This window comes from Paenibacillus wulumuqiensis (assembly GCF_000971965.1).
Classification (GTDB): domain Bacteria; phylum Bacillota; class Bacilli; order Paenibacillales; family Paenibacillaceae; genus Saccharibacillus; species Saccharibacillus wulumuqiensis.
Genome location: NZ_LAQP01000016.1, coordinates 115,344 through 212,572, shown reverse-complemented (window position 1 = coordinate 212,572; position 97,229 = coordinate 115,344). Strand labels below are relative to the sequence as shown.

The following is a 97,229-nucleotide window of genomic DNA, read 5'->3' as shown; positions in this document are numbered from 1 at the left end:
ACGCCGGTAGAGTACCGACGCCAGTTTGCTTGATGGGGCTTTTTTAACTGTCTACAAAATAGGGGCTTGACCACAATGGTTAGGAGTCTTTATTTTAGTGGTCATTATTCGCAAGTTATTCCCAATAAACTTTTTGATCCAGGTCTACTCTTGCTGACCATACCAGCTCGGCATGATTGTTAATAATAATAAAGTGATTTTATTTCAATAAAAACCATAATTTAAACAATATTGTATTAAAACCATTTACTGCACAACTTTTGCGGTGAAATAGCGTCTTACATTTAGCAACCCCAATAGGGCGATGAATTTTGATTACATATTCAAAAATTACAAAGCATATACGAATTTACAGGATAAATACAACATGCAAAATGGTGTTGTAATCGAAGAGCTAACAAGTTTATTGGAGGAACTGAATTGCAGATTACAGGAGGTGAATTATGCTTCACCGTTAGCTCAGTCGCTACAATGTCTACAGCATCCGCCTAATTTCATGGAATGATGAATTCGAGTGATTGGGTTATTTTCCTGTGACTTCTTTTCATAAATAATAGTCGTTTTATAAGGTTGCTATTCAGTCCAGAATGTAATGATATGCAAATTAAAATCGAGGTGTGAAATGAAGAACTCCATACTTATACTGCTGTTTAGTATGCTTTTACTTTTTCTAATCCCCATGCATACGGATGCAGCCGCAAATCAAACCAGAATTATTTTAGATGGCCAAGAGCTGGTTTTACCCAAGGACGTTGGAGTCGTTAATGTACAAAATAATATTATGATTCCAATCCGGGTAGTGGCTGAGAATTTGAAGTTTGACGTGAAATGGGATCAGACAACACAAAATGTACATATCCAGCAGGGAGCCAATGCCGTTTCATTAACAGTTGGGAAAAATGAGGCTTCCGTAAGCAATAATACCGTGAAGCTTAATGTTGCTCCTCAAATGATCAAAAACACGGTTGTCGTTCCTCTGCGGTTTGTTAGTGAAGAGATGGGTTTAGGAGTAGAGTGGAACAATAGCGATAAAATTGTCACTCTAGCCAGTCTGGCCAGCAGTACGCCTATCGTATCTTTACCTGCTAGTGGAGACTCAACAGTAACCAATCTGATTCATGAGATCAATTATGCGAATAATCAGCTGGTTGTCTCTTTGGATCATGAAGTCAATCCAGTGATAACTACACTTCAGAATCCTGCACGCATCATTATGGATTTTCCAGCTACTAATTTTGGTAATATGCAAGATGTACCTTCTGCAGGATCTATAGCAAAATTGGATACTAGTGGTCTTCCAAATGTGAAAGATATACGCTATTCACTTTATAAAAACGATCCTGCTCAAGTTCGGATTGTAATTGAATTAAATAATGTAAGTTCTTTTAATTATAAGCAACAGACCAGCACGGGTAAGTTTATTCTTGATTTAAGCATGATCAATGATCCTGGACCTACCACTCCTGTAAGTAATGGTAAGAAAATAGTCGTTATTGATGCGGGACATGGAGGAAAAGATCCAGGGACAATAAGTATCACGCAAAAACATGAGAAAGACTTTACCCTTGCGCTAAGCCTTAAAGTGCAGGCTCTTTTAAAAAATGAGCCGGGTATAGAAGTAGTTATGACTCGTGAGACCGATGTCTACCCTACCAGACCAGAACGGGTGAAGCTGGCTAATGATCTGAAGGCAGATGTATTTGTATCCATACATGCCAACAGCGTCCTGGCGTCTCCCCAGGCAAAAGGAACAGAGACGTATTATTACCAACGAGAAAGTAGCAAAGAATTAGCCAATTGTATTCATGAAAAATTGATTCAGGCTCTGGGATTTACGGATCGCGGGGTTAAAAATCGTAGCTTACAGGTTATTCGTGAGACCACTATGGCAGCTGTCCTTTTGGAAATTGGATTCTTGAGCAACAAAGAGGAAGAAGAAGCCATGATGTTAGAAGACAATCAGAATAAAGCCGCGCAAGCGATTGTGGATGGCATCAAAGAATATCTGGAATTATAGAGCACGGAATAAATAAAGAGGATGTGCGTTATGAAAAAAGGAATTTATGTGGCGATTATCATATGTGCCCTGAGCGTACTCGCTCTCGGTTGCGAGAGCAAGCCTGCTGCCAATACCGTTCAAGGCTCTGATCCTGCAACGAATAAGCCGGCGGCACCGGCAGATACCAAGGACAAGCAAGAAGAGAATTCGCAGGAGATCAAAGTGTATTATTCGGACGTTCAAGTCATGCAATTGGAACCACATACACAGACTATTACATTTAAAGAAGACTCGGAGAAATACAGTGCTACCTATGCGGCTCTCCAGAAGGGCGATCAGAAAGAGCTCATTCCTTTGTGGGAAAATATTGATTTGCTCTCGGCCAAGCTGGAGCAAGGGACATTGACACTGGATGTGCATGTTCCGGATAAAGCACGGATGGGATCTTCCGGAGAGATTCTGGCGATCGATGCTTTGAAAAAGACATTTTTCCAATTTGACGAAGTAAAGAATATTCAGCTGCTGGTTGACGGAAAACAGACAGATAGCCTGATGGGGCAAGCGGAATTGGACAATCCACTCACTCGTGAATAAATGAATACAAAAGCAGCCGATACTTATAGAGGATCGGCTGCTTTTTTGTTCGGTGATAGTGCTGGTTGGAAATGAATTATGTCTATTTTGCTGAAAGAAACCATATGCGTTCAATGTTACAGATCAATCTTCCAATTATCCATCCTGCTGGCTGCTTCCGAATCATGATAAGACAGGAAAAGGTTCTCTTCTGTATTAAGAAGCCATCCATGCAGCGCTTACTGACAGAAAAAAGCCTGATAACTTGTTCAAAAAGGGAAATTAATCTTCTGTTTTGGTTGTGCAATCTAGTATAATGGTTGAGGTCCATACCGTTATCGTGTATATGCCAGTGTGTACTGGGATATATTTATTTGACGGATAAAGAATTACAGCTATATACCATGAAAGGATTTTTAAAATGACAGACAATTTTTGGCGTGATTTACCCAAGCCATTTTTTATACTGGCACCGATGGAAGATGTGACGGATGTTGTTTTTCGTCATGTCGTGAGTGCAGCGGCCAGACCGGATGTGTTTTTTACCGAATTTGCGAATACGGAGAGTTACTGTCATCCGGAAGGGCATCACAGTGTGCGTGGACGGCTTATGTTCACCGAGGATGAGCAGCCGATGGTGGCGCATATCTGGGGAGACAAGCCGGAGTATTTCCGGCAGATGAGTATCGGCATGGCAGAGCAGGGCTTCAAAGGAATTGATCTCAACATGGGCTGCCCGGTGCCGAATGTAGCCGAGAACGGTAAAGGCAGCGGTCTGATCTGCCGTCCCGAGCTGGCAGCGGAGATCATACAGGCAGCCAAAGCCGGCGGTCTGCCTGTCAGCGTAAAGACGCGGCTCGGCTTTAGCGAAGTCGACGAGTGGCGCGGCTGGCTGACCCATATTCTGCAGCAGGACATTGTGAATCTGTCGATTCATCTGCGGACGCGGGACGAGATGAGCAAGGTGCCTGCCCACTGGGAGCTGATTCCGGAGATCAAAAAGCTGCGGGACGAGATCGCACCGAATACGCTGCTGACGATTAATGGCGATATTGCCGACCGTGCAGCCGGGTTGGAGCTGGTAGAAAAGTACGGTGTCGACGGAGTGATGATCGGACGCGGGATTTTCAGTAATCCGTTTGCATTTGAGCAGGAAGCGAGAGAGCACACCAGTCAGGAACTGCTGGATCTGCTGCGACTCCATATGGATCTGCATGACAAGTATTCGGTGATTGAACCGCGTTCGTTCAAACCGCTGCCACGCTTTTTCAAAATCTATGTTCGAGGATTCCGCGGAGCGAGCGAGCTGCGCAATGAGCTGATGAGTGCCCGGTCGACCGATGAAGTACGGGCGATGCTGGATGGGTTTATGGCGAAGCAGATGGAGACGGTGGAAGAATATTAAAGGTATGGCAGGCGGGAATGTTACTGTGCACAAGTTGCATGGGGCGTTCCCGCATTTATTTATAAAGAAATGAAAGAAGGGAATTTGAAATGGAAATTGATATTCAGAAACTGAAACTTATTAGCAGAAGGATTGGGAGTACTGTAACAAGTTCCTATATTCTATGATTATGAGTTATTATTAAACCATATGATTTCATAAAGACAGCTGAACAGTGGTTCAGCCTGGAGAATATAGGAGGATACATGTCCTGGAGTAAATTAAAGCAAAACCTGGAGAGCTTTCTGGCTCCTGCGCTGGATGGAAGAGTGGAGTACCGGGCGACCAGTTACAGTTATATGACCGGCAAATCGGGAAACTGCTACATTACCGTAGACAAGAAAAACATATTCAACATGAACGACAAGACCAGCCCGATCCGCTGGTATCAGAGCGAGATGGAGATCAAGAACGACCCGGAGCTGCAGATTCCGGTCAGCCCGGAAGAGATTGAAGCGATCCGCAAAGAAACGGGCGGTAACGTTCCGGAAGAGCGGATGAAGATTATGGCGCGAAACCGCAAAATCACCACCTATGCCAAAGAGATCCTCGCCGCGCAGACGGCACTGAGCAAGTCCAACTTTACTGCGGTCGCTACCCGCTTTCTGGCTAGTTCCATCGAAGACAGCCTGGAAAGCAGCGATATCCTGCTGAATATTCTGGCACTGATGGATCGCCGCGTAGGCAAAAAGCGGATTCTGAGCATGAGCAGCACGATCAAGCTCAAGCATCCGATTGTGCAGTACTTTTATGAACTGCGATTGGGGAAATGCTGATGCATCGATAACTGACTCTGCAGATATCCCTGCCTACATCTGTACACATTCACAACTGCAGTGATCTACCCGTAATTGCCTCTTTATCCGACCATAAATGACCATAAATATCATGAGAAATGCCGCTGGAGGCTGTCGATTTTTCGGCAGCCTTTTGTGCTGCTTCCACATATTTGGCAGAACCACCAGGTTGTCTTCTATCCGAACGGCAACTGTATGGGCAGCAGCCCAGAACCCCGTTCAATTCACTGCCATACATGAGCAATACCGCTGTTATGCTCCATATCCTATTCAAGTTCGCTTATATTATATGTTGAAATCAACATGTTAGAAAAGGTTTTTGTTACTTAATATGGTATATTTAAAGTATGGCTATCGCTATAATAATGACTTTGCATAAGCGATTTTGTAAGCGGTACCATAACCTTATTCCTTAGAGGAGGCAGAATATGTCTACATTCAAAAAGAAATTCCTGACTACCATTCTTGCTATTTCCATGAGTTCCAGCGTGTTTGCAGCGACATCCAGTGCAGCTACCGATTATTGGCAAAACTGGACCGATGGCGGCGGTACGGTCAATGCAGTGAATGGCGCAGGCGGCAATTACAGTGTCAACTGGCAAAATACCGGCAACTTTGTAGTGGGCAAAGGCTGGACGACCGGCTCACCGAACCGGGTGGTCAATTACAACGCAGGTCAGTGGGCACCATCCGGCAACGGATATCTGACCCTGTACGGCTGGACACGCAATTCACTGATCGAATATTATGTGGTCGACAGCTGGGGAACGTACCGTCCGACTGGTACATACAAAGGTACGGTCACCAGTGACGGCGGCGTGTATGACATTTATACAACGACCCGTTATGACGCACCTTCGATTGAAGGCGATCACAAGACATTCACCCAGTACTGGAGTGTACGCCAGACGAAGCGTCCGACCGGCAGCAATGCGACCATTACCTTTAGCAATCATGTGAAGGCATGGGCGAGCCATGGCATGAACCTGGGCAGCACCTGGTCGTATCAGGTGATGGCGACCGAAGGGTACAAGAGCAGCGGCAGCTCCAATGTGACGGTATGGTAAGGCAGATCCTGCCCTTGTAATACAAGTTCTGACCTGCTCTGTATGCTGATTTCAATATCTATATGCTTGATTCCAAGCATGGAATATCCAAAAGGCATAACTGCATTCTTCACGGAAGATGCTGGTTATGCCTTTTATACTGTTATTCAGGACAGGATCGCAGAAAAGAACTATTTCCCGGTAAATAATTACCGATATGACTGCAAACCATCCTGCGGCTAAATAAGTACATATAGAAGCTATAATTAGACAAAGTACTTGTAAAATGAAGCCGGATTATTCAAACTGAAAGAAACCCATCGTGACCGGAATCGTATGCTGCAGCTCCAGACAAATGATGGGAACAGCAATCCCAAAATGGTTATTCAGGAGGGCAAACCCATGGAAGTTTTTGCGGAATACCTGAATTCGGTTGACGATCCATTGCAGCGGGAACGCACGGAGTATGTATTGTCCTGGGTAGGTGAGACTTTTCCCGATCTCGTTCCCAAAATCGCCTGGAACCAGCCCATGTTCACGGATCACGAGACCTTTATTATTGCGTTCAGTGTAGCTAAGCAGCACCTGTCTGTCGCTCCGGAAAAGGCGGGCATCCATCAGTTTGCAGATCGAATCGTACAGGCGGGTTATACGCATACCCACCAGCTGTTTCGCATCCCCTGGAAAAGTCCTGTGGACTTTGCACTGTTGCAGGAAGTGATAAAGTTCAATATTTCCGATAAAAAAGATTGTACGACGTTCTGGCGGCAGTAAACTATCTTCATCCTGCTGCATGATGTATAGCCGTGAAGTCATGAAGCAATGAACAGGTGCTGGGCAGGCAATTGTTACAGCACAAAGAGGCGGCCAGGGAAGGTCGCCTCTTTGTTTTGGTTATTTTAGACATTCATATTCTGTGTACCCATCCGGGCGTTGTACTCCTGGAGCTGCTGCTCGTATTCACGCTGCTGTTCATGCAGCCGCTGCAGTGCATGCTTATCCACTACATAAGTACTGGCGATCATATCATGCATTCCCTGCTTGTATGTCGTCCAGCCAGCCATCATATAACCAATATAAAGCGTGAATTCGTTTAGCCATTTTGCCCAGTACCGACCGCTGGCCCGGCCAAAGCTCAATGGACGATAATACTGATCTACCGCTACGAGGCCAAGCACCATTTTACCGGGTGTCGCATGATATTTGGACTTTTCAAACAGGCTAAAATACAACCAGGGACATACCAGTCTTAGCAGGATGAACACAAAAGGCAACAGTGCACCGAAGACCTGCTCTCCGGTTGTGGCAGATTCATAGGTTTGATTGCTGTCAAAGTAACCATTCAGATTACCGATCAGAATAGTGATGCCTACAATACTGCCAAGCGCCAAAATCAGGATAAAGAAATCAATGCATATCGCCAGGAATCTTTTCCAGAATCCGGCATGAAGATCTTTCCATTCGTCTCCTGGATGCTGCTGGTACTGCCTCTGGTCGTACATGTTGTTTGCTGCATGGGCAGCTGCGGGCTCATTCATCATAGTTAGTATTCCTCCAAAATCACATATTGTGTATATACCTTTTTATTGTTTTAGTTTTCCTGCATGGATGGCTGTGCTCCCTGCTGGGTGTTGAACTGCTGCACATGCTGCTCATATTCAAGCCGCTGCTGCTCCAGTTGAGGAAGGGCATCTTTGTTAATGACATACGTACTGGCCACCAGATCATGGATGCCCTGTTTGCGTGCTGTCCATCCTGCCAGCATATAACCAATGCCGAAGGGAAGCGTACTGAGAAACTTGGCCCAGTAGCGTCCGCTTGCCCGGCCAAAGCGTAGAGGACGGTAATACTGATCCACGACTATAAGACCAACTGCCATTTTGCCCGGTGTTGCCTGGTATTTGGACTTTTCAAACAGGCTAAAATACAACCACGGAAAAATCACCCTCAAAAAGAAAACCAATATTAAAGAGGTAAAGATATACACAGTCTGGCCAGTCGAAGCGTCACTGTACGAATGATCGGTGCTGATATAACCTTTGAGATTACCGAACAAGTCAATGCTGCGCATTACGATAAAAAAGATAACCATGTAAATAACAGCATCGATGCATATCGCTAGGAATCGTTTCCAGAAGCCGGCATGAATCCCTTTTTGTGCTTGTACATTGCCTTGACCATACATTCTCTGTTCATACATCCGATTTACCGCATCGGGAGCGGGTTGTTCATTCATCATTGCTAAGTATTCCTCCATCACTTTTGCTGTATGCTATTGCGTGCTTCAGCTGTTTTGCATATATATGCAAAAAGCCGGCTGTCTGAAATATCCCGTTGAAGCTTGTTCATATCTATCAATATCTGCCTAAAGCTTATATGTAAAAGACTTCTATATCCTGTAACAACCGGCTTGCCGAAAGCTTGTACAGATGCAGTATCCTGTTTATTGGCATCTGTGTTAAAAACGTATCGGATTTCCTCCTTTCTCCAAAAGAATATTATATCGCAATTGCAACAAGGAGGATAGTCAACTATAGACTTATATTATGAACGGGTAATATTTAGGTTATAGGACGGCAGGTGTGATAGGGGTTATTGCATTTCGTGTATATGCAAAAAAGGTATGAATGCGATATGATAGAGACTCATTTTGTAAAAAAATCAGATTCAGAGACTATTTAAATGGTACATCTACTTCAGCATTTTCAGATAGAAGCTGGTATACTGTCAGTAATCATTTAGCCTGAAATGCTTTATAACACTCGAAAATCAGCCCTACAAAGATTAAAACCAAATAACAAACATAAAGGAGAATGAATATGTATACTTCAATCGCGCCGCCGGTAGTACGCTAACAGTGGAATCTACTGTTAAGGTATCTACCTGAATAAGAACCCTTTTCCATAGATTCTACTGTATGCAGTGGCAGACGATATCTTGTCGGTCTAACCAACATATGAGTAGAAAGTGGGAAAAAAAGTGAAAGCCAAACTATATTTTATTTTGTCGATGGTGATTTTTGGTGCAGTTGGTGTTTTTGCTAAGTATATTGAATTAAGTTCGATTGAAATAGCTTTATCCATGAGTCTGATTGGCAGTCTGTTGTTGTTTCTTATTTCGATCCTGACGAAGAGTCCGGTTTCCTGGCGTAACATGAGAAGGAATGCTGCTGCATTATGTATTGCTAGCCTTGCGCTGGGTGGCAACTGGATTTTTCTGTTTCAATCGTATAAGGAAACGACGATCGCCAATGCAGCGCTGAGCTATTATTTCGCTCCTGTACTGGTAACCGTACTGTCCCCGCTGGTTCTAAAAGAAAAACTGTCGCTCAAAAAAATAGCATGTGTCTGCGGTGCTCTGTTGGGTCTGATACTGATCTTGCAGAGCGGCAGTCGTGAAGACGAGAATGGGCATCATCTCGTTGGGATTGCGTATGGTCTGATTGCAGCAGCATTTTATGCTGTTCTGACGCTGACCAACAAGTTTATCAAAGGGATGAATGGGATGGAGACGACAATTGCACAGCTCCTATTGTCCTCGATTCTGCTGGTACCGTTTCTGTTGATAATGGGAGAACATTCGGGATTATCCCGGCTGTCGGGAAGTTCTCTGATCCTGATTGTATTGCTGGGAATTCTGCATGCAGGTGTAGGATTCTACTTGTTCTTTTCCGGAATGAAAGGACTGGACGGCCAGAGTATCGCCATATTGAGTTATGTGGACCCGCTGACCTCATTACTGATCTCTGCACTGGTGATTGGTGAGGCTATGACGTTAGTGCAGGTGGCAGGTGCTATTCTGCTGCTGGGATCTACGTTTGTCAGCGAAGTAAACTTGAGATTGAAATCGTTGCAGTCCTGATTTACGTCAAAAGGCCCTGTCGCAGATGACAGGGCCTTATTTTTATTTATCGTCCGGATCATTCACATAAAACATAAGTCCAATCTCTTCCAAATAGGAAATGCTGTATCGCAGATCATTAATAATCACTTTTTTGTCCAGATTGGCAAGCTCCAGATTGTCATCCATCAGTCCAAGCTTTCTCATTTTGGCGGCATTGTCTTCTTTGGTAGCGCTAGGATCAACCGTCTTCATGATCAGTCCCATAATTAACAGATAATTTGTACTTTCTTCGTATGATCCTGCCGTCTGGCCGAGCAGCATGATTTCTCTGACCGATCCATCGGCTTTGTTGATCGTGCCGGTCATGGCGATATTGTCGGAGAGCATGTACTGGAACGTATTCTGTGCAGGCCCCGACTCGATCGTAGGCTGTGGAAGGTTCAGATCCATACCGACTTCTGCACTGCTTTTGTTAAAGGCAGTTCTGAACTGGTTCGGGGTCATACCGATTGTTCCGGGAATGGCTTTCGCTGCCGCTTCTTTGGCAGCTTTGGCTTTGGCCGCAGCTGCGGCTTTTTGGGCTGCCTCTGCCGCTTTCTTGTCTGCTGCTTCTTTGGCAGCTGCGTCCGCTTTTTTCTTTGCCTCAGCCTCTATTCGGGCCTGTTCTGCTGCCTGTGCTTTTTGCTTGTCAGCATCTATTTGGGCTTGCTGATCTGCAGCGGCCGGTTGTTCTGTAGGTGGTACGGCAGCTGCTGTTACTTCTTTCTCTTTGGTCTCGGGAACAGCAGCTACCGCCGGCTGGGCAGTTTCGGCAGCAGGAGCCTTTTGAGCGGCTGGTGTATCCGGAGAGACGATCACCATTATGATCATCAGAACAAAAGATGCCGCGCTGTACAGGAAGTTTCGCTTGGCTTTGCCAGTCTTTTTAATGATACTCAGGACAGCAAGAACAAGAAATACTAGAATGGCGATAAAAGCAGCCAGACCCAGAAAAGCTGTAAATGTACTCAATGTATAATCCCCTTTTATATAATATGTATTCCATGATTATTATACAGGGATAATTTGGTCTGTAGTTATACTTATTGGAAAATATTAAAAGCAGACGACAAAGTTATTATCAGTGTTGATAGATGGTGCATGTGTATTGCAACCTGTATCGCAGACCATTTCCAATCTACCGAAACGATACCAATTGACTATTCCACGATATCGGAATAATGCATTATGCTAGTTAAGCAGTTAAATAATTATCCAAGGGTGATCGTATGTATGATGTAAAGATTGTTTTCACAGGCAATACCGAGCTGTATATTCAGGGAGTGAGTGACAAGCAGGTCGCCCAGCTCAAAGAGGCGGTAGAACGGGGCGAGAATTTCTACTACCAGAATTATCACCTGAAATGTGCGAATATCGCATACTATCATCTGACCGAAGCGCCACGACAAAAGCCAAGCACCAATCCGAATGAGTACTTTTATTTCAATTAAGCAGGGATAACATACGTAATTGTACGCTGGATGTTCAGGGCTTATGATCCGGCAGCAGTGGGTAGATGACCGCCGCCGGATTAATGATGAGTCATCTTAGAACTCAGCAATAAAAACAACCACCCGGCTGTCTGTATCGGACGCTGCCAGGTGGTTGTTTGGTTTGTACACGTTTGCTTCATGCACCACTGTTTCGTTATGGTTCATCGCATGGATTTTATTGATACTCGCTGTTCGTCCGGTTATTGTACTGCCGTCTCCAGTTCAATTGAACATGAATCGCTGACTGCGGTTTATCCATTTGTACTTTATCGCTGCGTTTTTTGGCTTGTATAGAGCAGAGGCTGCAGGATGGAGATTTTGCGGGCCCCTGTCAGCAGCCACAGCTGTATGCCTGCATCGCGTAGATCCGATTAGACTTGCTTTGGTTTACCATCACAACAGGGTTCCTCCAGAACTCATGGGATAGGATAGATGCTGTCTAATGCCGTTCGATCAATTGGATATTATAGGTAAGACTCTCCAGTGTCATCGTGATCAATCCGGTGAGATATTCATGCCGTGTGTCCTGCTGAATCAGCAGCTGCGGCATATGTTCAGCCGGAACATGTTGGCGGCAGTCCTGATCGATTCGGTCCAACATCGAAGGAACAAGTGCATTGCCGGTCATTGCAATAGCAGCCGGATTAATGATGGCGATGATGGAGACGATCGTATGTACAATCAGCGCATGCACACCTTCGGGAGTATGGAGCTGTCGGAGCTGTTCCTCACGGGTGATGCCAAAGGGCAGATAGGAGACTTCACCACTGAAATAGCTGTTGCCGTTCAGCAGCCTGCCGCCGATAATAAAGCCGGCTCCGGGATAATGATTTTCCGGAAAGGTCAGCACCGCAAAATTGCTGTCCTCCTCATAATTCTGCTCATGATACAGCCCGTATACGGTCAGGTTCATATCATTCTGAATAGTGATTTCCAGGCCGTTATAGCGCTGCTGGAGCATCTGTGCCAGCGGCTGTCCAGCCAGTTCCTTCACATCGCAGATACCGATTTGTCCGTTATGTGCCACACCGGGAATCCCGATGCCAACAGCCTGTACATTGTGATACTGGCTCAGCAGCTGATCCAGCAGTTCCTCAATCGTCTGTATGTTGATGGCTTCATATTCGGTGGTATGCTGCTCCAGAATCTCGCCGTTCAGATTGGCACGGGCATGGGTAATGGAGTGGATACCGCTTTCCGTACGGATAATCAGGCCAACCATGCTGGCATAATCGGCGTTGAACTGATACCGGCTCGCTGGTCGGCCGCCGCTGGATTCATCCGGTCCGATATCCAGAATCTCCCCGGTTCGTACCAGCTCATTGAGAATCGTGCCGCAAGTGGCGACGCTGAGCCGGGTCAGACTCGCAATAGAAGCTTTGGTACCTGTCCCGGTGGTACGCAGTGTATTTTTGACCAGCTCGATATTGATTTTCTTGACCTGCTGGGTACTGTGGGATAACGGACGCATAATGGAATGTTCTCCTTTGTATCACTTTTGAAAAGATGTTTAGAAAGTGGATCGATTGTAGTCTAAAGCCAAGGATCCGGAAAAGCAACCCTTTGCACAGGATACAAATACCTATCCTACAGCGACAAAAATGGAAAAGTATGGATAATAAAAGAAGAGTATGCGATCATGGATAAACACAACATGTAAGCAGGGGAGGAATATACTATCAAAGTCTACATCATTACCATCGCGATACTGCTGCTTCTGGTCGTATGCGCATCGGATGCGAACGCGATAAGGCTGAAGCGGGAGTCTGCTGCAGATCCACTCTCTGGCTCTTCTGGTTACAGTGAACATTTGCCTGTGCAGGGAGAGGACTCGCCGGAAGAGCTAATTGCGATAGAACTCTGGAAATTATACAAAGTAAGGATTCCCCGGAAAGATGTCCATATTGTGGAACAGCAGAATAAAGGCCAAGTTGCAGCGGTGAGCTACACCTTGACCTACAAAAATGTTCCATATGCAGGCATCCTGATGGGCTATCGGCAAAACGATAAATGGTACAGACTCAGTACGGATATGATGAAAATCTACCGGGATATACGAGTACAGGTAGCGGACTTTGGCGGTACCGCCTCACTGCCTGATCCACATCAGCAAGAGGCCAAATTTCGCACGATCTATGGATATATTCATGATCCGAATATCCAGCAGATCCGGATTGAATACCAGGGCGGCAGGACATCCACATTGTCTGTTGCCAAAGGACAAACAATTTATATGGACAACGTGACCAAAATGCAGAACAAGAAGACCCCATTCGAGCGGATAGACCGGATTACGATGTACAGCACAACCGGTCAAATGCTCTACGAGAAAGACTATTCGACTGTCTAATGAGCAGACAAAGCTCTGCAGGTCCAGGCCTGTCCCCGACTAAGGTCCAAGTGGCAAAACAGCCGCAGGGCGGTTGGAACAGCCCCTGTATTCCTATATCATGAAGGTATCACATATCAACGAGACAGCGTACATGAAATAAGCCTTCAGAAGAAGAAATTCCGCTGTCGGCACAAGAATCATAATTGACAAAGGAGAGTATGGAAATGAGCAAATTATATCGTTCCAACCACGACAGGATGATGACAGGATTGTTGGGTGGATTCGCGGAGCTTCTGGGTATGAGTGCTACCTTTTTGAGATTGCTGTTCGTGGTCAGCGTATTCCTGACCGGAGGAACATCGATCATCGTTTACTTTATCGCAGCGCTGCTGATTCCACGGGAAAGCCAGATTTACTAAGAACGTACAGATACAGATACTCATAGCGTATAGATCGATTACCATGCGAGACGTTATTATAATTAGCTGGATGGAATACCGGGGTTTTAAACAGTAACCAAACAGAATATAGCCTACAGATAACTAGCAGATTTCAAATTAGCATAAAATAACAAATAGCAAATAAAAAACAACAAAGGAACATCCTTCTTCTACAGGTGGGATGTTCCTTTGTTATTTGGCATTTTTAGAATATCGGCATAGAGCCGCTGCCAATCGGCTGCCTAATTTGACAGCAGCTGATTATTCAAATTCAACTCCGCGTACTTTAGAAAAGACCAGTGTATCCCGCAATCGTCCATCATGATCCAGACTATCCTGACGAAGCGTACCTTCATGAGTAAAACCGGTCTTCATGGCAATATGAGTACTGGCTGCATTATTGGCATCACAGCGGATGTGAATGCGATTCGCCTGCAGCTGATGGATGGCAAAGTCAGTGATTGCATACACAGCTTCGGTTATGTATCCCTGACCGGTACAGGAAGTGCGTGCCCAGTAGCCGATCTCAAAGCTGCGACATTCCCAGTCAATCCTGTGCAGACCGCTGCTGCCTACGAGCATCCCGGTATCTTTGGCAAAGAGCAGCAGACGCAGATCTGTACGTTCCAGATACTCTACTCGCGAGCGGCGAATACTGGCCTCAGATTGTTCCAGCGTAGGAACCGTCTGTGCCCAGGGCATCCATGGGCGCAGTTCGGTTATGCTTTCCCGTACCGCTTCATTGACAGCAGCACCGTCTCCCGGACGTGCAGCACAGATAAGCAGGCGTGCACTTTCAAAGCTCTCTGGAATATCCAGCAAAATGGATTCGACCTTATGTTGAGTAATGGTAGCACCTCCCGGAAATATTTCCAGTTATCGTATCATATGGTCAGTATGCTGCTCAAGTCGGCTTGGCAGAGAAAGTGATCTGTAACAGATAGAGATGAAGGGGAATAGAAATGGAACCGTGGTACGCATATGAATATCCATACATTTGCCCATATGAAAAGATAGAAATATGCCCTTTGCTTGAAGATTAATCGGCTATTTTTCTTCTTGCTAAATAGTAATCGTTACGATAAGATAAGATTCAATGTTTAAATCGTAATGGTTACTAAATAGAGAAATGCAGTGGGGGGAAGAATCATGAATCAGGTAGACAAGGGCAGCAGGCAGGTTCGGCAGCCAGACCAACATCGTACAGAACACATGAATACATATCCGGGAAAGGATTCCGTACAGCGTCGCTCTGTATATGGAGGAATGACTGGAGGGAAGCGCAGAGGAAGACAGGCTCTTGGAATGACTATACTGCTGCTCTGTATCGCTATCCTGGGTGCATGTTCATCACCTTCTTCCAGCGCCAAGGAACAGGGCAAGCATGTGAGCTTCCTGTATAACTTCTCGACCAACTCGCTCGATCCGCATGTCGATTCCAGTTATGTGCCGATCCGTGCAGGCATTACCGAGACGCTGGTGCGTCTGGATGAAGATAACCTGACGGTCGCGCCATGGCTCGCCGAGAGCTGGGAGGGCAAGGACGGACAGAACTGGAAAATAAAGCTGCGTGATGATGTAACGTTCCAGAACGGCAAGCCGATGACCGGAGAAGCGGTCAAAGCTTCATTGGAGCGGGCGATGACCGAGAGCATAGCGGTGAAGAATGCACTCAAGATCAAAAGCATCGAGGCAGATGGAAATACACTGCAGATATTAACGAGCCAGCCTTTTCCGGAATTCATCTCGGAACTGGTGAATCCCAATACATCGATTATCGATGTGTCCGAACCGGATGTGGTGAACAAGCCGGTCGGCACAGGGCCTTTCCTGCTGAGTACATTTACTCCCGGCAGCAAGCTGGAAGTGAAAAGGTATGACAAATACTGGGATGGTGCTTCCCCGCTGGACGGAGTGACGTTCTCCTTTAACGAGGATGCCAATGCCCGCTCGCTGGCACTGCGCTCCGGGCAGGTGGATATTGTCTACCGTCCGGAAGTGGAGAGCCTCGATACACTGGATGCCGAGCAGGGCATCAAGGTGGAGTCCACCTCAACCTTCCGGGTACATCAGCTGACGATGAATATGGAGCGTCCAGCACTGCAGGACGTGAATGTACGCCGGGCGATGGATGCACTGATTGACCGACAGAAGATTGTAGATATGATTCTGCTGGGACATGGAGAAGCGGCGACCGGGCCTTTCCTGCCGTCATTGCCATTTGCACCCAAGTATGAGCCGTCGCCGCTGGGCGCGGATGCGGCGGTCCGGTATCTTCAGCAGGCAGGTTACTCACTGGTCAACGGCCAGATGCAAAAGGACGGCAAGCCGCTGCAGTTAACGCTGCTCACCTATTCGGCACGAGCCGATCTGCCGCTGATCGCGCAGGTCTTCCAGTCTGATGCCAAGAAAATCGGCATTCAGGTGGAAATTCGCCAGATTGATACTCCCGAGGATTATATGGCAGCCAACCGGGACTGGGATCTGGCGACCTACAGCAATCTGACCGCCCCACGTGGAGATGCCGGGTATTATCTGAATGCGACGTATCATCCGGATGGCGCGCTGAATTTTAGCGGATCTGAAGATCCGAAGCTGACAGCTATTATCGACCGGCTCAACCGGACCGTTGAACCGGACAAGCGTGCCGTGCTGGCAGAGCAGGCAGCCGATTATGTACATGAGAATGTGATCAATTCCTTTGTGCTGCATCCATCGACGATTGTAGCTTATAACGAAGAGAAAGTGAAAAACTGGGTTACCACGCGCAGTGAATACTATATGATTACGAACAAGCTGGATGTGATGTAATGGGCCGGATTCTAATCCGCAAATTTTTGGAGACACTGGGTTTTGTGTTGTTTATTACCTTTATCAGCTTTCTGTTTATTCGTATGGCGCCGGGCGATCCGGTGCTGACGATTCTGAATGTGGATGAATTGTCCGTCAGTCAGGAACAGGTGGAAGCGCTAAGAGAAGAGATGGGATTCCATCAGCCATTGCTCGTTCAATACGGGCAGTGGCTGCTGAATTTCGTACGGCTGGATTTTGGCCAATCCTATGCAACCGGTCAGCCGGTCATGAAAATGATTATGGGCGGTCTGCCGGCGACGCTGGAGCTGACGGCAGGGGCACTGGTCATCATGCTGCTGATTGCTATTCCGCTTGGCTCGTTGTCGGCATTGTACCGGAACAGCTGGATTGATCATGTGAGCCGGCTGCTGTCGATTATGGGCGCGGCGATTCCGAGCTTCTGGCTGGGACTTATTCTGATCGATCTGTTCGGTGTGCGTCTCGGCTGGCTGCCGACGATGGGGAGGGACGGATGGATATCGCTGCTGCTACCTTCGCTCACACTGGGGCTGGCAATTTCCAGTGTATACGTGCGTCTGCTGCGTTCAAGTCTGCTGGATTCGCTCGGACAGGAATTTGTACGGGCAGCGCGGGCGCGGGGATACAGTGAGGCACGCATTTTCTGGGTGCATGCCCTGCGGCACAGTCTGCCGCCGGTCATTACGGTATTCGGCGTGAGTCTGGGCAGTCTGATCGGTGGAGTCGTCGTTGTTGAGGTGCTGTTTGCCTATCCGGGAATCGGCAAGCTGGTCGTGGATTCGATCCGGCAGCGGGATTATCCGCTGATTCAGGGCTATATTCTGGTCATGGCAGCCCTCGTATTTGTAGTGAATACGCTGGTGGATCTGTCCTACCGGTATCTGAATCCGGAGATGAAGCTCAAGGAAAGGAAGGCCGGCTGGTGAGAGAATTATCCATACCCAGAGTGTCCCGGCGCAGCAAGCACAGCTGGCAGGGCATGATCGCTTTGTTATTTGTTCTGGTCACGGCTGCGGCTTCAATCTATGCTTTCTTCTGGCTGAAGCATGATCCGAATACGACCGATCTCGGTGACCGTCTGCAGGAGATGAGTATGCTGCATCCGCTCGGCACGGATCATCTGGGCCGGGATGTGCTGACACGACTATTGCTCGGCGGACAGCAGACGCTCGGATACAGCCTGCTGGCACTTGGCGCCGCGCTGCTGATCGGGATTCCGTTTGGACTGATCTCCGGGTACAGCCGCGGCTGGATCGACCGAATTTTTATGCGGATCGCGGATGCTTTTCTGTCTTTTCCCGATACGATTGTGGCGATTGTACTGAGCGGTCTGCTTGGTGCGGGGATCGGCAATCTGGTGCTGGCGATCGTTGTTGTCAAATGGGTAAACTACGCGAGACTCGTACGCAGTACCGTGCTGTCTGAGGCGCAAAAGGATTATGTGCAGATCGCCCGTACGAACGGACTGTCTCCGGCGAAAATTATGCGCAAGCATCTGCTGCCGCATGTGATCGGTCATGTGCTGGTGCTGGCGAGTCTGGATCTGGGCAAAATTATTTTGCTCATCTCGGCATTCTCGTATATCGGACTGGGTGCCCAGCCGCCAACACCGGAATGGGGAGCGATGCTCAATGACTCGCGTCCTTATTTCCAATCGCGACCGGAGCTGATGATCTATCCGGGTCTGGCGATTATGTCTGTCGTGCTGCTGGCGAATATGCTGGGCGATTATTTGCGTGACCGGTTTGATGTAAAAAGGGAGGTGCAATCATGATTCTGTCGATGGAACAGGTAACCATTCGCAGCTGGGCAAAAACGATCGTCGACAATGTCTCCCTGACCGTACACGAGGGAGAATGGTTCGCTCTCGTAGGCCAGAGCGGCAGCGGCAAAAGCCTGCTCTCTCAGGCTGCCGGACGAATGCTGCCGCCGAATCTGCAGCTGGAAGGACGCATCCGGCTGCACGGACAGGACCTGCTGGGTCTGTCTGCCCGGCAGATGCGCGATATCCGTGGACGCAGGCTGGCGTATGCATTTCAGGATTATCAGGGTTCATTTACCCCGTTCCGTACGATTGGACAGCATCTGGAAGAATACCAGAAGGTGCACGGCATTGCTCCAGGCGCTGTGCGCAAGCGGCAGGGAATCGCAGCGCTGGAATCGGTCGGACTGGACGAAAGTCTGTATCGGCGTTATCCCTTCCAGCTGAGCGGCGGACAGCTGCAGCGAGTATCGATCGCGATGGCTCTGCTGCTCTCGCCGGATGTGCTGATCGCCGATGAAGTGACGACTGCGCTGGACAGCGTGTCCGGTCACCGGATTCTGGAACTGCTGGCGCAAAAGCAGCGGGAAACCGGCTGCGCGATTCTGTTCATCACGCACGACTGGCGTCATGTGCGTAAGTATGCCAGCCGGCTCGCGGTGATGCAGGAAGGACGCATCGTCGAGACTGGTGGCAAGCACCGGATTCTGGATCATCCCCAGCATCCGTATACCAGGCAGCTGATTCAGGCTGCACCAATCTTAAAGAAACCGGGTAATCTACTGCCATCCGGTCTGCAGGAGGTGAGAGGAAGATGAGTCTGCTCCAGGTCAACCGGCTGAGTAAATCGTATGCGCCGGATAAGCGGGTACTGGATGAAGTCTCCTTTGCCATCGCATCGGGGGAATGTCTCGGTCTCGTTGGAGAGAGCGGATGCGGCAAAAGTACGCTCGCCCGCTGTCTACTGCGTATGGAAGCGACAGACAGCGGTTCAATTATACTGGGTGGTCACTCCATCGAACGGATGAATGACCGCCAGCTGTATCCGCATCGGAAGAAAATACAGATTGTGTTCCAGAACCCGTCGGCGGCATTGAATCCCAAGCTGAAGATCCGGGATTCCCTGCTCGATCCGTATCTGCAGTACCGTAATGAGCTGCGATTGCAGCATTTCCGGCCTGCTTCGGATCAGGAGCTCGTGCGGCAGCTGATGGAGGCCGTGGAGCTGCCCGAATCGCTCGCAGACCGGTATCCTCATGAACTGAGCGGCGGTCAGCGCCAGCGGGTGACTATCGCCCGCGCGATCAGTATTGAGCCGCAGCTGGTCGTGCTGGATGAACCGACAGCGAGCCTCGATGTCATCTCCCAGGGAGCGGTGCTCCAGCTGCTGACCCGGCTGCGTACCGAACTGAATCTGTCGTATCTGTTCATTTCCCATGATCTTGCAGCTGTGCACCAGATGAGCCAGCGAATCATGGTGATGAAGGACGGCAGGCTGGTCGATCAATTTCCGCAGGAACAATTGTTTGCAGAGTCCAGGCATCCTTATACGCAGGAACTGATTTCCATTTTCTGATCGAATCCGGGCTGGATAGGCATCTTGGTATGTATGTGATGCCGGGAAGTTGTGTCATGCTGAATGATGACGGGTAACGACTGCTAGAGCTGCATATACCGTAATTCATGATTCGACCGGCATATTAAAGTGTAGCCAAACCATTTATGGGGAGGACCGCTCATGTTTTTTGATACCTGGGGAGATTTGTTTCGCATTCTTGTTATTGGCATATTTTCATATGTATATCTAATGATCCTCTTACGGATATCCGGCAAAAGAACGTTATCCAAACTGAATGCTTTTGATCTGATAGTGACCGTAGCACTGGGTTCGACTCTATCTTCTGTGATTGTCAATAAAAGCATCTCGCTTACCGAAGGATTTCTCGCGATGACACTTCTTGTGCTGCTGCAGTATCTGGTCGCTTATACCACCATACGCAGCAAGAAGATCAAGTCGTTTATCAAAGCAGAACCGCGCCTTCTTTTTTATGAAGACGAGTTTCGTGATGAAGCTATGGAAGATGAACGAATCGCCAGGGATGAAGTTATGCAGGTGGTTCGTCAGCAGGGGATGCAGGAGATGGATAAAGTAGCGGCCGTCATACTGGAGACGAACGGGAAAATATCTGTCATTTCCAAGTCATCCTGAGCCAGATACGTCCAGGAGATACGTATCCAATACCAAACACGCAGTCCCTCCTTTTTTATGGAAGAGGAGGGACTGCGTGTTTTTTTGAGCCTATCAGGATCAGTGAATGGTTCCGTCTATCGCTCGTTCCAGTGACTGCACCATCTGCGCAACAAATTGCTGCGACAGGTTCACCGGTATATCCAGCAGCGACAGGTATGGTCACCTGCTTGCACAAAATAGAATATCTACTGCAGTTCGTCATCCGGATAATGCATCATCATGAAGAAGCTGGCTTTCTCTGCAGTCGGATTGGTATAGCCATGCAGATTCCGACCGGAGAACTGAATGGCATCCCCTTCGGTCAGCTCGTATTTCTGTCCTTTGAGATCGACGACCATCGATCCTTCCTTGACGATCAGATACTCTTCACCCGGATGCGTTTTCGGTTCATGCACGCATCCCGGCAGCAGCTCCACGATATACAGCTCGAATCTTCTGTCCGGATGATAAGGGAAAAAGGGGTACACCCTGTACTTGTCATCGCTGTCCATAATCATGTTCACTTCATGCATATTCACTCTGCGGACAAGAACTTCTTCTTCCTTGAGAAAGCTCGTAAATGACACCTGCAGACCATTGGCGATTTTCCATAGTGTGCTGATGGTAGGGTTGGATTTTTCATTTTCAATCTGCGCCAGCATCGCTTTGCTGACACCGGTCAATTCGGATGTCTGATCAAGAGTGAGATTTTTGCTTTTGCGGATGCGAGCCAGATTTTTGGCAATTACACTCTGTATGGCTTCCATGTATTTCTCCTTTTCCTCTTGTCTAATATAACGGAATAATGTATGTTATATTAAATAAAAGTACGCTATAGTAAACTTTAGTTCATTTTAGCATACAAAAGATACGACAAACCAGCAGGGGGAAATGACATAATGAAGGATGTTCAGGCAATAGAGGAACAGCCAAGGGGCAAAAGTGGGGAGGAACAAGTCCCCTCTTCATCCAATTCAGCGAAAGAGCTGTATACCAGCGCAGAACAACAGACCGAGCCTACTTTTGCCAATGGGGTTAGGGATGGCATTCCTACACTGCTTGGCTATATCAGTATCGGTCTGGCTGCCGGTATCGTGGGAGCCGCTTCGCATCTGAGTGTGGTGGAGGTCGGACTGATGTCCCTGCTCGTCTATGCGGGAGCGGCACAGTTTATCATATGTGCGATGCTGGTTGTGCATACGCCGATTTCCGCTATTATTTTGACCACATTTATAGTGAATCTGCGAAATTTCCTGCTGAGCGCGACGCTGGCTCCGCATTTTACCCGGTATTCGCTGCTGCGGAATATGGGTATCGGCCTGTTGGTCACAGACGAGTCATTTGGTGTAGCAGCCGGCCGGATCGCTCAGGGCAAATCGCTGAATGATCGCTGGATGAATGGACTGAATCTGACTGCCTATGCCAGCTGGATCGTATCCTGTGTCGTCGGTGCCATGTTCGGCAGTTGGATCGCCGATCCGGAGCAGCTGGGTATGGATTATGCGCTGACAGGTATGTTCGTCGCTCTGCTCGTCCTGCAGCTCGGCCATCTGGCATCCGAGAAATTAAAGCATTATTTGCGCTTGATGGTCTATATGGTCATTGCCATGCTGCTGCTGTCTCTGGTCGTATCTTCCCAACTGGCCGTTATTATTGCGACGGTCATCGTAGCAACAATCGGGGTGGTGACCGAAAAATGACGATACAATGGACGACTCTCATGGTCATCATCGGCTGCGCCCTCGTGACCATGATCCCGCGTGTACTGCCTTTCATAGTCGTACGCAATCTGAACCTGCCGGAATCCGTACTCAAATGGCTGTCCTATATCCCGGTGTGTATCCTGACAGCCCTGGTCGTTGAAAGTCTCCTGATTCAAAATGAAGATTCCCTGCAAATCGACTGGCAGGCCGTCATCGTATTTATCCCCACGCTGGTTATCGCAATCAAAACCCGAAGCCTATCCATCACCGTGATCGCTGGCGTAATCATGATGGCACTGGTACGCTATTTTTTCTAATGCCCCAACCTGATGGAGCCTCATCAGGTTTTTTTGCCGAACTGCTCTAATACACACCAAAGTAATCTCCCCTATTCCAAGGACGCTAACATATCATGAGCGTGTCCGATCCTGCACGTGTTGGGATAGTAACGCCATAGCTGTTCCCTACATTTTTTCCGGCAGACTCTATCATAAGTTGCAATAAATGCAAAAAAAGCGAACAATTTAATACAAAATATAGACGCCGAGCCTACAAGGGTTTGGCGTTTTTTTTATGGCTATTGTGCCAATCCGGGCCATTCCCTTACGAAAAAGCAAAGAGGATGCACATTCCACATGTTCCATTTTCTGTATGGTTAGTACTCAAGAACGGATTTTATGAATCTTCATGATCAATTTCGAATATTTATCTAAAGTAATGGCGCTCTACAGCAGATAATAGAAGAGAATATTTAACTTGTTAAAGTAAACGGGTACTTAATGTGTATTGCATAACGAAGCAAAGCCTAGGCATATAGTACAAGAAGAGATAGGCAGGTAAGGAGACGACAAATGAAAAAGTCCCTCATCAAAATGTTTCAGGAAGAAAACTTTATCGGCGCAGGTGTCATCAAAACGAACCTCTGGTCCATCATTGTTTTTTTGCTGGTTGTGGTGTTTGGGTTATTTTATATGAATCAATCGGTCCGGAACGATTATGCACAGGTCAAGGAAGTGGCGAATTTGCAGATTGCACTGCAGTTGCTTGAAAATGCACTGGTGGATCAGGAGACCGGACAGCGTGGTTACCTGCTGACGCGGGACATTTCCTTTTTGGAGCCTTTTGACCGTGGCAACATGCAGTTTCAGATGATTTCGAGCGATATTATGGAACGTCTGGACAGCCATCCGGAGTACAAGGACAAGATGCAGAAGCTGATCGACACTGGTACCAATTGGAAAGTCAATTACGGGGATAAACAGGTGCATCAGACAATGTCCGGTCATCAGGTGACGAGCGAAGAACTGCAGTCGGGCAAAAAGCAGTTTGATTCTTTCCGGGCGCAGCAGAGCGTGCTGAGCAAGGAATTCGAAGATTTACGCAACTACCTGCGTACCCAGATGCTGAGAAATATTACTATTACACTGTTTGGTATAGGTACGATGTTTATACTGTTCCAATGTATCATGCTGTATTTCATTCAGCGAGGATTGCGGAGGATCACGATCCCGATCGTTCAGCTGGACAAAGCGGTGTCCTCCTATGCAAACGGGAGTATCTCTGCCGAGCTGCCTGCCTATTCGTCTTCCAATGAAATCGGCCGATTGATCCATACGTTTGAAGAGATGCGCCAGGAAATGCAAAAAGACCAGCGTCTGCTCGGTTATACGTACCAGATGATTAACACACTGAATCAGGCCAAATCGGTCCAGCATGTCTATCAGGAGACACTGATGGGCATATGGAACATGATCGAATGCGAGCGAATCTCGATCATTACCCAGAATACCGACCGTACCTTCTCCATCAAATCATCGATCTATCACGGTGTTATCGATCACAAGGAAATCGCTCTGGGCGGAGAGCAAAAGGATGTAAACGAGCTGCTGGAAGGTGGCTTCTCCATGATTCACGAAAACTGGGATGTATACCGTCCGACAGGATCGGTTACCGACTATCTGCATGAAAAGGGAATTCGTTCTTCCATGCATATCATTCTGCGCAAAGAAGCCCGGGTAGTTGGCGTACTCAACCTGATGTCGATGGAACAGGACCATTTCTCGATACAGCAAAAAGTTCAGGTGGAGAAGCTGGCACCAATGATTGTTACTGCAATCGAGAATGCAAGAGAGACGGATAAAATTCAGCGGCTGGCGATGCGCGACGGCCTGACCGGCTTGTGGAACCGCCGCTATTTCGATGAGTCGCTGTACCAGCTGATGAGCCGGAGAGTAAGTGTGGATGCCGAGAGTCATCTGCTCTGTCTGATCCTGCTGGATGTCGATCATTTCAAAAGCTTCAATGACAATTGGGGACATCAGGAAGGGGATCTGGTGCTTAAGCATCTGGGACGTGTGCTGAATGATTACTGTCGTCCGGGAGATATGACGGTGCGTTATGGCGGCGAAGAATTTGCCGTGTTGCTGCCGGACACTTCGCTGTATGAAGCCCGCAGCGTTGCCGAGCGTCTGCGCAAGCTAATCGAACTGGAATCACCATCCCGCAAATATTCCGTTACTGCCAGCTTTGGCGTGGCCGAGTGGGATGGGACCCAGTCTGCAGAACAGCTCATACAGGAGGCGGATGACGCGTTGTACCGAGCCAAGGATGAAGGTCGCAACCGGGTATGCTGCTCCGATACGAAGCGCGGTGACCAGACGAGTGAGGCAGGCTGAGTTACCAGCCGGTAGATCCAATCGATAATTCCTTATATCATCAAACAGCCCTGCTGACATAGACGTCGGCAGGGCTATTCGGCGTTAATGGGAGGATTGCTTGTCAAGAACAAGCAGCAGCATGCTGAAGTCCTGTTCAAAATCCCAGTCCAGATAAGCTGTTTTCAGCGGTCTGCCGAGAAGATCAAGCACCGGCAGTTCTTCGAGGAAACGTCCCAATTCCAGCTCCCGCTTGGACACCCGAAGTGCACTATTGAATCCTTTTTTGATAATCTGTTTTTCCAGGTTGATTAGCTGCCCTTTGCGCAGGATAACCAGAATATGATCGGACAGCCAGAACGAATCTACGGATTTCGGCGTTTTCTGTACGGATTCGGTGATCTGGCTGATCTTCATGTGCAGCTCGGCTTTGCCGGCATACAGATCCTCGTGGGGAGTCTCGGGTTCTGCTTCGAAGATCATGGCAATGACAGCACTGTTATATTCCAGCTTCCAGTCAATAAATACATTCATCACATTGTAACCAAGTGTGGCTTCAATCTTTTTTTGCAATGCAGGAAAAATAAACTGGCTGAGCAAAATGTAAATATGAGTGTAACACTCATCCGGATCGTCGGGCAGTCGTTCATCCCTGGGATCGGTTAGTTCATGCAGCAGAATTGCGGCTGTTTGTTTGTTGGAATACACATGAATTCGATCGGGTCTCTTACCGAACTGACTCTGGCACAGCAGATTAGCCTGTCTAAGGATCGGGTCCAGATGTAGTGGCTGTGACACAGTTAAATCCCCTTTGCAATATATAGTTAAAGTGTATTACCCATAAATAGCAAATTGATAAGCATTTGGATGTATCTTGATATGGAGGGTGTTGTTGTAGAGGAAATAAACGAAGCGAAAAGTCATGATTCTGCTTGGCACTTTGCTGACCGTACAGTCATAAAATAGTCAAAAAGCCTCCGAGACTTACTGCCGGAGGCTTGCATCCTAATTTGAATTACCCATTACTTATACCGAATCAGCTTATACCGAATCAGCTTATAGCCAATCAGCATTACCCCAGCTCCAGACTCAGTACCGGGTCAACAGCCAGTTCTCCTTGGCCCAGCCCAGCTTGCCGGAGCCTGCACCATCAGCAGCAAGCAGACGGGTAACCAGTGTAGCCGGATCATCGGTCTGGTAGTTGTAAGGCAGTGTGCTGAATCGATTCCACGAGAACGGCTTGGCCGGAGCCGGATAAGGAGCGAGCGGGCTGCCGGCGCTGTCGCTATCACCGCGGAATGTCTTGCCATCATTCACATAAATGGTGTCCAGCGCACGGATTTTGCCGGTATAGCTGGCATCGGTCGGGTCCGCCTGATTGTTGCGAATCGGAGAAGCGACATCCATAATACGGGATTTCTCCACCAGCAGTGCGCCATCTTCAGTAGAGATCGCGCCGTTACTGGTTACGGTAAAATGATAACCTTTGGATGTAATCGCCTTTTCCATCGCCGGAGTGATACGCTTCTTGGCTGCGGCGAGACCGGAAGCGTCCATCACAATATTATACGCATGGGCATTACCGCCGCGCAGACGAGGCATCCGGTCCTGAATATCCAGATAATAGTTGTGATGCAGCGTCACTTCCAGATCGGCATTATCCGAGGCAAATTCGGTAGCGCCGACGAGGTGGGTCTTTTTCTGACCGGAGGAGATGGCGATGATATCCTCCATGGTCATGCCAACCGCGCTGCTGCGCAAATAATTGTACATGGGATAGGCGGATTTGCTCGCTTCCATCGCCTCGATTTGCTGTCTGACCCAGCTGCCGCTGTTGCCGTTGTCACCGCGGAAATAGGACCAGGAGATAGTCACGCCGGAACTGCCTTTTTTGACATCGACGATGCCGTCATAGGCTTTGTTGAATGTACAGTGATCGATCCAAACTTTGGAGCTGGCTCCTTCGATGGTGAGATAATCCCAGTCGTTTTTGTCATAATCGCCCTTGGACGCTTCGTCCCATTCCCATAATTCGTCAAATTCCAGATTACGGATGATGAGATTGGAACTGCGTTTGACCGTAATGCCGGTATGCTTGATTTTGGCACCGTTGGCCGAGAAAATGGTCAGTCCGTCAAATCCATCAATACTCAGCTTGCTGACACCGGTTTTCTTGTGCACAGGATGGGTGAGCGGGGCATTATGAGCGGCAAAAGGCGAAGTCTTTGCGGCTGCTGGCAGCTCATTCCAGCCCAGATCCAGATCGTTCATAATCTCGATCACTTTAATACCGGAGTTTTTGCGCAGCGCCTGGGCGAGATCGGTGGCATTGTATACTTTTTTGTAACGGCTGTCGGTCTCCGGGATAATGCCGCCGCCGATATTGCCGGTGGAGAAGCCGGTCAGATTATAGACGTTGTACGGAGAAGCAGCCTGCATTTCCGATAAGATAGCGCTTTCATAAGTGTTGACGGAAACGGAATCGGCAGCATGGGTCTGCGTACCGGATAAAGGCAGAGCAGTCAGTGCCAGTACACCGCTTAACAGCAGGGTCATTCCTTGATGCGGTCTTTTCTTTGTCATTTTATCTTTCTCCTCTTTGGGCAAATGTGGTGGATGGAATATAAGATCAGTTCCCTATATGCAGGATCTGATTCTTTCCTTCTCTGATCTTTCATATTCACAAAATAACACCGGTCTTATAAAAGGAAAAAGAGGAAGTAAGCACTAATTCATAGACCGTAAATGACATATACCGCATATTCCAATCCAATCAGGCATGAATGCTGTTGAATAACGTCAGATTACATATATGTATACCGAAGGGTTGAATATGAAATAATAGAAGCAGAAGCCGGACAGGGAGTAATGGCAGTAAGTGAAGAGGCCCTATAAGAGCGGCCAGACAGCAAAAACCGGAAACGATCTCTGGATAGAGACCATTTCCGGTAGATATCTTGGCTATTGGATTTGGATAAATCAGAAGCCTACGGATGAAGGAGTTCTGCCTTCCGGTAAAGCCTGTCCAGACGATGAAGACTGGGAAGGTGGCGTGGATTGGGAAGATTGTGAAGGCTGTGAAGAAGAACTGTCACTGGATTTGAATCCCTGTACTTCCGTCTTCAGTTCGCCTGCAGAAGTCTGCAGCACTTCTTTCCATTCTTTGACTACACTGATCGCTTCCTGCACGACAGGTGTAATCTCGCGAATCATCTGGATGATTTCCTGACCGCGGCTTGTAGCCAGCTGTGTCTTTTCTTTGGCTGTTACCGCCAGCTCGGAAGCGGAAGAGGCCGCACTTGCTGTACCTGTTTTGAGGCTGTAACGCATATCTTCTCCGGACTTTGGTGCCAGCAGCAATGCCGCCCCTGCTCCTACCAATGCTCCCGTAATAATTCCATATACCAGGTTTTTCGTTTCCATATTGATCTCTCCGTTCGTTATAGTGATAGAAGCTGTGAATAGTTCCTGTCTGGCTATCTACAGCATACTTACCCAATGAAACGGCATTCGCTCACATATCGGCAGAGGAATTCGCAATATTTTATAGAATTGGAGGAAAAGACATGACCCTGCATATTACAGCAGCAATCATGAATGACTATGAATATCTGGTGGCGACGGATATCCATCTGTCCAACACATCAAAAAAGGACCCGGCAGCCTGGCCAGGTCCTTACTTCCATACAAAGGGTCAATAGATGTTCATGCATGCCAATTATGCACATACCCAGCACCATCTGACTCCTGCGATGCTGTTCATTCCCACCCATTCCTGTGTCAGCCGTTCACTGGCACACGCTTGGACAGCAGCTTCTCTGCCGTAATGCCGAGGAACACGCATCCGGTATTCAGCAGCGCCTGTTCGTCGATATCAAAGCGCGGATGATGATGCGGGAAGCCGGTATGTTCGCTTTCATTTTGCGAGCCGACATAGAAGAAGTTACCCGGTTTGTGTTCCAGATAGTAGGCAAAATCTTCCGCACCCATCGACGGTTCCGGAATATCGAACAGCGCTTCTTCGCCCAGCGTGCTGATGACGATCTGACGTACTTCCTCGGCCTGTGCCGGAGGATTTACCACAGCCGGGTAGCCGTGGGTATAATCAATCGTATAGCTCGCCCGCTCGGCGAGGGTAATGCCGTGCACCATCGTACGAATATCGTCTTCAATCTGCTTGCGAACTTCCGGGTCAAAGGTACGCACGGTGCCTTCGATTTTGGCTTTGTCCGCGATTACGTTAAAGGCCGATCCCGCCTGGAAGACGCCAACGGTAACGACCGCAGATTTGAGCGGATTCACATGACGGGAGACAATATGCTGCAGCGAGCTAACCACCTGGCTGCCGATTACGATCGAATCAATCGTCTGATCCGGCTTGGCTCCATGGCCGCCTTTACCCTGAATAGTGATGAAGAATCCATCGGCTGCCGCCATCGACGGGCCGGCGATGACACCGATTCGTCCGAGCGGAAGATAGCTCGCCAGATGGGCACCGTATACTTCGTCCACACCGTCCAGCGCGCCGTCATCAATCATCGCTTTGGCACCGCCGGGAATCTGCTCTTCGGCATGCTGGAAAATAAACCGCACATTGCCTTCCAGCTGCTCCTGATGCATGCTCAATACTTTGGCGACGCCGAGCAGTGCCGCCGTATGACCGTCATGACCGCAGGCATGCATAACACCGTCATTTTGCGAACGGTAAGGAACATCATTCTCCTCATGAATCGGCAGGGCATCAAAGTCCGCACGAAATGCAATCGTCGGTCCGGGCTGTCCACCCTGCAGATCGGCGAGAATGCCGCCTTCACCGACACCGGTACGTACCTGGTAGCCAAATCCGGTGAGCGTATCCGCGATGAACTGGGCAGTCTTCACTTCCTGGAATGACAGTTCCGGGTACTGGTGCATATGTCTGCGCCAGGCGACGATCTGTTCCTGCTGTGCTTTTAGTTCCTGAATCCATTGTTCTTTCATGATGATTCCTCCTGTTCTGTATATCGTCCATCTTTTGATGATAAAATAAATTCCATAATTTACAAGAAAAGAATGACTCTAAATTATCATGCCTCACTTTATATGTCAAATTTGACATTAGAGAAATCGTCCAAAAAATCAGTGATTATCCTGTCAAACCGGTAACAATGGCTAGTCCTCTCTGCATTATAATAGACAGTAAAAATACCGAAGGGAGCTACAACATGACCGAGTGGATACCCTATGAACAGCGACTGGGACATCCCGCCGATTGGCATCATTCCCTACCATTTCATAAATAAATAGCTCGCATTCTGTTTCGCTGCATCATTATTGCTTGAACAATACCATATAGGCAAGACGTAGAGGGAGAGGTGTATACAATGGATACGCAAGAGCATATGCTGGACGAAATTATCAGCTGTATGGCGGTGGGTAAGGATCATCCGGAGATGCAGCGGGTTCAGACCCGTCATCGGCTGAATCTGGTGGATTTCTGGGACATTCCGCCGGGCAGCAAAGTACTGGAGATCGGCTGCGGTCAGGGGGACACAACCGCTGTACTGGCCCATCAGGTTGGCCGGGACGGACTGGTGTACGGGATCGATATCGCATCACCGGATTACGGAAGTCCCGTAACTGTCGGAGACTCAGCCAAATTCCTGCTCAAATCCAAACTCGGCTTCCAGACACGTATGGAATATGGAGTAGATCTGCTGGCACCGGAGACCGATTTCCCGGCAGGTACATTTAGCCACATCGTGCTGTCTCATGCTTCCTGGTACCTGACTTCCAATGAAGAGCTGATAGGCATTTTCCGCAAAATACACAAATGGGGCAAAAAGCTCTGCTTTGCCGAATGGGATACCCAGATCCAGAATATGCATCAGTTCCCGCATCTGCTCTCCATACTGATTCAGGCCAAATACGAATGCTTCAAAGAAAGCAGCTCGGCCAATGTGCGTACGCTGTTTACCCCTCAGGATATTCGCGATGCTGCGGCAGAGGCAGGCTGGATCATCCGGCGCGAGCAGGTTATCGCTGCCAACAATCTGCAGGACGGACAATGGGAGACCGAGACAGTGCTGCGTGATTATGGCAGGGAACTCGATGAGCTGGACCATTTGCCGGATAAATTAAAAATGCTGATCCGCTCGGAAGTCCGGCTGCTGGAAGAATCCATACGCGGTCTGGACCATCTGGAATCGCTGTCCGCCTATGCGATGACAGCAGACAGCGCAGAAATTAAATAGGGCTATGCTGTGAATACGAGCCTTTCTCCACAAGCTGGAGAAAGGCTTTTTTTGCTGTGATCCAAGACAAACAGGATCAGTATGGGATATGTAATATCGTCGATATTTCCCTGGATATTAATTATACATTTATGGAAAATAATTCTTTTCGATGAGGTGTTAAGTGATTATGATTAAGGCAGATTCACTGTAAAAGGAGGTGTGTAACGAATCTCCTGCATATGCAGGCATTTGACGTGGATTCTGGGATAACCGGATAGAGACCAGCAGGATACAGCATACGAATACTATCCGGCGGAGTACGTACTTCAGGCGGATCGGTACAGTATAAAGGAGGCTATTATGACGACGAGATCCAAAGGCTTTAAATGGTACATGTGCTGCTGTATGCTGCTGGTGTTACTATTGCCCGCAGCGGGTCGCTCGAATGCGGATACAATTGAAGATATGCAGGGCAGTACGCTGCCTGCGGGAACGATTTATACAGCCAGCGGCACCCAAGGAGTAACATTTGAACCGGAAAATATAGGCGATGGCAACTGGTACAGCATCTGGAAGCTGAATGCCCGGTATGCCCGTCTGCAGGTTGTTTTTCCCGAAGCGGTTAATATGAAAGCGGTACAATTGTCCACTGGCAGTATAGGCAAACGCTACGAGACGTATACGGTGGAAGGCTTGCAAGATGGGAAATGGAGCCGTCTTGGCAAGAAGACGTATAAACTTGACCCACAAGATTACGTCGCTCTTGATCCGATTCCGGTGCCGGCAGGTTGGTATGATGGTATCCGAATTACAGCTCAGTCTACCCGGCCATATCTGCTGATCAGCGAGCTGCAGTATATTTCGGATCTGAATTCCCCGTCAGGATTGAAGACAACCTATGGCAATCAGCAGCTGCATCTGACCTGGCAGCCGGTATCCGGCGCTTCCGGCTATCGGGTGAGATATGGTCCTGAATCGGGTGTATATACGCAGACACTCGATGTAGCCGCCGATATGTATAGCGGGCTCACCATTCCTAATCTAAACAATCGACAGACCTACTATTTTACAGTAGCTGCTCTGGACGGTGGATCACGAAGCAACTACTCCAATGAAGTGCTCAATATACCGGTCGACGGTTTTGATTTTCCAAGTTATATGACCGCTGGCTCCAATGGTGAGTGGTATCGTCATCCTGTAATTAATACGAGAGATCATAATATGTCCACTATGTGGAGGCATAATGGAAACGATCCGCAGGGCGAGCTGTATTATGAATTTTTCTATCCGCTTTATGTGAGCGAACTTCAGCTCATCGTCTCGGCAGCGGAAGACAGTGACCTGACCTATACCATTTTTAAGGGAAGAGGGTCATCCGAGCAAGTGCTGGCCCAGCGGCAGATTCATCTGGAAGGGGCTAAGTCTCCTGTAGCACTGGAACCTTTTCCTGTGGCGCCGGGCTGGTATACCGATATTAGTGTGCGCATTGAGTCGTCCACCGCGCCAATCTTCGTCAACGAAGTACGTTATAACACCGACCATACCCCGGTACAGAATGTAAAGGCGACGAGCGGGAATGCGCAGCTTCTGCTCACCTGGGATAAGGTAGCCGAAGCCGATCAATACCGGATCACCTATGGCAATGAGTACGGCGATATTGCGCAGACTGAGATGGTGACTGTAAGTGAGGACGCCTATGCTGGTTATACGCTGACAGGTCTGATCAACAATGGCAGTCCTTATTACGTACTGGTACAGGCAGTTGTGAATGGCGAAGACTATGGCTATTCGGAAGTGGCTGTCGCTACGCCGCGAAGCTATAGCACCGGTGACTTCCTGCCGCTGGACACCAAGGTGACCGCATCCGGTTCGTTTGATAATGCTCTGCCGGACTATGCAGCGGATCGCAACCTGCGCCAGGGCTGGGTGCCGGAAAGTGGAGAACACAAAAATGGTACAATCAATTTCGCCTTTTCCCAGCCTATCGATATTCATGCGGTACAGCCGGTGGCTACCGTGCATCCACCGGCAGTACAGCACTATATAATCTATGGTCTCAAAGGCAGGGACTGGATACTGCTGTACGATGGACAGGTACAGGTGCCGTATAATCCGGCAGGCGGTGTGCTGGAGCCAATTCCGGTAACGCCAGGCAAGTATGAGGGGCTGATGCTGGTAATTGATGCATCACCCAATTGGGTGGTGCTGCAGGAACTGCTCGTATTTTATAATCAGCCGGGCAGTTCGGTTCTGGCAGATACGTATGGGGAGCGGGCGGTGCCAACTGTAAGTGATAACACCTACCAATAGCAGCAGTACCTATCGATGGAATTTATCATGAGCGCCCACGTACTATCATTCCCTTTATTCTAATAAGAAAAGGACAATCCCCCTGTAAGCTTCGGCTAAAGAAGCATGCAGGGGGATTGTCAGGTGATACACAGTATGGTTATGAAGGGAAGTGGGCGGTTCTTTATTTGTATATGAATCCGCCGGATGTTCACTGGTTAAGCTGCTTTATGATCGGGAGCGGGTGCTGTAGGTGTGCCGCCATGTTTGGTATGTTTTTTGAAAAGAGTGGCTTTCAGGTAAGGCAGTACCCAGCGGTCCAGACCGATTTTACCGGCATTGGCACCAGCGACGACGATGAAGATCTCGGCCAGCAGCAGGTACGGGTTGGTGCTTACGGTACCCGAGAAGAGGAAGGCAAAGTTCATGACCATGCCCATCAATGCGGCTACTGTAGTGAACGTACCGAGGATCAGTCCCAATCCGACGAGGAATTCGCCGATCGGTACGAGTACATTAAACAGTTCGACATTCGGCAGTGCAAAGTTCTGGAGGAACGCGCCCCAACCTGCCTGGACACTTGGATGCTCGCCGCCGGTGCTGGCGATTGCACCTGTGAGGAACCCGGTGGCGTCGAATCCGCCAGTCAATTTGCCCCAGCCGCCTTCAATCCACTGGAAGCCGATATATACGCGAAGTACAGTCAATAACCACATTGCCACTTTGTTTTCTCTAAGCCATCTGTTCATGATGGATCACTCCTTGGGTTGGTATAGGGTGCCGCTGTAACGGCCCGGTTGGTGAATGTATAATCTGAAGCCTGGTGACTTCGTGTTGGGTGCTTCTTGATGGAAGATGATCATCTCTTTCATGTCTTTATATTAAATTAAAACTAAAATTTAATATGTGATTAAAATCACAATGTTATGTGGAATTTGAAATAAATTTGGAGTGTTGGTTGGAGAAAGGAGAATTTCGCTTACTTGCGGGGGTGGAGAGTTTGGCATAGACCGCTCCGGAAAGGGATAGAGGCACGGCCTCCGGTTAAGCCTGGAGATCCTTGAGTTGTGAGAGAAGATGAGGATCTCCAGGCTTAAAGGTCGTTCGTCGCCCCTACTCCCTTTCCTGCGCTCTGTGCATCGTGCTTCCATTTGTGCATAGCTTCATGAGTATGTTTTTATAATCTCCTTGTTGTACAAGCATAATTAATAATTAAATTGTTATAGGAACACTTGGATAAAAGGCTGCTTATCACGTTATAGTTTATGTATAATCCCACTATTAACGCAGCTTTTTCATAACAAAGCGAAGCAGCCAGACAAGTGCGATCAGTACAACAATCAGCATAATCACTCCGGGAATACCTATGCCACCGAACATAATGAATACCTCCTTGGTCAGTATCGCGTCTATTATCATATCTTATAAGTGAACAAGTACAAATACAAACAAGTGAGAATTCCAACGCTAATTCCTATACCCATTTCATGTCGGCAACTATTCTTTGTATTCGAGCGATTACCGGCTCTTATTCTCTTCTCGCCATTTCTCCAAGCCTTCCAGGATCTGATAGATCCACACAGCTACGGCAATATAACAGGCCAGACTGATCAGATACTTGATCCCATTTTCCAGCGTAAACCAACCGGCGGCCATATCATATTGCAAAAAGGAAAGCCTGCGAAAACTGAAATTGCCGATCACATTAGCCAGCAAAAATGCCAGAATGAACTTGCGAAGTGTTTTCATGGGAGCCTCCTTTGGGATCAGGATAAGCAGGAAGATAAGTAGGCCTGGCTGACAAGTAAGATGGTTCGGCGTTGGTATGGTGGCGCTGTACCTGCATGCATTATGCCAGGATATGGAATGATTATACCCGAATTGTCCGGAAAGATGCTTGCCAGGTAAGGCAAAAACAAGCACGTTTTGCAGAGTGCTTGTTTTTATGAGTAAATTCAGAGAAAGGAAAAAGATATGCTATGGGCAATCCTCTTTATTTTCTCGTTGTACTGGGTTAACGCAATAATTCCATGGCTGTACGTTCTTTATCTGCAATTTCAAGTAAAAGCTGCGATGCTTGCACTAGTTCCTGGTAGTCTTCTGTTCTGCCCGCACGATCAATGGATGCAGACACATTGACCCACATGGGAGCGATATCCGCGAACAAATCATAGGCATGCTCAATTTTGGGCTCTTGCAGCAGGTCGATGCATTCTCTCAAAAAATCCCGATACAAATTCCGAAACAAAGCCCCTCCGGTTCCTGCTTGCTCCATGAGCAGTGCTGTCAGACAGAAATCATGTTCGTGGCTGCCGCTGCGGGAGAACCAATTCAAAATTTCTTTGCTCATTTTTACAATACCTTTATTGCCAATATTACGGATGGGTGGATTCAGATAATCATGGGCGTTTCTGGTCAACGATTTTCGTATAGCAGGAACAAGTGGAGGCAATTTGTCGATGGGCTCAAGCGTAAAAGAACGATTACGGGAACTCATAAATCCTTTGGCATTTCGTGCTGCGGCCAGACTGGATAAGCGTGTTTTCACATCTCCGCCCTGCTGCGCGGTATCCACCATATAGGCATGTTCATCATCATAACCATATAGGACTGCGTAATGTCCGGCAAAATGAACTTTGTTTACAAAATAATCCAGATAATAGGGGTCCAGCTTTAGCCCAACCGGAATTCCGCGTTCAATGCAACTCTGTACGTTTTGCCACGCCTTGTTGACGGAGGATGTTTCTTGAATAGGAACAGTCAAATGGAGACAGTCCGCAAGGTTGGCGATTAATACATCCGGTTTCACCCTTCCTCCTATAAACGGAAATTCCATTCCTTTCGAATCCCAGTATATAAAGCCAAGCCCTTGTCCGAGTCCGAACAGTATCGGCTCAGATAATGGAATTCCTGCATGCTGCAATAAATTGCCTATCGCGGTCGTCTCACAATGATCGCCTTGATAAGGAGTAAAGCTTTCAATGATCGCTGCCATTACTTCATCCTCCTAAATGTAAAACTGATTATTTATAATTACTTGTATTGTAGCCGGCTTTCACTGACAACTGTATGTCATCTTTTAAGAAAAAAGAGTCCATAATTCCATTTTATTCTCTATCCTACGGGCAATAGGAGAGGAGCCCGAACACCGATTGAAGCCGCTGAAGCAAAATTAACTCAATTTGAATCTGCAGGGCTGATTCTCCTACAGATACAAAGGCGCTGATAAAACTCCTAATGAATGGGACAGTAGTGATAGTAACTGCATAGCGAGGAGTCTGCAATACTACGTCGAATAAGAAAATATATAATCAAGAAGTTACTGACAGGAAGCGGTGTTGCAGATGAAACAGTTACGTAACGATACGATAGCCGCAGGGCCACGTCATAGTGTAGGTCTTAAAATGGACGGAATGGTAAGGGCAGTGGGGGATAATAAATACGGTCAATGTAATGTAAGTGATTGGTACGATATCGTCTCGGTGGCTGCCGGTAATGTACATATGGCGGCGAACACAGGGAATGCTCATACCGTCGGTCTTACAACAGACGGTATAGTGGTAGCGACAGGCTGGAATAGACATGGTCAATGCAATACTGGTCACTGGCGCGACATAGCAGCAGTGGCAGCAGGTTGGTGTCGTACCATTGGAGTCCAAGCGGATGGTTCAGTAGTTGCTGTAGGTCGAAATAACGAAGGCGAATGCGACGTAAGTGATTGGTATGATATGGTGGCGGTCACGGCGGGTGACTGGCATACCATAGGTCTCAAATCAGATGGAACAGTTGCGGCTGTCGGTAACAACCAGTATCGTCAATGCAGTATAATGGACTGGTGTGACATGATGGCTGTCTCGGCAGGGTATCTTCACACCATTGGACTCAAATTAAATGGCACTGTTACAGCTGCAGGCTGGAATAAATATGACCAATGTAATGTCAGCGACTGGTCTGATGTAACAGCAGTTGCAGCAGGCAGTTATCATACCGTAGGTCTTAACGCAGACGGTACAGTAGTGGCAGTAGGCTCGAATAAGCATAACCAATGCAATGTAAATGGTTGGCATGATATTAAAGCTATTGCAGCAGGATGCGCCCATACCCTCGGGCTTAAGTCAGATGGCACAATATTAGCTGCAGGTAATAATGATTACGGACAATGCAATGTAATAGAAAGCATCAAATAAGATCCAATCGATGATGCAAAGCGCACTGAAGCAGTTAAAGCAAAACCAGCTCAAACTGAGTACACCCTGCACAACCTCTCCATACTCATATGAAAAAATACCATTTGCCAAAACCAAAACCTTATGATACTTTATATATGTAACCGGTTACAGATTCGAGGTGAGCAGCAAATGACAACCATAAAAGACGTAGCAAGCCATGCAGGTGTATCGGTAGCCACTGTCTCCCGTGTCATCAACGAGACCGGCTATGTTCATGAAGACACCCGGCGCAAAGTTGAAAACGCTATCCAGGAATTGAACTATACGCCCAATGAAGTGGCGCGTTCCCTATACAAACGCAAATCCAGATTGATCGGTCTGCTGCTGCCTGATATTACGAACCCTTATTTTCCACAGCTGGCGCGTGGAGTGGAGGATCGGATGCAGGAGAGCGGATTCCGCTTGATCTTTGGCAATAGTGATGAGAGTCAGATCAAAGAGCAGGATTACATACAGACTTTTGTGCAAAATAACGTAGTCGGTTTGATCTCGTCTACCAATGATCCGGGTTCGGCTTCGTACCGTTCGCTGAAAATTCCGGTTGTGTTTCTGGATCGCATATCGAGTGATCGCCCGGCGGTCTATGCGGACGGCCGGGAAGGCGGGCGGCTGGCGGCGCAGCAGATGGTTCAGCGCGGGAGCCAGCGGATTACGGTGATGCAGGGGCCGGCTCATATTCGTCCGGCGCAGGACCGCTTTCAGGGTGCGATTGAAGTGCTGCAGGATATGGGTATGAACTATCAGGTCACGCAGACTTCATCCTTTTCCTTTACCGAAGCCGATCGGTGGGCGAGAGAGCTGTTCAAGCAGCATCCGGATACTGATGGAGTGATCGCCAGTAATGATATTACGGCCGCAGCCATCATTCAGGAAGCTCATCGTCTCGGCAAAAAGATTCCGTTCGACGTGCAGATTATCGGATTTGATGATACGCCGCTCAGCAATCTGTTATCGCCGGCACTGTCGACGATCCGGCAACCTGCCTATGATATGGGCCGCGCGGCCGCCGATCTGTTGATTCAGCTGATCGAGGGCACTGCCGTAGAGAAGCGTACGATCCAAATGCCGGTGCAGTTTATCGAACGGGAGACGACCCGTCCTCTATCGGAGAGAGAGCCATCTTAATATAAAGTAGTGAAACATGGCGCTATCCATGTCTGCTACAGAAGCTTGCTGATTGTAAATAGCTTTTCCTTTAGATTCAACAAACCGTATCCCAATCTACTATAGTCATAACGAAAGGTGGAATCTTATCATGTCCCAATCTCAACATACATCATCATCCTCTTCTGCCAAAGCCAAAATCTGCGTGATCGGCAGCTGCTCGATGGATCTGGTCGTTACATCTTCCCGGCGGCCGGGTGCAGGCGAGACGGTACTGGGCGAAAGCTTCAAAACGGTCCCGGGCGGCAAAGGAGCCAACCAGGCTGTTGCAGCGGCACGTCTGGGCGCGGAAGTAACAATGATCGGCCGGGTAGGCGATGATCACCTGGGCGAAGCCATTTTGCAAAACTTTAAAGACAATCATGTGAATACTGATTATATGGAACCGGTTACAGATATGGAGAGCGGTACTGCCCATATTATTCTGGCTGAAGGGGACAATAGCATCATCGTGGTCAAGGCTGCCAATGATCATGTCACACCGGATTATGTAGCCAAGGCTGTGAAAGTCATTCAGAGCTCAGATATGGTCATGATTCAGCAGGAGATCCCGGAAGAGACGGTCGCTTATGTAAGCGAGATTTGTGCAAAGGCCAATGTACCGCTGCTATTGAATCCGGCTCCTGCACGTCATGTGAGTGAAGCGGTGATTAACAATGTCTCTTATATCACGCCAAATGAACACGAAGCTGCGGTTCTTTTTGAAGGATTGACTCTGCAGGAAGCACTTCGTCAGCAGCCGAACCGTCTGTTTGTGACCGAGGGCAGCAACGGAGTTCGTTATTATGATGGTGAGCAGGAAGTGGTCGTACCGACTTACAAAGTGGAAGCGGTAGATACCACCGGAGCAGGCGATACATTTAACGCGGCTTTTGGCGTGGCGCTTGCAGAAGGCCAGTCGCTGCAGGATGCTCTGCGTTTTGGTAATCGTGCAGCGTCTCTCTCTGTCACTAAATTCGGTGCCCAGGGCGGAATGCCAACACGCCAGGAAGTGGAGGAACAACTGTAATGAAGAAAAGTGGAATTCTGAACAGTCATATTGCCAAAGTACTCGCAGATCTCGGACATACCGATTATATCGTGATTGCCGATATCGGATTGCCGGTCCCGGAGGGAGTGCCAAAGATCGACCTGGCACTCACCTATGGCGTACCAAGCTTCCGGGATGTGGTACAGGCCATCGCCGCAGACATGGAGATCGAGCAGATCACAATCGCCGAGGAGATGATCGGGCAGAACCGGGAGACTTTTACCTATATGCAAAGGGAATTTGGCAATATTCCATTGTCGACATGCAGCCATGAGCAATTCAAGCGTCACAGCCAGCAGGCCAAAGTGATTATCCGCACCGGTGAGTCCAGACCGTATGCCAACTGCATTTTACATGCGGGTGTATATTTTGGAGCTGAAGCGCAGAAGTGACAGTAATAGGTAACCGGTTACAGAAATAAGAAAGCAGCAGATTCAAAGGAGGCATTGTATATGCAGATTCAGATGAATGGTATTTACAAATCCTTCGGTACAAACCAAGTTTTGAGCGGGGTTGATTTTGATCTCCGTCCAGGCGAAGTTCATGCACTGATGGGTGAAAATGGAGCGGGCAAATCAACGTTGATGAACATTTTGATAGGTCTGCATGAGCGTGATCAGGGAACGATCGTGATCGACGGTGAGGAGACATATTTTGATAATCCCAAAGTGGCCGAGCAGAAAGGGATCGCTTTTATCCACCAGGAGCTGAATATCTGGCGCGATATGACGGTGCTGGAGAATTTATTTATCGGTAAAGAGATGACTTCCAAATGGGGCTTGCTCAACACCAGACAAATGAAAACGCTAGCAAAAGAGCAGTTCCGCAAACTGGCGGTCGATCTTCCTCTGCAGGGCGAAGCGGGAGACTGTTCCGTCGGCCAGCAGCAGATGATCGAGATCGCCAAAGCGCTGATGACCGATGCCAAAGTAATCGTAATGGATGAACCGACGGCAGCGCTCACCGAACGAGAGATTCAGAAGCTGTTCGAAGTGATTGCTTCCCTCAAAAAAGAAGGCGTCTCGATCGTCTATATCTCGCACCGGATGGAGGAGATTTTCGCGATTTGTGACCGGATTACGATTATGCGGGATGGCAAAACGGTAGATACCAAGGAGATTCCGCATACCAACTTTGATGAAGTCGTGAAAAAGATGGTCGGACGCGAGCTGACCGAACGTTATCCGGTACGATCCCCGCATCCCGGCGAAGTGATCCTGGAAGTGAAGGAAGCGAGCAAAAAAGGCCAGTTTCGTAATGTGAGCTTTACCGTACGTGCGGGAGAGATCGTCGGCTTCTCCGGTCTGATGGGTTCGGGACGGACCGAGATTATGCGCACCCTGTTCGGCCTTGATACGCTGGACAGCGGAGAAATATGGATACGCGGCAAAAAAGTGACTATTCGCAGACCGGATGATGCGGTCAAGCACGGAATCGGCTTTATTACCGAAGACCGCAAGGATGAAGGGCTCGTACTGGACTTCTCCATTCGTGAAAATATGGCGCTGCCCAACCTGTTCAGCTTCTCGTCCAAAGGATTCATTTCCGGCAAAAAAGAAGCTGAATTCGTCGACACGCTGATCAAGCGGCTGCAGGTCAAAACGCAGTCGGCCGAGACGCCTGCACGCAGCCTCTCCGGCGGTAACCAGCAAAAAGTCGTTATCGCCAAATGGATCGGCATCGGACCGAGTCTGCTCATTCTGGACGAACCGACCCGCGGAGTCGACGTGGGCGCCAAGCGTGAAATCTATCAGTTGATGAATGAACTGACCGATCGCGGGGTCGCCATCATCATGGTGTCTTCCGAACTGCCGGAGGTGCTGGGGATGAGTGACCGGATCGTAGTCGTTCATGAAGGGCGAATCAGCGGGGAACTGTCCAGCCAGGACGCTACCCAGGAAACTATTATGACGCTAGCTACAGGAGGACAGTGATATGTCAACGATAACCAAAGAAAAATCGGAGAAAAACTTCAAATTATCCAATGTTACACAGAAGCTCGGCCCATTGCTGGGATTCATTATTCTGGTCATTATTGTATCGGTATTGAACCCCGGCTTCTTGGAACCGCTTAATATTTTGAACCTGCTGCGTCAGGTTGCGATTAATGCGCTGATTGCATTTGGTATGACCTTTGTTATTTTGACCGGCGGTATCGACTTGTCGGTCGGTTCGATTCTGGCGCTATCCAGTGCGTTTGTAGCGAATCTGATGCTGGCAGGCGTGGACCCGATTCTGGCGATTATTATCGGTTGTGCCGCAGGTGGCGTGATGGGGATGGTTAATGGACTCATGATCACCAAGGGCAAAATGGCACCATTTATCGCCACACTGGCGACGATGACCATCTTCCGCGGACTGACGCTTGTCTACACCAACGGTAATCCGATTACGGGGCTCGGCGACAGCATGGCATTCCAGCTGTTTGGACGCGGTTATTTCCTCGGCATTCCGGTGCCGGCGATTACGATGGCGATTGCTTTTATCATCCTGTGGGTGATCCTGCACAAAACGCCTTTTGGCCGTAAAACGTACGCAATCGGCGGTAACGAGAAAGCGGCGATTGTATCCGGTATCAAAGTACCGCGTGTCAAAATCATGATTTATTCGCTGGCTGGTGCATTATCCGCACTCGCCGGGGCAATCCTGACTTCCCGTCTTAATTCGGCACAGCCGACAGCAGGTACATCATACGAGCTGGATGCGATTGCAGCGGTAGTGCTCGGTGGCACGAGTCTGTCCGGTGGACGCGGACGCATTGTCGGTACGCTGATCGGTGCGCTCATCATCGGTACACTGAACAACGGTCTGAATCTGCTCGGTGTATCTTCGTTCTACCAGATGGTCGTCAAAGGGATCGTTATCGTCATCGCTGTATTGATCGATCGCAAAAAGTCGGCATAACCGATAGATTTTAAAAAGGAAAAGAGGAATCAGGCATGAAAAAAATCGTACCTTTACTGGCCGCTGTCATGATCGTTGTGCTGCTCTCCGGCTGCTCCCTGCAGCCGCCGGAATGGGCCAAATCGGAAAAGTCGGCCAAACCCGGTGAAATCAAAATCGGACTGTCTATCTCCACACTGAACAATCCATTTTTCGTATCGCTCAAAGACGGTGTCATGAAGGAAGCGAAAAAGCTGAATATCGAAGTGATCGTCGTCGATGCACAGAATGATTCGGCCAAGCAAAGCAATGATGTCGATGATCTGATGCAGCAGGGTGTGGATGCGCTGCTGATCAACCCGACCGATTCCGCCGCCATCTCGGCAGCTGTGCAATCAGCGAACGGACTGGATATTCCGGTCGTTACGCTGGACCGCTCCGCAGATAAGGGCGATGTCAAAGCATTGGTCGCTTCGGATAATGCCAAAGGCGGCAAAATGGCAGCCGAATACATCGTCAAGGAACTCGGCAAAGACGCCAAAGTCATCGAGCTGCAGGGTGTACCGGGCGCATCCGCTACCCGTGAACGCGGTAAAGGATTCCACGATGTAGCCGATAAAGAACTGGATGTCGTCGCCAGCCAGGCGGCAGACTTTGACCGTACCAAAGGTCTGACTGTAATGGAGAATCTGCTGCAGGGCAATCCGGATGTACAGGCCGTATTCGCTCATAATGACGAGATGGCACTCGGTGCGATCGAAGCGATCCAGAGCTCCGGCAAGGACATTCCCGTGATCGGATTCGACGGCAACGAAGACGCGCTGAATTCGATCAAGGAAGGCAAACTGACCGCTACCGTAGCCCAGCAGCCCGAACTGATCGGACAAATGGCTGTAGATGCCGCGCGCGATGTGCTGCAGGGCAAAACGGTCGAGAAGTCGATCCCTGCTCCGCTGAAGCTGGTGACCAAGGAAGATCAGTAAGCCGTGCTAATGCGTTAACCTCCAATATGAATGTAAAAGACAGTTCTTCCCTATCGATTCCCCGGTCCTGACGCTTTGAACAGCGTTCGGGCCGGGGAACTTTTTTCATTATTAAGAGGGATATTAACTCTTTGTTGAAAAGATATTAATTCTTCCACAACCGCTACCCATCTACGTCCATGTTAGGTATAATTTAACAATGTCCATTTGTACATCATTCTGACAGACGCAAAGAAAGGAACCTGATAACGATGCGCAATAACCAGCAAATGATGGATCTGATCCTGAACTATGCCCGTGATGATGAGCGTATCCGGGCTGTCGCCATGAACGGTTCCCGGGTGAATGAGAATGCACCGGAAGACCCTTTTCAGGATTATGATGTGGTGTATCTGGTCACGGATGTGGATTCCTTTACCTCGGATCATGGCTGGGTGGATTATTTTGGCGAGCGGCTGATCATGCAGATGCCGGATAACTCTACATCAGAGCCGCCTCATCCCAGCGGCAGCTTTGCCTACCTGATGCTGTTCGCCGATGGCAACCGGATCGATCTGCGGCTACTGCCGATTCAGCAGCGTGAAGCCTATCTGCAGGAGGACAAGCTCACGGTCTTGCTGCTGGACAAGGATGGAATCATACCGGCTCTGCCGGAACCGACAGATGAGGACTACCGGGTAGCCCAGCCGACAGCGGCCCAATTTGCGGAGTGCTGCAATGAATTCTGGTGGGTATCCACCTATATTGCCAAAGGGCTGTGGCGGCGCGAGATGCTGTACGCGCTCGATCATCTGGATAGGTACGTACGTCCAATGCTGATCCGGATGCTGTCCTGGCAGGCAGGAGATCGGTATGGATGGCAGATCAGTATCGGCAAAAGCGGCAAATATCTGGATAAGTATGTATCGGCAGAGGATTGGCAGGCACTGCTGGCTACCTACTCCTGTGCGGAGGAGGAGTCTGTCTGGCAGGCGGTATTTGCAATGACCGATCTGTTCAGTCGAACGGCCCGGCAGGTGGCTTCCTGTCTGGGACTGGAATATAATAGGGAAGAAGAAGGAAATGTAACTGCCTATCTGCGTCATGTAGCAGGATTACCGCATGATGCCACACACATTTACCCGGACTGATTACATATACAGGCGAGGATTCCGAACGGACTGAACGTTACAGGTTACGGTACAAGTTACGGAAGAGATTCGTCCCATAGAGAGAGGAATACCCTAATGAGAATGCGAGCAATTGATATTTTTGAATTTCCCACCAATCTGGGACTGCGACAGCTGGACCCGGATCACGAACCGGGCGTCAACCGGATGCCGGAATGGCTGCATCAGCATGGACTTCATGAACGGCTGCAGGCCGAGCATGTATTTCGCCTGGAACCGCCGGCTTATGGGATGGAGCAGGATGAGCCTTCAGGCATACTGAATGTGGAGGCTGCTTCGGATTATGCGATTCGTCAGGCGCAGCTGATGAGCCGCCAGCTGGAGCGGGACAGCTTCAAGCTGATCCTCGGCGGTGACTGCAGCATACTGATCGGCAGTACACTGGCCCTGAAGCAGCGAGACAAATACGGTCTGTTCTTCCTGGATGGACATACGGATTATATAACACCTGATCTCTCGCAGACCGGAGGCATTGCCGGGATGGATCTGGCGATTGCTGCCGGAGTAGGCGATGAGCGGCTGACCAATCTGGAACAGTGCAAGCCCTATGTGGAGCCGCAGCATATCTTCTGTGTCGGCAACCGGGAATATGATCAGGCTTATGTGAAGCCAGTCCTGAAATCGGACGTGCATTATTACGATCTGGCACGCGTGCGCAGCGAAGGCATTCAGCCGATGATCGAGTCCTTTTTGGCGATGATGAATGAACAGGAACTGGATGGTTTCCTGATCCATCTGGATGTGGATGTGCTGAATGATACGCTGATGCCAGCGGTCGACAGCCGGCAGCCGGATGGACTGAGTTATGACGAACTTGCGGAAATACTCATTTCGCTCGTCTCCCACCGGCTCGCTGTCGGGATGGAAGTAAGCATTCTTGATCCTTCGCTGGATCCGGATGGACAATATACCGCAGCTCTGGTCAATCATTTGACCGATGTGCTGGATCATATGTAACCGCAAAAAGACGACAGCTATCATCCTGTCGTCTTTTGACTTTGTCATGATATTGTCGTCTGTTGGGTCTTATAGCAGGCCGTCTAGCCGTTCAACTGTTGGATCTGTTCCCAGCGCTGTTCATACTGTTCATGAATACGGCGTATCTGCTGATCATGCAAAATGGTCTGGGCGATATTACGCTCCAGCATGGCGACGACACGGATCTGGTCGGCGATCTGCTGCAGCCGGGTGATCCGCTCATCGGTGGACGGCGCGATCTTCCGGTACGATTCCCGGATAGCGCTCCAGCTGCGCACACTTTGCTGAAAACCATTCAAAATGAGCTTCAGTGGTTCCTTCGACGGATCTGCGAGATGTTCGAGCAGCAGCAGGAACTGAATCCGCGCCTGCATCACCAGCAGCATCTCCAGCTGCAGATGTTCTTCGGCCTCCGAGACGGCAGTGGCAGCATGCTGCTGTTCCAGCTGATCCAGTTCGACCAGCCGCTCCGCCAGCACATCCATCGAATCAAAGACCGGGATGCTGCCATCTTCATGCCCCAGATTACGCCGGGCGCACTGGATCAGCAAAGTGTACGGATCAATGGCAGCTGACAGAGTGCTTTCCGCTAATGGTGTAAAGGTAATCAGATCGCCGGTAAATCCGGCTTCAAATTCCGCAAATGGCTGCGCATGATTTTGTGTCAGATAGGCTACATCAGTGCAGCGCAGCTGATGGGATAATTCCTCATGGTGGGTCACAATATAGAAATGGGCATTATGTAGCTGCTGATAATTCTGTTTGAGCCAGGAGCAGTAAAAGGTATCGCCCTTGACGAGTACAGGACGCTGCTGCCGGCTTTCCTGCTGAATGATCTCCAGTGCCTGCTGGGTAGACTGGTTTCGGTGAATCCGCTGCTGCAGCTGGCTGGCATTAAGAATCTGCTCATATGTAGTGTGATACGCTCGTGCTTCCTGTCCGAGTGCCTGATATTCCAGCGGTACATGAGCCTGATACTCAGGGAAGGTCCAGGCATGGGCAAAAGCCTGCAAATAGCCGCGGTTAAAATAAGAGGCAATCGTCGCCATGTTGCCGATCAGATTCGCCCGTTCAAAGCCGGGCAGAGGCTTCAGCAAAAAGCTGTAATCGTTCGACATCAATCGAGTCCTCCTTCGTGTTGTTCGTTATCATTATATAATAGTTCAGTTAATTAATGAAATAATCCGCACGGCTCACTTAACGTTGACATCCAAAATAAGGGTGTGATATATAAAAGATAGGGTTTAGCACTCTGTTCTTACGAGTGCTAAATTAACGGATTGGAAGCAAGTGCATAAGCACTTACATATACTCATGAAGGGAGCAATAATCGTTATGACGAAAAAGCAATTTCAGGCAGAATCCAAGCGTCTGCTGGAGATGATGATTAACTCGATCTACACACACCGGGAGATTTTCCTGCGGGAGCTGATCTCCAACGCAAGTGATGCCATCGACAAGATCTACTACAAGGCACTGACCGACGACCAGCTCACATTCAACAAAGAGGACTACTTTATTAAGATTACACCGGATAAAGCCGCCAGAACCCTCACAATTACCGATACCGGGATCGGGATGACCGAAGAAGAGCTGGAGAACAATCTGGGTGTCATCGCCAAGAGCGGATCGCTTGCTTTTAAAAAGGAAAATGAAGCTCAGGATGGTCACAATATTATCGGGCAATTCGGGGTCGGCTTCTATGCAGCCTTTATGGTAGCGGATGAAGTGACCGTCATTACACGCGCACTGGGCAGTGACCAGGCATACCGCTGGTATTCCAATGGAGCGGACGGTTATACGATCGAACCGGCAGATAAGGATACTGTAGGTACCGATATTATTCTGAAAGTGAAAGAAAACACCGAAGATGATCAGTATGATGAGTATCTGGAAGAATACCGTCTGCGCACGATCATCAAGAAATATTCAGACTTTATCCGTTATCCGATCAAGATGGATATCACCAGCAGTCGTCCGGCCGAGAAGCAGGAAGGTGATGCGGAAGACAAAGCACCGGAATACGTGGATTATACCGAAGAACAGACGATCAACAGCATGATCCCGATCTGGCGCAAAAACAAAAGCGAACTGACCGACGAAGACTACAATAACTTCTATCAGGAGAAACGCTATGGCTTCGACAAGCCGCTCAAGCATGTGCATATCAGTGCTGACGGTGCTGTCGTATACAACGCGATCCTGTTTATCCCGGAAAATACGCCGTTCGATTATTACACCAAAGAGTACGAAAAAGGCCTGGAACTGTACTCTAACGGCGTACTGATCATGGACAAATGTGGCGACCTGCTGCCGGATTACTTCAGCTTTGTCAAAGGGATGGTTGATTCCGAAGACCTGTCGCTCAACATCTCCCGTGAACTGCTCCAGCATGACCGCCAGCTGAAGCTGATCGCCAAAAACATCAAAAACAAAATCAAATCACAGCTGCAAAGCATGATCCGGGACGAGCGCGAGAACTATGAGAAGTTCTATACTTCTTTTGGCCGTCAGCTCAAGTTCGGTGTGTACAATAACTACGGCATGCATAAGGACGATCTGCAGGATCTGCTGATGTTCCATTCATCCAAAGAGAAGAAGCTGGTTACACTGGATGAGTACGTATCCCGTATGCCGGAAGATCAGAAGTATATCTACTATGCAGCCGGTGATTCCATTGAGCGCATCGAGAAGCTGCCGCAGACCGAGATGGTCTCCGACAAAGGCTACGAAATCCTGTACCTGACCGACGATATCGATGAATTCGCACTCAAAGTGATTGCTGCATACAAGGAAAAAGAATTCAAATCCGTATCCAGCGGCGACCTCGGTATCGAGCCGGACGAGAAGGATGAAGCGGCACAGGCAGAGGAGAATGACAACAAAGAGCTGTTCGAAGCGATGAAAGAAACGCTGGGCGGCAAAGTGAAAAACGTTAAAGCATCCAAACGCCTCAAATCCCATCCGGTCTGCCTGTCCACAGACGGCGAACTGTCGATCGAGATGGAGAAAATCCTGCAAATGATGCCAAACGGACAGGATGTCAAAGCCGAAAAAGTACTCGAAATCAACGTCAACCACGACGTATTCCAGTCCCTGAAAAAAGCGTATGAAGGCGACAAGGAGAAGCTGGGATTGTACACCAATCTGCTGTACAATCAGGCGCTGCTGATCGAAGGCCTGCCGATTCAGGACCCGGTTGAGTTTACGAATGATATTTGCAAAGTGATGGTGTAAGGTTAATCTGGTTTAATGTTCTACAAAGTAAAAGCACTACGAGCTGAATTCTCAGCTTGTAGTGCTTTTTTGCATCAAACTATTGAGCTTTGGACTATTAGAAAACTACATTATGTAACATTTTTTAGTTTATTACGTTAATAAATAAAACTTCTAAGGAGCTAATACTATGAAAATGTACAAGATTATATTATCGCTTTTTCTTTTAATCGTATTTTGCTTTCCTAAGGAAAGTAGTGCCCAAGCAGCAACAAAAGCCACATCTCCACCTATATTAAAAATCAATCAATATTATATCCTTTTTACCTATCCAACCTCTCCATACGTTGATAAAAACAACCGCCTTCTCGTTCCATTGCGTTCGTTAAGTGATTTGCTAGGGGCGGAGGTTTCATATAATGGAAGTTCCAAAACAGCCAATATCAAATTAAATGGCCATAATCTAATGGTCACTACTAATTCTAAAGATGTAGTCATTGATCAGGTTGCGAAACAAATGGATACAATACCTGTTCAAAAAATGAATTCTTTATTTGTTCCTCTTAAGGTATTACTCGAATATTTGGATGTAAAAGGGAATTATAATGCAGACAGCAAATTAATTGAATTAAATGATCCTCATTATATGAAGAGTACTAAACAATTAACTCAAGAGACACAAGATAGAGCTAATCTAGATGAAAATCAGACTGCTTTTACAATTACATCTTATAAAGTAGATATTTCTTCTAGCGATCCAAAAAATAATATCTGGAGAGGTAGCTTAACTTATACTGCTAAAAACGTTACAGATCATACCATTGAGCAAGGAAAAGAAGACGTTCATTCAGTTTATATGCTTGCTAATGGCAACTCGCAGGCAGAACTTTACAATTATAAGAGAGAAAATCATCAAGCAGTAAAATCTGGTGGCTCTATTACTAAAAAAAGAAAACTTATTGGTAATGCCAACCTAAGTTATATTATTGTTAAGCCTTACGCTGTAAATTAATTTTATATATTTTAAATCACATTAAGCCTTCTAAGCTAAAAACGCGTTAACATTCGACCATTCGACTAAGCAGAGTTTACTTTTAAGCTTCAACATTATGGTTGAATGATTGGGACGTGTCTGAAAACTAATGATTGATTACGTTTAAAATAGGCGCGGCATACACAAAAGTTAATAGGCTAAGTGGTCTAACTATAAATAATTAAAAAGCCGGAAGCTTTGGTCATAACCCTGTTAAGTAGACAAGAAAAAAGAGACACTATTATGCTGCGACCGTTTCTCGGTATTCCACCGGGGAACGGTCGTTTAGTTTATTCTGAAAGCGTTCGTGGTTATAAAATGAAACGTATTCTTGGATAGCTTGTTTCAAGTCAGAAACCGATTCTAGATGTGTTAAATATATTTTTTCGGTTTTCAGATGTGAAAAGAACGATTCGATACAGGCATTGTCAAGGCAGTTTCCACGTCTAGAATGGCTGCCGACGATTCCAAGTCGGCAAGTTTACGGTTAAACGGCTTTGAGGTGTATTGAAATCCCTGATCAGAATGCAGGAGGGCATCCGTTAGATCTGTTTTCTCACAGAGCATGTCTACTGTTTTGGTAACCAGCAAGAGATCATTTCGCTCGGACAAATGCCAAGCCACAACCTCGTTGTTATATAAATCCTGGATTGCGGAGAGATACACAAAACGCTCTCCCACACGAATGTATGTAATGTCAGTAACTCGTTTACGCAGCGGTGCCTCTTGCTGAAATTGGCTGGCCTTCGCGGTACCGCTTTACCCATACTTCTACCTGTGATTTATTTCGAATTCCAAGTTGTCTGGCCACCTCTCGGTACGATATGTTTCCCCTCGGTAACCCGTCTAACGGCTTGCATTTTTAGCTCTTCAGGATAACGGTTATTCATACGGCCTGTTTTCCCCACAAAAAATCCCCTCCAGTCTCCAATGTTTAAGTCCATCTTACCAGATGTCTTTTTTACATTGTCTACCATGAGGGGATAATACCAGCTGCATATGCAGTCTCCGGCTTTTTGATAGTTGTATTCCTTTTGATTAGATAAATGGGTTGTTATTTCGTACCGTAAATGTCGGCTTCCTTGAGATAGTCATCCTTGACGACGGTATCACGGATATTGTCAGCGGTCACAGCGGTAGGCTCCAGCAGGATGGAAGGGACGTCGATTTTGCCGTTGTTCACCTGGCTGGTTGTCTGGATGGCTGTACCCTGTGCTACCTGCAGCGCCATATCGGCAGCCTGTTTGGCGATGGCTGTGATCGGCTTGTAAATGGTCATCGCCTGGGTACCTTTGGCAACGCGCTGTACACCTGCGAGTTCGGCATCCTGTCCGGATACAGGCACACCGCTGACGCCTGCGGCCTGCAGTGAATTAATGACCCCACCGGCTGTTCCGTCATTGGCTGCGACGACCGCATCGATCTTATTACCGTTTTGCTGGAGGGCGGAAGCCATATTTTTCTGTGCAGTGGCCGGGTCCCAGCCTTCGGTGTACTGGTCATACACGAGGCGAATATCGCCTTTGTCGATCAATGGCTGTAATACGCTCATGGCACCCTGGCGGAACAGGATGGCATTATTATCGGTTTTGGCACCGCCGATATAGGCATAGCTGCCGGTCGGCTGACGTTTGACGATTTCCTGTGCCTGCATTACGCCAACCTTCTCGTTATCAAAAGACACATAGTAGTCGACATCCGCGTTTTTGATCAACCGGTCATAGGAGACGACTTTGATTCCGGCGGCGTGGGCTTTTTCGACGATAGCAGCGGATTTCTCGGCATCATGAGGCACAACGACGAGCACATCGACCCCTTCATGGATGAGCAGTTCAGCTTGCTTGAGCTGTACATCGTCCAGCCCGTTGGCTGCGAGCGTCTTGACCCGGCCGCCCTGGTCCTGAATTTCTTTCTCGAACAATGCTTTGTCTTTGTACCAGCGCTCTTCTTTGAGTGTATCGAGAACGAAGCCTACATAAGGCTTGTCATCCGGTGTCAATTTGACCTTGGCAGGGTCGGAAGTCGGAGCAGCCGGTGCCGGTCCGCAGGCGGTCGACAGTACGGCAGTGGCAAGCAGCATCGTTCCAAGCAGTGTTTTGGTTTTTCTCATGTTATATCCTCCTGATATCGGCTTCATCTACAGATGGAAGCGTCCGATCATGGTATTCATTCGTTCGACCATTTCCTTGAGCTGCAGGGCGCTGCTGGAGATATGATCGATGGAAGCTTTCTGTTCATGGACGGAAGCTGAGATCTCCTCGGCACCTGCCGCCGACTCTTCGGAAATGGCGGCACTGTTGTTGACCGCTTCATTAATCTGGCTGCTGGCGCTCTGGGCATGCTGTACCGTATCGGAAATGGCACTGACGCGTCCGGTCATGTCTTCAATATACTGCTTGATCTCGGCAAAGTACTGTCCGGTGATCTCGATCTTCTGTGTACCTTCGGATACTTCCGCATAGCCCTGCTTCAGTTCCTGGGACATGACGGTAGATTGTTCCTGAATGTCGCTAATCACGCCGGTAATATCTTCGACCGAGCGGGAGACTTCTTCCGACAATTTGCGGATTTCTCCGGCGACGACCGCGAATCCTTTGCCGGCTTCACCTGCGCGTGCCGCTTCAATGGAAGCATTCAGCGCCAGCAGGTTGGTCTGCTTGGCAATCGATTTGATCACATCGGTAATTTCCGTAATGGAATGCGTTTTGGCTTCAAGACTGGCTACTTTATCTACAGATTGGTTCATGACCTGATTGATCACGCTCATCTGTTCCAGGGAAGCTTTCATCTGATGGTCGCCTTTGATGGAAGCACTGAGGGCTTCATCGGAGAAGGTGACGAGTTCTTCGCTGTGGGCACGGGCACGATCCAGACGTCCGCTGAACTCGTGCGTACTTTCGGCAATTTCTGTTGTTTCGTTTGCCTGGCTGCTGGCTCCGGAAGCAAGTTCCTCGATAGTGATGGCGATCTGTTCGCTGCTTTCTTTGACTCTGCCGGATACATCGGACAATGCGGTTCCGTGAGTATCCATTTCCACAGCGAGCACCTGCACTTCACGGATCATATTTTGCAGGGAAGAACCCATTCGGTTAATCGAGTCGGACAGCAGCCCGATCTCGTCATTGCCGGTATAGAGAAGCGGTTCATTATTCAGCTGACCTTCGGCGATACGGTCGCTCGCCTGAACGACTTTGTTCAATTCCCGGTTGATGCGGCGGCTGATCACATACATGAGGACAAAGCCGATTACAATAGAGGCAATTCCGGATACGACGAGCAGGGTGACGGTACTGGTCATGCCTTTTTTGGTCTGCTCGATGGATTGGCCGCTCTCCCGGCTGGCGACTTCCTTGAGCTGATTGCCGGCTTCCATCGTTTGTGCTTTCAGCTGTTCAGCTTCTGTCTGGAGTTTGCCGAAGCTCTGGGTATTGATATTTTGTACATTGGGAACGATGGTACTGAAGAAGTATTGATCCAGCTTGTCATTGTTCTCCAGGATCTGATTAAATGTCTGCATCTGTTCGGCACTGAGCAGCGTTTTGGCTTGCTTGGCGATCTCCGTGAATTTCATGCTGTCATCCAGATAATTGGATAAAATCCGATCTTCGGACAGTAATATATATTCAGGAATATGATTGTATTTCTGGTTGTACAAAGACAGCAGCTCGGAGATGTTCATCGCTCCCCAACTCTTCATACTGGATGTCTCCATTGTTTTCCGGGCGTTCTGTAGTACCGTATAGGTAGCGGCGACAGATGCCAGGAAAATAACCGATACCAGAGCGAAAATAAGCATATACTTCATGCCGATTTTCAGATTGCTCCATTTCCATTTTGTAATCAAATTGACTCCCCCTGATCTAGTAATACTTAACATAAAATGTAATCACGTATTTATATCGGTCAAAAGGAGCAGGGACTAAATAGCTAAGCGAGCTATAAAAGAGTAAGTATCCAGCTAAAAGGTAGCGTTTTCACTAAAATGGTGACAGGACAAGTCGGAGTCTGATTTTTATGGAAATACATAAAGAGAAGTAACCAATTCAGAAGCAAAAAAGCGTAAAATGAATTATGAAATGAAACCGAGGTACTTTTCCATATTTGTTATAAAAAGAGATTAGTAGAATAGATTTGCCAAGCGGCAGAGTCATTTGAACGTTACACAAGACAGCCCAATGTATTTCAACAATTAGGTAGCAAGATTGGAAGGAGAGATCATATGTCTAACCATAACGGCCTGGAATTAACAGAAACCCACTGGCAAGCGATCATCCGTAACGATGCCTCCTACGACGGTATTTTCTTTTACGCGGTTAAGACTACCCGCATTTTCTGCAGACCATCCTGCAAATCACGTATGCCCAACCGGGAGAATGTAAAGGTCTTCCGAAATGGACAGGAAGCGCTGGATGCCGGATTCCATGCCTGCAAAAGATGCCAGCCGGATCAGCTGCAGCCGCCGCGCACCGAATGGGTCGAAGATGTGGCTCTGCTGATCGAACAGCGCTATGCGGAAAATTGGAGTCTGGATGATCTGTCCCGGGAAGTCAGTGTAAGCCCGTTTCATTTGCAGCGCTCGTTCACGGAACTCAAAGGCTGCTCTCCCGCCGAATACCTCCAGTCCATACGCCTGCAGCAGGCGGCAGGGCTATTGCGGGAGACACAGAAGACCGTCTCCGAGATCGGCATGGATGTAGGCTTCCTGAATCCCGCCTATTTTGCCACCCTGTTCAAAAAGAAAAACGGGCAGACTCCCACCGCTTATCGGCTGCGGATGTACAGCAGCAATGAACAAGCAAGATAACAAAAGACGGATCACTCCCGCCTCTTTTATACTGGGCATAACCTGTTACAGAGGAGTGATCCCATGCACCAAACTATCGATCCAAGCATGCTGTATTTCGGCACACCGGTCGTACTGATCAGTACCCTGAATGAAGACGGAACACCCAATCTGGCACCGATCTCATCGATCTGGTGGCTGAACCATTCCTGCATGATCGGCATGTCCAGCCGCTCCCAGACGATGCTGAATCTGCAAAGAGAGCAGCAGTGCGTACTGAACCTGCCTTCCGCCGACCAGGTCCATGCAGTCGACCGCCTGGCACTCACAACCGGCAGAACGCCAGTACCGGAATACAAAGCAGCGATGGGTTACATACACGAACCCGACAAATTCACCAGCGCCGGCCTGCACCCGCTGCAAGCCGATCAGGTCAATGCGCCAAGAGTACAGGAATGCCCTGTGCAGATGGAAGCCGTCGTCGAACAAATCCATGCCTTTGACAACAAGGGCACCGGCCATATCAACGCTGTTGAACTGCGAATCGCCAAGGTACATATTGAGGAATCCCTGCTCACGCCCCCTCGCAACCATATCAATCCGGACCGCTGGAAGCCGCTGATGATGAGCTTCTGCGAATTCTACACCCTTGGAGAAAAGCTGCATCCATCCCGTCTGGCTGCCCCTTTTATGAACAGCCATGACTAATCTTAATTGCGCAGCCTGTTCACCATTACCGTCGATGGGACAATTGGTGATACAAGCGTACAGGGCAAATTGAACGATGCAGCTAATGACGCTAGAAGTACCAGACCTGCAACCTCACCGCCCATAGCAACTCCCAAGCGACCGTAGCTTCCTCAACCCGAGGCAGCCCACGGTCGCTTTCTTTCTTTTTTTGAAAGAAAATTATCATAATTAAATAAAAAGATAATTTTTTACCAAATTCTTCACCTTCGTTAATCATCTTCTTACACTTCCCCCCTAATATGAATAAAGAAAGCGGCGCACGGCAAGCTGAAGGACAGCAATGCCGGAGGATGCCATTTATCATGTATTCCAGGAGGAATTTATGAAAAACGGATCAATGAATCACCAATGGATCAAACCTGCAGGCTTGCTGTCTCTGCTGCTCGTGCCTGCTCTGCTGTTATCGGCCTGTGGCAATACAGGAACCGAAGCGGCGGCGAACGGACAGGCGGCTCAGACGATAACGACGAATGAAACGGCGGACCAGCTATACGCCCAGGCCAAGCAGGAAGGTAAAGTAGTCGTGTATTCCACATCCGGCCGGGCCAATGATGCCGCCGAGACCTTTATGAAAAAGTACCCCGGCGTCAAAGTCGAAGTGAGCAAAGTCAAATCCGACGAGATGATGGATAAAGTCACCAATGAACAGGATGCCGGACAGTTCAACCCGGATGTGATCATCACCAAGGAAGTGAGCGGAGCGGTCGGCAAGGAAATGGTCGAACAGGGACGTTATCTCAAATACCTGCCCGATGATATCGCGCCCAAAGTCGACGAGCCTTACCGCACCAAAGCGCCAGGTTATGCCAACTATGCCGAATTCCGCACGATCTTTTACAACACCGACTATTACAAAAAGACTCCCGTCACCAACTGGTGGGACCTGACCACGCCGGAGTTCAAGAACAAAATATATGTCGCCGATCCGCTCAGCTCTCCGGCTTTTATGGATCTGTTCACTACGATGGTCATACATAGCGATGATATGGCTGCCGCCTACAAGCAAAAGTTCGGCAAGGATATTCAGCTCAGCGGTACGGAAAATGCCGGCTATGAATTCATCCGTCAGTTGTTCGCCAACGGACTGACCGTCCTCAAGGGCAGTGACGATGTACTGGATGCGATCGGCAAAACGCCGAGCGGTGCAGTGGGTATCGCCGTCTCCGGCGATGTGTCCAAAGTCGAGGAGAATGGCTGGGATGTGAAGCCGATCTACGATATCCAGCCGAAGACGTCAGTAGCGGATTCCGGCTACCTGTACATTGCCAACAAAGCGCCGCACCAGGCCGCCGGCAAGCTGTTTATCCGCTGGATGATGGGCGAGCAGGATGGTAAGGGCGAGGGCCTCGCAGCCTTTAACGAAGTGGGATCATGGGTACCGCGTTCGGATGTGAAGACCAAGAACCCGATCGGCTTTGAAGAGCTGAACCTGTGGGATTATGATGCGGACACACTGTATATGACTTCACCAAAGGTACGCGACTTCTGGATTCAGCAAAAATAATCAAAGTCTGATGAAGCTGCACCGTGGATCAGTGTGATTGCTGCCATTGCTGCAGCTTCATAGCTTCAATCCTACAAACTCAAAATACAAAAAAAGGAGGGGAGCCGGATGTCCAGCAAGTCATTGTCCCCCATCTCCCTGAAACGAAACCGGAGCCGTCTGTGGAATCAGGTGACTGGCTGGCTGCGCAATCCGGTGAACCTGATCGGTACAATCGGGCTGTTGTTCCTCACCTATACGATTATCTGGCCGGTAGTGGAGATTCTGATCGCCACCTTCGTCTGGAAGCAGCAGGATATGCGGATTACCGCAGCAGCCAATCCGGGGCATTTTACGTTTTATCACTGGCAGCGGGTGCTGGCGAGCGACATCAGTTCATCCCTGTTTTACAAGCCGATTCTCCATGCATCGGCGGTAGCGCTGTGTGTATCGGTCATCTCGATGGTGCTCGGCTGCGGTCTGGCTTGGCTGGTCACCCGTACCGATCTTCCTTTCAAAAAAGGCATTACCTTTCTGGCGGTCATTCCGTATCTGCTGCCATCCTGGGTTATTGCGCAGGCCTGGCTAACTTTTTTCAAAAACGAAAAGATTGGCGGGACGCCGGGGATTCTGCAGTCGCTCACCCATATAAGCACGCCGGACTGGCTGGCATACGGATTCGTGCCGATCGTGGCGTCGCTATCGATCCATGACAGTGTGTATTTCTTCCTGCTGGTCGGCGCGGCGCTCAGTTCGATGAACAGCCAGCTGGAGGAAGCGGCGAGTATGAGCGGAGCGGGACGATTCCGAATTTTGCGCAGAATTGTATTTCCGCTGATGCTGCCGGCGATTCTCTCGGGATTTATTCTTACCTTTACCCGGGCGATCAGTTCGTACGGGGTACCGGCCATTCTTGGTACACCGGTCGATTTCTATATGATCTCGACGATGCTGTATTCGAGTATGCGTGCTCGGCTGACGACAGAAGCGCATGTGCTCAGTCTGATGCTGATGCTGATCTCGATGCTGATGATCTATATGAACCACCGGATCGTCGGCCGCCAGCGCAGCTTTGTTACTGTCACCGGCAAGGACAGCCACAAGACCGTTATGCCGCTGGGGCGTCTGCGCCGTCCGCTGGCAGGGATCACAGTCATGCTTATGACGCTGGTCTCGGTCGTACCGCTGCTTATTTTGCTGCTGCAGACATTTATGCTGCGCGAAGGCGTGTATACGGCGGATAACTGGACGCTCCATTACTGGATCGGCGGCTCGGTGAGCGGGATCAATTCCGGTGAAAAGGGCGTACTGCACAATCCGATCTTCTTGCTGGCACTGCGCAATTCGCTCTGGATTGCGGCCATCTCGTCGGTGATCGCTGCCGTAGTCGGTCTGATTCTCGGTTATGTGGCGGCCAGAGGCAAACAGACGTGGATCGGGCGCATGGTCGATCAGGTATCCTTTTTCCCGTATCTGATTCCGGGGATTTCGCTGTCTGCAATCTATATTACGATGTTTGCCAAGCCGCATTTTATCGTTCCCGCGCTGTATGGTACGGTCTGGCTGATCATTCTGATTACCGTCGTCAAGGAACTGCCTTTTACCGTCAAGGCAGGCAGTGCGTCGGTCATGCAGATTGGCGGAGAGCTGGAGGAATCGGCCCAGGTGAGCGGGGCTTCCTGGTGGACCCGGTTCCGCCGAATTCTGCTGCCGCTGAACCGCAAAAGTCTGCTGTCCGCCTTTTTGCTCGTATTTATCGGGGCGATGAAGGAGACGGAGTTGATCATCATGCTGGTTACGCCGCGTACGGAGACACTGACGACATTAACATTTGAATATGTGGAAAAAGGCTACACCCAGCTGACCAATGTGGTGCTGATGATTATGATTGCGATTGTGATTCTGGTCTATTATCTGGCCACCCGATACGGCAAGGCAGATCTGACCACAGGGATTGGAGGACAATGATATGAATGCGATTGAACTGCAGGGAATCCGCGTCGATATGGGCCGCAAAAGCATACTGAAAGGCATCGACCTGACGATTGAGCAGGGGGACTTTATGACCTTTCTCGGGCCTTCCGGCTGCGGCAAGACGACGCTGCTGCGCACGATTGCCGGTCTGCAAAAAGCGGATGGTGGCACGATTGTGCTGCACGGCCAGGAAGTAGCCAATGGAGAGACCGCCTACCATATGGACCCAGCCAAGCGCGGACTGAGTCTTGTGTTCCAGAGCTATGCCCTGTGGCCGCATATGTCGGTCTATGAGAATGTGGCATTCGGTCTGCAGGTGCGCCGCCAGTCCAGAACCGAGATTCGTGAAAAGGTCACCGCCGCCCTGGAAAAAGTACGTATCGCCGATCTGGCCGAACGTTATCCGGGTGAGCTGTCCGGCGGGCAGCAGCAGCGGGTTGCGATTGCGAGAGCGATTGTGACCGAGCCGCAGGTGCTGCTGCTGGATGAGCCATTATCCAATCTGGATGCCCGGCTACGTGTGGAGATGAGAGCAGAGCTCAAGCGGCTGCACCGGGAACTGGGCGCGACGATTATCTATGTGACGCATGACCAGCAGGAAGCGCTGACCCTGTCGACGCGGATTGCGGTGTTTTTTGAAGGGGAGATTGTGCAGCTGGATCGGCCGCAGGTGCTGTATCGCAGACCGGCTACGCTGCAGGTGGCTGATTTCTTCGGTAGTGGCGGCATGGACACGAATCATATGGGTGCCGAGCTGATCGCGGCGGATGGCGGACGAGTGTATCTGAGTTCGCCGGTCTGCTCTTTTCCGCTGGAAGGCATTACATTGACAGAGACGATGCCGGTCATTTTGACGATCAAGCCGGAGCATATCCAGCTGCATCGCAGCTTTGTACCGCATGCGGTGCCGTCTGTCGTCGAAGCAGTCTTCCCGGCAGGTGCCGAAACGCTGGTGAAGCTGATGACCGATGGCAGTGAACTGAGCGCCCGTGTGCTCGGGGATGCCGAATACAGCTGCGGCGAGACGGTGTATATGACGCTGAATCCCGAATATATGAATATATACAACCGGGACAGCGGCCGTCTGCTGACGGATATCCGCCCGGTGATGCCGATCCGGGAAATGGTTCGGGCCTGAGCATGCCGAGAAGAACGGGAAGCAGCATCTCTAGCTGAAATGATGCACCTAATCGAATTTTAATTTTATGGAGGAACCTATCATGAGAATCGACTTTCATATTCACGCCAAATTATCCAAGAAAACAGACTTTTCACTGGAGCACTTCTATACCATTCTGGATGAAGCCAAAACGCATGATCTGGATGCGATCATTCTGACCGAGCATTTTAATACCCGCCGGTTTGACGAGGTGTATGGTACGCTGGATCAGCATCTGCCGTGCAACGGGCATTATTATGACCGGGATGGATTCCGCATCTTTACCGGTATGGAAGTCGATGTGGCCGAGGGCGGGCATATTCTGGTCAGTGGACCCAAGGACGCGCTGCTCCAGGTACGTGAGGCACTGGAGAGCTACACTTCGCCAGAGCATTTTATCCCGCTGGAAGGACTGTTCGATCTGTGTCATCCGGCAGGATTGATGGTCATCGGGGGACATCCGTTCCGCGAATCCAATCATCTGTACCATGTGGCACCGGAGCTGCTGCGCCGATTCGATGCCTTTGACCTGAACGGCAAGGATCTGCACGAGATCGGCATTCAGGAAAATATCGCCAAAGTACTCACCCTGGGTGAGCAGCATGATGTGCCGGTCGTCGCTGGTAGTGATGCGCACCAAATGTTCCAGGTCGGCTGTGTGTTCAACGAGCTGCCCGGTACTTATGAGACGGTGGACGAGATTCGTCAGGCGATTCGCGCAGGGCAGTGCCGCCGCTGTATCTCTCCTTCGCTGCATCTGCAGGTACGCGCCGCCAATGCAGTGAAAAAGCTGCTCAAGAAGAAGGTAGAAGTTACCGATTCGCCGAATTGAATCTTATTCCGGCAGCAGCTGCAGTACATTTACGTTATCCTGAATAAAAGCAGTACACCAAAAGCCGACTTGTACTGTCCATAGTGGACTGGACAAGCCGGCTTAATGAACAGAAAGCAGAGGGCCGCATCATGGAACTTACTTTTGCCAGTAATAGGCTGTCCCGCAGTCACCAGCGGGTCGCCGATTATATTATCAAAAATATCGAGGGCATTCCTTTTATGGTGGAGGAAGATATCGCGGCAGCCTGCAAGGTCAGCGTCTCGACCGTCTCCCGCTTCTGGGCGGAGATTGAATGCCGCAATCTCAAGGAATTCAAGCACCGGGTCAAGGAGGAGGGACTGGTCTCTCCGTCGCGCAAGCTGCAGTCTGCCTTTGACCGGATGGAGGAGCAGGGCAATGCTTCCGCGCAGATCATGGATACGACTGCCTATTTGCAGCAGACTGCCGATCGACTGGAGCAGGAGGTATTCGACCGGGCCGTGCAGTATCTGGTGGAAGCGGACACAGTGCATATCTACGGTCCCGGCTCGGCCCGCTCGCTGGCGGTACTGCTGGAATTCCGGCTGAACCGGTTCGGCAATCATGTACGCATGATGGACTATGGCGGTCATGAACTGCTGGGGTCCTTTATCCATATGAAAGCAGGCGATGCGGTCGTACTGTTCGGATTTGTCGCGGAGTCGCCGGAGCTGGCGTCGCTGCTCGATTATGCCCGCGAAGCAGGCTGTCATACGATTCTGGTAACCGATCTGGCGGTCAGTGATATGCGGCAAAAGGCCGATGTGGCGCTTTATACTGCCAGAGGCGAAGTATGGGAATTCCACTCCATGGCTGCGCCGCTAGTGCTGCTGGAGACGCTGATCGTCGCTGTCGGCAAATCGCAGGAACAGGAAGCACTCCACCGCAGCGAAGAACTGCACCGGCTGCGCCAGCAGTACGGCAAATGGCTGCCCAAGCAGGTCTGAATCTGATCCATCGTCCGAATAGATCAAGCAGTGGACGATAACGGCAGACGACAACATCAATACAGCCAATTGCACGAGAAGAGTCTGTCAGCAACGACAGGCTCCTGTATAATGGATACAGTATGTATACCAGTCCCATTTTGCGAGGAGGCATCCCTACCTTATGAAGCTCAAGGAAGCACTATCCATTATCCACGACGATACCGAAGCTGCCGACTATCTGTCCCGTACACCAGCCCGCGCCAGACGCACGACCAAGGGCGAACTGGAGACCTGCGTCCGGCTCGGCTGGCTGCTGTATGTTACCGGTGAACCGGAAGCGGCAGGCCAGCTGATCGAGCCGCTGACAGCCGTTTCTTTTGAGAATAACTATGATCACTGGACATGGATCGAGTACGCGCTGGTTCTGCAGGTACAGCTATCTGCGGGAGCAGCGGACGAAGAAAAGGTCCGCCAGCATGCCATATCCGCAGTCGAACAGGCTGTGCAGACCGGCGAAGAATCGATTGTGCAGGTAAAACAAAAAGTGCACGGCCGCTTCCTGAGAGGAGAGACCCTGCACCCTGAAAATATAGAAAAGGCGGTTCAGGACAAAGATGATATTCGCGAAGCCAACTATCGGCTCATTCATCTGATGGAGCTGAGCAAGCTCGCTGTACTGGGCGGCTCAGCAGAATATCCGGCAGAGCAGGCTGCCCGTGAAGCCGCAGAGCAGCAGGCACGCATCCGTCAGATTGCCGAACAGCACGGACGAGCAGAACTGGACCCATTTAAATAAACATATCATTCATGAATTGCAGTCAGTATGCTGGCCCCTGAATTGCTCGAATGGATCGAGCCGGACTCATTTAAAAAGACATACCGTTCATCCATCGCAGCCAGTCTGCCAGATCCTCAAACTGCTGCTCCTGCTGACTGTAATATCTGTACACCCGCGGTTCGGCCGACTTGTCCTCCGGCCAGACCAGCAGGGTGTACTCTCCATCATCTTCACTTATTACCGACAGTACAGACAGCCGGTCATCCGGGTAACGTGCCGGTGCGCTGTCTTCCCGGTTGTCCCGCATGGCAGCGATCCATTCACGAAAAGGCTGCCCGTTCATCACTTCCTTCATCTGCACAGGGTCCAGCATATGCTCGCCAAGATCCAGCCAGCTGCCGGCATAGGCAAACCGCTCCAGCAGCTGTGGACTGACTGGCCGCAGGACACCCTTATCCAGTGTCGGAATCTGCTCTGCCTGTATGCCTGGCGCGATCTTCAGCCGGATATGGCTGCGGGCTTCCATTTCAATCATGCCTGTGGATACCAGTTCCTGTACTCTAGCTTCCATGCGTGTAGGGAAATTCATTTTGTACTGATCCAGCAGCTGCGATATAGTCGGCATGCCTGTTCCTCCTCCGATATCTTCATGTTATTTTCCGGTAATCTGATAATCACAAGTCACCTGATCACTGCACAGCTGCTGAGCAGCAAGCTTGCTGCTCGTCCACCAACATCATCTGCTTATTCCACCGATGCATATTTCACAATCACCGCTTCCCGTGTCTGTTCATCATAGGCGACCCACAGTTCATCACCTGCCACGACACCGTACAGCGGCTCAATCGACTGCTCGATCCGGTATTCCACACCGCCGCGCTCTGCCATAATGACAGCCCGCGGGCGTTCGCCGTTCGTACCGTGAAACTGCACTGAACGCACGATGGCGCTACCCTGCTTGCCGCGCAGCAGTGCTGCTTCACGGTTATATTCCTCAACTTTGACGCTGACTGGAATATCCACTCCCGGCTGCAGCATGTCGATCATATGCGGGGGCACAAACTGGCTGTTCAGCCGGGTCACGCCGCCGCCTTCAGTTCGGGTGATCAGCTCCAGCAGCATCAGCTGGCGATCGTCGATATGCAGCGGATACTTCTGTACATGAACAAGCTGCCCGGTGATCGCCGTATGATCCTGCTTGCGATATGGAATCGCTTCGCCATAGCTGAATATCCGCACCGTACTGCCAATCTGCAGCAGATTAGCGGTCTCTCCGACCTGGTAAAAGAAACCTGGTGCCTGCACGACAGGTACACGGTATCGCTGACCTGCAGCTTCAAAATGCAGCAGCAGCGCTTCACTCCGGTGGATCGAGCCATGGCTGTCGATCTGCTGCAGCACAGCGGATGCAATAACCTCAGGCTCACGGGAAGGCAGGTTATTCTTTTGCTGATCATTTTCGGTTATGAATAGAGCCTTGCCGTTCACCGGATTGTAGCTGATCATTACCGGGTCGCCGGTCTTGGGCATATGCAGATAGGAGACGACCTGCCGGATCTCCGCCTGTTCGCTGCGTCCTTTATGCATGAAGCTTACCATGAACCGGATCAGCGGCTGATCGTTGATCTGCGTGCCTGTCTCTGCCATCGAGACAATGGTGCCCTGGATCAGGATTCCCTGCTGCAGCTGCTTCTGTCTGCGAAGCGTCAGCAGCTTGATCAGCAGCGGCACACCTATGAAGATCAACAGCGTGATGACCAGCCAGATCCCCCAGTTGATCACGATCGCATTCCACTGTTTGACATAGGCGACAAAGCTTTCTACAGACACCGGATCGGCCTGCTGTGTCTCGGCAGGCAGTTGAAATGTACTCGTATAATCTTTCCATACCAGCACACTCAATATAATGACCGGAATCAGAAAGATAAGACCTGCTGCGGCTGCTGGAATTGCTTTTTTCATTTGCATTCTCCTCGAATAAAGTGGAATACCTGGTATAAATATTATGTAGACATGACCATCATGAACAGCGAAGTGGTATTCTGAACCTGTGCAGATCCATTTGCTATAACCCGGTACGTGAATAGACCGGGCGTTACAGGCCATCACTATAAATGTAACATACTTGCCGATCATCTTCCTAAATCGACGCCGGAAGGAACGCAGCGACGTTATTTTGGCAGATTCGGGGCGCAGATTGTATATTCCGGGAGCGGTCCGGTTATATATATGTTAGTATAGAAGCTGGATAAGAACATTTCCGTATAAGGAAGTACAGAGGAGACCTGAATATTTTGACAACTGAAGATCATTCCAATAAACAATACGAGCTGCCCGAGAATTATAGTGAACTGAAAAAAGCAGCACACCGTACAGCGGACTGGCAGCAGCGCCTGAGTGCCGTAACGGAACTGGGACAGTATGACCAGCCGCCGGTCATTGACCTGCTTATGCATCTGATGAACAATGACCCGGTAACGGCTGTACGCAGAGAAGCCCACAAGCAGCTGCGCAGTCTCGGTCAGGATGTACAACTGCCACAGCGTCACAACACAGAGCTGTTCAATCATATGACCAAGACGCTGATCCGTATCAAGAAGAGCCTGCCGCGTGAGCACACGTACGAGGACTTCAAGGACAAGCTGAACAAAATGCGTACTGATATCTACAATGCCTACGAAGGCGAAAAAGGCGACGAGTTCGACAGCTGGCTGCGCGGCAGATGGGAATCTCTTGATCTGACCCGCAACCCGAAAAAAACACCGAAACCCGACACCAGCTCCGAGCAGTAAAAACGGCTGATTTGCAAATGCAATAGTCTGGCGGCAGAATCGCTGCCGGAGACACTATAACGGAAGCAGGCAGCATGGCTGCTTTGTATATACCAATCCCACTTGTAAAGGAGCTATCCATGGCTATTCAAATTAATGTTCAGACTACCCCTAACCCGAATTCGGTTAAAATCAACGCAGATCGTGCCATCTTTGAGGGAACAGGCAGTACTTCCGTCAAAGCCGGCGACAGCACGGATCATGCACTGGCACAGGCACTGGTTAACATCGACGGTGTCGATAACATCTTTGGGATGCGTGACTTTGTAACAGTCACCAAACTGCCGGATGCGAGCTGGGATGAGATCATGCCGCAGGTAGAACAGATTTTCGAAGAAGCGTAATTTATAATCAGATCGGCAGGCCTGTACAGATTACTGTGCTGCGCTCACCGGTCCAATCATTCAGCCGGCCTCCTCGGGAGTGCCGGTTTTTTGTTGTGAAGATCCAGATTGGAGTCGCCTTCTTCAGAGGAAACTGCCAATTATGATAAAAATATCATTTTTGCAGCTATTGTAATGATTTCTTTTTAGGCGTATATGTTATCTTAACTGATAATTATTCGCATCGTAATTCATCTACTTCGGACGGATTAAATGATAACCAGACCATAAGGAGGAACTATGCCATACATTGCTGCTTTTATTCTGTCGTTTGTGTTTGTGCTGATCACGATTCCGATGCTGCGCAAATGGGCGATCCGGCTTGATTTTGTGGATAAACCACGACCGGACAGCGAGCGCAAGCTGCACAGGGAACCCGTACCGTTGATGGCGGGGATTGCTTTGTTTGGTGGATTCGCGATCTCGTACATACTGTTTATGGATGCGGGTCTGTGGAAAATGACAGCTGTCATGGCTGGGTCGCTGCTTGTACTGGGGATCGGGCTGGTCGATGACTGGTACAAAGTGAGCCGCCGTGAATTTCCGGCACTGCCGAAAATGATCGTGCAGCTGGCTGCCGCGCTGATTATCTATATGGCCGGTATCCGCTTCTCGGGGTTCTCGAACCCTTTTAATGATCAGTATATTCTGCTGCCGGACTGGCTGCAGCTGATCCTGACGCTGCTCTGGATCTTTGGCGTAACGACTGTAATCAACTTCAGTGACGGTATGGATGGTCTGGCAGGCAGTCTGGCGACAATCTCGGCGGTGACGCTGTTCATCGTGGCGATCACCCAGGGACAGGGTGGGTCGGCGATCATGGCAATTAGTCTGGTCGGTGTGGGACTTGCCTATCTGCGGTATAACAAGCCGCCGGCCAAAGTATACATGGGTGATTCGGGAGCGACCTTCCTCGGATTCGTCCTGGCGATCATCGCACTGGATGGCGCCTTCAAGCAGGCGACGCTGCTGTCATTGTTCGTTCCGATTCTGGCATTGGGCGTGCCGATTTTTGATAATATTTTCGTGGTAATCAAGCGCATGCTGAACGGCAAGCCGATCTATGAAGCGGATGCGACGCAGATTCATTACCGTCTGCTGTCGAGCGGCCTGAATCAGCAGCAGGTACTGCTCGTCTTATGCCTGATCAGCGTATGTCTGAGTCTGTCTTCGATTATACTGGTACTGCTGCCAGTGTAGGTCACATTGTCATCAGACTACGCTGCAGTTCGAAAGTCTCTTCCTGGCGAAGAGGCTTTTTTGTTGTATACAGGAGCTGAATAATCAAATCTGTCCGGCGCGATACGCAGCAATTCCAGCTTGCAGACGTGCTGCACAGCCATCTCGCCCTGAAGGAAATATCCCCTTTTCGTCATATTTTTATAGTATTGATATAAATTACAATATATACATAATTTAGTTGATGAGGTATTGTGAAAGAAGAACATGTAGAGAGGAGAGGATTGCCGGAAAATCCAGTAGTTTTGTATTCCATCATTACACATTCAGGAGGGATTTTATGAAAAAGACAATGCTTTATCTGCTGTCCATGCTGCTTCTGTTTATGCTGATTATGCCTTCATCAACAAAGGCCAGCGCAGAAAGCAGTGTATCTTCCGACGTGTATGCAAACGCGGATTTGCCAACGATTTCGCCGGGAACTGCTCCATCAGCCAATTCGGAAAGTGCGGCGCCGGCGCAGTGGCGTTACTATTATTACTATACGATGGTGCTGAATGTAGAGGACGGCTTTGGATTTGGGGATGACCTCAATTTGACTCACGGGCAGACGCTGGTTGGTACGCTGCCTGCCATGATCAAAGCCGAGACAGGCCGGGATGTTCAGTTTTATGACTTCGATGCGGCCAGGGATAAAGATGGAAACCGGTTATTCCGAATCTACATGATGGTATACGATGAGAAGATTCCCGATGTGGTCAAACTGCGTACTCGTCTGAATACAATGAAATGGTATGCCGATATGTTCCCGGTATACGAAGGCAAACCGCTGGTGGAGCGGTTCTCGTATGCTCCGCGCTGGTAATACCGAATAGATCAGTCAGACGTCCAGGGAGCAGGTACTTTTCTTTGGATCGACAGGATAGCTGCTGGTATGGACATGGAATTATAGCGAATGCTGCTGGCCTGTTCATCAAAAGCCTTTCTTCGGAAAGGCTTTTTGGTATGGTAGGAAAATGCTTCCTTTACTGTTAAACTGGTAAAAGAAGCACGGATACCTTGCAAGAGTGCATCTATACATGGACAACAGCAGGATACATATATCATTTCAAAACGAAGGAGCGTTGGATGATGGGAATTTTCGATATGTTTCGTAAAAAAAAGAAAGATCCTGTGCAGCAGGAAAGCGGTCATCGCACAGATGTGGAGGTGCAGGCTGCCAATATGAGCCAACCGGCCGCAGTCGATCCGGCCACCGAGACTCCCGAACCGGCGAGTATGCTGCTTGGATTTGCACTGCTGAACAGTGCCGAATATGACGTAGAACAGTTGGTCCGTACGATGCAGACAGACTGGAGCATCCAGGTAGATGGACTGGAAGCAGGCGAGAATATGGTATTTGAGCTGGGCGGCATGAATATCGCTGTCGCGTATATGCCGGGACCGATCCCGAATCAGGAAGTCGAATCCAACTGTAAATATAACGTATTGTGGCCGGAAGCGGAGCAGGTCGTGGCGACCCATCAGGCCCATGTTATCATTACAGTGATGAACATTACCGATCCGCTGATCGGTCACGCGCTGTTCACCCAGATTACGAGCAGTGTACTGAAGCTGAATAATGCGATTGCCTACTATTCTCCGCCGATGGTGATGTCTGCGGAATCGTATATTGAGAGCGCACGGATGCTGCAGGATCAGGAGCTGCCTGTGCAGCTGTGGGTGTTCCTTGGGTTGTACCGGAGTGAAGACGGCGGAGGCAGTTCCTCGTACACGATCGGACTGAAGCATTTTGGCAAGGATGAGATCGAGATTGTGGATTCCCGTGAAGAGATGGCGGATGTATTTGAATTTACACTGAATATTGTGAGTTATATTGTGGGAAGCGACGTGACTTTCCGTGATGGCGAGACGATTGGATTTGCCGAAGATCACAAACTGCAGCTGACCCGTTCGCCAGCGGTGGCGATGGAAGGGTACAGTATCAAGATCGGGTATTGATGGCATTTTGATTATGGATAGAATTGTTGTGACCTTAATATGGGTTGTGGCATTGCAATGACAGAGAATGGCTGTATATAAAGGGCCGCGTTGTCCGGTAACGGATGAGGTGGCCTTTTTACAGGAGCTATTTCCAACCATTCAACAAGCACATATACTTGGAGTTGTACCCTTAAAAATGAAGGAGCAGGACAATGGTAAAATGGATAGGGCGGTTATTATGTACAGCATTAATTTTGAGTCTGGTGGCGTCAATGGATTCAACGAGCATTCATGCTGACGAGAGCAGCACAGCAGCACCAAAGTCAGTATCACCGCAAGCGATGCTTGAACAATCCATCCAATCGGTCAAGCTTGCCGATGCCAAGGGAAAGCTGAACACGGCGAGTTATCAAGTTCAATTTGCAAAAGACTCCAAAGAGTTTTTCCATATTAACTCGATGTCTCCGGATCGCTCAGGAGAACACATGATCATTATGTATCAGACTGAAGACGAATTTTTTGCGTCTGGCAAAGATAAGCGTGAGGGATTTAGAATAGCATCCATTCAGGCGAAAGATGGCCGCAAAGTATGGGAAACGGTTATCCCTGATAAGCGTCCACGTGATGGAGTGTACGGTGTTGAATCCAATGGAGAACTGTTTGTAGCTGCAGAAGACAAGGATACTTTTTATCTACATACTGTTAATGGGAAAACAGGCAAGATCACAAGGACGATCAAACAGCCTCATCCATCCGAATCCATTTTTATGTTATGGGATTACTGGTTGATAGATAACAATCAGTTAGTGGTATCCTATGCCATAAACAACAAATCAACACTTCGCTATTTTGATCCTGCCGGGAAACTGCTCAAAACACGCACCATCTCGGGAACGGTTTGGGATGCAGAGGCGAATCATATGGTGGTTACAGACGGGAATGCTTTGCGCTATACGCTGAGTGTGCAGGATCACAAGGGTAATTATACATTTAAAAAATCAATCGTTAATAAAGATTATTCGTTATTTGTATATTTGCTGCCGGATCTATCGGTAGGGGTTGAAAGTGGAATGCCGGATGAGAAAGGGTATGCGTGCCGATTAACCAAGTACGACGCCAAAGGTAAAAAGCAGTGGCAGCATGCGATAACAGGTCGGGATTTTCCTTATTATAAAAAAGGAAATCATATAATAGCTGTTTTTGAAAAATCCAACAAAGTATCTTTTCTGAATGATCAGGGAAAAGAAACCAATCCGTTAATCGGAAGTGGAACGATTAATCTGATTGAAAAGGAAATTTACTTTAATGGTCAGAATACACGTATTGCAGATACCAAAACGATGAAGTGGTTAGCTGAATTGCAGTACAAAGGCGAAGAACCGCGAGTTACCTGGCTGGGCAAGCAGCAGTTGGCGATCTACGATATGAAGAAAGATGTTATTGCCGTTATTCGTATTAAGCAGAAATAACATCATCACCCATCATTTATATGCATGACAAACCTCAATATCAGCAAAACACTGCAAAAAGAGCAATGCGCCGGACTCATTATCGGCCATTGCTCTTTTATTTTCAGGAAAGGGATCAACCTATATTCCAAGCACAAGACGGAGAATGTGCATCACCCAAAATATTTATTTCCCGCCTGCCCGGCTTTCGTTTGTCCGGCGTTGGCGCTCATCTACACTATCTTCCATGATATGCTACGAGCGCAGCATACGCCATCCGGTCAACAGAGCCGCAATCAGACAGATGCTCGCTGATACAACGAAGACCACATGCATACCTGCAAGGAAAATATCCGAACGACCCGGAATTAGTCCGGTGACCCGGTAGCCTGCTTCCCCGCTCATCACGCCAAAGTAGTCGGTGGGACATGTCGAGTATATATCAGCATAGTTGCGTTAGCAACTATTTATCGGATCGCTTTCGTTCGTTTTTACTTTCTATACACATCATCATCGAATTCCGTTAAAATTAATATATCCATCTGTCGGCGGATTAATCTGTTTTGATAGAGATTGCTGCTTTTTCATGAGTATTCACATGATTATGTATGGACCTCGGCGCAGGAATAGGGCTGAGACAGGAAATATATTATCCGGATCATATCCGGCTGAAGTAGGTGCACAGGCATGAAAAGGGATTCAATCGGCAAGCTCATTTCGTACATTAACCGTGTTAATCAGAAAAATCTGGCCCGCAGCTTCAAGGAGTATGACATCGGCAGCGGAGGACATCACAGCTATCTCAAAGCCATTTTGCAAAGACCCGGCGTCAATCAGGATCAGCTGACCACCGATCTCAAATTCGACAAAGCCACCACGACCCGCTCGGTTCGGCAGCTGGAGGAAGCCGGTTATATTGAGCGGCGAACCGATCCGAATGACCGTCGTGCCTATCTGCTTTACCCCACCGAACGGGCCAAGGTGTTTGAACCGATACTGCATGAGATCCTCCAGGATGCCAACGCCCAGCTTACCCGCAGTCTGTCCGCCGAGGAAAAGGAGCAGCTCTGGCAGCTGCTGAAAAAAATCTATCACAGCAATAATGAATAGGGACAGTAGGCAATCGGTATAGTCTAAAAGACATGACTAAATAGAAAATCGTGCCTTATTATCTTTTGTTCTGAACCTTTGTGCTTATTCGATATAATCCAAAAGTCACAAAAAAATTGCGAAATGAATTGACAACACATCCGGCCTTCATATAAGATGGCTGTATAAATAAACAAATCTTGTTAAAGCGAAGCACGCTTAATGTCCTCTGGGCATTTTGCGTGCTTTTTTTGTTGTTCATTTATAGAGAGAGGAGTAAGCGTACTTGAGTATATCCCTAAATGATGCCGAACAGCTGGCCATAGCGCGGAAGCGAAAAAAGCTGTCCCAGGGACAGCTTGCCAGGCAGATCGGCTCCTACCAGACCCGGATCAGCCGACTGGAAAATTCACGCAGCGAGCCTACAGCTGATGAGAAAGCATTAATCGAAAAAATACTGGGTACCCGCATCTGGTCTGTCACCATATCATGAATCCAGCTGTCAGCGGCCTATCCGGAAGAGCCAACTATTAAGGAGTGTTACAAACGTGTCCATCATTCGATTTCGTATGAAAAGCAAGATCTACGCCGGACTGATCGGCGGTTTAATCGTCGCCATTCTCGCTTCGGCAGGATACATATTTCTGATCAATCATCAGGCCAATCAGCTCAAAGCCGTCAAGCAGCAGTATGAAATGCAGCTGAGCCAGTCCCAGCAGGCGCTGGCCGACCAGCAGGCTGTCTCCAGCAGGATTGTCGTCACCACCGGTGAACTGAAAGCCGGCGACCGGATACAAAAGCAGAACGTCTCGGTCGCCTTCGTCTCCAAAAAAGGAGCACCGGCAAATGCCGTCACCGACCCCGGCCAACTGATTGGCAAAATCGTCAAGATCAATGTCGGCAAAGCAACGCCGCTCATCTCGTCGATGGTCTACGCCGAAGAAGCCACGCCAAAAGATCTGCGCAGCAAGGAATACAGCGTTGTCCAGCTGCCGACCAAGCTGCAAAAAGGCGACTTTGTCGATGTGCGTATCGGCTTCCCGAACGGTAATGACTATATCGTATTGTCCAAGAAAAAAGTCGAAGATCTCGCCGGTACGACGATCTGGTACAACATTAACGAATCCGAGATTCTGGCGATGAGCAGTGCAATTGTTGATGCCTATCTGCAGGGAGCCAAACTGTATGCCATCTCCTATGCCGACCCTTATATGCAGGATGAAGCTATTCCGAATTATCCGGCCAACAAAGATGTTATTAACCTGATCCAGTCCGATCCGAATGTACTGGAAAAGGCCACCCTGCTGCTAAGCAGAACTGCACGGGAGACGCTGGATAGCAGCCTGAGCCGGATGAGTGAAGCCGACAAGCTCAAGCTGGGCGGCGGCAGTCAGCCGCAGGCAGCAGAGAGTGAGCAGCAGTCGACTACTCCAACAGCACAGTCGTCCGATCAGTTGAATGCGCAGACGCCGGAATGGAATGCTTCTGCTACAGGAGGCACTGCAGAGCCGGTCACCGATCCGGCGGCTGTACCAAATGCAGCCGATTCATCGCCGCATCAGCCGATCGTATCACCGGTTGAGCCAGCCGCGAGCCATTCAACACCTGCCACAACAGAGCAGAAGAGCGAGGCTGTTTTTGAGCAGCCGCTCGTTAAATAAAGGAGGATCTCCATGAATTACACCTTATTTCTCGGATCAACAGATATCAGCGATCTGCTGGTCTACCTGAGCAAATTTTTACAGACCGCCGGCAAGCGGGTGCTGCTGGTCGATGCCAGTGCCGAAGGATTTATCCGCTATAATACGCCGATTCTTCAGACGGGTACCGGTGTATCGGAGTACGACCAGTTTGATATCGGATATGAATTTACCAGCTTCCGGCATATGCAGGAGCAGGTGGAAAATGCCCAGGAGTATGATCATGCGATCGTACTCTGCTCCACGCCCGATTTTATCGGCGAAATGGATTGGGACCGTTTTGACCAGCGCTTTATCGCGATCTCGTCCGAACGGCGCTCACTGGAAAAAACGGTAGAGCTGCTGGAAGATATGTTCGCAGACAGAGCAGAGAATCTGCCGCGGATCGGATTTACCCGCGTGCTGTTCCAGCAGGTGGACAACGGCTTGGCGGAGGACTATCTGGAGCAGCTGCTGGACAGGCTGCCGATCCGGTTCGAAGAGCAGTCGTTCGCTGTACCGTTTGACGAGATGGATTATATGCAGAAGATTCTGAACCAGAACAGCAGCAGTATCAGCATCAAGCGCATTTCTAGGGAATTCCGTAATGTTATCCAGGAAATCGCCGGCAGTGTATCCCAGCTCAACCACAGTGAACTCAAGACCTATACCAAAAAAATGTCACGGAGGAATCAGCCGGTATGGGGAATGTAATAGCTTTCTGGAGTCCGCGTCACGGGCAGGCCGGTAACTCGTCGAATATGGTGGCTGCTGCGGCCGTACTGGCGATGGATTATGTGAGCCATACGCTTGCTGCCCATACCCATTATGGGATATCCATGGTCGAAAATGCCTTTCTACGAAACCAGCGTGCGACGGAGAATCGATCGGCGAGCTATTCTGCGCAGGGCATCGATTCCCTGGATACGCTGGCACGCTCCAAGCAGCTGACTCCATCGGTGATCAAGGATTATGCCGTGCCGGTGTTCAACGGCTCGCTCGATGTGCTGGCCGGTACGCAGAAGCCGGAAGAGGATTTATTTCTGAAAATGCATGAAGTGACCGGCTCGATCTGCCAGGCCGCACGAAGCGCCTACGATCTGACACTGATCGATGTGAACAGCGGCTGCCGTAATGTGCTGACCAACGCAGTGCTGGAATCGGCGGATATGGTAGTCGTCTCCCTGAGCCAGAATCTGTCGCTGCTGCGGGAATTTTTCGAGCATCCGCCCGCTTTTTTGGAAGGCAAAAAGTACATCATTGTGCTGGGACAATATGATGCCGGATCGAGGCTGACACTTGGCAATATCAGACGGCTGTTCCGAACCCGTATCCCGATCTTTGCCGTGCCGCATAACAGCAGTTATATGGATGCATGTAATGAACACAAGGTCGTCGAATTTTTCCTGAAACGAAAGCATATTAACGCGGTTCAGCCGGATTATGCATTCATGCAGGAGATTCGCAGACTGGCCCGTGGCATCTACGAGGGACTGGCTGTCGATCCCAATATGTATGCAAAGGAGGCGTAACACGCGGTGGATATCAGCCTCATTATTAACAGGGCCTGCATCGGTCTGATTGCACTCATTCTGATCGTACTCGCCTATTTCAAATTGACCTACAAAGGCGATGCCTCGGACAAAAAGAACAAGCAGAACAACAAATACACTCTGCCGGCGATCATTGAATATGTCAAAACAGCACTCCATGAGATGACCTCAGCTTCTCTTGATGATCTGGGACTGTCCGAGGAAGAATACAACCGGCGGCTCAACCAGCGGGCGACGCTGATCAAGTCGCTCAAGGACTGCACCCACGGCGATCTGAATGCCAAAAAGTTCGTTAAAGGCGTTATTTTTGACCTGCTGCTCAAAACGTATGAATTTACAGAAGAGAATATGAATAAGGTCATTCCGTTTAACAACAGCATGGATCTGAGCAGCCAGGAGAAGTTCGATATTATGCTTTATCAGTACAAGGAAATGTACGGACTGAATGGACTGTCCCGGCTGATCGAGGATCATCAGCTGGCCGAGCTCAAGCTGCAGCCGGATTCCCAGGGGTCGGGTTCGTATGTCATCACAGCCCGCGAGATTGATGATGTGTTCGAAGGATTTCGCAGCATTCTTTACTTTGAGGATAAACTGCAGCTTATCGTGCAGCGTGTCTACCAGACATTCAAAGGATTCAGTGTAGTGGATGAAGTACGGGATATGAAAATCGACGGCGTCAGCGGCGGTGTATCCGGCGTACCGGTCAGCCAAGTAGAGTATGACGATGATTTCTACGATTTTACTTCCCGGATCAATGAACAGCAGACACCGATGAGTCATGACAGCGTCTGGATTTTCTACCGGGGCAGATCGGTTCATCTGGAATTTCTGTCCTTTGGCACGGAGGCGGAGCTCAAGCGGGTCTGTCAGAACATTTACCGGTATAACAATCCCGGACAGTTGTCCGAGGCCAACGGATTCAAGGTCAATGAGATGAAGGATGGCTCACGGGTCGTCGTTGTCCGGCCGAGCTTCTCGGAATCGTGGGCGTTCTTCGTCCGCAAGTTTGATCCGGCTTCGGCGACACTGGATCAGCTGATCACCGACCGGATCGGCAATCATCATATCGTCAAATCGCTGCTCATGTATCTGATGAAAGGCGGCCGTATCGTAGCGGTGACCGGCGCGCAGGGTTCGGGGAAAACGACGCTGCTGATGGCACTTGTCGCCTATATCAACGAGACATTTACCCTGCGGATTCAGGAGATGTCGTTCGAACTGCATCTGCGCAAAATCTACAACAAACGCAACATCCTGACATTCAAGGAGACAGAGACAGTGACCGGCCAGGCGGGCCTCGATGTACAGAAAAAAACCGACGGAACCGTCAATATTCTCGGTGAGGTGGCGACCGATGAAGTGGCTGCCTGGATGATTCAGATGGCGCAGGTAGCCAGTCTGTTCACCATTTTCACGCACCATGCCAAGACGTTCAAGGATCTGGTCTATTCGCTGCGCAACTCGCTGCTCAAGCAGGGGATTTTCAATAACGAGAAGACTGCCGAGGAGCAGGTTGTGCGGGTGCTGAACTTTGATGTGCATTTGCGCCGCGATCCGGATGGCTCCCGTTATGTGGAGCGGATCACCGAATGCATCCTGATCGATCAGGAGCAGGACTATCCGGAGAGCTTTAAGTCAGCCAGTAAGATGGATGAACGATTCGTGGCGATGATGGAGAGCATGACCGAGTACTTCCAGCGTTCCACCAACCGCAAGGTAGGAGAGGGGCGGAATATTATCGAGTACCGCAATGGTGAGTATGTGGCTGTTCATCCGATTTCGGAGCGCAATCAGCAGGAAATGCTGGAGATGATGGAACCTGCCGATCAGCTGCATTTCCGGCAATTCATGGCAGAGAACTGGGGTGCAGCAGCCGTTGAATCTTACTAATATTCTTATTTATATCCTGATCCTGTCCGGGTTTGCCTTTGTCGTGCTGCTGGCGGTGCTGAAATATATCCAGCGCCGCAACCAGCAGAATGGTAATGCCGAAGTCTACCGGGCATACGCCGACTACATCGGCTCCGGCAAATCCAAGCGAACCAGGCGGTATAACGAGTTTCTGCAGGAATCGTACCATGCCTACATGCGGGTACCACTGCTCAGGCAGTACATCCTGCGCATACGCAAGCAGCTGCAGTCCATCCACTCGTATGACGAGTTCTCGATGCGCCGGGAGACGATGAAGATTGTCTTCTCGACGATTGGTATTGTTGCGGCCTTTATCCTGGCGCTGCTGTTCATGAACAAGGATATGACCTTTATGTTCATGATCGCATTGACTGCGCTGGTCATGAACGGGATGCTGATCGATACGTTTGTGAACCGGGTTGAGAATCGGCTGCTGTATCAGCTCAAGTCGGTTATGGATGACGTGCGGCACAGTTACCAGCAGCATGGCATGATCGAGGAGGCGCTGCATGATGCCTCGGAAGCTTCCGGTCACGAAGCCTCACTCCATGCCAAAAAGGTCCATGAGATTCTGATCTCGCCCGAACCGGAGAAGCTGCTGCAAAATTATTACCAGGCTGCGCCCAACCGGTTTCTCAAGGCATTTGCCGGTATCTCGTATCTGGTCAAGGAATTTGGCGACAAGGTCGTCGACGAGGGATCACTGTATCTCAGCAATATGAACAAGCTGACCAACGAGATCAATCTGGAACTGCTCAAGCGCACCAAGCTGGGCTATATGCTCAAAGGACTGACGATCATCTCGATTGCACCGATCCTGTTCACCAAGCCGATTGAGCTGTGGGCACAGAGCAATTTTCCGATTATGGAGCAGTTCTATAACAGCAAGTTTGGCTTTTTTTTCAAAATAATGATCTTCGCCGTTATCCTGCTCTCCTATGTGCTGCTCAAAAAGCTGCAGGATCAGCAGGAAGGCACTTACCAGGCTAAAGTACGCAAAATTCTATGGGAGCAGAAGCTGCTGGAATTTCGGATCGTCGAATGGATGGTGAACCGGTTTATGCCGCAAAAGCGAACGACAGCACGCTTTCGCATCCATACGCTGATCAAGGATGCCAATGCCGGCATTCCGCTGGACTGGCATTATCTGCACCGGCTGCTGCTGGCGACAGCGCTGTTCGGTACGATGCTGTTCTCTTTTGTCACCATGCATTCCATTACGGTAAATAATATTCTGCATGCACCTACCCAGAGTGCGACCATGTTCGGTGAATTATCCGCCGAGGATTTGCAGAAAGCCAAGGAGACGACAGCGCTGGATACACAGATTTTGCAGCAGCTGGAGGGGATCGGGCCGGAAGCAATGCAGGACCGCATTATGGAACTGGTGAATGAGGATGACAATATTGCCGCCAATAGCTCGTTATTTCTGACCACGGTAGATCGGATTGAAGCCAAGATGAACATGCTCCAGTCCGAATACTTCAAATGGTACGAGCTGGTGATTGCGATTATGGCAGGCTATATCGGCTACCTGATTCCGTACTGGATTTTATTGTTTCAGAAAAAAGTGCGGTATATCGATATGCAAAATGAGGTCGATCAGTTCCATACGATTATCGCGATGCTGTCCGAGATCGACCGCATCTCGGTCGATATTATTCTGGAATGGATGGAGCGGTTCTCCACCATTTTCCGGGAGCCTCTACATAAGGCTGTGCTCGATTTTGAGAGCGGGGCAGAACAGGCGCTGGAGCAGCTTAAGCAGGATGCGCCTTTTGTACCGCTGTCCCGGACGATCGACAAGCTGATTCTGTCCGTCGAACGTATTCCGATCCGGGAAGCATTTGACGATCTGGAGAATGAGCGCAATTACAATTTTGAGAAAAGAAAACAGGACTATGAGCGTATGATCGAGACCAAGTCGGAGTGGGGCCGGATCATCGGCTTTGCACCGATGACGGTACTGACGTTCATCTACCTGGTTCTGCCGTTTATCTACATGAGCTTCGAACAGATGAGTGCCTACTATGAACAGTTGAACCAGCTGTAAGGATCGCATTATCTTGATCCAATAACCAAATGGTAAAACACCAATAAAATGAAAATACCAACAAAGGAGATTACCCATGAATAACGCATCAGCTGCATTAAAAATAGCCGCAGGACTCTTCCTGACGATCGCCCTGATTACCATCGTTGTCGTTCTGTTCATCAGTGCCCAGGAGGCGACCAAGACGGCCCAGAACAATTTTTCCGGTATCCAGAAAGAGCTGGATCAGACGCAGTATGCCGTCTACGACAATACCAATATTTCCGGCAGCCAGGTCGTATCTTCGCTGCGCAAGTTCAAGGATCAGGGTTCCTTCGGTATTCAGGTCCTCACAGGCAAAAACCCGGCAGGTATCTGGTACTTCCATCAGGTGAACAATACCGCGTCGGTAGACAGTACGGACTATGGTTCGGTCAGCAAAGATACAGCATCAGGATCATTTTCAGATGCACTCGACCAGTCTTCCAACAACTATATCAACCCGACCGGAACATTCAAAAGCGAAGTGATCCGGGATAAAAGTAATGTGGTACGTGCGCTGGTGTTTAGGCAGAATTAAGCGTTCATAAGGGTTATTGGGATAAATGGGTAGAGAGGATTTAAAGTATCCCCTATCTATCTATCTATCGCCAGTTTTCGGATACACAGTGTTTCCAGATAGATAATGATTTTTTCCATAAGTACAAATAATTGATCCAGGCAGCACGGAGAAGTTTTCCATGACACGCAAACAAGTTATCTATGTCACGAATCAATACATCAGGCAATGTTATTACAAAGGCAGGGCAGGAAGAAGAATCTATCCTGCCTTTACCACAAAGGATATGATCATGTATGAATATAGGCGAACATGCCCGCTCGGCTCTATGGCTGGGGGTCAGCTTTCTGATCTTTATCGCTTCGCTCAGTGGAGCTTATGCGCTGTTCCAGACATCAGCGCGCATCAATGAACAGACCTATCATCTGACCGCATCGTCAGACCGCAATATTCATTCCACTTTGAAAATTGAAAACAAATACACCTGCACCGGAGCCGAAGTTCGTCAGACGATTCACCAGATTAACAGTCTGCAGGTGGATATCGAGGTGAATGGCACCCTGTATCCCAAAGATCTCGACACGGATGAAGTGGATGTATCCTCAATAGATTTGAACCAAAAATATACCCCTGCATACATCCGAAATACCGGAGGCCAGCTGGTCATGCTGAGGTTCACATAAGGGAGTATGGCAATGAGCAATCCATTGATCAAAATATTCGCAGCCTTTATCGCGGTTCTGCTGATGGGCATCTGGCCGATCTATACGGCATTCAGCAGCCAGGACAGCAACTCACAGATTATTGTGCTGAATACGGTAACCCGGTTCGTGGACAGTGTACGTGACAAAGGCTATATTACGCCAAAAATGTTTCAGGAATTCGAAGATCAGCTGTATCTGACCGGCAATACGTACGATATCCAGATGGAGCATCTGCACAAACGGTACGATCCGGTATACAATGACGATGGCACATTCCAGAATGATTTCAAGGTCAATTACGAGGGATATTACAACACCCAGATCAATGCCAGACTGTTCCCGCATGGCAGCGATAATCCGGATGATCCGGCAAGAGTGTACAAGCTGAACAGCGGTGACTTTTTTAATGTGCAGGTCAAAAACACCAACCGTACCATGGCTACGCTGATGAGTGATTTTCTGTTCAATGCCGTACAGGCGCCGAACGAGAAGATCGTTATTCCGTACGGGGGGATGGTACTGAATGAAGATTACTAGCTTTGCCGTCGTGCTGGTGCTGATTCTGCTGTTTATTTTCGTGCGGAACCATATCGATCTGGAAGATAACCGGATCAATATGCTGCTGCAGACGAGATATAACCGGGCGATCGATACCGCTGCCCAGGATGCCGCCCAGGCGCTGATCACCAACGTTAGCCAGCCGCTGGAATCCCAGTACCAATCCGCCAAAAATGTACGGATCAACAAGGAACAGGCAGCGGATACTTTTTTCAAAACGATGTACATGAATTTTAATGTGACCGACGACCCGACAGGCCAGTACGTGCTGAACAGTTATATCCCAGCACTGGTTGTTGTTGGTTATGACGGCTACTATATGTACCAGTTTGAAGAGTACCGCAATGCACGGGGAGAGACGGAGTTCCGCCATGTATGGAGTCCCAAAAAGCCGTATGTGTACAAGGATGCGCACAATAATACATACAGCTTCACCCTGGATGACTATGTCACGATTCAGAGAGCGGCTGACGAGCGGTGGATACAGGGATTCCGCGGGGAGATCGCAGAAGAGGCTGATATTCCTTTGCTAAAAGATACCCCAGCCTTTGACGCTGCTCGCCGCACCACGATCGTCAACGCGATCCAGAATGATCTGGAACGGAGCATTAATCAGTATAATGTCACTTCCAAAAGGTATGGCACCTCGTATACTTTTACCGTGCCATATATCTCGCAAGAGGATTGGAATAATACGATCAATGATGCCGGTGTGCTGGCTTTTGTACAGGGAATTCCGCTGGGAAGTCAGTATTACAACAACTATGCGCTGGGCGGCGCGCGTATTGTGAAGAAAGAGACGTTCCAAGGAATTAATGTGGATGGTCGAAGATACTATTTTTCGTCTAAATCCTGCAAATCAGAATATAGTCCTGAAGAAGTTTTCACTTCAGCAAAAGAAGTAGCTCAAAAAGGATATATTCCTCTTCGCTGCGGTATTGGTAATTAACTAACTGTTGCCGATAAAAAGGTATGTGAAAATTCGCGCGATTTTCCATTTGAGCATAGTATATGTTCATAAGCTACATACTTGGTAGTGAACGTACAAACCCAACTTAGGAGGAGTAACAATGCAAACCAATTTTATTAGAAAAACAGTTCTGGCAGTTCTGGCTTCATCTTTCATTTTGAGTACTATTCCGCAGTATCCAGCTCAGGCTGCTACCGGTACGAAACAGGTAGAAGTACTTTTAAATGCTCGTAAAATGGCATTTCCGGATGCAAAGCCTTTCCAGGATGAGAACAGTGCAGTCATGGTACCGATTCGTTTTGTATCCGAAAAGTTGGGTGCAAAGGTGGGGTATGAACGAGTTGACGGAAAACAAAATATCACACTGAAAACAGATAAGCACAGCGTTACCATGACTGTAGGTTCGTCGACAGCTACTGTTGACGGTACAAGCAAGACTTATGATAGTAAGATTATTGTGAAGCAGCAGCGTACTTATGTGCCATTGCGCTTGGTGAGTGAAGGGCTTGGACAAGAGGTGAATTGGGATCAGATCAGCAGATGGGTATGGATTGGTAGCAAAAAACCGCCAACCGTAGAGGAGCTGGGATTGCCTAAAACTTCAATTGATCCATACAAGTCATTTTTTTCTAACAATCCTGCATTGATGTCAAATAGTTATGATCAGCCTTACAAGTATGCTGTCAAAATTAAGACTTCTAATTTCCCCCTATTAATGGCGGGTTATATTTATGGAATTGACCTTTATACTTTTCATGACGATAGTGCATACAATGGATTAAGTTATATACGCGTAAGATCCAGTGGCAATATCTCTCCTAATTTATATTTATTGACCAATAAGGGGGATGTACGCTACAGATATAAGAGAAATGAATTAACGCAAAAAAATAATGATGGTACCGTTTATAGTTATTATGGCGTTTATGCTAATAGTGATGAAATTTTTGAAAAAATTAAGGATAAAAAACAATTATCAATTCAGGATGTTAAATATATTGGATTCGATAGCTCTTTTGAGCAAGATGATGTTTCACTTATACTGATGGACAATCCGTGGAGAAAATAAAATGTTTATCAAAAATAAACGCTATTGGGCATATACAATTCTTATTATATTTATATTTAATATTTTGCTTTCAACGGATATTGGCTTTTTAAAAGCTAATGCAGCAGATGTATCTACTCCACTTCATTACTATAAAGATACATCCGAAAATACGACAGAAGCCAACTATCGGTATTTTGTTGGGATGATGTATTATGATATGTGGTATGGGTCTAGTTGGGTTGATAAGAAGGCTCCATATCGAGGTGATGATGGAATAGCTCAACAAGATTATCAATTCACTTTTCCTAATCGTACAATAAAAAGTATAGCAGTAAGTCTGTATAAACGTACTCCAGAAAATGCTATCTATTTTGAAGCATCGAGAACAGAAAAATCTGAAGATGGAAGAGGGATTTGGCCCAGTTACAGTAGAGCAATGTCAACTGGAACAGAAGAGAGCGAGCTTACCTATACTAAAAGCGGTATTGGAACGGATACTGCAACAATTCCTGTTAAGGTAAATATTAACTTAGATGCTGATCGCGCAGAAGATATAACTGATACTTGTACAATAAACTGTAGTCCTACAACAATTGGAGCTCGAATCTACATTCCAGTCCTATTCAAAATAGAACTCGACTCCAAACTAAGCGTCTACTACAAAACCAAAGACGGTAAATCCCTCAACGCTATCTTCCCTCCTCGGGAGGAAGAAATGAAGCCGGGAACCGAATATGAATTTACAGCACCAACAAATGAAAAGTACAAATACATCGGCTACAAAAAAACAACAGATGGAACAGACCCATCGAAGCAACCAGCTATAACAGAAGGGGAACCTCCAAAATTCAAGTATAACGGATCTTTTGAAGAATACAGGGCATACCAGTATTACGACATTGTCGAAGGGTGTAAGCCGGGGCAAACCAGTGCGGATAATCCGGATTGCGAAGATCCTGAACTTCCTTCGGAAGGGAAAGGTGACTGTACATTCACCATACTGCCTCCAACACAAGCACAAGAGCGTTCCAAAGCAGTAATGAATCCCGAAGCAGCCGGACATATTCTTGGTGATGATGCAGCGAATGGACGTCATTTTGATGCAACCCGAGGTATCCCTACGAGTGAGAACCTGTATGCAAATGCATGGGGTTACAATTACTTGTTCAGCCATAAGTTTGGAGAAATGAAAGGAAAAGTCGAATACAAGTGCCAGGTAAAAGTAAAATACAGCCTCAAGTGGAAAGAAAAAAATAATAAAGGGGATTGGAAAAACAAATCAGCCAATGCGACCAAAACGTACAATTTTGGCTTTACCCGTGATTACTCTTATTGGCAAATTAATCAATTAGCCGCTTATGGCATTCACCAGGCGAAAATGAATAACTATGCGCTCCCAAATGGAAGTGTAACGATCTCTGCAGCTGGCTATACACCGCCTGCAATCGAAAAAGAAGATAGTATGGATGTAAATGATCATGTACGTCCGGATGAAACGGGTGCTATTAATTACCATCCTGGCGTCATTGATGGTGGCAAGTCAGGCAAACCTTCGGTTCCTAATGACGAGAGTAAGCTCAAAGGCATGGCTGAAAGCAAAACAGATGATCCGCAAGTTCGTAATGATGAGATCCAGTTCACTTTTAAAAATAAAGAAACCGAAGTGATGAATGGAGAATGGACGAAAAAGACAACGGTTGAACCCAAAGAAATTCCAGCACCTGCTAAAATTCGTTCCTACAAGGACTCAACCGAGAAGGTCCTGCTCAAAGGTTCACAGCTGATTAGTCCCAAACTGACCAATAAAGCTAATACACCAGCAACCGGAACTATTTTTTATACAATGATTGATGAAAATGTGAATGGGGATGGGGACCAGAACTTTCCGATTACAGGCATTAACAATGTCACTGTCTATACACCGGTTGTAAACTATTCATCCATATCCGATGATAAGCTACATAATCAAAAAACGGTGCCGGATTCAGCCAGGATGGCTTTGATTTTGGATCGTCCTTTTACTGTCCGCATTCCTACAAGCGGCCAACATCAAAGCCAATCATCTTATCCCGGCTATGGTAAAAGAGACTTTGCCAAGTATTTCAAAACCAAGCAAGTCCTCTTCCCGTTTGATGTTTACAGCAAGGACAGGAATACATTCTATCCCAAAAATACTTGGATCGATGTGCCGGTGAATCAGCTGGATACGGTATTCCATTTACCGGTGTGGGTGGATGAAGGTAATTACACTGTAGCCTTCCGTAACATTGCTGAAAATGCTCCCGGCAGCTTCACTGCAGAACAAGATGCCAACTTTGATCTGAAAAATCATGTGGCCAAGGATACCGTTGATGTAGAAGTGATCGGAAGAATATATGATTTCCACGTTACCGATATAGCGGATTTTAACTGGGAAAAAGTGTTCCGGACTACGAAAGGGAGCAGCTCGTCTACGGGGAAATCGTACTGGGTAGGTCCCAATGAGATGGATGGAGAACTCCGTGGCAATAATTCTCCCTATGTACTGCCTGTTATGCGTGGAAGTAACCCACTCCCAGGATTCAAGAACGTAACGGTTAAAACCGGATATCATTTTAAATTCGATTTGAAAACAAAAGGGAATATGTTTGGAGACAAAGATGCTATTCGTATCACTCCAACTTTCTATTATCAAGATAAAAATGCGTCGACCCAGCCGGAGCGAGTGCCCGTAGATTTATACTATCACTCGGACCATAAGAAATTCATCAAAATAGGCTCCGCTTCTGATGTGGAACGGCGTGATGTAACGTTAAACCAGCGCCTTCGTAATGTCCCCGCCGCAGCTATCAAAAATACAGCTGCATCGATCTATGACTTGTCGGAGGGCTGGATGATTACAAAAGAACAGTACATCGCTAATTTTATCAAACGTTCCAATAAGTCGACCTATACGGGCGGTTATGATATCCAGATCCTAACTTCGCCTTTGCGGACGTTTATTAATACGTTTGAACGGCCGGAAAATGCTTCTGCATCGGCTGCCAGAGTCAATGCGAGTGTACAGCAATGGTATGGTGAATACAGCTTGCCTGCTAATGTGTATGCCGTACCCAAAGGAACTAATCTGGCCGAATACGGACGTTCGCATGTACTTGATGAGAAATCGCCCATTTTCTTGAAAAATGGTTTTATCGTAGTGAATTTCGATCTGGAATCTGTAGTCAACGGAGATACCGCTCATCCCCATCTGCAGTATATTCATACTCCAGCAGGCTATAACAACCAGTGGTGGGATATGGAAGGTTATGATCATACGGATGGAAGCCGCGATCATATCGTTAACGATCCTTATCAGGTGAGTTATCTTGTGAAGGATGGCGATGTTATTTTTTATGATACGGATCTATCTTCCTATGATGATTTTTCTGCTTACGGCACACATTAAAATATCATAATACAATGAATTGAATTTTGTTAGAGAATTGAACCATATACAAAAAGAAGCACCGTCAAACTCTTGTTTGCAGTGCTTCTTTTGGTATGTGCTGCTTATTCACTTCAGTCATTCTAATCTTCCCAATTCCACAACCGTACTTCCCCCAATTCAATACGATGGGCAAATGCTTCATTTTTGAGCTTCAATACTTCCTTGGTAGGACCGGTCACTGCCATGCCATAGATCTGCACGCCGTTTTGCTCAATATAACGGGTAATCCGGTCAAAATCGTAAAAGGGAGCTGGCGCGCGCAGGATTCCTTTGTAAGGCTGGATCAAGTGCAGTGTGTCGAGGAAGTTTTTATTCCGTATATCCCCACTGCCGTAGTCCTGCACTGTCGGATAGCTGTAGCTGGAACTGCTGGTGCGGCTGAACCAGCCGATCTTTTCTTCGCTGTGATGAAGCAGCGTCTGATCCGAATCATGCCAGAGCGGCTCGTACGGGAACCCGATCACATTACTCAACATGGAAGATCCCGATTCGTTCATATCACTATCGGTTCCTGGACGTACAGCCAGCCAGAGCGGCTTCATATTCCTGCCCTTGAACAGCTGCAGCGCCTGGTCTGTGCTGTAGTATTTATCAAAGCTGATAAAGGCTTCAACTACCGTACCCTCCGGCAAATGTCCGAGACGCTCCCATGCCGCTGCGCTGTCATTGGAGACATCCGAACCTGGCGGCTGAAAAGACATCCTAGACGGAGTGCTTTCTGTCAGCCAATCGGTATTGTACGTACGTGCGAAGTTAAACGTGATATCTACAGAGTAGTCTGCGATTTTGACTTGGCTGCTGCCGATCTGTTTCTCCATTGCACCTTTGATATGTAGGCCGGTTGGGTCAACATTGGCACCGGCGCTATCCAGGGACACATTCGGCTGAGTCACGGCAATAGCGGAACGAATCACGTCCCGGTAAGTATCGAGACGACCATTTTCTCCAATGCCGTAATAAATAATATTAAAGATCGAACATACGAAAATAAAAGCGAAAAATGCTCCAATCACAATCCCCGCAGTGCCCGAGCGCGAACGCCATTTGCTGCGCCGCATGATCCGCCGTACTTTTTTCTGATCCATCCGTTCATCGGTATAGAGCTGACCATACCGTCGCATAAAGGCTGGCTTCAGTTTCGGGAAAGCAGCACTTGCAGAATGATCCTTATCCGGCTGCTGCGCATGGTTCCCATTCAGCGGCTCATCCTGATTCACCGGTCGCTCGGTGGAATGTTGTTCATCCAAGTCCGTCTGTTCACCCATGTACTGCTGTTCGTCCCGATCCAGCTGTTCACCGACGTACTGCTGGTACTGTTCCAGCTTATTCAGTTCCTGCTCGACCTCGGCACGCTGCTCATCGGATAATTTGCCGTCATAATAATCCTGCAGCTTCTGTCTAAAAGGGTCACTCATCATGATCACCGCCTTTGTGAATATCGCGTAATCGCTGCCGTCCGCGAAACAGCAGCACTTTGAAATAGGAGAGCGATATATCCATAATCGCTGAAGATTCCTGATAGGAGAACTGGTGAAAGTCATACAGAAGAACAGCCTGCTTTTGCATAAGAGGCAGTTGATCCAGCTGATCGACGATCTGCTCCATTTGCTCCTGTTGAATCAATTGGTTGTCTGGCGCAGTCTGCGGATCGGTCATTTGATTGAAAAAGGCTGGTTCCTGCACCTGCTGCCGCTTTCGTTTGCGCTGGTCGTCGATAAAGGCATGATAGGCTGCCCGGAACAGCCATGGTTTTACCTTTTCGTCGTTATACACTTCCAGATACAGGTAAGCCCGGTAAAAGGTCTCCTGCATCAGGTCTTCCGCCGTATGATGATTGCGGCTTAATGAATACAGATACCGGTAGATGTCATGTGTGTACTGCCTGTATAATTCATCCAGATGTTTGGACACCATAACCTCCTTTCACTGTAACCACGTGTGAAACTGGAAAATGTTACATATTTGGCATGGGAATTATAAATACGCCGAAATGAAGTACGGAGCTAAAAAGAAATAAAATGCAGAACTAAAAAGCAATATGTAATACAGCCCTGGACCGGAATATATAAAAAAGGACGGTAAAATCTCACCGTCCTAATATCCTGTATCTTTTCTTGGCATCCGTATCCATGGTACAAGCCGCATGTGATCCATATAATACGTTACTTGTTAAATTCCACCGACTGATGCATCGCATCCATGGCATTCTGGCCAATGATGCCGAGGCGCCAGATGGCGATGCCTTTCAGGTCGTAGCGCTTGGCGAGACCGATCTTGCTGTTCACCGAGCTGGCATCTTCGCTGCTCAGCGAGATGCCGAGGATCAGCTTGTCTTTATTCACCTGCTTCAGTGCCAGCTGGATCGCATTGTCCACTTTAGCGATCGGCTCGGGGCTCTTTTTGTCGGTATAATCGTATGCCATAATAATCAGATCATCTGCCAGCATACCGAGCGTTTTGTAATCGTAGCCGGTATAGGAGCTGTTCAGCGGGTGCAGTGCCAGCGTCAGCTTGAGTCCCTGCTGATGGGCTTTGGTGGCGATATTTTTGACAAAGGCGTTGTAGTCGGTTCGGGCTTTGGCTTTGTCGCCGCTCCAGCCGAGTCCTTCAAAGTCCAGCACGATGCCTTTGAATCCTTTGCTGGTCGCGGTATCGATGATCGATTGGATTGTCTGGTTTTGCAGCGTTTTATTCTCCAGGTTCTTGGTCAGTTCGCCATGGCCGTCTACCGAATAGACCATCAGGTAAGGAGAAGTTCCCTGTGCGGCAGTATTCTGTATAATCGATTCCGGTGTATCGCTGCCGGAAGCCTGGGGCCATTTGAACTCCGTATTGGAAGTGGAGAAGTTGCCTTCGGTCGTAATGCGGCTCCAGCCGTAAGCTACCGTGTCAAAATCCGGTACCATCGCGCGCTCGTCATACGAGGAGATCGCGTAGAATCCCAGCGTATACAGATCTTGTGCCGGCGAAGTGATCGAGACGGTTCGAGTAGAGGCGTTCCATTTCACATCCGCCCCGAACTGCTGGCTGAAAAAGCTCAGCGGGATCATGGTGTTGTTGTTGATCGTCTGCGGTGCTACCGCTAAAGTGACTTTTTGACCATCTACCATGGCTGTTTTGCTGTTCATGGTGAGTACGACTTTCTTATTGCCATTCGTACCGGGAGCAGTAGCAGTAATCGTCCTGGAGGATTGATTCCAGCTGACCGGGATGCCGAGCGCTTCGGCAATCGCCCGGAAAGGGACCATCGTCGTGCCGCTGATCATCGTCGGTGCAACTGGAAACGGCAGATTGTAACCGTCCAGTGTAATGCTTACCTGGCTGTTCGCTGCGTGGGTCACCGGGCTTAGCGAAGTGCTGCTCCAGATACCGGTGCACAGCATACTGCTGCATAATGCTACTTTAAGTATGTTTTTCATGGGGTTGCTCCTGTTCTATTCAAGTATGAAGCTATATCCTGACCATTACGAAATAGAGAAATAGCAAAGTAGAGAAGTAAGGAAATAGGGAAGTTGCGATTCGTCAGTTACATATATCCATCGTCAGCCTGGGAGCAGTGGTGGACTGCTCTCTATCCGTGGTCAGGAGAAATAAACAACGCTATACTATTATACTAAAATATGGATGATTTGTTACTCACAGCCGAATGATATTTTTGTCATTAAGTATATATTCGACTATCCACCTCTATTTATGAAAATAGACACCAAAAAGCCTGCTTCAGCGATACACCGAAGCAGGCTCTTTTCCAAGATCCATTGCTCATTACCATACGAGATCACATTACTCATTGCCACACAAGACAATACCAATCATTTCCACGCAAAATAACATCATGAGCTATTATCCAGTTATCCGATCAAACACCAGCCATTACAGTACCCACATACCGACGAGTCCACACAGAATACCGAGCACAACGACCGATCCGGCGACAAACAGCATGACCTTGAGCGGGAACGAACGAGCGATCATCAGCATCGACGGCAGGCTGATCGCAGGCAGGGTCAGCATGAGTGCTGCTGCCGGACCTACCCCCATACCGAGGCTCATAAAGGACTGGATAATCGGAATCTCTGCCGCTGTCGGAATGACGAACAGCATCCCGGCAAGCGCGAATCCGGCGATCACGAGCAGGCTGTTGCCTGTCGAGATATCCATCGTCGGGAACAGCCACACCCGTGCTGCACCAAGCAGCAGAACGAAAATAATATACGCCGGCACAATGCCGATCAGCATATTCAGAATACTTTTGCCCCAGCGTACCATCAGCGGCTGCTCGGGTGCAGGTGGTGGCGTCACATTGGGATCATCCATCTTCATTTCATCCGGCAGCTTCTCGGCCGGTACGAACCGGTTCGCCAGATAACTGACACCAAAGACGAGAATAAGACCGAACACGAGACGCAGCAGCGTGAATTTCCACGACAGTACAAACGTCATAAAGACCAGTGTCGCCGGATTAAGAGTCGGATTACCGATCCAGAACGCCAGACTGGCGCCTACGGAAGCCTGTTTCTTGCGCATACCGACCGCGATCGGTGCTGCGCAGCAGCTGCACATCATCCCTGGCAGTGAAGCGACGCCCGCCAGTGCGGTACTGCGGAAGTCCGCTTTGCCGAGCACACGCAGCAGCCACTGGGCAGGCAGCATTACCTGCAGCAGCGAACCGAGCAGAATACCGAAAACGGCTGCTTTCCATACCGCTTTAAAATAAACGACTGCATAACCCCAGGCCGCTTCCCAGGATGGCGATCCTCCGGCAGCATCTCCCAGAATGGAAGCTCCGATAGAATGATCGGCTGCTGCTTTGAATGCTTTATGGTAATAGGGCCACCACTTCACATACATTAGCCCTGCAACGACAATAACCAAAAAGGCAACGACCAGCCAGATGACTTTCTTGTTCGGCTGACGTAAGCCTGTATCCGTTGTGTGCATATTGTTCCTCCTGAATAAAATATCAAACCAACTAACCTATCCATCCAAGTGAGCCGCAAGAGCAGATCACAGGTGTAAATTATAGCATAAATATATAAGCGGAAACGTACGCTGCATCGAATAATTTGCCGGGCTAGTGGTATAATTAATAAAGTGCTGTTCTAAAACCATATTAACAGGGAGGCAGGAGGCATTAGGTACTTCTGCAGCCTTCCATAGATACTGTACAAACCCCATACCGGAAAGGAACGATATATATGTCATCAACCGATGCAATCAAATTAACTTCTCTCTCTTCCAAAGGCGGCTGCGGCTGCAAAATTGGTCCTGCCGATCTGGCGCAGGTACTGCGCAATCTGCCGCAGGCGATTCCCAATCCGAATCTGCTCGTCGGACTGGATACGAGCGATGATGCAGGTGTATACCGTCTGACCGATGATCTGGCGATTGTCCAGACGCTGGACTTTTTCACCCCGATCGTGGATGATCCGTACTCCTTTGGCCAGGTCGCTGCAGCAAATGCGATCAGCGATATCTACGCCATGGGCGGCAAACCGCTGACTGCGCTGAATATCGTCGCATTCCCGATCCATACGCTCGACAAGCAGATCCTGACCGATATTCTGCGCGGCGCCGGTGACAAGATGGCCGAAGCCGGTGTGACTCTCGTCGGTGGTCACTCTATCGATGACAAGGAGCCCAAGTTCGGCCTTGCGGTAACCGGAACCGTGCATCCGGATCGCGTGCGTACCAATGCAGGTGCCAAGCCGGGCGATCAGCTGATCCTGACCAAACCGATCGGCGTAGGCATTCTGACCACATCCGTCAAAAAAGACCAGCTGAGCGAAGCGGAAGTGGCGCGCGTCACCCAGGTGATGAGCACGCTGAACAAGACTGCTGCCGAGACGATGGATGCGTATGAAGTGCATGCCTGCACCGATGTGACCGGATTCGGTCTGCTCGGTCATGCTTCCGAAATGGCCAAAGGCAGCGGCACAGGCATCGTGATTCATCAGCATCAGGTTCCTATGCTGCCGCGTGTACGTGAACTGGCAGAAAGCGGGTTTGTACCGGGTGGTACCAAAAATAACTATGCCCATCTGGAAGGGGATGTTACTTTCCCGGCGGAGATGGATCAGATTGACCAGTGGATTCTGTGCGATGCCGTGACTTCCGGCGGACTGCTGATTGCGGTCGCCGAACACGATGCTGCCCAGCTGCTGAGCGATCTGCTGGCTGCAGGTGTCGAAGCGGCACATATCGGTGAAGTGACTGCCGATCATCCGGGTCATATCCGGGTACAGGTATAATTTGTTAGGCAAGTAAGGGTATTTGAATTCAAAATGCACATCCTGCTCAAGGAATGTACGCTTCATACGTGAGGCGGGCACTCCTTTGGCGGGTGTGATTTCATAACTTAAGGAGCGGATGGTTTTGTTTCAGGATATCACCATAGAAGAACTGCTGAAGAAACGGGCCAGCGGCGAGATTACGACGATCGATGTGCGTTCGCCGTCGGAATACCGGAATGCTACCATTCCGGGCAGCCTGAATATTCCTTTATTTGATGATGAGGAACGTGCAGAAGTTGGTACGATCTACAAGCAGGTCGGTACCGAACAGGCCAAGAAGCGCGGTCTGGAGATCGCTTCAGCCAAACTGCCTGATTTTATCGCCAGTTTCCAGCAGATTGAAGGTCCAAAGGCAGTCTTTTGCTGGCGCGGCGGCATGCGCAGCAAGACAACAGCGACTGTCCTGTCATTGATGGGTGTACAGACGTACCGGCTGTCCGGCGGTGTACGTGCCTATCGGCAGTGGATCGTGGAGGAACTGGGTCAGCTGCAGCTGAACACACCGGCATTTGTACTGAACGGGCATACCGGCAACGGCAAGACACTTATGCTGGAAAAGCTGCAGCAGCAGGGTTATCCGGTCATTGATCTGGAAGCCATGGCCGGTCATCGTGGATCTGTATTTGGCGGTATTGGTCTGCAGGTGAACAATCAGAAAGCTTTTGATTCCCTGCTGATTGAGCGGCTGAACGAGATCGGAAAGGCTCCCTATATTCTGTTCGAAGCCGAGAGCCGGCGTATCGGCAAAGTCGAAGTCCCTGCCTTTTTGCTGGACAAAAAGGAACAGGGTACCCATCTGTGGGTAGAACTGCCGATGACGGAGCGTGTGCGTCATATTATGGAAGATTATCGCCCGGCGGAGCACAAGGAAGAATGCCTGTCCGCCTTCGAGCGCATCAAGGCGCATATTCACCAGCCAATCGGCGTACAGATCGAAGAAGCACTGCATGCCGATCAGTATGAGCAGGCGATTGCGCTGCTGCTGGAATATTATTATGATCCCAAATATCAGTACTCTGCCGATAAAATGAAAAATGCCCAGCGCATTATCATTCAGGCGCAGAATGTGGATGAAGCGGTAGAGAAAATCAAGGCCTGTCTGGCGGAAGTATCCATTCCTCAGCAGAGTTAACCTGTAAATAAAAGCTGTCCTCCGGCAGCAGAGCAGAATCGCCCATCAGGGTGACCCACTCTCCATACTGCCGGGTGACAGCTTTTTTATGAATTAGTTTGCGGATTATAAATGGGATCTAAGGCCATATTCGTTCGGTCTGACTTCACTGGCCTGACAGTAAAATATAATGAATTCAATCCAAGAAAAGGAAGATGTAATTCGCGAATTGAATAATTGAGTTATTTGTATTATCTTAATGAATATAGAGAAACAGTAGGTAAAATACGGATACAATAAGCCGCAGTAAGGGTGAAATGTCCATACAAAATGGACAATGCCAAGCAGGGAATCCTTACGATACAGTTCGGTTACTTCATATATTCGCCGATTGATAGGATGGTTTATAATTAGATGTGGAAGGTTATATAAGATGAGGCTTTTTTAAAGTTTCTTTCTTTTTCTCGTGGATAACGTATATTTACCTGATAAATAGGCGTATACTCGTATTGAATACTCATTTCCGATATTTTATCGGATATATAGGAGACGTGTCCTTATTAGGGAACGGGTATATCCTTGTTTTCATTCTGGTCAGGAGCATTTCCATTGGATAAGAAAGAAATGATTAGCCGCGGAACCAGTTATATTTCTAAGCTGCTGCGGAGTCGCTTTGGAAAAGGGCCTCAATCGGTATATATATATTTGTCAGAATACTGTATCATTATTCATCTCAAAAACTTTATGAGTCCGGTGGAAGAGTTTCTGCTGGATCAAAAGGAAGAGCGTGCTTTCCTGTATACACGGGAATTAATTATGAAGTCCCTGCTGCCGGAATTAAAACAATTTTTTCGGGATCATTTAAATCTGGACGTGAATGAGTTATATTATGATTGGGGGATGCATAACGCGTCCGGGATCATTGGCGGGTTGTTTGATTCCAATTATGGTGAAGCGCCGGATTACTCAGGTAAGCAACAGCTGCATGAATACATTCTGGATGCTACCACACTGGTCCAGAAAAAAGCTGCTTTTATCGACTCCTGGTGGGTCAACCCCAGAACGCTGGTCATCTTTCGAAAGGGTATAACCGTACTGCTGGAAAAAGAACTGTTGGATCTGGGATATGAAAATGAGTTGAGATCCGCTAAGCGTAGTCTGGAAAAGAAAATTTTGTTGGAGTATGCCGATTTGGACCCTATACTTCACAAAGATCTGGAAGATATTTATATTGACTGGAATTTTGATACAGATCATAGCATGTTTGTATATACGTTTGCAGAATAATTCCATTTGAAAAATAAAATAGGGATTCGGTAATAATTCAGACATAATGCATGCGCTGAAATTAGGCCGGGGATTGAGTTCATTGTAGAGAACTCTTTCTTCGGTCTATTTTTTTGAAAGGATGATTAAGAGTGATACAGGATAAGAGCGCCGTTCTCTATATTGGTAGTGATCGGATTAACCTGGCTCTGCTGCAATTATTGTTCCGCAAAAAACTGTCCGATTTAACTCTGCTGGAGACAGACGATACATTCAAAGGGATAGAGATTGCCCACACTCATAAGCTTGCATTAATTATGGTCGATATTCAATTTCCGGTGGCGAACAATTATGATATCCTCTCTATTCTGAAATCCTGCCCGGATACAGCAGCTATCCCCATCTGGGCGATCAGCGCCTGTGCCTTTAACGAGGAAATAGCCAAAGGAATACAGGCCGGATTCAACCGTTATATTACCAAACCGATTGATCTGAAAACATTCATACAACGGATACGGATGGATATAGCAATCTAGTCATGCAGATATATCCCAACTGAATAACGGATGTATCCTACCAATTTAGCTGGGAGTGTGTAATAGTCATTGAACCACAAAAATATAATCACCCAAGCCACCAGTTATACTACCAAATTACTAAGGAACCGATTCGGCAAAGGTCCGGAGTCAGTCTCCATTTATCTGTGCGACCGGTGTATTGTTTTGCATCTGAAAAACTTCCTCAGTCCGGTAGAGAAGTTCCTGCTTAGCCAGGAAGAAGAGCAGGCTTTTCGCCATACCCGTGAATTAATTATGAAGTCACTGCTGCCCGAGCTGCGAAGCTTCCTTCATGACAAGCTGCAGCTGGAAGTGACTGATATGCATTACGACTGGGGACTGTATAATGCTTCCGGAGTCGTCATCGGATTGCTGCAGAGTGATCTGGAACTAACACCCGATTATGAAGGCAAGGAACTGCTGCATCAGCAGATTATCCGGGCGACCAGCGAGCTGCAGAAGCCGCCGGCCTGGATCGATTCCTGGTGGATTAATCCCAAAACATTATTCGTTTTTCGCCAGGGCCTGACCATCCTGCTGGAAAAGGAATTTATCGGTCTCGGTTATGAGAACATGCTGCGTATGACCAAAGGAAAATTGGAAAAGTCTCTGCTGGAGAGCCATGTACAGGTAGAGCAGATTTTCAAGAAAAAGCTGGCCGATCTGTATGTCGACTGGAGCTTTGATCATGATCATAGCATTATTATTTATACATTTCATAACTAGCTCTTCGTGTAGAGGGATACAGTTCTCTTGGATGACAAAACATTAAATTTTATGCATTTTATGGTCCGTTTTACCTGTTTACTGGAAAAAGATCGATATCACCAATTAGTTAAGGTATACTTAGCGTGGATCACTCAGATCTCGGAATTGAATATTCCAACGCCGTAACCCCGGTGGATAATGAGTTATCTTTTTCTTATTTTCCTAAAGGGGGTATACGCATTGAAATATAGACAGTTCGTCAGTCAGGCCACCAGCTTTACGACCAAGCTGCTGCGTGAACGATTTGGTAAAGGACCGCAATCGGTGCATATTTCTCTGAATGACCGATGCATTATTTTTCATCTGCGGGAATTTATCAGTCCGGTAGAGAACTTCCTGCTGAATCAGGAAGAGGAAGAAGCGTTCCGTTATACGCGCGAGCTGATTATGAAGTCAATGCTGCCGGAGTTGAGCGCATTTCTGGAAGAGAATCTGGAGACGAAAGTAACGGACATGTATTACGACTGGGGCATGCATAATGCTTCCGGGATTATTGTCGGTCTGCTCGATGAAAATTGGAAAGAAACCGTGGAATACGACGGTTGGGAATCGGTTCATGCGCAGATCACCGAGCTTACCCAGTATATTCAAAAACCGCCGGAAATGATAACTTCCTGGTGGGTCAATCCCAAAACATTAGTCATCTTTCGACAGGGTATACTCATACTGATTGAGAAAGAACTAATCGATCTGGGACAGGGCAATCTGCTCAAAACAGCCAAACGCCGGCTGGAAAAGCGGATGCTC

General features: G+C 48.6%; 90 protein-coding genes and 2 pseudogenes (1 of these 92 only partly in view). 66 read left to right on the top strand and 26 right to left on the bottom strand.

Features of this window, described 5'->3' with window-relative positions; genetic code table 11:
- The first annotated feature begins 622 nt into the window (after positions 1-622).
- From WH45_RS19320 to WH45_RS19295, 6 genes are all read left to right on the top strand, one after another.
- Positions 623-2,017 (top strand): N-acetylmuramoyl-L-alanine amidase family protein, encoded by a 1,395-nt coding sequence (locus WH45_RS19320; RefSeq protein ID WP_046216046.1) that lies wholly within the window; start codon positions 623-625, stop codon positions 2,015-2,017.
- Positions 2,018-2,047: 30 nt separating this feature from the next.
- On the top strand, positions 2,048-2,593 hold the full coding sequence (locus tag WH45_RS19315; RefSeq protein WP_046216045.1) for a GerMN domain-containing protein: 546 nt from the start codon (positions 2,048-2,050) through the stop codon (positions 2,591-2,593).
- A 400-nt stretch (positions 2,594-2,993) separates the two neighbouring features.
- Positions 2,994-3,977 (top strand): tRNA dihydrouridine synthase, encoded by a 984-nt coding sequence (locus tag WH45_RS19310; protein WP_046216044.1) that lies wholly within the window; start codon positions 2,994-2,996, stop codon positions 3,975-3,977.
- A 245-nt stretch (positions 3,978-4,222) separates the two neighbouring features.
- Positions 4,223-4,792 carry an SF0329 family protein gene (locus tag WH45_RS19305; protein ID WP_046216043.1) on the top strand — a complete coding sequence of 190 codons (570 nt, stop codon included), beginning with the start codon at positions 4,223-4,225 and terminating at the stop codon, positions 4,790-4,792.
- Between the two features lie 449 nt (positions 4,793-5,241).
- Positions 5,242-5,880: a glycoside hydrolase family 11 protein gene (locus WH45_RS19300; RefSeq protein ID WP_046216042.1), complete on the top strand. Its 639-nt coding sequence runs from the start codon at positions 5,242-5,244 to the stop codon at positions 5,878-5,880.
- Positions 5,881-6,261: 381 nt separating this feature from the next.
- The gene (locus tag WH45_RS19295) at positions 6,262-6,633 is read left to right on the top strand and encodes an iron chaperone (protein WP_046216041.1); all 372 of its coding nucleotides are present in this window, start codon (positions 6,262-6,264) and stop codon (positions 6,631-6,633) included.
- A 125-nt stretch (positions 6,634-6,758) separates the two neighbouring features.
- On the opposite strand, the gene WH45_RS19290 is transcribed toward WH45_RS19295, so the two are convergent.
- Positions 6,759-7,400, bottom strand: a complete 642-nt coding sequence (locus WH45_RS19290) for an RDD family protein (protein WP_052723866.1) — start codon at positions 7,398-7,400, stop codon at positions 6,759-6,761.
- A gap of 50 nt (positions 7,401-7,450) precedes the next feature.
- Positions 7,451-8,098, bottom strand: coding sequence for an RDD family protein (locus WH45_RS19285; protein ID WP_052723865.1), 648 nt, complete (start codon positions 8,096-8,098; stop codon positions 7,451-7,453).
- Between the two features lie 740 nt (positions 8,099-8,838).
- Here WH45_RS19285 and WH45_RS19280 point away from each other — a divergent pair.
- Complete coding sequence (locus WH45_RS19280; RefSeq protein WP_046216040.1) at positions 8,839-9,720, top strand: DMT family transporter; 882 nt, start codon at positions 8,839-8,841, stop codon at positions 9,718-9,720.
- 42 nt (positions 9,721-9,762) lie between these two features.
- Here WH45_RS19280 and WH45_RS22990 read toward each other — a convergent pair whose 3' ends face one another.
- On the bottom strand, positions 9,763-10,713 hold the full coding sequence (locus WH45_RS22990) for a hypothetical protein (RefSeq protein WP_052723864.1): 951 nt from the start codon (positions 10,711-10,713) through the stop codon (positions 9,763-9,765).
- Positions 10,714-10,970: 257 nt separating this feature from the next.
- Between WH45_RS22990 and WH45_RS19270 the strand changes: the two genes are divergently transcribed.
- The gene (locus tag WH45_RS19270; protein ID WP_046216039.1) at positions 10,971-11,192 is read left to right on the top strand and encodes a hypothetical protein; all 222 of its coding nucleotides are present in this window, start codon (positions 10,971-10,973) and stop codon (positions 11,190-11,192) included.
- A 481-nt stretch (positions 11,193-11,673) separates the two neighbouring features.
- Here WH45_RS19270 and WH45_RS19265 read toward each other — a convergent pair whose 3' ends face one another.
- On the bottom strand, positions 11,674-12,705 hold the full coding sequence (locus tag WH45_RS19265) for an ROK family protein (protein ID WP_046216038.1): 1,032 nt from the start codon (positions 12,703-12,705) through the stop codon (positions 11,674-11,676).
- Between the two features lie 435 nt (positions 12,706-13,140).
- Between WH45_RS19265 and WH45_RS19260 the strand changes: the two genes are divergently transcribed.
- Both WH45_RS19260 and WH45_RS19255 read left to right on the top strand, forming a co-directional pair.
- The gene (locus tag WH45_RS19260) at positions 13,141-13,584 is read left to right on the top strand and encodes a hypothetical protein (protein ID WP_152663602.1); all 444 of its coding nucleotides are present in this window, start codon (positions 13,141-13,143) and stop codon (positions 13,582-13,584) included.
- A gap of 206 nt (positions 13,585-13,790) precedes the next feature.
- Positions 13,791-13,985, top strand: coding sequence for a PspC domain-containing protein (locus WH45_RS19255; protein WP_046216036.1), 195 nt, complete (start codon positions 13,791-13,793; stop codon positions 13,983-13,985).
- 282 nt (positions 13,986-14,267) lie between these two features.
- On the opposite strand, the gene WH45_RS19250 is transcribed toward WH45_RS19255, so the two are convergent.
- Positions 14,268-14,831 (bottom strand): GNAT family N-acetyltransferase, encoded by a 564-nt coding sequence (locus WH45_RS19250; RefSeq protein WP_235338426.1) that lies wholly within the window; start codon positions 14,829-14,831, stop codon positions 14,268-14,270.
- Positions 14,832-15,311: 480 nt separating this feature from the next.
- On the opposite strand from WH45_RS19250, the gene nikA reads away from it, so the two are divergent.
- The 6 genes from nikA (at position 15,312) to WH45_RS19220 (ending at position 20,809) form a co-directional block, all read left to right on the top strand.
- Positions 15,312-16,817 (top strand): nickel ABC transporter substrate-binding protein, encoded by a 1,506-nt coding sequence (nikA, locus tag WH45_RS19245; RefSeq protein WP_407668041.1) that lies wholly within the window; start codon positions 15,312-15,314, stop codon positions 16,815-16,817.
- The gene (gene nikB, locus WH45_RS19240) at positions 16,817-17,764 is read left to right on the top strand and encodes a nickel ABC transporter permease (protein WP_046216034.1); all 948 of its coding nucleotides are present in this window, start codon (positions 16,817-16,819) and stop codon (positions 17,762-17,764) included. Before nikA ends, nikB begins: the two co-directional genes overlap by 1 nt.
- 53 nt (positions 17,765-17,817) lie before the next feature.
- A complete protein-coding gene (gene nikC, locus WH45_RS19235; RefSeq protein WP_046216072.1) occupies positions 17,818-18,612 on the top strand; it encodes a nickel transporter permease in 795 nt (264 codons plus the stop codon).
- Positions 18,609-19,418, top strand: coding sequence for an ABC transporter ATP-binding protein (locus WH45_RS19230; protein WP_046216033.1), 810 nt, complete (start codon positions 18,609-18,611; stop codon positions 19,416-19,418). Before nikC ends, WH45_RS19230 begins: the two co-directional genes overlap by 4 nt.
- Positions 19,415-20,176, top strand: coding sequence for an ABC transporter ATP-binding protein (locus tag WH45_RS19225; RefSeq protein WP_046216032.1), 762 nt, complete (start codon positions 19,415-19,417; stop codon positions 20,174-20,176). The genes WH45_RS19230 and WH45_RS19225 overlap by 4 nt, the downstream gene beginning before the upstream one ends.
- Positions 20,177-20,338: 162 nt before the next feature.
- Positions 20,339-20,809 (top strand): DUF421 domain-containing protein, encoded by a 471-nt coding sequence (locus WH45_RS19220; RefSeq protein WP_046216031.1) that lies wholly within the window; start codon positions 20,339-20,341, stop codon positions 20,807-20,809.
- A 227-nt stretch (positions 20,810-21,036) separates the two neighbouring features.
- Here WH45_RS19220 and WH45_RS19215 read toward each other — a convergent pair whose 3' ends face one another.
- Positions 21,037-21,597, bottom strand: a complete 561-nt coding sequence (locus WH45_RS19215) for a helix-turn-helix domain-containing protein (RefSeq protein ID WP_046216030.1) — start codon at positions 21,595-21,597, stop codon at positions 21,037-21,039.
- A 132-nt stretch (positions 21,598-21,729) separates the two neighbouring features.
- On the opposite strand from WH45_RS19215, the gene WH45_RS19210 reads away from it, so the two are divergent.
- The 3 genes from WH45_RS19210 to WH45_RS19200 all read left to right on the top strand — a co-directional run bounded on the left by WH45_RS19210 (position 21,730) and on the right by WH45_RS19200 (position 25,208).
- Positions 21,730-22,530 carry an AzlC family ABC transporter permease gene (locus WH45_RS19210; RefSeq protein ID WP_082096966.1) on the top strand — a complete coding sequence of 267 codons (801 nt, stop codon included), beginning with the start codon at positions 21,730-21,732 and terminating at the stop codon, positions 22,528-22,530.
- Positions 22,527-22,850, top strand: coding sequence for an AzlD domain-containing protein (locus WH45_RS19205; RefSeq protein WP_046216029.1), 324 nt, complete (start codon positions 22,527-22,529; stop codon positions 22,848-22,850). The genes WH45_RS19210 and WH45_RS19205 overlap by 4 nt, the downstream gene beginning before the upstream one ends.
- Before the next feature lie 534 nt (positions 22,851-23,384).
- Positions 23,385-25,208, top strand: a complete 1,824-nt coding sequence (locus tag WH45_RS19200; protein WP_046216028.1) for a sensor domain-containing diguanylate cyclase — start codon at positions 23,385-23,387, stop codon at positions 25,206-25,208.
- Positions 25,209-25,292: 84 nt separating this feature from the next.
- On the opposite strand, the gene WH45_RS19195 is transcribed toward WH45_RS19200, so the two are convergent.
- The 3 genes from WH45_RS19195 to WH45_RS19185 all read right to left on the bottom strand — a co-directional run bounded on the left by WH45_RS19195 (position 25,293) and on the right by WH45_RS19185 (position 28,610).
- On the bottom strand, positions 25,293-25,985 hold the full coding sequence (locus tag WH45_RS19195; RefSeq protein ID WP_046216027.1) for a Na-translocating system protein MpsC family protein: 693 nt from the start codon (positions 25,983-25,985) through the stop codon (positions 25,293-25,295).
- A gap of 291 nt (positions 25,986-26,276) precedes the next feature.
- The gene (locus tag WH45_RS19190; RefSeq protein ID WP_046216070.1) at positions 26,277-27,626 is read right to left on the bottom strand and encodes a pectate lyase family protein; all 1,350 of its coding nucleotides are present in this window, start codon (positions 27,624-27,626) and stop codon (positions 26,277-26,279) included.
- 540 nt (positions 27,627-28,166) lie between these two features.
- The gene (locus tag WH45_RS19185; RefSeq protein ID WP_046216026.1) at positions 28,167-28,610 is read right to left on the bottom strand and encodes a YtxH domain-containing protein; all 444 of its coding nucleotides are present in this window, start codon (positions 28,608-28,610) and stop codon (positions 28,167-28,169) included.
- Positions 28,611-28,753: 143 nt separating this feature from the next.
- On the opposite strand from WH45_RS19185, the gene WH45_RS24100 reads away from it, so the two are divergent.
- A complete protein-coding gene (locus tag WH45_RS24100) occupies positions 28,754-28,888 on the top strand; it encodes a hypothetical protein (RefSeq protein ID WP_268748578.1) in 135 nt (44 codons plus the stop codon).
- A gap of 79 nt (positions 28,889-28,967) precedes the next feature.
- On the opposite strand, the gene WH45_RS19180 is transcribed toward WH45_RS24100, so the two are convergent.
- A complete protein-coding gene (locus WH45_RS19180) occupies positions 28,968-30,167 on the bottom strand; it encodes a M20 metallopeptidase family protein (RefSeq protein WP_046216025.1) in 1,200 nt (399 codons plus the stop codon).
- 383 nt (positions 30,168-30,550) lie between these two features.
- Between WH45_RS19180 and WH45_RS19175 the strand changes: the two genes are divergently transcribed.
- Both WH45_RS19175 and WH45_RS22985 read left to right on the top strand, forming a co-directional pair.
- Positions 30,551-31,420 carry a class I SAM-dependent methyltransferase gene (locus WH45_RS19175; protein WP_052723863.1) on the top strand — a complete coding sequence of 290 codons (870 nt, stop codon included), beginning with the start codon at positions 30,551-30,553 and terminating at the stop codon, positions 31,418-31,420.
- A 342-nt stretch (positions 31,421-31,762) separates the two neighbouring features.
- Positions 31,763-33,712, top strand: a complete 1,950-nt coding sequence (locus WH45_RS22985) for a fibronectin type III domain-containing protein (protein ID WP_052723862.1) — start codon at positions 31,763-31,765, stop codon at positions 33,710-33,712.
- 197 nt (positions 33,713-33,909) lie between these two features.
- Here the strand turns inward: WH45_RS22985 and WH45_RS19165 are convergent, their stop codons facing one another.
- The 3 genes from WH45_RS19165 to WH45_RS19155 all read right to left on the bottom strand — a co-directional run bounded on the left by WH45_RS19165 (position 33,910) and on the right by WH45_RS19155 (position 36,686).
- Positions 33,910-34,443 carry a DoxX family protein gene (locus WH45_RS19165; RefSeq protein WP_046216024.1) on the bottom strand — a complete coding sequence of 178 codons (534 nt, stop codon included), beginning with the start codon at positions 34,441-34,443 and terminating at the stop codon, positions 33,910-33,912.
- Positions 34,444-35,209: 766 nt separating this feature from the next.
- Positions 35,210-35,440 (bottom strand): hypothetical protein, encoded by a 231-nt coding sequence (locus WH45_RS19160; protein WP_046216023.1) that lies wholly within the window; start codon positions 35,438-35,440, stop codon positions 35,210-35,212.
- 265 nt (positions 35,441-35,705) lie between these two features.
- Complete coding sequence (locus WH45_RS19155) at positions 35,706-36,686, bottom strand: BtrH N-terminal domain-containing protein (protein WP_046216022.1); 981 nt, start codon at positions 36,684-36,686, stop codon at positions 35,706-35,708.
- Positions 36,687-37,035: 349 nt separating this feature from the next.
- On the opposite strand from WH45_RS19155, the gene WH45_RS19150 reads away from it, so the two are divergent.
- From WH45_RS19150 to WH45_RS19110, 9 genes are all read left to right on the top strand, one after another.
- Complete coding sequence (locus WH45_RS19150) at positions 37,036-37,878, top strand: RCC1 domain-containing protein (RefSeq protein WP_046216021.1); 843 nt, start codon at positions 37,036-37,038, stop codon at positions 37,876-37,878.
- A 171-nt stretch (positions 37,879-38,049) separates the two neighbouring features.
- A complete protein-coding gene (locus tag WH45_RS19145) occupies positions 38,050-39,045 on the top strand; it encodes a LacI family DNA-binding transcriptional regulator (RefSeq protein ID WP_046216020.1) in 996 nt (331 codons plus the stop codon).
- Between the two features lie 130 nt (positions 39,046-39,175).
- On the top strand, positions 39,176-40,093 hold the full coding sequence (gene rbsK, locus WH45_RS19140; RefSeq protein ID WP_046216019.1) for a ribokinase: 918 nt from the start codon (positions 39,176-39,178) through the stop codon (positions 40,091-40,093).
- On the top strand, positions 40,093-40,506 hold the full coding sequence (rbsD, locus tag WH45_RS19135; RefSeq protein WP_046216018.1) for a D-ribose pyranase: 414 nt from the start codon (positions 40,093-40,095) through the stop codon (positions 40,504-40,506). The genes rbsK and rbsD overlap by 1 nt, the downstream gene beginning before the upstream one ends.
- Positions 40,507-40,566: 60 nt before the next feature.
- On the top strand, positions 40,567-42,048 hold the full coding sequence (locus WH45_RS19130) for a sugar ABC transporter ATP-binding protein (RefSeq protein ID WP_046216017.1): 1,482 nt from the start codon (positions 40,567-40,569) through the stop codon (positions 42,046-42,048).
- A 1-nt stretch (position 42,049) separates the two neighbouring features.
- A complete protein-coding gene (rbsC, locus tag WH45_RS19125; RefSeq protein WP_046216016.1) occupies positions 42,050-43,018 on the top strand; it encodes a ribose ABC transporter permease RbsC in 969 nt (322 codons plus the stop codon).
- Between the two features lie 35 nt (positions 43,019-43,053).
- Positions 43,054-43,980 (top strand): ribose ABC transporter substrate-binding protein RbsB, encoded by a 927-nt coding sequence (gene rbsB, locus WH45_RS19120; protein WP_046216015.1) that lies wholly within the window; start codon positions 43,054-43,056, stop codon positions 43,978-43,980.
- Positions 43,981-44,231: 251 nt separating this feature from the next.
- Positions 44,232-45,110: an aminoglycoside 6-adenylyltransferase gene (locus WH45_RS19115; RefSeq protein WP_046216014.1), complete on the top strand. Its 879-nt coding sequence runs from the start codon at positions 44,232-44,234 to the stop codon at positions 45,108-45,110.
- Positions 45,111-45,206: 96 nt separating this feature from the next.
- Positions 45,207-46,106 carry an arginase family protein gene (locus WH45_RS19110; protein ID WP_200897754.1) on the top strand — a complete coding sequence of 300 codons (900 nt, stop codon included), beginning with the start codon at positions 45,207-45,209 and terminating at the stop codon, positions 46,104-46,106.
- 83 nt (positions 46,107-46,189) lie between these two features.
- Here the strand turns inward: WH45_RS19110 and WH45_RS19105 are convergent, their stop codons facing one another.
- Positions 46,190-47,245, bottom strand: coding sequence for a hypothetical protein (locus tag WH45_RS19105; protein WP_046216012.1), 1,056 nt, complete (start codon positions 47,243-47,245; stop codon positions 46,190-46,192).
- Positions 47,246-47,462: 217 nt separating this feature from the next.
- On the opposite strand from WH45_RS19105, the gene htpG reads away from it, so the two are divergent.
- Both htpG and WH45_RS19095 read left to right on the top strand, forming a co-directional pair.
- Positions 47,463-49,364, top strand: a complete 1,902-nt coding sequence (gene htpG / locus WH45_RS19100; RefSeq protein ID WP_046216011.1) for a molecular chaperone HtpG — start codon at positions 47,463-47,465, stop codon at positions 49,362-49,364.
- 169 nt (positions 49,365-49,533) lie between these two features.
- Complete coding sequence (locus WH45_RS19095) at positions 49,534-50,355, top strand: copper amine oxidase N-terminal domain-containing protein (protein WP_046216010.1); 822 nt, start codon at positions 49,534-49,536, stop codon at positions 50,353-50,355.
- Between the two features lie 262 nt (positions 50,356-50,617).
- Here WH45_RS19095 and WH45_RS23800 read toward each other — a convergent pair.
- The 4 genes and pseudogenes from WH45_RS23800 to WH45_RS19075 form a co-directional block, all read right to left on the bottom strand.
- A pseudogene (locus WH45_RS23800) lies at positions 50,618-51,114 on the bottom strand (IS3 family transposase); the annotation flags it as partial.
- Positions 51,086-51,187, bottom strand: a complete 102-nt coding sequence (locus WH45_RS23255; RefSeq protein WP_235338420.1) for a hypothetical protein — start codon at positions 51,185-51,187, stop codon at positions 51,086-51,088. The pseudogene WH45_RS23800 and the gene WH45_RS23255, both read right to left, overlap by 29 nt.
- A gap of 243 nt (positions 51,188-51,430) precedes the next feature.
- Complete coding sequence (locus WH45_RS19080; RefSeq protein ID WP_046216007.1) at positions 51,431-52,486, bottom strand: sugar ABC transporter substrate-binding protein; 1,056 nt, start codon at positions 52,484-52,486, stop codon at positions 51,431-51,433.
- A gap of 27 nt (positions 52,487-52,513) precedes the next feature.
- The gene (locus tag WH45_RS19075; protein WP_235338419.1) at positions 52,514-54,220 is read right to left on the bottom strand and encodes a methyl-accepting chemotaxis protein; all 1,707 of its coding nucleotides are present in this window, start codon (positions 54,218-54,220) and stop codon (positions 52,514-52,516) included.
- A 375-nt stretch (positions 54,221-54,595) separates the two neighbouring features.
- Here WH45_RS19075 and WH45_RS19070 point away from each other — a divergent pair, with 375 nt between their 5' ends.
- Both WH45_RS19070 and WH45_RS19065 read left to right on the top strand, forming a co-directional pair.
- On the top strand, positions 54,596-55,180 hold the full coding sequence (locus WH45_RS19070; RefSeq protein ID WP_046216005.1) for a bifunctional transcriptional activator/DNA repair enzyme AdaA: 585 nt from the start codon (positions 54,596-54,598) through the stop codon (positions 55,178-55,180).
- Positions 55,181-55,243: 63 nt separating this feature from the next.
- Positions 55,244-55,867 carry a flavin reductase family protein gene (locus WH45_RS19065; protein ID WP_046216004.1) on the top strand — a complete coding sequence of 208 codons (624 nt, stop codon included), beginning with the start codon at positions 55,244-55,246 and terminating at the stop codon, positions 55,865-55,867.
- 91 nt (positions 55,868-55,958) lie between these two features.
- On the opposite strand, the gene WH45_RS23615 is transcribed toward WH45_RS19065, so the two are convergent.
- On the bottom strand, positions 55,959-56,126 hold the full coding sequence (locus WH45_RS23615) for a hypothetical protein (protein ID WP_156075162.1): 168 nt from the start codon (positions 56,124-56,126) through the stop codon (positions 55,959-55,961).
- 105 nt (positions 56,127-56,231) lie between these two features.
- Between WH45_RS23615 and WH45_RS19060 the strand changes: the two genes are divergently transcribed.
- From WH45_RS19060 to WH45_RS19035, 6 genes are all read left to right on the top strand, one after another.
- Positions 56,232-57,413: an ABC transporter substrate-binding protein gene (locus tag WH45_RS19060; RefSeq protein ID WP_046216067.1), complete on the top strand. Its 1,182-nt coding sequence runs from the start codon at positions 56,232-56,234 to the stop codon at positions 57,411-57,413.
- 108 nt (positions 57,414-57,521) lie between these two features.
- Positions 57,522-59,360 carry an ABC transporter permease gene (locus WH45_RS19055; RefSeq protein WP_046216003.1) on the top strand — a complete coding sequence of 613 codons (1,839 nt, stop codon included), beginning with the start codon at positions 57,522-57,524 and terminating at the stop codon, positions 59,358-59,360.
- 1 nt (position 59,361) lies between these two features.
- Positions 59,362-60,504 (top strand): ABC transporter ATP-binding protein, encoded by a 1,143-nt coding sequence (locus WH45_RS19050; RefSeq protein ID WP_046216002.1) that lies wholly within the window; start codon positions 59,362-59,364, stop codon positions 60,502-60,504.
- 82 nt (positions 60,505-60,586) lie between these two features.
- On the top strand, positions 60,587-61,357 hold the full coding sequence (locus WH45_RS19045) for a PHP-associated domain-containing protein (RefSeq protein WP_046216001.1): 771 nt from the start codon (positions 60,587-60,589) through the stop codon (positions 61,355-61,357).
- A gap of 131 nt (positions 61,358-61,488) precedes the next feature.
- A complete protein-coding gene (locus WH45_RS19040) occupies positions 61,489-62,325 on the top strand; it encodes a MurR/RpiR family transcriptional regulator (RefSeq protein WP_046216000.1) in 837 nt (278 codons plus the stop codon).
- Between the two features lie 163 nt (positions 62,326-62,488).
- A complete protein-coding gene (locus WH45_RS19035) occupies positions 62,489-63,103 on the top strand; it encodes a DUF6707 family protein (protein ID WP_046215999.1) in 615 nt (204 codons plus the stop codon).
- A 70-nt stretch (positions 63,104-63,173) separates the two neighbouring features.
- On the opposite strand, the gene WH45_RS19030 is transcribed toward WH45_RS19035, so the two are convergent.
- Both WH45_RS19030 and WH45_RS19025 read right to left on the bottom strand, forming a co-directional pair.
- Entirely contained in the window at positions 63,174-63,710 is a 537-nt protein-coding gene (locus WH45_RS19030; RefSeq protein WP_046215998.1) for a hypothetical protein, read from the bottom strand.
- 119 nt (positions 63,711-63,829) lie between these two features.
- Entirely contained in the window at positions 63,830-65,047 is a 1,218-nt protein-coding gene (locus WH45_RS19025; protein WP_052723861.1) for a hypothetical protein, read from the bottom strand.
- 332 nt (positions 65,048-65,379) lie between these two features.
- On the opposite strand from WH45_RS19025, the gene WH45_RS19020 reads away from it, so the two are divergent.
- The 6 genes from WH45_RS19020 (at position 65,380) to WH45_RS18995 (ending at position 70,930) form a co-directional block, all read left to right on the top strand.
- Entirely contained in the window at positions 65,380-65,877 is a 498-nt protein-coding gene (locus WH45_RS19020) for a HEAT repeat domain-containing protein (protein WP_046215997.1), read from the top strand.
- Between the two features lie 119 nt (positions 65,878-65,996).
- Positions 65,997-66,260 (top strand): NifU N-terminal domain-containing protein, encoded by a 264-nt coding sequence (locus WH45_RS19015; RefSeq protein WP_046215996.1) that lies wholly within the window; start codon positions 65,997-65,999, stop codon positions 66,258-66,260.
- 279 nt (positions 66,261-66,539) lie between these two features.
- Positions 66,540-67,499 (top strand): MraY family glycosyltransferase, encoded by a 960-nt coding sequence (locus WH45_RS19010; RefSeq protein WP_046215995.1) that lies wholly within the window; start codon positions 66,540-66,542, stop codon positions 67,497-67,499.
- A gap of 319 nt (positions 67,500-67,818) precedes the next feature.
- Entirely contained in the window at positions 67,819-68,343 is a 525-nt protein-coding gene (locus WH45_RS19005; protein WP_046215994.1) for a hypothetical protein, read from the top strand.
- Positions 68,344-68,606: 263 nt separating this feature from the next.
- A complete protein-coding gene (locus WH45_RS24160) occupies positions 68,607-69,479 on the top strand; it encodes a DUF4261 domain-containing protein (RefSeq protein ID WP_082096958.1) in 873 nt (290 codons plus the stop codon).
- 194 nt (positions 69,480-69,673) lie between these two features.
- Positions 69,674-70,930: a hypothetical protein gene (locus WH45_RS18995; protein WP_235338418.1), complete on the top strand. Its 1,257-nt coding sequence runs from the start codon at positions 69,674-69,676 to the stop codon at positions 70,928-70,930.
- Positions 70,931-71,164: 234 nt separating this feature from the next.
- Here the strand turns inward: WH45_RS18995 and WH45_RS23470 are convergent.
- Positions 71,165-71,323 (bottom strand): annotated as a pseudogene (locus WH45_RS23470) (MFS transporter); the annotation flags it as partial.
- A 273-nt stretch (positions 71,324-71,596) separates the two neighbouring features.
- Here WH45_RS23470 and WH45_RS18990 point away from each other — a divergent pair.
- The 13 genes from WH45_RS18990 (at position 71,597) to WH45_RS18930 (ending at position 86,445) form a co-directional block, all read left to right on the top strand.
- Positions 71,597-72,019, top strand: coding sequence for a MarR family winged helix-turn-helix transcriptional regulator (locus tag WH45_RS18990; RefSeq protein WP_046215992.1), 423 nt, complete (start codon positions 71,597-71,599; stop codon positions 72,017-72,019).
- A 265-nt stretch (positions 72,020-72,284) separates the two neighbouring features.
- Positions 72,285-72,491, top strand: a complete 207-nt coding sequence (locus WH45_RS18985; RefSeq protein WP_046215991.1) for a helix-turn-helix transcriptional regulator — start codon at positions 72,285-72,287, stop codon at positions 72,489-72,491.
- 55 nt (positions 72,492-72,546) lie between these two features.
- On the top strand, positions 72,547-73,659 hold the full coding sequence (locus tag WH45_RS18980) for an SAF domain-containing protein (protein WP_052723859.1): 1,113 nt from the start codon (positions 72,547-72,549) through the stop codon (positions 73,657-73,659).
- Between the two features lie 12 nt (positions 73,660-73,671).
- Positions 73,672-74,391 carry a hypothetical protein gene (locus tag WH45_RS18975; protein WP_046215990.1) on the top strand — a complete coding sequence of 240 codons (720 nt, stop codon included), beginning with the start codon at positions 73,672-73,674 and terminating at the stop codon, positions 74,389-74,391.
- Positions 74,379-75,209, top strand: a complete 831-nt coding sequence (locus WH45_RS18970; RefSeq protein WP_046215989.1) for a CpaE/TadZ family protein — start codon at positions 74,379-74,381, stop codon at positions 75,207-75,209. Before WH45_RS18975 ends, WH45_RS18970 begins: the two co-directional genes overlap by 13 nt.
- A gap of 6 nt (positions 75,210-75,215) precedes the next feature.
- A complete protein-coding gene (locus WH45_RS18965; protein WP_046215988.1) occupies positions 75,216-77,123 on the top strand; it encodes an ATPase, T2SS/T4P/T4SS family in 1,908 nt (635 codons plus the stop codon).
- Positions 77,110-79,197: a hypothetical protein gene (locus WH45_RS18960; protein WP_046215987.1), complete on the top strand. Its 2,088-nt coding sequence runs from the start codon at positions 77,110-77,112 to the stop codon at positions 79,195-79,197. The genes WH45_RS18965 and WH45_RS18960 overlap by 14 nt, the downstream gene beginning before the upstream one ends.
- 76 nt (positions 79,198-79,273) lie before the next feature.
- Positions 79,274-79,756, top strand: a complete 483-nt coding sequence (locus WH45_RS18955) for an ATPase and permease components (protein ID WP_046215986.1) — start codon at positions 79,274-79,276, stop codon at positions 79,754-79,756.
- 275 nt (positions 79,757-80,031) lie between these two features.
- Complete coding sequence (locus WH45_RS18950) at positions 80,032-80,418, top strand: hypothetical protein (RefSeq protein WP_046215985.1); 387 nt, start codon at positions 80,032-80,034, stop codon at positions 80,416-80,418.
- Between the two features lie 12 nt (positions 80,419-80,430).
- Positions 80,431-80,976 carry a hypothetical protein gene (locus WH45_RS18945; protein ID WP_046215984.1) on the top strand — a complete coding sequence of 182 codons (546 nt, stop codon included), beginning with the start codon at positions 80,431-80,433 and terminating at the stop codon, positions 80,974-80,976.
- A complete protein-coding gene (locus tag WH45_RS18940) occupies positions 80,963-81,946 on the top strand; it encodes a hypothetical protein (RefSeq protein ID WP_046215983.1) in 984 nt (327 codons plus the stop codon). Before WH45_RS18945 ends, WH45_RS18940 begins: the two co-directional genes overlap by 14 nt.
- A gap of 121 nt (positions 81,947-82,067) precedes the next feature.
- Positions 82,068-83,036: a copper amine oxidase N-terminal domain-containing protein gene (locus WH45_RS18935; protein ID WP_046215982.1), complete on the top strand. Its 969-nt coding sequence runs from the start codon at positions 82,068-82,070 to the stop codon at positions 83,034-83,036.
- A gap of 1 nt (position 83,037) precedes the next feature.
- On the top strand, positions 83,038-86,445 hold the full coding sequence (locus tag WH45_RS18930) for a DUF5704 domain-containing protein (RefSeq protein ID WP_046215981.1): 3,408 nt from the start codon (positions 83,038-83,040) through the stop codon (positions 86,443-86,445).
- A gap of 122 nt (positions 86,446-86,567) precedes the next feature.
- On the opposite strand, the gene WH45_RS18925 is transcribed toward WH45_RS18930, so the two are convergent.
- The 4 genes from WH45_RS18925 to WH45_RS18910 form a co-directional block, all read right to left on the bottom strand.
- Positions 86,568-87,905 (bottom strand): anti-sigma factor, encoded by a 1,338-nt coding sequence (locus WH45_RS18925; RefSeq protein WP_082096956.1) that lies wholly within the window; start codon positions 87,903-87,905, stop codon positions 86,568-86,570.
- Entirely contained in the window at positions 87,895-88,401 is a 507-nt protein-coding gene (locus tag WH45_RS18920) for a sigma-70 family RNA polymerase sigma factor (RefSeq protein ID WP_046215979.1), read from the bottom strand. The genes WH45_RS18925 and WH45_RS18920 overlap by 11 nt, the downstream gene beginning before the upstream one ends.
- 248 nt (positions 88,402-88,649) lie before the next feature.
- Complete coding sequence (locus WH45_RS18915) at positions 88,650-89,906, bottom strand: stalk domain-containing protein (RefSeq protein ID WP_046215978.1); 1,257 nt, start codon at positions 89,904-89,906, stop codon at positions 88,650-88,652.
- A 454-nt stretch (positions 89,907-90,360) separates the two neighbouring features.
- Positions 90,361-91,428 carry a permease gene (locus tag WH45_RS18910; protein ID WP_046215977.1) on the bottom strand — a complete coding sequence of 356 codons (1,068 nt, stop codon included), beginning with the start codon at positions 91,426-91,428 and terminating at the stop codon, positions 90,361-90,363.
- Positions 91,429-91,685: 257 nt separating this feature from the next.
- Between WH45_RS18910 and selD the strand changes: the two genes are divergently transcribed.
- The 6 genes from selD to WH45_RS18880 form a co-directional block, all read left to right on the top strand.
- On the top strand, positions 91,686-92,738 hold the full coding sequence (selD, locus tag WH45_RS18905) for a selenide, water dikinase SelD (RefSeq protein ID WP_046215976.1): 1,053 nt from the start codon (positions 91,686-91,688) through the stop codon (positions 92,736-92,738).
- A 124-nt stretch (positions 92,739-92,862) separates the two neighbouring features.
- Entirely contained in the window at positions 92,863-93,912 is a 1,050-nt protein-coding gene (mnmH, locus tag WH45_RS18900; protein WP_046215975.1) for a tRNA 2-selenouridine(34) synthase MnmH, read from the top strand.
- Between the two features lie 588 nt (positions 93,913-94,500).
- A complete protein-coding gene (locus tag WH45_RS18895; RefSeq protein WP_046215974.1) occupies positions 94,501-95,178 on the top strand; it encodes a Na-translocating system protein MpsC family protein in 678 nt (225 codons plus the stop codon).
- A 131-nt stretch (positions 95,179-95,309) separates the two neighbouring features.
- A complete protein-coding gene (locus tag WH45_RS18890) occupies positions 95,310-95,693 on the top strand; it encodes a response regulator (RefSeq protein WP_046215973.1) in 384 nt (127 codons plus the stop codon).
- A 69-nt stretch (positions 95,694-95,762) separates the two neighbouring features.
- Positions 95,763-96,440 (top strand): Na-translocating system protein MpsC family protein, encoded by a 678-nt coding sequence (locus tag WH45_RS18885; RefSeq protein ID WP_046215972.1) that lies wholly within the window; start codon positions 95,763-95,765, stop codon positions 96,438-96,440.
- Between the two features lie 222 nt (positions 96,441-96,662).
- Positions 96,663-97,229 carry the 5' portion of a Na-translocating system protein MpsC family protein gene (locus tag WH45_RS18880; protein WP_046215971.1) on the top strand. The gene runs 108 nt beyond the window's last position, so only the first 567 of its 675 coding nucleotides appear in the window; it begins with the start codon at positions 96,663-96,665; the stop codon falls past the right edge of the window.

Bases quoted from the DNA above. Each gene is read 5' to 3' on its own strand.
- WH45_RS19150 (WP_046216021.1), top strand. From the start codon at position 37,036: ATGAAACAGTTACGTAACGATACGATAGCCGCAGGGCCACGTCATAGT.
- WH45_RS19105 (WP_046216012.1), bottom strand. From the start codon at position 47,245: ATGTCGAACGATTACAGCTTTTTGCTGAAGCCTCTGCCCGGCTTTGAA.
- WH45_RS19290 (WP_052723866.1), bottom strand. From the start codon at position 7,400: ATGATGAATGAGCCCGCAGCTGCCCATGCAGCAAACAACATGTACGAC.
- WH45_RS19115 (WP_046216014.1), top strand. From the start codon at position 44,232: ATGCGCAATAACCAGCAAATGATGGATCTGATCCTGAACTATGCCCGT.
- WH45_RS24100 (WP_268748578.1), top strand. From the start codon at position 28,754: ATGACCCTGCATATTACAGCAGCAATCATGAATGACTATGAATATCTG.
- WH45_RS19005 (WP_046215994.1), top strand. From the start codon at position 67,819: ATGAAAAAGACAATGCTTTATCTGCTGTCCATGCTGCTTCTGTTTATG.
- WH45_RS19265 (WP_046216038.1), bottom strand. From the start codon at position 12,705: ATGCGTCCGTTATCCCACAGTACCCAGCAGGTCAAGAAAATCAATATC.
- WH45_RS19300 (WP_046216042.1), top strand. From the start codon at position 5,242: ATGTCTACATTCAAAAAGAAATTCCTGACTACCATTCTTGCTATTTCC.
- htpG (WP_046216011.1), top strand. From the start codon at position 47,463: ATGACGAAAAAGCAATTTCAGGCAGAATCCAAGCGTCTGCTGGAGATG.
- WH45_RS18955 (WP_046215986.1), top strand. From the start codon at position 79,274: ATGAATAACGCATCAGCTGCATTAAAAATAGCCGCAGGACTCTTCCTG.
- WH45_RS19040 (WP_046216000.1), top strand. From the start codon at position 61,489: ATGGAACTTACTTTTGCCAGTAATAGGCTGTCCCGCAGTCACCAGCGG.
- WH45_RS19295 (WP_046216041.1), top strand. From the start codon at position 6,262: ATGGAAGTTTTTGCGGAATACCTGAATTCGGTTGACGATCCATTGCAG.
- rbsB (WP_046216015.1), top strand. From the start codon at position 43,054: ATGAAAAAAATCGTACCTTTACTGGCCGCTGTCATGATCGTTGTGCTG.
- WH45_RS19130 (WP_046216017.1), top strand. From the start codon at position 40,567: ATGCAGATTCAGATGAATGGTATTTACAAATCCTTCGGTACAAACCAA.
- WH45_RS18995 (WP_235338418.1), top strand. From the start codon at position 69,674: ATGGTAAAATGGATAGGGCGGTTATTATGTACAGCATTAATTTTGAGT.
- WH45_RS19305 (WP_046216043.1), top strand. From the start codon at position 4,223: ATGTCCTGGAGTAAATTAAAGCAAAACCTGGAGAGCTTTCTGGCTCCT.
- WH45_RS18950 (WP_046215985.1), top strand. From the start codon at position 80,032: ATGAATATAGGCGAACATGCCCGCTCGGCTCTATGGCTGGGGGTCAGC.
- WH45_RS18935 (WP_046215982.1), top strand. From the start codon at position 82,068: ATGCAAACCAATTTTATTAGAAAAACAGTTCTGGCAGTTCTGGCTTCA.
- WH45_RS19050 (WP_046216002.1), top strand. From the start codon at position 59,362: ATGAATGCGATTGAACTGCAGGGAATCCGCGTCGATATGGGCCGCAAA.
- WH45_RS18975 (WP_046215990.1), top strand. From the start codon at position 73,672: ATGAATTACACCTTATTTCTCGGATCAACAGATATCAGCGATCTGCTG.
- WH45_RS18970 (WP_046215989.1), top strand. From the start codon at position 74,379: ATGGGGAATGTAATAGCTTTCTGGAGTCCGCGTCACGGGCAGGCCGGT.
- WH45_RS19225 (WP_046216032.1), top strand. From the start codon at position 19,415: ATGAGTCTGCTCCAGGTCAACCGGCTGAGTAAATCGTATGCGCCGGAT.
- rbsK (WP_046216019.1), top strand. From the start codon at position 39,176: ATGTCCCAATCTCAACATACATCATCATCCTCTTCTGCCAAAGCCAAA.
- WH45_RS19315 (WP_046216045.1), top strand. From the start codon at position 2,048: ATGAAAAAAGGAATTTATGTGGCGATTATCATATGTGCCCTGAGCGTA.
- WH45_RS18945 (WP_046215984.1), top strand. From the start codon at position 80,431: ATGAGCAATCCATTGATCAAAATATTCGCAGCCTTTATCGCGGTTCTG.
- WH45_RS19060 (WP_046216067.1), top strand. From the start codon at position 56,232: ATGAAAAACGGATCAATGAATCACCAATGGATCAAACCTGCAGGCTTG.
- WH45_RS18930 (WP_046215981.1), top strand. From the start codon at position 83,038: ATGTTTATCAAAAATAAACGCTATTGGGCATATACAATTCTTATTATA.
- rbsC (WP_046216016.1), top strand. From the start codon at position 42,050: ATGTCAACGATAACCAAAGAAAAATCGGAGAAAAACTTCAAATTATCC.
- WH45_RS18920 (WP_046215979.1), bottom strand. From the start codon at position 88,401: ATGGTGTCCAAACATCTGGATGAATTATACAGGCAGTACACACATGAC.
- WH45_RS18910 (WP_046215977.1), bottom strand. From the start codon at position 91,428: ATGCACACAACGGATACAGGCTTACGTCAGCCGAACAAGAAAGTCATC.
- WH45_RS18925 (WP_082096956.1), bottom strand. From the start codon at position 87,905: ATGATGAGTGACCCTTTTAGACAGAAGCTGCAGGATTATTATGACGGC.
- WH45_RS19055 (WP_046216003.1), top strand. From the start codon at position 57,522: ATGTCCAGCAAGTCATTGTCCCCCATCTCCCTGAAACGAAACCGGAGC.
- WH45_RS19160 (WP_046216023.1), bottom strand. From the start codon at position 35,440: ATGAAAACACTTCGCAAGTTCATTCTGGCATTTTTGCTGGCTAATGTG.
- WH45_RS19025 (WP_052723861.1), bottom strand. From the start codon at position 65,047: ATGAAAAAAGCAATTCCAGCAGCCGCAGCAGGTCTTATCTTTCTGATT.
- WH45_RS19065 (WP_046216004.1), top strand. From the start codon at position 55,244: ATGCACCAAACTATCGATCCAAGCATGCTGTATTTCGGCACACCGGTC.
- WH45_RS19185 (WP_046216026.1), bottom strand. From the start codon at position 28,610: ATGGAAACGAAAAACCTGGTATATGGAATTATTACGGGAGCATTGGTA.
- WH45_RS19015 (WP_046215996.1), top strand. From the start codon at position 65,997: ATGGCTATTCAAATTAATGTTCAGACTACCCCTAACCCGAATTCGGTT.
- WH45_RS22985 (WP_052723862.1), top strand. From the start codon at position 31,763: ATGACGACGAGATCCAAAGGCTTTAAATGGTACATGTGCTGCTGTATG.
- WH45_RS19230 (WP_046216033.1), top strand. From the start codon at position 18,609: ATGATTCTGTCGATGGAACAGGTAACCATTCGCAGCTGGGCAAAAACG.
- nikC (WP_046216072.1), top strand. From the start codon at position 17,818: ATGATCGCTTTGTTATTTGTTCTGGTCACGGCTGCGGCTTCAATCTAT.
- WH45_RS19310 (WP_046216044.1), top strand. From the start codon at position 2,994: ATGACAGACAATTTTTGGCGTGATTTACCCAAGCCATTTTTTATACTG.
- WH45_RS19285 (WP_052723865.1), bottom strand. From the start codon at position 8,098: ATGATGAATGAACAACCCGCTCCCGATGCGGTAAATCGGATGTATGAA.
- WH45_RS19155 (WP_046216022.1), bottom strand. From the start codon at position 36,686: ATGGCAGCGATCATTGAAAGCTTTACTCCTTATCAAGGCGATCATTGT.
- WH45_RS19035 (WP_046215999.1), top strand. From the start codon at position 62,489: ATGAAGCTCAAGGAAGCACTATCCATTATCCACGACGATACCGAAGCT.
- WH45_RS19320 (WP_046216046.1), top strand. From the start codon at position 623: ATGAAGAACTCCATACTTATACTGCTGTTTAGTATGCTTTTACTTTTT.
- WH45_RS19070 (WP_046216005.1), top strand. From the start codon at position 54,596: ATGTCTAACCATAACGGCCTGGAATTAACAGAAACCCACTGGCAAGCG.
- WH45_RS19010 (WP_046215995.1), top strand. From the start codon at position 66,540: ATGCCATACATTGCTGCTTTTATTCTGTCGTTTGTGTTTGTGCTGATC.
- WH45_RS19080 (WP_046216007.1), bottom strand. From the start codon at position 52,486: ATGAGAAAAACCAAAACACTGCTTGGAACGATGCTGCTTGCCACTGCC.
- WH45_RS18990 (WP_046215992.1), top strand. From the start codon at position 71,597: ATGAAAAGGGATTCAATCGGCAAGCTCATTTCGTACATTAACCGTGTT.
- WH45_RS19220 (WP_046216031.1), top strand. From the start codon at position 20,339: ATGTTTTTTGATACCTGGGGAGATTTGTTTCGCATTCTTGTTATTGGC.
- WH45_RS19270 (WP_046216039.1), top strand. From the start codon at position 10,971: ATGTATGATGTAAAGATTGTTTTCACAGGCAATACCGAGCTGTATATT.
- WH45_RS19030 (WP_046215998.1), bottom strand. From the start codon at position 63,710: ATGCCGACTATATCGCAGCTGCTGGATCAGTACAAAATGAATTTCCCT.
- WH45_RS18940 (WP_046215983.1), top strand. From the start codon at position 80,963: ATGAAGATTACTAGCTTTGCCGTCGTGCTGGTGCTGATTCTGCTGTTT.
- WH45_RS19110 (WP_200897754.1), top strand. From the start codon at position 45,207: ATGAGAATGCGAGCAATTGATATTTTTGAATTTCCCACCAATCTGGGA.
- WH45_RS19210 (WP_082096966.1), top strand. From the start codon at position 21,730: ATGAAGGATGTTCAGGCAATAGAGGAACAGCCAAGGGGCAAAAGTGGG.
- WH45_RS19190 (WP_046216070.1), bottom strand. From the start codon at position 27,626: ATGCAGGCTGCTTCTCCGTACAACGTCTATAATCTGACCGGCTTCTCC.
- WH45_RS19215 (WP_046216030.1), bottom strand. From the start codon at position 21,597: ATGGAAGCCATACAGAGTGTAATTGCCAAAAATCTGGCTCGCATCCGC.
- WH45_RS19205 (WP_046216029.1), top strand. From the start codon at position 22,527: ATGACGATACAATGGACGACTCTCATGGTCATCATCGGCTGCGCCCTC.
- nikB (WP_046216034.1), top strand. From the start codon at position 16,817: ATGGGCCGGATTCTAATCCGCAAATTTTTGGAGACACTGGGTTTTGTG.
- WH45_RS19200 (WP_046216028.1), top strand. From the start codon at position 23,385: ATGAAAAAGTCCCTCATCAAAATGTTTCAGGAAGAAAACTTTATCGGC.
- WH45_RS19180 (WP_046216025.1), bottom strand. From the start codon at position 30,167: ATGAAAGAACAATGGATTCAGGAACTAAAAGCACAGCAGGAACAGATC.
- nikA (WP_407668041.1), top strand. From the start codon at position 15,312: ATGACTATACTGCTGCTCTGTATCGCTATCCTGGGTGCATGTTCATCA.
- WH45_RS23615 (WP_156075162.1), bottom strand. From the start codon at position 56,126: ATGATTAACGAAGGTGAAGAATTTGGTAAAAAATTATCTTTTTATTTA.
- selD (WP_046215976.1), top strand. From the start codon at position 91,686: ATGTCATCAACCGATGCAATCAAATTAACTTCTCTCTCTTCCAAAGGC.
- WH45_RS19145 (WP_046216020.1), top strand. From the start codon at position 38,050: ATGACAACCATAAAAGACGTAGCAAGCCATGCAGGTGTATCGGTAGCC.
- WH45_RS24160 (WP_082096958.1), top strand. From the start codon at position 68,607: ATGATGGGAATTTTCGATATGTTTCGTAAAAAAAAGAAAGATCCTGTG.
- WH45_RS19095 (WP_046216010.1), top strand. From the start codon at position 49,534: ATGAAAATGTACAAGATTATATTATCGCTTTTTCTTTTAATCGTATTT.
- WH45_RS18915 (WP_046215978.1), bottom strand. From the start codon at position 89,906: ATGAAAAACATACTTAAAGTAGCATTATGCAGCAGTATGCTGTGCACC.
- WH45_RS19045 (WP_046216001.1), top strand. From the start codon at position 60,587: ATGAGAATCGACTTTCATATTCACGCCAAATTATCCAAGAAAACAGAC.
- WH45_RS19255 (WP_046216036.1), top strand. From the start codon at position 13,791: ATGAGCAAATTATATCGTTCCAACCACGACAGGATGATGACAGGATTG.
- WH45_RS19175 (WP_052723863.1), top strand. From the start codon at position 30,551: ATGGATACGCAAGAGCATATGCTGGACGAAATTATCAGCTGTATGGCG.
- rbsD (WP_046216018.1), top strand. From the start codon at position 40,093: ATGAAGAAAAGTGGAATTCTGAACAGTCATATTGCCAAAGTACTCGCA.